Origin of the sequence: Variovorax frigidus, assembly GCF_051216515.1 — a bacterium.
In the GTDB taxonomy this organism is placed as follows: Bacteria; Pseudomonadota; Gammaproteobacteria; order Burkholderiales; family Burkholderiaceae_C; genus Variovorax.
Window position 1 is genome coordinate 283,300 of sequence record NZ_JBPJZF010000006.1, and the last position, 109,735, is coordinate 393,034.

Consider the following 109,735-nt stretch of genomic DNA (forward strand, 5'->3'; position numbering starts at 1 on the left):
ACATGGCCGCCAGCGCCAGCCGCAGGTCGGGCACGGTGCGCGCGAGCGGGCCCGACACGGCGGTGATCTGGCCGCCGATCGTGCGTTCGGGCCCCGAGGCGTTGAAGGCCGCCACGCGCCCCAGCGAGGGGCGCAGCCCGTGCACGCCGCAGGCGTAGGCCGGGTAGCGGATCGAGCCCGCGATGTCGGTGCCGTGCGCGATGTGGCCGATGCCCGCGGCCACGGCCGAGGCGGCGCCGCCGGACGAACCGCCCGGCGTGAGCGCCGCGTTGCGCGGGTTGAGCGTGCGGCCGTGCAGCGCGTTGTCGGTGAACCAGCGGTAGCTGAACGCGGGGGTGTTGGTGCGCCCGACGATCACCGCGCCGGCCTTCTCCAGGTTGTCGACCACCGGGCTGTTCGTGGCGGCGATGCGGTCCTCCTGCAGCCGCACGCCGTTGGTGGTGGCGAAACCGGCCTGGTCGATGTTGACCTTGACGGTCACCGGCACGCCGGCCAGCGGGCCCAGGCGCTCGCCGCGCGCCAGCGCCGCATCGATGGCGTCGGCACGGCGCAGCACCGCGTCGGGCCGCCAGTCGACCACGGCGTTGAGCCGCGGATTGATCGCGTCGAGCCGGGCCAGCGCCGACTGGGCGGCCTCGACGGCGGAGAGCTTGCGTTGCGCGATCAGGGTCGCGACTTCGGAGGCGGGGAGGCGCCAGATGTCTGTCATGCACACGGTGTAACGTCTCCGGCACGGGGTGTCCACCGGGTCGGCCCCGAGCCGGCCCCGAAGAAGCGAGGGAAGCGCCGCAGGACCGCGGCCCACCGAACCGGCCGCACGATCGGCCGCCTTGCGGCAGAATTCCGGCGGGCCGGGTGGCGTGCAGCATGCCGCCCCACCCACCGTCGCTTCACTTCGGCGTGCATGGGCACCATGCTTGCATGGCGTTTTCTCCGCTGCGACTTTGTGAAGTTCGGTAAAGCTGGTCTCTCGCGAAGCCCGGCGTTGAACCCCGCCCCCCTCGCTGTTTCACACTCTGCGTTCGCCCATCCATTCACTGCGCTCCTATGCCCCACCTTGCCCGACCCGTACCGCCCGCCACCGCTTCCCGCGGGCTCCGAATCGGCCTTGCCCTGGGTCTGACCGCCGCCCTGATCGCGGCCGGCTGCTCCCGCACCGACAGCGCCAAGGCGGCCAAGCCGCCGCAGACCCGCGAGGTCGGGGTGGTGACGCTCAAGACCGAGCGGCTGGCCTTCAGCACCGAGCTCTCCGGGCGCACCGTGGCGCCGGTGATCGCCGAGATCCGGCCCCAGGTCGGCGGCATCATCCAGAAGCGGCTGTTCAACGAAGGCTCGCAGGTCAAGGAAGGCCAGGCGCTCTACCAGCTCGATGCAGCACCCTTCCAGGCCGTCTACGCGAGCGCGCAGGCCAACGTGCGCAAGGCCGAGTCGACGCTGGCCACGGCCCGCACGGTGGCCAGGCGCAATGCCGAGCTGGTCAAGATCGATGCGATCAGCCAGCAGGTCAACGAAGCCACCCAGGCGACCGCGCTGCAGGCTGAGGCCGACGTGGCGGTGGCGCGCGCGGCCGAACAGACGGCCCGCATCAACCTGGGCTACACGCGCATCAACTCGCCGATCACCGGCTGGGTCGAGCTCTCGAGCGTCACGCCCGGCGCGCTGGTCACGGCCAACCAGGCCACGGCGCTCACCACGGTGCAGCAGCTCGACCCGGTGCATGTGCACGTCACGCAATCCAGCAGCGAGCTGCTGCGCCTCAAGCGCGACCTGGCCGAAGGCCGGCTGCAGCGCGGCAACGCGAACGAGGCCCCGATCCAGCTGCTGCTGGAGGACGGCTCGGTCTACCCGCATCCCGGCCGGCTGACCTTCGCCGGCGTGACGGTCGATGCCGGCACCGGCAGCGTCACGCTGCGCGCGGTGGTGCCCAACCCCGAGCGCACGCTGATGCCCGGCATGTACGTGCGCGCGGTGCTGCAGGAGGGCGTGAACGAAGCCGCGCTGCTGATCCCGCAGCAGGCCGTGACGCGCGCGCCCGACGGCAGCGCCTCGACGCTGGTGGTCGGCGCCGACGACAAGCTGGTCAAGCGCCCGATCGTCGTGGGCCGTGCGATGGGCAACCGCTGGCAGGTGCTCAGCGGCCTGGCCGCGGGCGACCGCGTGCTGGTCGAAGGCTCGCAACGCGCGCGCGCGGGCGACACGGTGCGCGCATCGGAGGTGGCGCCCACGGGCGCCAACCCGGCCTCGAAAGCGCCCAACGGCACCGCGCCCGGCGCGGCGGCGAGCGTCGCCGGCACGGCCGTCGTGGCCGCGCGCTGAGGAACCCGCATGGCACAGTTCTTCATCGACCGCCCCATCTTCGCGTGGGTGCTGTCCATCGTGGTCATGCTCGCGGGGCTGATGTCGATCCGCACGCTGCCGCTGGAGCAGTACCCGGACATCGCACCGCCGCGCGTGTCCATCGTCTCGACCTACACCGGCGCTTCGGCCAAGACGGTGGAAGACTCGGTCACCCAGGTGATCGAGCAGCAGATGACCGGCGTGGACAACCTGCTGTACATCCAGGGCACGAGCAACTCCTCCGGCGTCTCGCGCATCCAGCTGACCTTCGCCCCGGGCACCAACATCGACGTCGCGCAGATGCAGGTGCAGAACAAGCTGCAGCCCGCGATGGCGCGGCTGCCGCAGCAGGTGCAGACCCGCGGCGTGTTCGTGATCAAGGGCGGCAACGACTTCCTGATGATCGTCTCGATGTACTCGGACGACGGCAGCGCCTCGGCGGTCGACGTGGGCGACTACATCACGAGCAACCTGGTCGACGTGATCAGCCGCATCGACGGCGTGGGCGAGGTGCAGACGCTGGGCACCGGCTACGCGATGCGCATCTGGCTCGACCCCGACAAGCTGCGCAAGTACGCGCTCATGCCCTCGGACGTGAATTCAGCGCTGCAGGCCCAGAACGCGCAGGTCTCGGCCGGCCAGCTGGGCGCGCTGCCCGCCACCGGCACGCAGCAGCTCAATGCCACGATCACCGCGCGCAGCAAGCTCAAGACGGTCGAGCAGTTCGGCGCCGTGGTGCTGCGCGCCACGCCCGACGGCGCGGTGGTGCGGCTGCAGGACGTGGCCCGGATCGAGCTCGGCGCCGAGAACCTGACGGTGCGCTCGGTGCTCAGCGGCCGGCCCGGCGCCGGCCTGGGCGTGGTGCTGGCCGACGGCGCCAACGCGGTGCAGGTGGCCGCGGCGGTCAACGCCAAGATCGCAGAGCTCAAGCCCTTCTTCCCGAACCAGCTCGAGACCTTCGTGAGCTACGACACCACGCCCTTCGTGAGCGCGTCGATCGAGGAAGTGGTCAAGGCGCTGGCCGAGGCCATGCTGCTGGTCGTGCTGGTGATGTACATCTTCCTGCAGAACTTCCGCGCCACGCTGATCCCCGCGATCGCGGTGCCGGTGGTGCTGCTGGGCACCTTCGGCGTGCTCTCGGTGTTCGGCTACTCGATCAACACGCTGACGATGTTCGGCATGGTGCTGGCCATCGGCCTGCTGGTGGACGACGCCATCGTGGTGGTCGAGAACGTCGAGCGGGTGATGAGCGAGGAGGGGCTGTCGCCCAAGGAGGCCACCAAGAAATCGATGGCCGAGATCACGCCCGCGCTGGTGGGCATCGCGCTGGTGCTGTCGGCGGTGTTCATCCCGATGGCCTTCTTCGGCGGCTCGACCGGCGTGATCTACCGCCAGTTCTCGATCACCATCGTCTCGGCGATGGTGCTGTCGGTGCTGGTCGCGGTCACGCTCACGCCGGCGTTGTGCGCCACACTGCTCAAGCCCGTGCCCAAGGGCGCGCACTCGCCGCACGGCGCGCCGCGCCGCGGGCCGCTGGGCTATGTCGACCGCTTCTTCGCGGGCTTCAACCGGCGCTTCGACAGCGGCGCCGACCGCTACCAGGGCATCGTGGGCGGCATCCTGCGCCGCGGCAAGCGCAGCCTGCTGGTCTACGTGGGCATCTGTGCGGTGATGGCCTTCATGTTCATGCGGCTGCCCACCTCCTTCCTGCCCGACGAAGACCAGGGCTTCGTGCAGGTGCAGATCACGCTGCCGCCCGGCTCGTCGAACGCCCGGCTGCAGCCGGTGATCCAGCAGGTGCAGGACTACTTCGGCAAGCAGCCCGAAGTGGTGGCGATCAACCTGCTGACCGGCCAGAACGGCGACCAGAGTTCGGCCCGCGCCTTCGTGAAGCTCAAGGACTGGAGCGAACGCACCGGCAAGGACAGCTCGGCCGCGGCCATCACGCGGCGCGCGAGCAAGGACCTCGCGACCATCCGCGACGCGCGCATCTTCGTGCTGCTGCCGCCGGCGGTGCGCGGGCTGGGCGCCAACGCGGGCTTCAACTTCTTCCTGAAGGACCTGAACGCGCTGGGCCACGACGCGCTGCTCAAGGCGCGCGACCAGGCGCTGCAGCTGCTCAACGCGCGGCCCGAAATGGTCAACGTGCGCAGCAACAACCTGGAAGACACGCCCGAGTTCGCGGTCGACATCGACGACGCGCGCGCCGGTGCGCTGAGCCTGCAGACCAGCGCCATCGACAGCACGCTGTCGACCGCGATGGGCGGCACCTACGTCAATGACTTCCTGAACAACGGCCGCGTGAAACGCGTCTACATGCAGGGCGATACCGCCTTCCGCATGCTGCCCAGCGACATCGGCCGCTGGAGCGTGCGCAACACGCTGGGCCAGATGGTGCCCTTCGGCGCCTTCTCGAGCACGCGCTGGACCTACGGCTCGCCGCAGCTCATCCGCTACAACGGCAGCCCCAGCTACGAGTTCGTGGGCGACGCGGCCGCGGGCGTGAGCTCGGGCGCGGCGATGCTGGCGGTGGAAGAAGTGATGAAGCAGATGCCGCAGGGCATCGGCTACGAATGGACCGGCGCGTCCTACCAGGAGCGGCTGTCGGGCGCGCAGGCGCCGCTGCTCTACGCCATCTCGATCCTGTTCGTGTTCCTGTGCCTGGCCGCGCTGTACGAGAGCTGGTCGGTGCCCTTCTCGGTGATCCTGGTGGTGCCGCTGGGCGTGGTGGGCGCGCTGCTGTTCACCTGGACGCGCGGCTTGAGCAACGACGTGTACTTCCAGGTCGGGCTGCTCACCACCGTGGGGCTGTCGTCGAAGAACGCGATCCTGATCGTGGAGTTCGCCAAGCAGTTGCACGAGCAGGGCAAGAGCGTGGTCGAGGCCACGATGCAGGCCGTGCGCCTGCGGCTGCGGCCGATCCTGATGACCTCGCTGGCCTTCGGCTTCGGCGTGCTGCCGCTGGCCATCGGCACCGGCGCGGGGGCCGGCGGCCGCCAGTCGATCGGCACGGCGGTGCTGGGCGGCATGGTGGTGGGCACGGCGCTGGGCATCTTCTTCGTGCCGCTGTTCTTCGTGTTGATCAGCAGCTTCATGGAGCGTCGCCGCGCGCGCAAGAACGCACCGTCGACCGCCACGCCGGCCATCGAGCAAGGGACCCACTGAGATGACGCGCCACACCGCTTCCCTGCTGCGACGCGCCAGCTTCGGTCTCGTGCTCCCCGCGGCGCTGCTCGCGGGCTGCGTCAACCTCGCGCCGCAATACACGCAACCCGCCGCACCGGTACCCGAGGCCTGGACTTCGGGCGCGGGCGCCGACACCAACGCCACGGCCGCGCGCGACCTCGGCTGGCGCGACTTCTTCGTCGATGCGCGGCTGCGCGGCGTGGTCGAGCTGACACTCGCGAACAACCGCGATGCGCGCGTCGCCGCGCTCAACATCGAACGCGCGCTGGCGCAGTACGGCATTTCGCGCGCGTCGGCCTTTCCCTCGGTCGGCCTGGGTGCGGGGGGCAGCCGCGCACGCACGCCGGGCAGCGTGTCGGCCAGCGGCGTGTCGCGCACCGCGACGCAGTACAACGTCAACCTGGGGCTGACCAGCTACGAGCTCGACCTGTTCGGCCGCGTGCGCAACCTCAACGAGGCCGCGATCGAGAGCTACTTCACCACGGAAGATGCACGCCGCGGCACGCAGATCAGCCTGGTGGCCGAGGTGGCCACGGCCTGGCTGGTGCTCGCGACCGACCAGCAGCGCCTGCAGCTCGCGCGCGACACGCTGGCCAGCCGGCAGAAATCCTTCGACCTGATCCGGCGCAGCTACGAGCTCGGCGCCCAGTCGGGCCTGGCCTTGGCGCAGGCGCAGACCACGGTCGATACCGCGCGCGCCGATGCCGCGGCGTACGACAGCCAGGTCGAGCAGAGCCGCAACGCGCTGACGCTGCTGGTCGGCACCGCCGTGCCGCCCGCGCTGCTGCCACCGCCGATCACCGAGATCGCGCAGGCGCCCGCGGCCCAGTTGCTGCCGCCGCCGGCCGAGCTGCCGTCGTCGGTGCTGCAGCAGCGGCCCGACGTGCAGGCGGCCGAGCATGCGCTGCGCGCGAGCAACGCCAACATCGGCGCCGCGCGCGCAGCCTTCTATCCGCGCATCACGCTGACCGGCTCGGCGGGCACGGCCAGCAGCAGCCTGTCGGGCCTGTTCAAGGACGGCAGCGCGGCCTGGAGCTTCGCGCCCTCGATCAGCCTACCGATCTTCGACGCCGGCCTCAACCGCGCGAACCTGGGCGTGGCACAAGCGCAGCAGCAGATCCAGCTGGCGACGTATGAGAAGACGCTGCAGGTGGCGTTCCGCGAGGTCGCCGACGCGCTGGCCGCGCGCCGCACGCTGGGCGAGCGCCTCGCGGCGCAGCAGTCGCTGGTGGCCGCGACCACGCGCGCCTTCGAGTTGTCCGACGCGCTGTTCAAGAGCGGCGGCGCGGCCTACCTCGACGTGCTCGATGCCCAACGCTCGCTCTACGTCGTGCAGCAGTCGCTGATCAGCCTGCAACTGATCGAGCAGGCCAACCGGCTCACGCTCTACAAGGTGCTGGGCGGCGGCTGGCGCGAGACGACCGAGCAGGCGGCCGGCAACGCCGCGCCCGTTTCGACCGGCGGTTAACGGCTGGCGGTACGGAAAGGCTTGCTGAGGAAGCGCGAGCCCTTTTCGCCGAAGCGCCAGGGCACCTCGGCCGCCTTCGTGATGCCGATGCGCGGGCCGACCTCGACCTGCGCCGGCGGCTGGTCGCCCGGCGCGGCGATCAGCGCGAAGGGCGGCGCATCGAGCGCCTGGCCGTTGAAGCCCGCATCGATGCCCAGCGCCTGGCCGACCCGGCCCGGGCCTGCGCACAGCAGCCGCAGGTCCTCGAGCCCGCGCCGGCGGCGCATGGTCGCCAGCCCGGCCGTGGGCTCGAGCGCGCGGATCAGCACCCCGGCGCCATGGCCGGCCTCGCGGCACACGAAGTTCAGGCACCAGTGGATGCCGTAGGAGCGGTAGACATAGGCCCGGCCCGAGGGCCCGAACATGGCGGCATTGCGCAGCGTCGGCCCGCCGAAGGTGTGCGAGGCCGGGTCGTCGCGGTCGTAGGCCTCGGTCTCGACGATGCGCCCGCCCACGCCGTCGACCAGCAGCGTGACGCCGATCAGCGCGCGCGCCACGTCTTCCGACGGGGCGTCGAAATCGATGGCGGCAAGGCGGTGCAGGGCAGACGGGGAAGAGCGCGGCATGGACCGATGCAGTTTCCCAGAGAAAATGGCGGCTTCGAAGAAATCACATGCCATGACCGACACCACCGACCGCCCCGCCCTGCCCGACCATCTTTCCATCGACCCGCGCAGCCCGCACCATGTGGCCGCCGTGTTCGAGCACGACATCGGCATCCGCTTCAACGACAAGGACCGCGCCGACGTCGAGGAGTACTGCATCAGCGAAGGCTGGATCAAGGTGCCGGCCGGCAAGACGCTCGACCGCAAGGGCAAGCCGCTGATGCTCAAGCTAAAAGGACGCGTAGAAGTTTTCTATCGGTAAGGCAACTCAGATCGCCCAGCCGCCGTCGATCACGTGGATCTGGCCGGTGGTGTAGGTCGCCTGCGCCAGGTAGAGCACCAGGTCGGCGATCTCCTCGGGCTGACCGATGCGGCCGATGGGCTGGCGCGCGATGAAGGCGGTGCGCGCGGTCTCGTAGTCGCCTTGCGCGCGCAGCCGCTCGTGCAGCGAGGGCGAATCGACCGTGCCGGGGCAGATCGCGTTGCAGCGCACGCCCTGCGCCACGAAGTCGGCCGCGACCGATTTCGTCAGGCCGATCACGGCCGCCTTGGTCACGCCGTAGGCGAAGCGGTTGGGCACGCCCTTCACGCTGCTGGCCACCGAAGCCATGTTGATGATCGCGCCATCCTTGCGCGCGAGCATGCCGGGCAGCACCGCGCGGATGGTGCGCACCATGGCCTTGACGTTGAGGTCGTAGGCGAAGTCCAGGTCCTTCTCGGGCGCCTCTAGCACGTTGCCCGCGTGCACCACGCCCGCGCAGTTGAACAGCACGTCGACCGTGCCGATCTCGGCCACCAGTGCCTGCACGGCGCTGTCCTGCAGCACGTCGAGCCGGCGGGTTTTCACGCCCGGCAGCGCCGCGAGTTCGGCCAGCGCGGCCTCGTTGATGTCGGTGGCCCAGACGGTGGCGCCTGCACGCGAGAAGGCTTCGACGCTGGCGCGGCCGATGCCTTGGGCGGCGGCGGTGATGAGGACGGTCTTGCCTGCGAGGCTCATGGTGTTGCTTGGCTGAATGAAACGTTGAGGGAGGAAGAGAGAAGGGTCAGAGGCCGAACTCGGCACGGATCGGCACGCTGTGCTCGCCCACGCGCGGCGCGCCACGGGCGCTGCGTGCGCGTGCGCCGTCGATGCGCACCGGGCCGCGCGTGGTGTGCACCGGTGTGCCGTCGCCGCGCTCCACGGTCTGCAGCATGTCGAGCAGGCCGAAGGCCTTGCTCTGCAGCAGGCGCGGCCAGTCGAGCACTTCGGCGCACCACACGTCGGCGGGCTGCAACCGTGCGAGCCAGTGCGCGGTGTCGTGCGCCGACAGCGTGGCCGCGATCAGCCGCTTGATGTCGTCGCGTTTCGTGAAGGCGTCCTGCGCGCCGTAACCGTCGAGCGCCGGCAGCGGCAAGGCCTGCGCCAGCTGCGCGAGCGGCATCATCGCGAGCGCCAGGTAGCCGTCGCGGGTCGGGTAGATGCCGTAGGGCGCGGCGAGGTAGGCGTTGGCGTTGCGGAAGCCCGCGCGCGCGGGAAGGCGCTTGCCGTCGTTGAGGTGCGTGGTGAGCAGCTCGAACTGCAGGTCCACCAGCGCCTCGAGCAGGCTGGTCTGCACATGCGCGCCCTCGCCGGTGATGCCGCGCCGCACCAGCGCCGCGAGGACGCCTTCGGTCAGCGCATGGCCGGCCAGCATGTCGGCGATCGAGAGCCCGAGCGGCACCGGGCCGTCGCCCTCGTGGCCGTTGAGCCAGGTCACGCCCGAGAGCGATTGCGCGAGCAGGTCCTGCCCCGGCATGTCGGCCCAGGGGCCGGTCTCGCCGTAGCCCGACACGCCCGCATAGACCAGTCGCGGATTGATCGCCTTCACCGCTTCGTAGCCCAGGCCCAGGCGCTCGATCACGCCCGGGCGGAAGTTCTGGATCAGCACGTCGGCCCGCGCCACCAGCCGCTTCAGCGCGGCCAGGTCCTCGGGTTTCTTGAGGTCGATCGCCAGGCTTTCCTTGTTGCGGTTGATCGCATGGAACAGCGTGGAGTCGCCCCCCACGTCGGTGTCGGTGAGGTAGAGCGTGCGGCAGATGTCGCCGCTGCCCGGACGCTCGACCTTGATCACGCGTGCGCCCAGGTCGCCCAGCCGCAGGGCGGCCGAGGGCCCCGACAGGAACTGCGCGAGGTCGAGCACCAGCAGGCCGTCGAGCGGCGCGGTCATGGCGCCAGGCTTTCGCTGAACAGTGCGTTGAGCGCCTGCACGATCGCGCGCGCCGGCTCGTCGGATTGCAGCCCGGCGTTGAGCCGCAGCGAGGCCGCGTGCTGGAAGGCCATGTAGCCGTCGTGCCGCGGCCGCACCCAGGCGCCTTCGAGCGTGGCGCGCGTGGCACGGTAGAAGTCGCCGGCGGTGGCGTTGACCGCGTCGTCTTCCCAGGCCGCCGCATGGCCGGGCTGGCCGCCAGCGGCCGCGAAGGGACCGCGCTGCGCCTCGGCATCGGCCACCCAGACCGCGAAGTCGAAGGCTTCCTTCGCATGCGCCGTGCGTGCCGACACCGCGATGCCGGTGCCGCCGAGCGCCGAGCCCACGGGGCCGTGGCCCTGGAAGCGCGGGATGTCGGCGAAGCCCAGGCGCACCGGCCGGAAGCCCTGCCATGCGTAGTTCACGTAGCCGTAGATCAACGGCACGCAGTCGATGCGCGCGTCCGGCAGCGCCATGGCCTCGAACACCGCGATCGGGTCCATCGCAAGGCATTGCGGGTCGATCAACGCCATCACCGCGCGCAGCTGCTCGCAGACTTCGCTGGCCACTTCGACGTCGAACAGTTCGGGGCCTTCGACGCGGCCGGGCGCGCCGCGCTGCGCGCAGAGCGTGTAGAGGCACATCAGTGAATGCGGCGCGCGCAGCGGCAGCGCGACGCGGCCGGCCTTGGCGAGTTCGAGCACCTGCGCCCAGTCGGTGGGCGCGGCGTCGAGCCGGTCGGGCCGCCAGGCCTGCACCTGCGTGGCCGCGTCGATGGGCAGTGCCCATTGCCGACCCTGCCAGTGGTAGCTGGGGAAGGAGCGGCCCACCGTGCCCTGCGCGATCGACGCGAGCCGCGTCTCGTCGAAAGGCAGCAGGCAGCCTTCGCGCGTGATCTGGCCCACATGCGGATGGTCGATCACGATCAGGTCGTACTGGCGCGCGAGTTCGTCGACCGGGAAGGACTCGAAGTCCTGCAGCGAGCGCCGGTCCCAGGTGATCCGGACGCCGGTGCGCTGCTGCCACAGCGCCGAGCAGGCGGCCAGGGGTTCGTAGCCGCGTGGGTGGTCCCACGTCATGCCCTTGAGGGTGATGGTTGTCATGCGGATTCGACGAGGAAGAGAACGGGCGCGCCCGGCGTCATTGCACGGCGCCGGTGCCGTAGAGCAGGTTCGGCAGCCACAGCGAGATCTGCGGGAAGAGCGAGAGGATGACGAGCAGGCCCATCATCACCGCGAGGTAGGGCACCACCTCGCGCGCGTAGTCGCCCATCCGCACCTTGAGCGTCTGGGACGAGATGTACATCAGCCCGCCTACCGGCGGCGTGATGCCCGCGATCGTGAGGTTGGTGATCAGCACGATGCCGAAGTGCACCTTGTCGATGTGTGCGCCGTCGATCAGCGGCAGCAGCATGGGCGTGAGGATGATCAGCGCGGCCGAACCCTCGATGGCCGTGCCCAGCACGATCAGCACCAGGTTGATCAGCAGCAGCAGCAGGATCGGGTCCTTGGTGGTGCCCGCGAGCCAGCCCGACATCGCCTGCGGCACCTGCTCCCACGAGAGGTAGAAGCCGAAGGCCGAGGCCGCGCAGATCATCATCATCACGCTGGCCGAGTCGCGCACCGATTCGGCGAGCACTTCCGGCAGCTGGCCGATCTTCATCTCGCGGTAGCCGAAGATCGCGACGGCCAGCACGTAGAGCACCACGATCGCGCCCGACTCGGTGGTGGTGAAGATGCCGTAGCGCGTGCCCAGGATGATGACCACCGGAATCGACAGCGCCCACAGCCCGTCGATCAGCGCCTGGCCCAGCTCCTTCGCATTGGCGCGCGTGGCGCGCTGCGGCTTGTACTTGCGCTTGATGGCCAGCACGTGGGTGGTGAACATCAGCGCCACGGCCAGCAGCAGGCCGGGCACGATGCCGGCCGCGAACAGCCGGCCGATCGAGGCCTCGGCCAGGAAGCCGTAGATGATCAGCCCGATCGAGGGTGGGATCAGCGCGGTGATGATGGCCGCGGACGAGGTGATCACCGCCGCGAAGGGCGCGCTGTAGCCGCGCGCGACCATCTGGGTGCCGATGGTCTTGGCCAGCATCGCGGCGTCGGCGTTGGCCGAGGCGGTCAGGCCGCCGAGCAGCGTGGCGAGCACGGTGCACATCTGCGCCAGCGCGCCGGTCATGTGACCGACCAGCACTTCGGCCAGGTTGAGCAGCCGCCGCGTGATGCCCGAGGCATTCATGATGCAGCCGGCCAGCACGAACAGCGGCAGCGCGAGCAGCGACACCGACTCGGTGCCTTCGGCCATCTGCTGCGCGAAATTGGCCAGCGGCATTTCGCCGATGTTGAGCGCGAAGAAGCCCAGCGCGGCGATGGCCATGGCCCAGGTGATGGGCGTCTGCAGGGCCAGCAGCACCAGCATCAGGATGGCCGGAAGCCAGAGATGGAACGAACTCACAGCGACATCTCCGACGACGGTTGCCATTTCCAGCCGGTGGCCCAGGGCTTGAGGAGGATGTGCTGCACCAGCATGAGCAGCGACGCGAAGGCCATCGGGCCGTAGACCACCGAGCGCGGGATGTCGATCACCACCACGCGGATCGAGTGCGCGATGACGGCCTGCCAGACGAACATGGCCGCCAGCGTGGCGAACAGCGCGGCCAGCAGCCACCAGTTGAAGATGAAGATGCCGCGGCGCAGGGCGGGCGGGAACATCGCGACCAGCGCGTCGACGTCGGCATGCATGCGCCAGCGGATGCAGGCCGCGGCGCCGAAGAACACCAGCCAGCCGAAGGCGATGACCGCGACCTCGAAGGTCCACGAGGCCGGCTGCGGGAACAGGTAGCGCGTGATCACGCCCCAGGTGATGGACAGCACGATGACGCAGGCGCAGAGCACGCCGATGGCCTCGTCCGCGCGGCGCAGGCTCAGCAGGGGCCCGGGCGAGACCGACGCAGGGGAAAGCGCCGCTGGCGGGGCGGCGGGAACGACCGGTTCAGTCATGGATCTTGAAGTGTGGGTGTCGACCGAAGCGGGCGTTCAGCGCGTCATCGCGGCGCGTACCTTGTCGTACATGCCGGGCGTGAGGCCGGGCACCTTGGCGTAGGCGACCTTGGCCTTCTCGGCGAAGGCCTTGCGGTCGACGTCGGTGACGAACTGCACGCCGGCCTTCTTCATCTCGTCGGCGTACGCCGCGTCGGAGGCGAGCGTGAGCTGCGTCAGTTCGGCGCCGGCCTTTTTGCCTTCTTCGAGCAGCACGGTCTGCAGGTCGGGCGGCAGGCTCTTGAAGAAGTCGGTGCTGGTGACCATGGCCACGTACATCGTCTGGTGGGCCGTGGTCGACAGCACCTTGCGCACTTCGTAGAGCTTGGAGCCGACCAGCGAGCCGTAGTTGGCCTCGGCCGCATCGACCACGTTGGTCTGCAGCGCGTTGTAGACCTCGCCCCATGGCAATGCGGTGGGCCGGCCGCCGAAGGCGGTGAAGGTCTCGAGCATGATCGGCGACGGCGGCACGCGCAGCGTCATGCCGGCCATGTCGGCGGGCGTGCGCACCGGCTTGCTGCCGAGTACGTGGCGCACGCCGAACAGGCCGTCGGCCACGATCAGCTTCATGCCCTGCTGCTCGAGGCGGCCCGACATTTCCTTGAACACGTCGGAGGCGAACAGCTTCCGGGCCTCGTCCTGGCTGCCGTAGAGGTAGGGGCCGGCGAGGATGCCGAGGTCGGGCACGAACTGGCTCAGCTGGCCGTAGTCGGTCACGCTCAACACGCGGGCACCGCCCTTGATCATCTCGTTGACCTTCTTCTGCGGGCCCAGCTGGTCGCCCGTGAAGATGTTCAGCGTGATGCGCCCGCCCGAGCGCTCCTTCACGCGGTCGGCGAAGGAATGCATCACCTTCACGACCGGCTCGTTGGGGTTCACCTGCGAGGTGGAGAAGCGCAGGCTGTAGTTCTGCGCGGCCGCGGGCGCGACGGCGCCGAGGGCCAGCGCCAGACCGGCGGCGAGGGTGGACAGGGTCGAAACGACGGTGCGGCGGGAGGTCATGGTTGTCTCCAGGGGAGCGCGCTCGGGGCGCATTGGTGTAATTCCTATATAAACTATCAGTTCATGTATGAAATGATGATGGCAGATGGATGTGTTGTCGATTAGGGTTTTCCGCGACAAGGCAGCCGTATGCCAACTCATATGAACCTATCGTTTGCTCATGTCTGATTCATCGACTCTGGAAGATCTGCCGCTGGCGGGCCTGCGCGTGCTGGATTTCAGCCAGTTCCTGGCCGGCCCTTCGTGTGCGCTGCGTCTCGCCGATCTGGGCGCCGACGTGGTCAAGGTCGAGCGCCCCGACGGCGGCGACCTGTGCCGCGGCCTGGTGCTGGCCGACCAGACCTTCGAGGGCGACAGCGCGCTGTTCCACACCATCAACCGGCGCAAGCGCAGCTTCGCGGCCGACCTGAAGGCGCCGGCCGACCTGGCGCGCGTGAAGGCGCTGATCGAACGCGCCGACGTGATGATCCATAACTTCCGCCCCGGCGTGATGGAGCGCATCGGCCTCGATGCGGCCAGTGTGCTGGCGCTCAACCCGCGCATCGTCTACGCGGCCGTCACCGGCTACGGCGACGAGGGCCCGTGGCGCGACAAGCCCGGGCAGGACCTGCTGGTGCAATCGCTCTCGGGCCTGGCCTGGCTGGGCGGCGACGCGCAGGCCGACGGCAGCGGCCCGCCGGTGCCGGCCGGCGTCTCGATGATCGACGTGATCACCGGCGCGCACCTGGTGCAGGGCATCCTCGCGGCGCTGCTGCGGCGCGGCGTGACCGGGCGCGGCGGACGCGTCGACGTGAGCCTGCTCGAGTCGGCCCTCGACCTGCAGTTCGAGCCCTTCACCGCCTTCCTCAACGGCGACGGCACGCAGCCCGCGCGCACCGCCGAGAACCATGCGAGCGTGCACGGCGCCGCGCCCTACGGCATCTACCGCACGCGCGACGGCTTCATGGCGGTCGCGATGACGCCGATGGACAGGCTCGCCGCCCTGATCGGCAGCCAGGCGCTGGCCGCGCTGGCCGCCGACCGCAGCGGCTGGTTCAGGAACCGCGACGCGCTCAAGCAGCAGCTGCAGCAGGACCTGCTGGCGCAGGACAGCGCGCACTGGCTCGCGATCCTCGAGCCGGCCGGCGTGTGGAGCGCCGACGTGCTGCGCTGGCCGCAACTCACCGCGCACCCGGCCTTCGCCGCGCTGGGCATGACGCAGACCATCCGCAGCGCGAGCGGCGCCACGATGCAGACCACGCGCTGCCCGATCCGCATCGACGGCCGGCGGATCTACAGCGACCAGGGCGCGCCGCGCCTGGGCGCCGACACCGAAGCCGTCGCACGCGAATACGGCCTGCCTTCCTCACCCTCCTCCTCTTCTTCTTTCGCACCATGACCCACGAGCAATTCTTCGAAGACTACGTGCCGGGCGCCACGCGCACCACCACCGGCCGCACCATCACCGAAGCCGACATCGTGCTGCACGCCGGCCAGACCGGCGACTTCTTCCCCCACCACATGGACGCCGCCTGGTGCGCCACGCAGGACTTCGGCCAGCGCATCGCGCACGGCACGCTGGTCTTCAGCGTGGGCATCGGCCTGACGGCCACGGTGATCAACCCGCGCGCCATGTCCTATGGCTACGACCGCCTGCGCTTCGTGAAGCCGGTGTTCATCGGCGACACGATCTACTCGAAAGTAGCGATCACCGACAAGCGCGACCACCCCAAGCGCAGCAGCCACGGCATCGTGGTCGAGACCGTGACCGTCACCAACCAGCGGCAGGAAACGGTGCTGGTCTGCGAGCACCTGCACATCGTCGAAAGGCGTGCGGCACAGGGCTAAACTGATCGGCCCATGAAGAACACCGCCGCCCCCGAGACCGACGACACCGACGCCGAACGCCGCCCCAAGTACGCGGTGCCGGCGGTCGAGAAAGCGCTCGACGTGCTCGAGCTGCTGTCGGCGCAGGCGGTGCCGATGACGCAGGCGCAGCTCGCGCGCGCGCTGGGCCGCGAACCCAGCGAACTGTTCCGCATGCTGAGCGCACTGGAGGCACGCGGCTACCTGCGGCGCGAGGACAACGGCGGCTACGTGCTCACGCTCAAGCTGTTCGAACTGAGCCGCACCCACTCGCCGCACGAACAGTTGCTGCGCGCGGCCACCGCGCCGATGCGTGAACTGGTCGACAACATCCGCGAGTCCTGCCACCTGAGCGTGCTGCACCGCGACCAGCTGCTGGTGCTGACGCAGGTCGACGCGCCGACCTCGATCCGGCTGTCGGTCGAGGCCGGCTCGCTGCATTCGGCGGTCGACACCCTGTCGGGCCAGGTGCTGCTGGCCAATGCGCCCGATGACGAGCGCGACGAGCTGCTCGGCCGCCGCGCCGAGTACCAGCGCCGCAGCGCCGACGAACGCACGACCTACCTCGCGCTGCTGGCCAAGATGCGCGCCGACGGCTGGGGCTACGCCGAGAACGCGCGCTTCGTGGGCGGGCGCGACCTGAGCGTGCCGGTCGGCAACGCACGCGGCCGCACCCGCGCCGTGCTGACCATCGCGTCGCTGCGCGGCACCCATACGGCGCACGACGACCTGTTCGACCTGCTGCCGCGGCTGCAGAAATGCGCCGAGGACATCGGGCGCATCGCGGGCATCGCGTAGGGCCAGCGTTCCGCAGGCGCAACAGCCTGTCTTCCGCACCGGCCTTTGCCCCGGCAGATCCGACCCCATATTCGATGGATCGCCGCGTCCCCTCGGACCGGCGCACACAAGGAAGACCCGCCATGACCGACCCCATCGTCCAGATCAAGCCCCTCGGCTTTCCGTGGGAGACCATCGACCCGTTCCTGTTCTGCGCCTACCACGACGACGCCTACCCCGCGGCCAACGGCGCGATGGGTCCGGCCGCCTCGCTGGCCGGCCGCGCCATCGGCCAGGACTTCAGCCGCAAGGACGGCTGGAGCATGTACCACGGTGAAGAGATCCCCGGCTTCCCAGGTCATCCGCATCGCGGCTTCGAGACCGTGACCATCGTGCGCAAGGGCCTGATCGACCATTCCGACTCGCTGGGCGCGGCCGCGCGCTTCGGCGGCGGCGACGTGCAGTGGCTGACCGCCGGCAAGGGCATCGTGCATTCGGAGATGTTCCCGCTGCTCGACGCGGCCGCACCCAATCCGCTCGAACTGTTCCAGATCTGGCTCAACCTGCCGGCCAGCCACAAGATGGTGGCGCCGCACTTCACCATGTTCTGGGCCGAGGACGTGCCGCGCTTCACCGCCACCGACGGCGAGGGCCGCAGCACCGACGTGGCCTGCGTGGCCGGCCGCATCGGACCGGTGGACGGCGCACCGGGCGCCACCGACGGCCCGCTCGCGCCGCCGCCCGATTCATGGGCCGCGCAGGACGGCTCCGATGTCGCCATCTGGACGATCCGCATGGCGCCCGGCGCCCGCTGGACGCTGCCGGCCGCGCTGGGCACCGGCACGCGCCGCAGCCTCTACTTCTTCAAGGGCGCGTCGGTGCAGGTGGGCGGCCGCGAGGTGACGGGCCATGCCGCGATCGAGCTGCGCGCCGACCAGGCGGTCGAACTGGTCAACGGCACGGTCGAGGGCGAGTTCCTGGTGCTCCAGGGCAAGCCGATCGCCGAGCCGGTGGCCCAGTACGGACCCTTCGTGATGAACACGCAGGCCGAGATCGCGCAAACCATGCAGGACTACCGCCGCACCCAGTTCGGCGGCTGGCCCTGGAAGGATGAGGCGCCGGTGCATGGCACCGACCCGGCACGCTTCGCGCGCCATCCGGACGGGCACGAGGAGCGGCCGGTGGCGGCCAAGGCCTGAGGCCGGAGCGGCGCAGCGTTCAGCGCGCGCCAGTGCGCAGCTTCTGCAGCTGCGCTTCTTCCTCGGCCAGCTTGGCCTCGCGGCTGGCGATCTTGTCGGCCTTGCCCTGCGAGCGCGCCTTCTCGAGGTCGCGCTGGCGCTCGGCCACCTTCTTCTCCTGACGCTGGATGCTCGCGTGGTGCGACTTCTGCAGCTTGGCGTCGCTGCAATTCGCCTGCGTCTCGCGCAGCGCCTTCTCCAGGCCGCGCACACGGCTCGTCTGCTGCTTCGCCTTGGCCTCCTCGATGTCGCGCGCGATGTCGGCCTTCTTGAATTCGCAGGTGCCGGGCGCGGGCTGGGCCAGCGCGGCGTGCGGGACGAAGGCCAGTGCCGCGGCGGCCATGGCGATCAGGGAGAGGGACTTGCGCATGGCATTCCTTTCGGTGGGCGTTTCGAGGATCGGACAGGCACTCATCTTGCCGCACCGCCCACCGGAAAACTCTCCTCGAGAAAAGTCAGGAAGGCGCGCACCCGCGGCGCCAGCACGCGGCCGCGCGGGTACAGCACGTAGAGCATGTCGTCGGTCTTCTCGCGGTAGTCGGCCAGCAAGGGCACCAGCGCGCCGCGCGCCAGGTCGGCCGCGATGTTGAATTCGGCCAGCCGCACCACGCCCAGGCCCTCGATGGCCAGCGTGCGCAGCAGCTCGCCCTGGTTGGCGCCGATGTGGCGCGGGATGTCGATGGTCTTGAGCGCGCCGTCGCTCTCGCGGAAGGTCCAGGCGTTCCACTGCGTGCGGATGGTGAAGTTGAGGCAGCGGTGGCGCAGCAGTTCGTCGGGCGTCTGCGGCGTGCCGTGCGCCTGCAGGTAGGCCGGCGAGGCCGCGATGACCCAGGGCCGCGGCATCAGCGGCCGGCCGATCAGCGACAGCTCGGTGGGCCGGCCGCTGTGGATGGCCACGTCGATGCCCTGCTTGACGAAATCGCCGCGCTCGGTGCCGATGATGAACTCGAGCTTGAGCGACGGGTGCCGCGCCATCAGCGCGGGCAACAGCGGCGCGAGCAGGTACTTGGCGGTGGTCAGCGGCGTGTGGATGTGCAGCGTGCCCGACACCTCGGTCTCGGCCGCGCCCGCGCCCGCGATGTTCTCGGCCTCGGCCATCGCATCGACCACCCGCTGGCTCGCGCGCTGGAACTGCGCGCCTTCCTCGGTCAGCCGGATCGCGCCGGCGATGCGTTCGAACAGCCGCACGTGCAACCGCGCCTCGAGACGCGCGATGAGCTTGCTCACGGCCGAGGGCGACAGCGCCAGCCGCCGGCCCGCGCCTGAAAAGCTGCCTTCTTCCACCACGCGGAGGAAGACCGTCATCTCGCCGAATTTGTCCATGCGGGTTTCTTTGTACTGTGCCGCGGCTTCACAGGCGGTGTGCTGCGGCGTGCGTTGTCTGGCCCGGGGGCACTGTACAGAATGGTCCGCTCACACAGGAGACAAGACCACATGAGCAAGACCCTCCGGATCGGTTCCGGCGCAGCCTGGTGGGGCGACCGCGTCGAGCCCGCCGCACTGAACGCCGAGCGCGGCGAACTCGACTACCTCTGCTTCGAGACCATGGCCGAGGCCACCGTGTCGGCGGCCCAGGTGCGCGCACGGCGCGACCCGAGCTTCCCCGGCTACGACACCTACCTCGACGACCGCATGCGCGCGGTGCTGCCGGCCTGCATGCGCAACGGCACGCGCATCGTGTCGAACCAGGGCTGGATCAATCCCGTGGCCGCGGCGAAGCGCATCGTCGAACTGCTGCAGGAGATCGGCGTGACCGGCGTGAAGGTGGCGGCCGTGAGCGGCAGCCTGATCACCGACCGCGTGCTCGAACTCACCGACACCATCCTCGAGAACGGCCAGCCCACGCACACCCTGAAGCCCACGCTGATCTCGGCCGAGGCCTACCTCGGTGCCGAACCGATCGTCGAGGCGCTCCGGTCGGGCGCGCGCATCGTGGTCACCGGCCGCGTGGCCGACCCGTCGATCTTCATGGCGCCGATGATGTACGAGTTCGGCTGGGACCCACTCGACCATGACCGCGTGGGCGCGGGCAACGGCATCGGCCACCTGCTGGAATGCGGGGCGCAGGTGACCGGCGGCTACTTCTCCGACCCCGGCTTCAAGGACGTGCCCGAGCCCTGGAACTTCGCCTTCCCGATCGCCGAGGTCGAGGCCAACGGCGACGTGGTGATCACCAAGGTGGCCGGCAGCGGCGGCGCGGTGACGCTGCAGACGGTGAAGGAGCAGATGCTCTACGAGGTGCACGACCCGGCCAACTACATCACGCCCGATGCGGTGGTCGACTTCACCCGCGCCAAGCTCGAGCAGGTCGGCCCCGACCGCGTGCGCGTGACCGGTCTGGGCGGCAAGCCGCGCACGCCCACGCTCAAGGTCTCGATCGGCTGCACCGAGGGCTTCATCGGCGAGGACATGTTCTTCTACGCCGGCCCGGGCGCGCTGCGTCGCGCGCAACTCGCGAAGAAGGTGCTCGAGGAGCGCTTCAAGATCGTCAAGCTCGACGCCGAAGACATGCGCGTCGACTTCCTGGGCATCAACGCGATCCACGGCGACGCGACACCCGCCGATGCGCCCGAGCCCTACGAGATCGCGGTGCGCGTGGCGGCGCGCACCAAGACCCGCGAAGAGGCCGCGAAGGTCGGCCGCGAGGTCGACGGCATGGCCGTCTCGGGCATCGCTCACACCGGCAAGCGGGTGCCGCACCAGGAGCGCACGCGCGAGGTGATCGGCGTGTGGTCGTCGCTGGTGCCGCGCGAGCAGGTGCCGGCGTCCATCCAGTATTTCGAAAGCTGAGGCAACGCCATGAAAGTTCTTCTGCAACACGTGGCTCATGCACGCTCGGGCGACAAGGGCAACACCTCGAACATCTCGGTGTTCGCCTACGAACCCGAGTTCTACGACCTGCTGCGCGACCAGCTCACGGCCGAGCGCTTCAAGGCCTTCTACCGCGGCGCGATCACCGGCGAGGTGCTGCGCTACGAGGTGCGCAACATCGACGCGATGAATTTCGTCTGCCACGGCGCGCTCGGCGGCGGCGTGTCGCGCAGCCTGTGCCTGGACAACTACGGCAAGGCGCTGTCGGCCGCGGTGCTGGGCTTCGAGATCGAGGTGCCCGACGCGCTCGCGCCCAAGCTGCACGGGCAGCACCTGCTCTAGCCTCACAAAAATAAGGAGACAAGCCAGATGAAAACGACGATTCGATGGTTCGGCGCGGTCCTGTTGTCGGTGGCGGCCATGGCCGCAGCGCAGGCCCAGGGCTACCCCAGCAAGCCGGTGCGGATCATCGTCCCCTATCCGGCCGGCGGCACCACGGACATCATTGCGCGCGTGGCGGCGCAGCAGCTCGGCGAGCGGCTCAAGCAGCCCTTCGTGGTCGAGAACAAGGCCGGTGCCAACGGCGCCATTGGTTCGGCCGAAGTGGCGCGCGCGCCGGCCGACGGCTATACGCTGCTGATGGGCACGGCGAGCACGCACGGCATCAACTCGGCGGTCTACAAGAGCCTGCCGTACGACGCGGTGAAGGACTTCGCGCCGGTGACCATCGTCGCGAGCACGCCCAACATCATCGCGGTGCACCCGAGCGTGCCGGCCAAGAACCTGCAGGAGCTGCTGGCGCTCGCCAAGGCGCAGCCGGGCAAGCTCAACTACGGCTCGACCAGCCTGGGCGGCTCGCCGCACATGAGCGCCGAGCTGCTCAAGATGATGGCCCACGTCGACATGCTTCACGTGCCGTACAAGGGCGCCGCGCCGATGCTCACCGACCTGATGGGCGGCCAGGTGCAGGTGGGCTTCGACAACCTGCCCTCGACCATCAACTTCGTGCGCAGCGGCAAGGTGCGCGCCATCGCGGTGACCACGGCGCAGCGCTGGCCGGGCGCGCCCGAGATCCCGACCGTGGCCGAGAGCGGCGTGCCGGGCTACGAGGTGTCGGGCTGGTTCGGCCTGCTGGCACCGGCGGGCACGCCGCCGGCCGTGCTGAAGACGATCCAGCAGGCCATCGCCGAGGCCGTGAGGCAGCCCGAGGTGAACAAGCAGATGCTCGATCTGGGCGCGCTGCCCGTGGCCAACACGCCCGAGGCCTTCGCCGCGCTGGTGCAGGCCGACGTTGCCAAGTGGCGCGAGGTGGTGAAGACCACGGGCGTCAAACTCGACTGACCGCGCAAGCGACCGCGCCGCGCGTGACAGCCGCGCGCGGCGCGACCGGTTAGGCTCGCTGTCGCATTGGCTTTGCGCATCGTGCGCGCGACAGGAATGACAACGAGCCCCTCGAGACAAATTACCGCCCACCCGCCCTGGCTGATGCTGCTGGCGCTGATCGGCGCCTTCGCGCTGAGCCAGGCCTTCCGCACCATCGCCGCGATCCTGGCCACGCCGCTGCAGGCCGAGTTCGGCCTGTCGGCACAGGCGCTGGGCGTGTTCGCGGGCGCCTTCCACTTCGCCTTCGGCGCGCTGCAGCTGCTGATGGGCATCGGCATCGACCTGCAGGGCGTGCGGCGCACGGTGCTGATCGCCTTCCCGCTGGCGATCGCCGGCGCGCTGCTGTCGGCGGTGGCGCCCACCTTCGGCGTGCTGGTGGTCGGCCAGGTGCTGATCGGCGTCGGCTGCGCGCCGGCCTTCCTGGTGTGCACCGTGTTCATCGCACGGCAATTTCCGCCCGAGCGCTTCGCCGCGGTGTCGGGCCTGACGCTGGGCGTGGGCTCGCTCGGCATGCTGCTGACCGGCACGCCGCTGGCCTGGCTGGTGCAGGCCACGTCCTGGCGCACCGGCTTCCTCGCGCTGGCCGTGGGCTCGGCGCTGGCCTGGCTCCTGATCCTCTGGCTGGTGCAGGAGCCGCCGGCGCCGGTCGCGGCCTCGGAACGCCCGTCGGTGCTGGGCGCGCTGCGCAGCTACGGCGCGCTGTTCACGCTGCCGCACACGCTGGGCATCCTCGCGCTGGCGGCCGTGACCTATGCCTCCTTCATCTCGCTGCGCGGGCTGTGGCTGGGCCCGCTGCTGATCGAGCGCCACGGCTTCTCGCTGGTGCAGAGCGGCAACGTGGCGATCGCGGTGTCGGTGGTCGGCATGTTCGGCCCGATCCTGTTCGGCCGCTTCGACCCCGGCGCGGTGCGGCGGCGCTGGATCGTCGGCTTCACCTTCGCGGTGGCCGCCATCTTCGCGGTGATGGCCTTCGACCCCGGGGCTGCGCTCGACGTGGTGGGCGCGATCGTCGGCGGCCTGCTGTCGGGCTACATCGTGCTGCAGTACGCCGACGTGAAGGCCGCCTATCCACCCGCGATGACGGGCCGCGCGATGGCCGTGTTCACGATGGCGATGTTCCTCGGCGTGGCGGTGATGCAGTGGCTCACGGGCGCGGTGGCCTCGGCCGCCTCGGCCCATGGCGCCGACCCTTTCGTGAGCGTGCTGCTCACCATCGCGGGCCTGCTGGTGGCGGGGGCCCTGGCCTTCGTCTTCCTGCCGAAGCCGCCGGGCGCGGCGAAGGCCGGCTGATCTTCAGGTGGCCAGGCCGTGCTCGACCATGTCGAGCAGGCGTTGTCCCACCTGCTGCATCTGCGGGCCGATCACCGGGCCCAGGGGCCCGTCCAGCACCAGCATCGCCAGGCCATGCACAGCCGACCAGGCCAGGAACTCGGCGCCGGGGCGGCGCTCGGCCGGCATCACGCCCGTCGCCACCATCCGGTCGAGCGCCTCGCCCAGCAGCTGGAACGGGTTCTTGCCGCTGGGCCCGGCGCGGGCCGGATCGGTCGGGCCCTTGAGATCGTCCGACGCCGCATAGGCCGTGAGGAACAGCCCGTGCTCGGCCTGGGCGAAGCGCAGGTAACCGGCGCCGATGGCACGCAGGGACGCGCGCGCGGCCTCGGCCGGCGGCAGGCCCGCGGGCACGGCGGCCAGCTCGGCCTCCATCGCGGCAGCCGAGGCCGACAGCGCCGCGGCGCGCACCGCCTTCAGCAGGTCGTCGCGGCTGCCGAAATGGCGATAGGCCGCGTTGGGCACCACGCCCGCCTGCCGCGTGACCTCGCGCAGCACCACCGCCTCGGGCCCGCCGACGCGCGCCAATGCGATGCCCGCTTCGAGCAGCGCGCGCCGAAGGTCGCCATGGCGGTAGGTGCTGCGGGCTGGCTGCGGGACAGGACTCATGGCTCGGGATTCTCCTTTGTGGACAGCGTCCATTGTCTGAGCTATGGTTTGTGTACAGCGTACACAAATTGCATTCCATCTGCTCTTCAAAGGAAAGAAAACCCATGGCCACCCAGATCTTCGTCAACCTGCCGGTCAAGGACCTGAAGAAGTCCGTCGACTTCTTCACCGCGCTCGGCTACGGCTTCAACCCGCAATTCACCGACGAGAACGCGACCTGCATGATCGTGAGCGAGGACCGGATCTTCGTGATGCTGCTGGTCGAGAAGTTCTTCAAGACCTTCACGCCCAAGCCGATCTCGGACGCCAAGGCCAGCACCGAGGTGCTGATCGCGCTGTCGTGCGAGAGCCGCGCCCAGGTCGACGAGATGGTGAAGAAGGCCGTGGCCGCAGGCGGCCGCACGCCCACGCAGCCGCAGGACCACGGCTTCATGTACCAGCACGGCTACGAGGACCTCGACGGCCACATGTGGGAGCTGGTGTTCATGGAACCCGGCGGCATGCCGGGCTGACGCCTGGGCGCCAGCAGCGTCGCCGCACCCGGGTTAGATTCGATCTCCCCCATCCGGAGACGCTTTTCACCATGATCCATGCCCTCGCCATCATCACCGCCAAGCCCGGCCTGCGCGCCCAGGTCCTCGAGGCCTTCCAGGCCAACGTGCCGGCCGTGCTCGCCGAAGAAGGCTGCATCGAATACGCCGCGACCGTGGACGCGGCCGGCGTGCCGCCCTCGCGCGGCACCTTCGGCGAGGACACCTTCGTGGTGATCGAGCGCTGGGAAAGCCTGGCCGCGCTGCAGGCGCACGCGGTGTCGGCGCACATGGCGGCCTTCGGCGCCAAGGTCAAGGACTGGATAGCCAGCCGCACGATCCACGTGCTCGAAGCGGTCTGACAGCCCCTTGACCCTCAACGAAAAAACGCGCCCTCGGGCGCGTTTTTCGTTCAGTCCGAGAAGCTCACTTCGACACGACCTTGACCATCTCCAGGCACTTGTTCGAGTAGCCCCATTCGTTGTCGTACCAGCTCACGAGCTTGACGAAGGTGCTGTCGAGCGCGATGCCGGCTTCGGCGTCGAAGATCGAGGTGCGCGGGTCGCCGCGGAAGTCGGTGGCCACCACCTTGTCTTCCGTGTAGCCCAGGATGCCCTTGAGCGGACCTTCGCTCTGGGCCTTCATCTCGGCGCAGATTTCCTTGTAGGTCGCCGGCTTTTCCAGCTCGACCGTGAGGTCGACCACCGACACGTCGGAGGTCGGCACGCGGAAGCTCATGCCGGTGAGCTTCTTGTTGAGCTCGGGGATCACCACGCCCACGGCCTTGGCCGCGCCCGTCGACGACGGGATGATGTTTTCCAGGATGCCGCGGCCGCCGCGCCAGTCCTTGTTGCTCGGGCCGTCGACGGTCTTCTGCGTGGCGGTGGCAGCATGCACGGTGGTCATCAGGCCGCGCTTGATGCCCCACTTGTCGTTGAGCACCTTGGCCAGCGGGGCCAGGCAGTTGGTGGTGCAGCTGGCGTTGCTCACGATGGCTTCGCCGGCGTACTTCTTGTCGTTCACGCCGTAGACGAACATCGGGGTGTCGTCCTTCGACGGAGCCGACAGGATCACCTTCTTGGCGCCTGCGTCGATGTGCTTCTGCGCGGTTTCCTTGGTCAGGAACAGGCCGGTCGATTCGAGCACGACGTCGGCGCCGACTTCGTTCCACTTGAGGTTCGCGGGATCGCGTTCCTGCGTCAGGCGGATCTTCTTGCCGTTGACGATCAGCGTGTTGCCCTCGACCGAAACCTCGCCCTGGAAGCGGCCGTGCACCGAGTCGTACTGCAGCATGTAGGCCAGGTAGTCGGGCTCGAGCAAGTCGTTGATGGCAACGATCTCGATCTCGTTCCTGAAGTTCTGCACGGCGGCGCGCAGCACGTTGCGACCGATGCGGCCGAAGCCGTTGATACCGAGTTTGATAGCCATCTGAGATGCTCCTAAGGTTGAAAAACTACTGTCGGTCGAGTTCAGCGCGAAAGCGCGGCTTCGACGGTCGCCGCCACGTTCTCCGGCGTGAACCCGAAATGCTTGAACAGCACGCCCGCGGGTGCGGACTCGCCGTAGGTGTCGATGCCGACCACGGCCGCGACGCCGTACTTCCACCAGCCGTCGGTGGAACCCATCTCGACGGCGATGCGCGGCAGGCCCTTGGGCAGCACGCTCTTCTTGTAGGCCACGTCCTGGCGGTCGAAGGTGGTGGTCGAGGGCATCGACACCACGCGCACGCCGATCTTCTTCGCGGCCAGCAGCTCCTGCGCCTTCAGCGCCAGCTGCACTTCGGAGCCGGTGGCGATGATCACGGCCTTGACCTTCTTGCTCTTCAGGCCGACGCGCTCGGGCTCGGACAGCACGTAGGCGCCCTTGCTGATGTCGCTGAGGTCGGCCTTGGGCGAATAGGGCAGGTTCTGGCGCGACAGCAGCAGCGCGGTCGGCCGCGTGGTGTTCTGCAGCGCGACGGCCCAGGCCACGGTGGTTTCGGCGGTGTCGCCCGGACGCCAGACGTCGAGGTTCGGGATCAGGCGCAGCGAGGCGGCATGCTCGATCGACTGGTGCGTCGGGCCGTCTTCGCCCAGGCCGATGGAATCGTGCGTGAACACGTGGATCACGCGCTGCTTCATCAGCGCGGCCATGCGGATCGCATTGCGGCTGTAGTCGCTGAAGGTCAGGAAGGTGCCGCCGTAGGGGATGAAGCCGCCATGCAGCGCCACGCCGTTCATGATGGCCGCCATGCCGAACTCGCGCACGCCGTAGTTGATGTGGCGGCCCAGCAGGCCGTCGGGGAACTGCTCGTTGCCAACGCTCCGCACCACGTTGCCCTGGTCGTCGAAGCGCAGGTTGGGCGTGCTCTTGGTGTTGGTGAGGTTCGAGCCGGTCAGGTCGGCGCTGCCGCCGAGCAGTTCGGGCAGCGCGGCGGTGAAGGCTTCGAGCGCGAGCTGCGAGGCCTTGCGGCTGGCGACTGTCTCGCCCTTGGTGTGGGCGGCCACCACGGCGTCGAAGGCGGTCTGGTGGAAGCTCTTGGGCAGCTCGCCCTTCATGCGGCGCGTGAATTCGGCGGCCAGGTCGGGGAAGGTCGCGGTGTAGGCGGCGAAGCGCGCGTTCCAGGCGGCTTCGTTCTTGGCGCCGGCGGCCTTGGCGTCCCACTCGGCGTAGACGGCTTCGGGCAGTTCGAAGGGCGCGTGGGCCCATTCCAGTGCGCTGCGCGTGAGGCCGATTTCCTCAGCGCCCAACGGCTCGCCATGCGCCTTGGCGGTGTTGGCGCGGTTCGGGCTGCCCTTGCCGATGTGCGTCTTGCAGATCACCAGCGTGGGCTTGTCGCCCGACTGCTTGGCTTCGGCGATGGCCTTGGACACGGCGGCGGCGTCATGGCCGTCGACCGGGCCAAGCACGTTCCAGCCGTAGGCCTTGAAACGCTCGGCGGTGTTGTCGATGAACCAGGGCTTGACCGGGCCGTCGATGCTGATGCCGTTGTCGTCGTACAGCGCGATCAGCTTGTTCAGCTTCCAGGCGCCGGCCAGGGCCGCAGCTTCGTGGCTGATGCCTTCCATCAGGCAACCGTCGCCCAGGAAGGCGTAGGTGTGGTGGTCGACGATGGCGTGGGTCGGACGGTTGAATTCCGCGGCCAGCAGCTTCTCGGCCAGCGCGAAGCCCACGGCATTGGTGATGCCCTGGCCCAGCGGGCCGGTGGTGGTCTCGACGCCGGGCGTCACGCCGACTTCGGGGTGGCCGGCGGTCTTGCTGTGCAGCTGGCGGAATTTCTTGAGCTCGTCGACCGGCAGGTCGTAGCCGGTGAGGTGCAGCACGGCGTAGATCAGCATCGACGCGTGGCCGTTGGACAGCACGAAGCGGTCGCGGTCGGGCCAGTGCGGGTTGACCGGGTTGTGACGCAGGTGGTCGCCCCAGAGTGCGGCCGCCATGTCGGCCATGCCCATCGGGGCGCCAGGATGGCCCGAGTTCGCGAGTTGAACGGCATCCATTGCCAGCGCGCGGATCGCGTTGGCCATCAAGGCTTGGTTGGCCATCAGTGAGGCTTTCGGGGGAGTGGTGTTGGGGGGAACCCGCAATTTTAGCGGGCCGGGGTCGGGCGCCCCGTCGCGGGCCTGCATTCCCCCGGCCCGCTGCTAGAGTCGCAACCTATGCAAGGGCTGCACCTCACCGCCGATCTCCATGACTGCCGCTGCGCCGCGGCATGGCTCACCGATGCGCCACTGCTGGGCGAACGCTGCGCGCGCGCGGTGCGCGACGCAGGCCTGCAGGCCGTGGGCCAGCTGGTCCACGCCTTTCCGGCCACGGCCGAGGGCCCGGGCGGCGTCACCGCCACGGTGCTGCTGGCCGAGTCGCACCTGTGCGTCCACACCTGGCCCGAACGGCGCGGCGCGACGCTCGACGTCTACGTGTGCAACTTCGGCGCCGACCATTCGGCCAAGGCCCAGGCGTTGATGGACGCGCTGCTGGCGCTGTTCGAGCCGCAACGCGTGGAGCGCCATGCGCTGCTGCGCGGCGCGGGGCCCGAAGCGGCGCGCGCATGAGCACGACGGAACCGACCCGCGCCATGGTGCTGGCCGCCGGCCGCGGCGAACGCATGCGGCCGCTGACCGACCACACGCCCAAGCCGCTGCTCGCGGTGCACGGCAAGCCGCTGATGCAGTGGCCGATGGACGCGCTGGCCGCCGGCGGCTTCCGCTCGCTGGTGGTCAACACGGCCTGGCTGGGCGAGCAGATCGAGGCGCGCTTCGGCGACGGCAACGCCACGGGGCGTTCCATCGTCTATTCGCACGAGGGCCGCGACTTCGGCGACGCGCTCGAGACCGCGGGTGGGATCGTGCGTGCACTGCCGCTGCTGGGCGATGTGTTCTGGGTGGTGGCGGGCGACATCCATGCGCCGGACTTCACGTTCACGCAGGCGGCCGTCGAACGCTTCGTCGCGAGCGGAAAACTGGCCCATCTGTGGCTGGTGCCGAACCCGGCGCACAACCCGAAGGGCGACTTCGGCATTTCGGCCGACGGCCTGGCGCTCGACGATGGGCCCGAGCGCCTGACCTTCTCGACCTTCGCGCTGTACCGCGCGGCCTTCTTTGCGCCGCCGCTGTGCGGCATCGCACCGGGCAACCCGCGGGGGGAGCGCGCCGCGCTCGCGCCGCTGCTGCGCGGCGCCATGAAAAAAGCCCAGGTGAGCGCGGAACGCTACCTGGGCCGATGGACCGACGTGGGCACGCCGGAGCGGCTGGCGGCGCTGAACGCCGCCTGAGCCGCCAGGCGCCTCCCGGTCAGGGAATGTTCGAACCGCCGACCTGGAAGGGCTTGCCCGGCAGCGCGTAGCTGCCGCCGAATTCGGCGTCGCCGCCCTGCGTCGGGCAGCCGTTGGGCGGCTGGCAGGTCCAGCCCGAGCCCTGGTTGGTCCAGAAGATCACCGGCCCATAGCGGTAGTTGCTTATCTTCTTGCCGCCGAAGTCGGCCACCGACACCACATAGGATTCGGTGCCGTGGTTCTCGGCGTCCTCGCTCGCGATCGGGTCGACCAGGCGGCTGTCCGTGAGCGTCTTGCGCACGCTGGCGCTGTTGAAGTCGCCGGCGAACTGGACCCACTCGAGGCGTCGGTCGCCGCGCGAAGTGACGATCACCTCCCGATCGTAGCCCTGGGGGTAGATCGTGCGGGTGTCCGCATTGCCGTGCGGCTTGACGTAGGCGATGTGGGTCGGGTTGCGGCCCACGTTCACGCCACCGCGGCGCACGATCTCCGATGCCGCGCCGCCACTCGCAGGACGCAGGTAGTTGCCCAGGTCGTAGATGTGCAACTGGCCTTCCTGTGTCGCGATGAAGGCACGGGCCGCGCCGTTGAGGCGCACGTTGACGGCGGTCGGCTTGGCCGCGAAGTCTTCGGTCTTGATCAGCACCGGTTTCTGCGCCGGGGCGGCATCGAAGGTGTAGGGCCACTGGTTGGCACCGGCGCCGCGGCCGGCGACCATCGCGTTGAAGTCGCTCTGCGAGCCGTTGAAATACTTCTCGCGGTAGAAGCTGAACAGCGGACGCAGGTCGATGAAGGCCGCACGCTGCTCCGACTTGGACACCACGACGGCCACGCCGGCACGGGCCGTGGCCGTCTGGTTGTAGCCGTCGTAGAAGCTCTTGCGGATGCCCGCGTCCGTGAGGGGCGATTCCCAGTAGTTGCTCTGCTGACCATCGGCCGTATGCACCCGATAGCCCTCGAACTCCATGCCCGTCGACGAGGAGATCTCGGTCGGGGCCCGCAGCGAGTCCGGCAGGTCCACATAGCCCAGCACCTTCATGTAGCTGATGTTCCCGAGATTGGGGAGGCCCGGATAGACGCCCTTCCACTCCCCCCAGTTGTCGTACCAGCCGCTCGGGTTGTCGGGCGTGCAGCCGGCGCACAGGCTGGCCAGCGCGATCACGGCGATCTGCCCGCGCGGACGCGCGGCCTGGCTCGTGTCCCAGACGGTGACCAGCGCGAATTCGCCGCCCGGCGTGACCGAAACGGCCGTCGGCACCTTGTTCGCGGCGAGCTGGACCGTGGTCTTGTTGCTCGCGGTGTTGCTGCCGGCCGTGCCGATCAGGCCGTTCTGGAACACCATCAGGCTGGTCGTGCACCAGCCGGTGCGGTAGCAGCGCCCGACGGCCACGGGGTCGCGTGCGGACTGGCCGTTGCTGGCGTAACTCTGCGCATTGAGGTCGTTGGTGCCGCTGTTCGCCGGGCCCGTGGTCCAGCTCGATTCGGGCTTTTGCGCGAAGGTGTTGTGGCCCATGCTGATGGACTGCAAGGTGGCCACGCCGACGCTCTGCGCCGGGGTGTCCGCCACATAGGCGGCATGCAGGATGCTCGAGGAGTAGTCGCCCGGGTCCGAGAGCAGCGAGCCGCCGACCTGCCAGGTGCCGCAATAGCCGCCCAACGCCGCAGGCACGCAGCCCCGGTTGCCGTTGGGCATGCGGATCGAGATCGGGTCGTAGGACTGGTCGGCGCGATCGCTCAGCGTGGGCCGGCCGCCGTTGCCGGTAGTGCCGTAGGCAACCGGGTCCGGGCCGTATCGGTAGGAGAGGCCGGCCGCCTTGCTCATCTGCGCGGCCATGGCGACATAGGAAGCCGGCACGACATTGCGTGCACTGTCGACGATGTCGTCCTGAGCCGGGATGGTGCCGAGCGAGCCGCCCGCGCCGGTACCGGCGCCGGTCTCAGCGCCTGCACCTGCACCTGCGCCAGCACCAGCGTTCACATCGGTGCCGCCTCCCGCCGCAGTGTCACCCCCTCCGCCTCCTCCCCCACATGCAGCGAGCGCTGCAACCAAAACCACAAAAGCGGCATTTTTTACTACATTCACTGATGAATTCCTCCGATTGACAAGCTTGCATTCTTGCGGCTGCGTTCGCGTTGTGGCAATGGGACTTTCATTCCCTTTCTGAAAGCGGTTTCCATGCCACAGGGGGTGTTACAAACGTATAGCATCGTGAGATGACGACATTCAGCCCCTACGCAGAGCGCCGCGCGCGCCTGGCCGCCCAGCTCGGAAACACGGGCATCGCGCTGATTCCGACGGCTCCGGAACGGTCGCGAAATCGCGACAGCGACTTCCTCTACCGTCATGACAGCTACTTCTATTACCTGACCGGTTTCACCGAGCCGAATGCCTGGCTGGTGCTCGACGGCAGCGGGCACACCGCACTGTTCTGCGCGCCCAAGGACCTCGAGCGCGAGATCTGGGACGGCCACCGCCTCGGCCCCGAGGCCGCACCGGAAGCCCTGGGCGTCGATGAAGCCTTCTCCGTGACCGAGCTCGATGCCAAGCTGCCGCGCCTGCTCGAGAACCGGTCCGCGGTCTGGTACCCCTTCGCCACGCACAAGGGTCTGGAGTCGCGCATCGACGGCTGGCTCTCTTCCGTGCGCGCCCGCGTGCGCTTCGGTGCGCTGTGTCCCGAGACCCAGCGCGACCTCTGCGGCCCGCTCGACGAGATGCGGCTGGTGAAGGATGCGCACGAGATCGACATCCTGCGGCGTGCCGGCAGGATCAGCGCGCAGGCCCACGTGCGTGCGATGCAGACCTCGGCCCGCATGCTGCGCGAAGGCCGGGACCTGCGCGAATACCACCTCGATGCCGAGCTGATGCATGAATTCCGCATGGGCGGGTCGCAGTACCCGGCCTATGCCTCGATCGTGGCCGCCGGCGCCAACGCCTGCGTGCTGCACTACCACGCCGATGCCGCACCGGTGCGCGCCGGCGAACTGGTGCTGATCGACGCGGGCTGCGAACTCGACGGCTATGCGAGCGACATCACGCGCACCTTTCCCGCCAACGGCAAGTTCACCGGGCCGCAGCGCACGCTGTACGACATCGTGCTGCAGAGCCAGTACGCCGCCGTGGCCGCGACCAGGGCCGGCAACCGCTTCACCGATCCGCACGATGCCGCGGTGAAGGTGCTGGCGCAGGGCATGCTCGACGTGGGCCTGCTCGACGCGAACAAGGTGGGCAGCCTGGAAGACGTGATCGAGCAGCGCGCCTACTTCCCCTTCTACATGCACCGCACGGGCCACTGGATGGGCATGGACGTGCACGACTGCGGCAGCTACGTCGAACCCACGCAAGTCGGCGAAGTGAGCGAACGCAAGGACCCGCTGTCGGGCGAGACCGTGAAGAACCGTCCGAGCCGCATCCTGCGGCCCGGCATGGTGCTGACCATCGAGCCCGGCATCTACGTGCGGCCGGGCGAAGGCGTGCCCGCGCAGTTTCACAACATCGGCATCCGCATCGAGGACGACGCGATCGTCACCGCCGACGGCTGCGAGCTGATCACGCGCGACGTGCCGGTGGACGGCGACGAGATCGAAGCGCTGATGCGCTGACTGCAGGGCGCGCCGACGCGATCAGCGAGGTGACGTGGGCACCGGGGGAGGCACCTCCTGCTGCCTGCCCCGCGCGCTCGATTCGGCCCGCGTGAACTCCTGCGGCGAGCAGCCGTAGCGCGCGCGAAAGACCCGCCCGAAGTGGGCGGGATCGGAGAACCCGCACCGGTAGGCGATCTGTGCGACATACAGGCCGGTGACATCGGCGGTGCGCAACAGGCGCGTGGCCTCGTCGAGGCGCTGACGCTGCACCGTGGCCAGGAAGGTCGCACCTCGGCTGGCGACGGCGAACACCTTGTGCACATGGCGCAGCGAGACCTGGAAGCGGTCGGCCATCTTCTGCGCGCTGAGCGTGGGGTCGGCGTAGTGCTCCCGGATCCAGTCGCACATCCGGGCATGCAGGGCCCTGTCGCCGGCCGTGGCCGACTGGAGATCGGGCATGGCGCCCGCCTCGGAGAGCGCGAAGGACAGCATCGACATGACATGCTGCGCCACGAGCTCCTGCTCGAAAGGGCCGCGGATCTGCTGCACCTGATCGGCCTGCAGCGCGCGCAGGTAGCCCGACAGCGCGCCGGCCCATCCCCTGTGGGCCTGCAGCGGAAGCGCGGCCAGGTCGGCCGCCGGGCGCAGCCAGTGTGCGATCAGCGGGCGCGACAGACCGATGATCCACGAGTCGGTGCGCTCGGTCGAGCGCAGGCGCAGCGGCTGATCCGAATCGATCAGCACGCACTCGTCGGGCTGGACGATGGTCGAACGCCCCCGCTGCTCGCACAGCGTGGCCCCGCCGCCGATCTTCAGCAGCAGGTGCAACGGATAGACGTCGGCCTCCTTCAAGCCGCTCGGCACGCTGCGATGGATGTCGACCGCGCTGCCGCTGGCGCGCATCAGGGACAGCCCCGCGACCTCGATGATCGTGAGCTGCTGCGAGAAGGTCTGTCGCTCCGGGCTGTCGTAGTCGGCATAGCCGACCTTAGCGCCGAGCTCTTCCGCCCAGAACGCGAAACGGTCGCGCTGCGGCAGCGCAGCGGTGTCGAAGTGCAGGGGAGAGGAAGCGGCACGCGCGGACATGGGGTTCCTTCCGCGTTCGTGCCAATGGACTGGCGGCCCCGACATGTACGCGTGCCGCTGATGGTCGCGAAAAAACCCGGGCCGTCAAGAGGGCCGCCACTCCCCCGGACGCCGCTGCACTAGGGCCTGCTCACACCATTTCCGGGGTCGCGAAGGCCTGCCATGGCGCTCCGTCGCAGTGTCTCACTCGCCCGATGGTAACGGCGGAAGGGGCGCGCGGTCCCGTCCCGACGGAGGCGCCGCGCTTCAGGCCGCGGGCCGCGCCACCACGCTCTTGGGATCGAAGCCCGCCAGCTGCTTGTAGCGCAGCGCGATGGCCGCAAGTTCATCGTGCGGCACCACCTGGTCGATCGCGGTGAAGCCTTCGGGCGCGCGCTCGTGCGCCATCTGCATCACCTGCTCGGGGCCGTTCATGCGGTTGCGCAGCACGATGCCGGCGGTGCGCGGCAGGCGGTCGGCCTCGTACTCGCGCAGCGCCATCGACGGGTCCTTGAACTGCGTGAGCGCCACCGTCAGCGCGCGCGTGTCCATGATGGCCTGTGCGCTGCCGTTGGACCCGATGGGATACATCGGGTGCGCCGCATCGCCCAGCAGCGTGACGCGACCCCGCGTCCAGCCGGGCAGCGGGTCCTTGTCGACCATCGGGAATTCGTAGATCGCCTCGGCGCCGTCGATCACCGAGGGGATGTCGATCCAGTCCCAGCGCCAGTCCTGGAAGGCGTCGGCGAAGACCGACTTGTCGACCCGCTTGTTCCAGTCGCTCTTGGGCGGCGTGTCGTCGTCGGTGCCGGGCACGCGCAGCTCGGCGATCCAGTTGATCAGCGAGCGGCCCTCGCGCCGCAGCGGCTCGGAGATCGGGTAGCAGACGAACTTCTGGTCCTGGTGGCCGGCCATGAACATGGTGCGGCCGTCGAGGTAGGGCGCGGCCTCGGTCACGCCGCGCCACAGCAGGCGGCGCGAGAAGCGCGGCAGGTCGCCGGTCGGATAGAACGACCGCCGTACCGCCGAGTGGATGCCGTCGGCACCGACCAGCACGTCGGTGCTGTGCTCGGCGAGCGTGCCGTCGGCGCGGCTGCGCAGCGTGAAGACGGCGGGCTGGCCGGGCGCGTCCATCAGGCCCGAGCCGGTGCGCAGGACCGATTCGAGCACCTGGCCGGTGTGGATGCGGCCGGCGCCCAGGCGCTGCACCGCGGTCTCGTAGAGCAGCATCTGGAAGGCCCCGCGGTGGATCGAGTACTGCGGCACCGGGTAGCCCGCGGCGCGTCCGCGCGGCTCGTGCCAGATGCGCTGGCCGAAGCGGTTGTAGTAGGCCAGCGCGGCGGTTTCGATACCGATCTCGGCCAGCGCATCGCCCAGGCCCAGCGCCGTGAGTTCGGCCACCGCGTGCGGCAGCAGGTTGATGCCCACGCCCAGCGGCCGGATGGTCTCGGAGGCCTCGAAGACCTCGGTCTCGATGCCCTCGCGGTGCAGCGCGAGCGCCAGCGTGAGTCCGCCGATGCCCGCGCCGATGATGGTCACTTTCATGATGCTGTCTCCTGGGTTGTCGTTCAGCGGCGGCTCAGTCGGCCTTGAAGCCGGTGGCCGCCACGGCCTTGCCCCACACCTGCGTGTCGTCGGCGATGACCTTGGCGAATTCTGCCGCGCTCGTGCCCGTGGCGCGGAAACCCGCGTCCAGCATCTTCTGTTTCCCCTCGGTGGATTGCACGGCCTTCACGATGTCGGCGTTGAGCTTGCGCACGATCTCGGGCGGCGTCTTCGCCGGCGCCACGATGCCGAACCAGGCCGTGAAGGCCAGGTTCGGATAGCCCTGCTCCTTGATGGTCGGCACCTCGGGCAGCGAAGGGCTGCGCGTGGCGCCGGTGCTGCCCAGCGCGACCAGCTTGCCAGCCTTCACGTTGGACGCGGCCAGCCCCACGGTGGCGAACACGCCGGACACGTCGCCGCCATAGAGCCCGCCCAGCGCATCGGCCGTGTTGCGGTAGTGCACCGGCTCGGGCTTCTGGCCGATCGCGTCGCCGAACATGTAGGCGCCGAAGTGGCCCGGCGTGCCGGCGCCGAAGGTGGCCATGAACAGGCCCTTCTGCTGCTTGCTCCACTCGACGAACTCGCGCACGTTCTTCGCCGGCACCTTCTGCGGATTGACCAGCAGCACGAAATCGGAAGTCACGACCTGGCTCACCGGCGCGAAGTCCTTGACCGGGTCGTAGGGCAGGCGGTTGTAGCTGCTGGGCGCGATGCTCAGCTGGCCGGTCTCGCCCAGCATCAGCGTGTAGCCGTCGGGCGCGGCGCGCGCCGCCTCGCTGGCCGCGATCAGCCCGCCGGCGCCCGGCTTGTTGTCGACCACCACGCCCAGGTTGCCCCAGCCCTCGGACAGCTTCTGCGCGAGCAGCCGCGCCACGATGTCGGGCCCGGTGCCGGCCGGGAAGCCGACGATGATGCGCACCGGCTTGTCGGGGTAGGCGCCGGTCTGGGCCAGGGCGGGCAGGGCCGCGCAGGCGAGCCAGGCGGCGGCGGCGGCCAGGGCGGCGCGGCGATGCGAGGAGGAAAAGGTCATGACGGTCTCCGGATGTTTTGGGGGGAACGGGAAGCGGGTGGCCTCAGGCCACGCTGAAGAACTGCATCTCGACGACGTCCGGGCGCCGCACGCCGCTGCCGAGGAACAGCCGCTCGTTGATCCAGCCCAGCGCCACCGACGCGGTCTCGAAGCGCGGCGCGCAGCGGAAGTAGATTTCGGCCGGGTCGACCGGCTCGCCGCGCGCGAGCCGCGCCATGGCCTCGGGCGCGCCGCAGCGCAGCGCGGTGTTCTGCACGTAGATCCAGTCGCCGGCATCGGTCTCGAGCGTGTAGCGCGCATCGAGGTCGGTCATGCCGCTGGCGGTCATGAGCTGGAAGTCGGCACCGCCCGGCGCCACGCGTGCCTGCCAGCCATGGCCCTCGGCCGAGCCGCCGGTGATCGGGATGAGCCGGCGCCGGCCGCGCGGCGTGATGCCCACGTCCTGAGGCACGCCGACCTCCACGCGCAGGGTGGCAAAATGGTCGAGCAGGGGCGGGGCGGGCGAGGGGTTCGAGGACATCCGGCTAGCGTAATTCCGGGTGGCCGGACGGTCTGTCATCCCGGAAGATGACAAGCATGCGCGCCGCCGTCTTCGCCCCTCCATCGCCCCCTCGGCAGGCACGGCCATGAGAAGCTGGCAGGCGGCCCCGGCGGGCGATCGGCGCACCCAGGTGCTGACCGAGCTGATCGGCCATATCGGCAGCCCCGGCTTCGGCCCGGCCGTGCTCGACGGGCTGCAGGAACTGGTGCCCGCCGCCTCGTGGTCGGTCTACCGGCTGGGCGAGCGGCCGGCGCTGTTCCTCTCGGCCGCGCGCGGCGTGCCCGACACCACGCGCGACTGCTGGCGCGCCTACCTCAGCGGCCCGCACCGGGGCGACCGCAGCTTCGCGCAGACGTCGAGCGCCGCCGACCATGCGCCGCTGCTGTGCCACCTGACGGCCGCGGAGGCACCGGCCGAGCACCGCGCCAAGGTCTACGAGGCGCACGGCATGGCCGAGCGCGTGTCGGTCGCGCAGACGCAGGACGACGGCGGCGTGTTCGCCATCAACTTCTACCGGCACGGCCACCAGAGCGCCTTCAGCGACGCCACGCTCGACAGCTTCGGCGCGCTGGCACCGGCGCTGCTCGCGCTGGTGCGCAAGCACATGGCGCTGACGCAGCCGACCGACACCGGCGCGACCGTGGCGCCCGCCGCCATGGAAGCGCGGCTGCGCAGCCTGTGCCCCGCACTGACCGAGCGCGAACGCGCGGTGTGCGTCCGGCTGCTGCAGGGCATGACGCAGGATGGCATCGCAAGCGACCTCGGCCTCGCGCTGCCGACGGTCAAGACCTACCGCAACCGTGCCTTCGCCCGGCTGGGCATCCACTTCCGCAACGAGTTGTTCGCGCGCGTGCTGTCGGCCTGAAGGCCCGGGCTCAGGCGCTGCCCGCCAGGTGGCCGCGCGTGAAGGCCTCCTCGAAGATCGAATAACCCGACCAGTCCGCATGCGCGAAGGACAGGCGGCCCGATGCCACGACACCGTCCGTGCCCAGGTGCGACAGCAGCCCCGGCGTCGGGATCGCCATCGCATGGCCGTAGCGCGTGATGTCGATGCGCGTCGCGCGCTGGGCGAAGTCCGGGTGCGGCACCGAGAGCTCGGTGATGAGCTCGTCGCGCCATGCGCCCCATGGCTTGTCCAGCAACTGCCGGCGTCCGTCGGCGCCGTCGAAGGTGCTGGGGCCGAGCGGGCGGTACCAGCTCAGCACGGTGGCGCGCGGCGTCGGGTCGAGCGTCTGGTGGCGCGCGTCGACGTAGCCCAGCCCGCGGCTGCCGTAGACCACGTTGTCCCAGCTGGGCGCGGCGCCGGCGGGATCGGCCAGCGGGCCGTCGAGGTGCACGTTGGCCACCAGCCACGGCGCATGGCGCAGGTGCGTGGCCGCATTGCGCAGGACGGCGGGCGGGTTCTCGACCACGCGCGCCGCGATGAAGACCGGCAGCGCGACGATGCAGCGCTCGGCCTGCCAGCGCACGCGCGACTTCGAGACCGCGTCGAACACGTCGACCTCGACACCGCCGCGCGTCTGCGCGATGCGCGTGACGACATGGCCGGTGCACAGGCGCTCGCCCAGCGGCGCGGCCAGGCGTTGCGTCAACCAGCCGTTGCCTTCGGGCCAGGTCAGCACGGCATCGCGCTCGACGTTGTCGTCGCCTGGCGCATGGAAACCGTGCCGGCTCGCGAAGTAGTGCAGGCCGGCCCAGGCCGACACCTGCGCGAGGCCCGCGCCGTAGTCGTCGCGGCAGCAGTACTCGAGGTACCAGCGCAGGTGCGGATCGTCCAGGCCCTCGGCATCGAGCCAGGGACCGAAGGCGACGGCGTCGAGCGCCAGCCGCTGCGGCGCGACCGCGGCGCGCCAGGCCGGGATCGAAAAGCGCATCGCATGGCGCAGTTCGTCGACACGGCGCGAGAAGCGCTGGTATTGCGCGAGCGTGCCGGCGCCCACGCCCTGCACCGGCAGCAGGCCGTCGTGCCATTCGCCCTGGAAGAAGAGCCGCTCCTGCGGGCTGTGGCACAGGTGGCGTTCGTCGTATTCCCAACGGCCCGCGACGCGGCGGCGCAGGCCCAGCTCCTCGAGCAGATCCTGCACCTCGTGTGCGTCGTCGCCGGGCACCGGCAGGTAGTGCGCGCCCAGCGGGCAGGCGATGCCCTGCACCCGGCCGCCGCGGCTGTTGCCGCCGGCCTGGTCCTCGAGCTCGAGCAGCACGAAGTCGTCGATGCCGCGCGCGCGCAGCGCACGCGCGGCCGCCAGGCCGGCCACACCGCCGCCGGCAATCACGACCTGCGTACGCCGCACGACCGAAGGTGCCGCACCGGGCCGCGCACCGTCGCGTAGCGCATGCCCGCGCGCAACATCGATGCCGGTGAAGCCGCCCGCGATGGCACGCGGCGCATCGCAGCCCGACAGCGCGAGCGCGCCCGCGCCGAGTGCGCTGCCGATGAATGCGCGCCGCTGCATCGTCAATGCGCTGCGACCTTGCCCCACTCGCGCTCGTAGGTCGTGACCAGCGTCTGGTTCGACAGCCGGTTCACCTCCGCGGGAATGCGTGCCATGTCGAGCGGGAAGTCGAACATCAGCGGCAGCGTGGGCAGCGACAGGTAGCGCAGCCCGGCCGGCAGCGCCTCGGGCCGGCGGTAGGGCCGGTGGCTCGCGATCACGAAGCCCCATTCGCCGAAGCTGGGCACGTGCACGTGGTACGGCGTGGCCGTGAGGCCCACCGATTCGATGGTGGTCGCCACGGTCCAGAAGCTCTGGCGCGCGACCAGCGGCGAGGTGGTCTGCACCACCGCGTAGCCGCTGGCGGCCAGGCGTTTGTCGAGCAAGGCGTAGAAGGAGTTGGTGTAGAGCTTGCCGATGGCGAAATTGGTCGGGTCGGGAAAGTCCACCACGATCACGTCGAAAACGTCTTCGCCTTCCTGCAGCCACTTGAACGCATCGGTGTTGACGATGTGGAGCTTGGGCGACTTGAGCGCGCCGCCGTTGAGCGCCGCCAGCGTTTCATGCTCGGCGAACAGCTTGGTCATGTTGGGATCGAGCTCGACCAGCGTGACCGACTCGACCGAGGGGTACTTGAGGATCTCGCGCACGGCCATGCCGTCGCCGCCGCCCAGCACCGCCACCTTCCTGGGCGCGCCGTGCGCGGCCATCACCGGGTGCACCAGTGCTTCGTGATAGCGGTACTCGTCGCGCTCGGCGAACTGCAGGTTGCCGTTGAGGAACAGCCGATGGCCCGCGCCGCCGTGCGTGACCACGATGCGCTGGTAGGGCGAGGTGGCGCTGAAGACGATGTGGTCCTGGTAGAACTTGTCCTCCGCCAGCGTGGTGATGCGGTCGGCGAAGACGAAGCCCGCGGCCAGCACCGCCAGCGTGAGCACGCAGGCCACCACGTGCGCGCCGAGCCGGCGCAGCTCGTGCCGGAACAGCCACAGCGCCCACAGCGCGACGGCCGCGTTCATGAAGCCGAACAGCAGGCCGGTGCGGATCATGCCCAGCTGCGGCACGAAGATCAGCGGGAAGGCCACCGACACCGCGAGCGCGCCCAGGTAGTCGAAGGTCAGCACCTGCGACACCAGGTCCTTGAGCACCGCGTTGCGCTTGAGGATGCGCATCACCAGCGGGATCTCCAGCCCCACCAGCGTGCCGACCACGATCACCAGGCCGTAGAGCAGCAGCCGGAACGCACCCGGGATGTAGGCGTTGGCGATGAACAGCAGCGCCGGCAGCGCGCCGCCGATCAGCGCGACCATCAATTCGATGCGCAGGAAGTGCGCGGGCAGCTGCCGCTCGAAATAGCGCGAGAGCCACGAGCCCACGCCCATGGCGAACAGGTAGGTGCCGATGATGGTGCTGAACTGCAGCACCGAATCACCGAGCAGATAGGAACTGAGCGCGGCCGCGCTGAGTTCGTAGACCAGGCCGCAGGCCGCGACCACGAAGACGCTGGCCAGCAGCGCGACCTCGACCGGCCGGGGGCCGGCGCCCGCATCGAGCTCAGGGCCCTGGGCCGGGCCCTGCATCACGGGCACGCGCTCAGCCGCCGTGGATCGCCGCGGCGACGATGAGCGAGATGCCCAGACTCATCGCCGCCACCACCAGCCCGAGCGCGACGTTCTGCTTTTCGACGATTTCGGCCCACAGGTCGAACGGCGTGATCTTGTCGATGATGACGAAACAGAGCCAGAACACGATCACGCCGATGAACGCGAACAGGATCGAACCCAGAAATGCGGCAGGCCGCAGCCATTCAAGTCCCAGCATGAGAACCTCCGGAAAAAAACACGTGTGAAACGGCGTGCGTCACTTGTGACCGCCGCCGCTGGAATAGCCGCCGTAGGAACCGCCCGAACTGCGCGACGACGAGCCGCCCGAGGAGCGGCCGCTGCAGGTGCTCAGGACGATCAGCAGGATGAAGATCACCACGATGACGAGGATGATGGTGCCGCAGCCCATGCTCGATGCCGAACTCAGCGGCGCCGCATCGTCGCGCTTGAACATGTCCTTGCGCGCATCGAGCTTGAAGGCCGAGGCCACCGCCGCGCTGTCCATCTTGCTGCCCGACGACCAGGTCAGTTCGTTGGCCGAGCGCTCCATCGACAGCAGCGAACTGCCGTTGGCGAAGTCGCGGTTGAAGCTCTTCTGCCCGCGCTCGACCTGCCAGTAGAACTCGCCGGCCACGTAGGTGGTCTCGGCGTTGTAGGCGTACTGCTGCTGGTAGCTCTTGCCCAGGTACTTCGCGCTCTTGCCGCTGTCGGCCATGCTGGGCGCGCCCGTGGTCGGCGCCACCATGCTCCAGCCGTCTTCCGCGTCGACCAGGAAGCTGAAGCCGCGCTTCTTGTTGTAGAGCAGGTACTCGTTCCAGCCGAAGTGCTCGTCGTCGCCGGGCTCGACGCCCATGCGGTGCTGGAAACCCACCACCTGCCAGGCCACGCCCTGCAACTGGCCGATGCTGCCCAGCGCGATCAGCGGGCGCACCGGATCGTTCTGCTCGGCATGCTTGAGTTCGCCGCCGACGCCCTGCGACAGGTCGATGATGCTGTGGCAGTTGCCGCAGGTGATGCTCTTGCTGTCGGCCAGGTTGACCGTGACCGGCGAGCCGCAATTGGGGCAGTTGAAGCTGCGGCCCTTCTCGTCCTTGGCCGATTCGTCGCGCAGGCCGCTGAGCTGCAGGTCCTCGAGGCGCACCGCGCGGCCGAGGTAGGCGCCGGGCGGATGCGTGTCGTAGTCGAGGCTGAGCACCTCGCCCGTGTCGCTGCGCAGTTCGACCGCCGCGAAGGCCTTGCCGATTTCGGGCAGGCGCGGCAGTTCGCCCTGCGCCGACACCAGCGCCACCTGCTCGTTGGAGCTGACGGTGTAGGTCTGGCCGTTGAAGGCCGTGGTCGCGCCGACGCGCAGGTCGACCGCGGCCGGCGCCGCGCGATCCAGCGTGTGCGGCAGCGCGAAGACGAAGGCGCCGTTGTCCTCGCTGAGGACGCCGGTGCGGTCGCCGTCGAGCGCAGCGATCCATTCGGTCCAGCGGCCGCCCGGGTAGCTGTACTGCAGCCGCCCGACCAGCGTGAAAGGCTTGTCCTGAAGACGGCCCGCGGCAAACAGCTGCAGCGGACTGAAATCGTCGAACAGCTCCGCCATCTTGCCGATGCGCGCGAGCGTTTCGCCCTGGCGCACGACAGTGCTCTGGCAGTAGGGGCAGACGGCGAACGTCGATTGCGCCGACTTGAATTCGACCGGTGCGCCGCAGCCAGGGCAGGGCGCACGGTAGGCGCGCTGGGCGCCCGTTTCCTCAGCCATCGGTGCCGCTTAGACCAGCTTCTTCAAGAGCTCGGCCTTCTTCGCGTCGAACTCGTCTTGCGTCAGGATGCCCTTGGTCTTGAGGTCGCCCAGTTTCTCGAGCGTCGCCATCACGTCGTTGGCGCTGATCTCGGTCACCGGTGCGGCTGCGGCCACGGCGGCCGTGGCCGCAGCGTTCGGGTTCAGGCCCTGGGCCAGGTTCTGCGCCAGCACCTGGCCCAGCGCCACGCCGGCGCCCAGACCCATCGCGTCGCCCGCGATGCCGCCACCGCCGTTGGCCGAGCCTTCGGCGAACTTGGGGATGGCCTGTGCGGTCTGGTACTGCATGAACTTGCCCATGTCGTTGCCGACCATGCCCATGCCGATCTTCTGGTCGAGCACCTTCTGCAGCTCTTCGGGCAGCGAGACGTTCTGGACCGTGATGTTCTCGAGCTGGATGCCGATCTTGGCGAACTCGGGCTTGAGCTGGGTCGCGAGCGCGTTGGCGAACTCGATCTGGTTGGCCGCGAGGTCGAGGAAGGGCACGCCGCTCGACGCGATCGCGTTGCTGATGTTCTGCAGCACCAGGCCGCGCAGCTGCCCGTCGAGGTCCGCCACGGTGTAGATATCGCGCGTGCCGGAGATCTCGGTGTGGAACAGCTTGGCGTCGCCGATGCGGAAGCTGTAGTTGCCGAAGGCCCGCAGGCGCACCGCGCCGAAGTCCTTGTCACGGATCGTGATCGGCTGGGGCGTGCCCCACTTCTGGTCGACCTGCTGGCGCGTGCTGAAGAAGTAGACGTCGCTCTTGAACGGGGACTCGAACAGCTTGTCCCAGTTCTTCAGGTACGTGAGCACGGGCAGCGTCTGCGTCGTGAGCTTGTACATGCCGGGGCCGAAGACGTCGGCCACCTTGCCCTCGTTGACGAACACCGCCACCTGCGACTCGCGCACGGTGAGCGAGGCGCCGTTCTGGATTTCCATCTCCGCCATCGGAAAGCGCCAGGCCAGCGTGCCATCGCCGGTCTCGGTCCACTGGATGATGTCGATGAACTGTTTCTTGATGAAATCCATCAGAGCCATGGCGCCCTCTCAGTCGTTGGAGTTGAATCGTTCGGATCATATAGCGCGAGGGCGCACGAACCCGTGACTCAGGCGAGTTGGTCGCGCAGCGCGCGCTTGAGCAGCTTGCCACCGGCGTTGCGGGGCAGGGGCGCGTCGGACCAGGTGATCGTCTCCGGCACCTTGTAATCGGTCAGTTGCGCGCGGCAATGCGCGCGCACCGCCGCGTCGTCGTGCGGCGTGCCGGGCGCATGGATGAAAGCGTGCACACGCTCACCCAGCACCGGACATGGCCGGCCGACCACCGCGGCCTCGACCACGCCGGGCAGCGCCATCAGCACATGCTCGACCTCGACCGAGTAGATCTTGAAGCCGCCGCGGTTGAGCATGTCCTTCTTGCGGTCGACCAGGCGCACGAAGCCGGCCGCGTCGACCGAGCCCAGGTCGCCCGAATGCCAGTAGCCGCCGGTGAACGCGGCGGCCGTCGCTTCGGGGTTGTCCCAGTAGCCTGGCACGACCATCGGGCCGGCGATCCAGAGCTCGCCGGTCTCGCCGGCCGGGAGCTCGCGGCCCTCGTCGTCCATCACGCGCACGTCGGCACAGGGCAGCGGCACGCCGACGGTGTCGGCATGGTCGCGCGTGAGGCCGGGCGGCATCATGGTCGTGGGCGAGGTGGTCTCGGTGGCGCCGTAGGCGTTGACCAGCACGAGCCCGGGCAGGCGCTGCGCGAGCGCGTCGATGGCCGACACCGGCATCGGCGCGCCGCCGTAGCCTCCGATGCGCCAGTGACCGAGCCGGGCACCATCGAAGGCCGGGCTCATCAGGCACAGCGTGTACATCGCCGGCACCATCAGCGTGTGCGTGACGCGCTCGGCCTCCATGGTCTGCAGGAAGGCCGCGGCCTTGAACTCCGGCAGGATCACGATCGCGCCGCCCACGTGGACCATCGCGGCGATCACCGCGATCAGCCCGGTGACGTGGCTGGCCGGCACGGCCAGCGCCGAGCGGTCGCCCGCGCGCACGCCCATGCAGGCTTCGTAATGCCGCACCGAATGCGCGACGTTGAGGTGCGAGAGCATCGCGCCCTTGGGCCGGCCCGTGGTGCCGGAGGTGTAGAGGATCAACGCGGTGTCCTGCGGTTTCACCGCGACGATGGCGGCCGGCGCTTCGCCTGCGGTGCCCAGCGCGTCGAGCGGCAGGGCACCGTCGACCTCGCCCGCGGCCGCGATGCGCAGCCGCAGTGCCGGCACGTCCTCTGCATCGGGGATGCGATCGGCCAGCGCCGCATCGAACACGATCGCGCGGGCACCGCACTGCTGCAGCATGTAGGCGAGACCCGGCTTCTGCTCGCGCTCGCCGATGGGCACCGCGATGGCGCCGATGCGCTGCAGCGCGAACAGCACGGCGACGAACGCGGGCCGGTTGCCCATGAACATCACCACGCGCTCGCCCGCGGCCACGCCCCGCGCGGCCAGGCCGGCGGCGATGCGCGCGACTTCGGCGTCGAGCGCGCGGTAGTGCCAGCGCTGCGCGCCGCAGACCACCGCATCGCTGTCGCCGTGTTCGGCCACGGCGCGCTCGAGCAGCGCATGCAGGCTGGCGGGCCGCTCGACGAAGCAGCGCACGATGCGGTCGCCGTACACCGCCTCGTGGCGCATCGCCGGCGTCCGGTCGGGATGCCAGTGCGGGGTCGTGCTCATGCGTGCCCCGCGTCGGCTTCGGCCTCGGCCGCCGCGACGTTCGCGCCGCGTTCGATCACGTATTCCACGTCGACCAGCTTGCGCGAGTGGTTGAGGTCCGACTGCGCGATCAGCACCGACAGCGCACTGCCGCGCAAGCCGGCGATGACTTCGCCCAGCCGCATGGACAGCGCGGGCGCGACGCCCTCGAAGGGCTCGTCGAGCAGCAGCAGCCGCGTGCCGACCGACAGCGCGCGCGCCAGCGCCACCAGCTTCTGCTGGCCGCCCGACAGCAGCAGCGCGCGGCGCTCGCGCATCGGCAGCAGCTCGGGCAGCACGCCGTAGACGAAGTCCAGCCGCTCCTTCGCGTTGCGCGCGCCGGTGGCCCACATCGGCAGCAGGATGTTCTCCTCGACCGTGAGCTCGGGCACCAGCCCGCGGTCTTCGGGCATGTAGCCGATGCCGGCCGCCGCGCGCTCGTGCCTGGCCATGCGCGCGAGGTCCTGGCCGTCGTAGAGGATGCGGCCCTGCGTGGGCGGCAGATGGCCCATCACCGAGCGCAGCAGCGTGGTCTTGCCCGCGCCGTTGCGGCCGATGAGCCCGGCCATGCGGTTGGAGGCCACCGTCAGGCTCAGACCGCGCAGCACCTGCACGGAGCCGATGGCGACATGGATCGATTCGATGGCGAGCATCGCTTACTCCTGGCGAAGGGTGCCGGTGACGTAGCGGCGCACGTCGTCGGTGGCGAGCGCGACCTGCGGCGTGTCGTCCGCGATGATGCGGCCGCTGTAGAAGGCGATCACGCGATCGGCGTAGCGCTCGACGATGTCCATGTCGTGCTCGACGAAGAGCACGGTCATGGGCTCCTGCCCGAGCGCGGTCATGATGATTTCCATCATCGGAAATTTCTCCTCGGCCGAGACGCCGCTGGTCGGCTCGTCGAGCAGCAGCAACCGCGGCTGGCCGGTCATGGCCATCGCGATGTCGAGCAGTTTGCGCACGCCGCCGGGCAACTCGGCCACGCGGCGCTCGCGATGCTCCGCGAGGTTGAAGCGCGCCAGCAGCGCATCGGCACGCGCCACCGCATCGGCACGCCGCGCGGTCTGCCAGAACGACAGCCGGTTCTCGCGGCAGGCCGTGGCCACCAGCATGTTGTCGAGCACCGACAGCTCCTGGAACAGCTGAGGGATCTGGAACGAGCGCGCCACGCCCAGCCGCGTGATCTCGCGCGGTGCGAGCCGCGTGATGTCGCGACCGCCGAACACGATGCTGCCGGTGTCGGGCTTGAGGTAGCCGGTGATCATGTTGACGAAGGTGGTCTTGCCCGCGCCGTTGCTGCCGATCAGGCTCACGCGCTCGCCGGTGCCGATCGCGACTTCGATGCCGCTGGCCGCGACCACCGCGCCGAAGCGCTTCTCGATGCCGCTGGCGCGCAGCAGGATCTCGCGCGCGGCGGGCGCCGTCTGATCGATGCGTGGTTCCGGAACGGCGCTCATCGCGGGTCTCCCTTCGTGCCGCGCTCGACCCACAACGATCCGATGCCACGCGGCAGGAAGCGGATCATCAACAGCAGGAACAGGCCCAGCGACAGTTGCCAGGTGTTGGGGAAGTAGAGGCTGGAGAACGACCGCACGATCTCCAGCAGCGTCGACGCGACGAACACCGCGAGCACGCTTTGCCAGCCGGCCAGGATGGCGACGAACACGAACTCGCCCGAGGTGGTCCAGTAGCTGAAGTTCGGGTCGATGTGGCCCAGCGACATCACGGTCAGCGCACCGCCCGCGCCGCCGGCGAAGGCCGCGAACAGGTAGTTGATGCTCATCGCCTGCTTCACCGAGCCGCCGAGGTATTCGACGCGCAGCTCGTTCTCGCGCACCGCCAGCGTGACCAGGCCGCGCGTCGAGTCGAAGTAGGCGCGCGCCAGCAGCGCGAGCACGCCGGAAAATGCGATCGTCACGCTGTAGAGCACGTAGCCCACGCGCGCATCCGACAGCGTCTGGCCGAACAGCGTGGGCCGGCCCATGTTGAAGCCATCGGAGCCGCCCAGCGCGTTGGTCTTGACCAGCACGCCGTAGCAGACCATCGACAGCGCGAGCGTGAGCATCGCGAAGAAGATGCCGCGGTAGCGCGAGAGCATCGGCGCGAAGGGCGCCGCCACGATCAGGGCCGCCACGCCGCCCATCAGCGCCATGCCGAGCGCATCGGTGACGCCGAGCCTGTTGAAAGCCAGCGCGGCCGCGTAGCCGCCGACCGCGAACACCAGGCCCTGGCCGAAGGACACGACGCCGCCCCGCATCAGCAGCACGATGCCCAGCGAGACCAGGCCGTGCGAGGCCGCCATGGTGAGCAGGAAGGTCAGCCAGCGCGGCATGAAGGCGCCCGCGACGACCAGCACCGCGATGAAGGCGATGCCGACCCACAGCACGGTGGCGCGCCTCGGCGTACGCACGGCCGGCACAGGAAGAGTCGTACGGGTCATGTCAGCAACTCCGCAGGAAAGTTCGTGGAACACCGCGGAACCGGCTTTGCCGGGCCGCTGGTGTTGCCCCCTGCAAGGGGGTTGGCGCAGCGACACCCTTCGACAAGCTCAGGACGGGCCAAGGTGCGCGAAGACTGGGGGGTGAGCTTCATGCTCAGATCTTTCGCGCCTGGACGCGCTGGAACAGGCCTTCGGGCCGGACCATGAGCACCAGCGCCATCACGATGTAGATGGAGAACAGCTCGACCTCGGGCATCACGTGCACGGCGAACGAGCGCGCGAGGCCGACGATCAGCGCACCGATGGCCGCGCCCTCGATGCTGCCGAGGCCGCCGATGATGACCACCGCGAAGGAGACGATGATCACGCCCACCGAGACGCCCGGCTGCACCGAGATCAGCGGCGCGGTGAAGGCACCGCCGATCGCGGCCAGGAAGATGCCGACCGAGAAGGCGAGCATGTAGACCCGCGACACGTTCACGCCCATGCTGGCCGCGACCTCCTCGCTGTGGATCACGGCCAGCACGATCTTGCCGTGGCGCGTGCGGTTCAGCCCCCACCACACGACGGAGCCCACGACGACCGCGATGGCCATCAGCATGAAGTCGTAGCCGACGTACACCTGGTCGCCGATCTCCACGTTGCCGAAGAGCGCGTAGGGCTCCGACACGTAGTAGGGATTGGCGCCCCAGATGAGCTTGGTGATGTCCTCGAGCATCAGGAACAGCGCATAGGTGACCAGCACCAGCAGCACTTCGTCGCGACCGTAGAAGAAGCGCATCAGGCCGCGTTCGGTCAGCGGTGCGACCAGCACCGCGACCGCCACCGCCGCGAACAGCATCGCGACCAGCGACCATTCGGGCGCGAACTTCATCGTCGCGAACCAGCCGACGAAGCTGGCGGCGGCATAGGCGCCCAGCGCATAGAAGCTGCCGTGCGCGATGTTGAGGATCTTCAGCACGCCGAACACGAGCGTGAGCCCGAGTGCGACGATGAAGAGCCACGATGCGTAGCTCAGTCCGTCGATGAGGATGGTGATGGCGGTGTTCATGCCCGACTCGGTGGAGGGTTGCGAAGTGGCATGGCCTGCGCCGGACCCGCGCATTGCACGGGCCGGCGGAGGTCATCGATGCCGGTGCGGTGCCGTCAGGAAGCGCTCAGGCGCTCCTCAGCACTTGGCGCCTGCGAAGTTGCTCTTGATCCAGTCTTCCGACTTCACGTTGACGGGCGGATTCACGCACTCCGCCGGGAAGCGCTGGATGTCCTCGAGCACCACCATCTTCTTGCCCGCGTCGTAGCGCGTCTTGCCGATCGCGGTGTCCTGCGTCGCCTGGTGGCCGTCGCCCAGCGTCATGCGGATGCGGCCGCCGGGCGCGTCCCACTCCATGCCCTTGAGGGCGGCGGCGAGCTGCTCGTGCGTGGGCTTCTTGCCGCCGTTGGCGGCCATCGCCTTCTCGGCCGCGAGCTTGAGGCCCATCAGCGCCTGTGCCATGCGGTAGGGTGCCTGCGCGGGATAGGTGTTCTGCGCCTTCTGGTAGACGCTCCACCACCAGTCGTTGAGCGCCGACTTGGGCGACAGCAGGCCGTAGGCACCGCGTGCGCCGATGATTGCGCCGTCGGGCATCTTGTCGCCCAGGTTGGTCAGCACATGGTCGGCCGCGGACAGCACGACCTGCGAGCGCTTGAACAGCCCGCGCGGGCCCGACTGCAGGATGAAGGCCTGCAGATCGCCGCCCCAGAGGCTGGAGTGCGTGACGTCGGCACGCTTGGACATCAGCGCCGAGATCTCGGTGCCGTACTGGCCGGCGCCGAACTTCGGCAGCAGGTCTTCGCCCGACTTCGCATCGGGGTAGAGCTGCGCCATCGACAGCATGAAGTCCTTGCGCGAATCCTGGCCCCAGGCGTAGTCCTGGTTGATCATGTTGTAGGTGGCGGCCTTGACGTTGCGCGCCTTCATGTAGCGGGCCAGCGCCACGTTGTCCATGGTCGCGTGCGAGGCGGTGCGGAACACGTAGTTGTACTTGCCGTCCTCGAAGATGCGCGGCGTGCCGCAGTCGTAGAGGATCAGGAACTTCTTCATCTCCTCGGCCACCGGCGCCACCGCCAGGCAGTCGCCCGAGCCGACGTAGCCGACCACGGCATCGACCTTCTCGCGGTCGTACAGGTTGCGCAGTTCCTGCACCTGCTTGGTCGCGCCGCCGTTCTCGTCGATGTAGACCGCCTCGATCTTCAGGCCGCCGATGCCGGCCTTGTTGTAGGGCGCCGGCGCCTCGCCCTTGTTGAAGGCCTCGACCAGCGCCTTGGCGCCGTTCACGGCCGGAATGCCGAAGCTCTCCGCGGCCTGGCCCGAGAGAAAGCTGACCACGCCGACCTTGAAGGTCTCCTGCGCATGGGCCGCGACGCCCAGCGCGGCCACGCCCAACGCGATCGCGGTGCGCGCCGCCGCGCGTCGTGCCGATCCGGCGAACGTCTGTCCTTGTTGCTGCTTCGATGCCATGTCTTGTCTCCTGTTGGTTTGAACCGCCGAACTAAGGTGCTTTCGCGATGGGCGTGCGCATGTCCAGGCCCGCCAACTCGAAACCCTTCTGAAAATCGACCATGTGCTTGCGCGTCCATTCGGCGGCCGCCTCGGCGTCGCGGCGCTGAAGCGCATCGAGGATGGCGCGGTGCGCCGCGAGGTTGCGGGCCTTCGATTGCGGCAGGTGCAGGTGCAGCTGGAGCAGCGTGGGGTTGTAGAGCAGGCTGATCGGCTCGCGCGCCAGCATCAGCGCGCGGTTGTGGCTCGCCGCGCCGACCAGCGCGTGGAACTCGACGTCGAGCTCCACCAGCCGCATGTTCTCTTCCATCGACACCGCACCGCGCGCCTGCAACTGGGCGGTCAGTTCGGTGTTCTGCGCCAGCGCCTCGATGTCGGCCGCCTCGGCGTGCGCGGCGGCGAGGCGCGCCGCCAGCGGCTCGAGCGTGACCGCGACCTGCCACAGTTCCTCGAAGGTGGTCTGCTGCAGCAACAGCAGCCGCGCCGCGCGCGGCGCCAGGTCGTACAGGCCGGGCAGCGTGACGAACAGCCGGCGGCCCTCGCGGCGCTGCACCAGCCCTTCCTGCTCGACCTGGCGGATGGCCTCGCGCACCGTCGAGCGGTGCACGCCGAAGCGCTCGGCCAGGCTCTGTTCGGTGGGCAAGGGCATGCCGGGCTGGATCTGGCCGCTGAGGATGCTGCGCTCGATCTCGGACGACACGGCCTTGTAGGCCGGCTCGAGCCGCAGCCGGCTGAACATGGAGACGTCGTCCGCCACCTTGGTCTTGGCGGCCCGCGGCGCGGCGCGGCGCACGCCGGACTCCTTCACGCCAGGGCTGCGTTCGGACGGTGGGCCGGCGGGGCGGCGCGATGCACGGAGGCTGCCGGTCAATCGATGTCTCCTGGCGGCCGTCGAGCGGCGCTTTGGTTTGTCGGACAATCGGATTTTGATCAGCACCTTCGGCCTGCGGCGAGCGGGTTTTCCCGCTGCCGCCACTGAAGCCCTGCCCTGTCCGGGCGCTTTGCAGGCCGCCCTCGCCAATGGCCGACGTCTACAATCGCGCCCCCTACAACAGTGTCGCGGACGCGTCATTTCACGCGCCAGCAACAGCCGGAGCACGCAGTCATGTCCGATCTCTCCCCCCTGAGCCCCCCATCGACGGCTGTGCCGAGCGTCGAAGACAAGCGCGCCGAGCTGCGCCGCGCCGCGCTGGAGTACCACGAGTTCCCGGTCCCCGGAAAGGTCGCGATCGCGGCCACCAAGCAGATGGTCAACCAGCGCGATCTGGCCCTGGCCTATTCGCCCGGCGTGGCCGCCCCCTGCGAGGAAATCGTCAAGGACCCGGCCAACGCCTTCAAGTACACGGCGCGCGGCAACCTGGTGGCCGTCATCACCAACGGCACCGCGGTGCTGGGCCTGGGCGACATCGGCCCGCTGGCCTCCAAGCCGGTGATGGAGGGCAAGGGCGTGCTGTTCAAGAAGTTCGCCGGCGTCGACGTGTTCGACATCGAGATCGACGAAAAGGATCCGGCCAAGCTGGTGGACATCATCGCGTCGCTGGAGCCGACCTTCGGCGCCATCAACCTCGAGGACATCAAGGCCCCGGACTGCTTCTACATCGAGCGCGAGCTGCGCAAGCGCATGAAGATCCCGGTGTTCCACGACGACCAGCACGGCACCGCCATCACGGTCGCCGCGGCGCTGCTCAACGGCCTGAAGGTCGCGGGCAAGAACATCGCCGAGGTCAAGCTGGTCACCTCGGGCGCGGGCGCCGCGGCGCTGGCCTGCCTGAACCTGCTGCTCAAGGTCGGCCTCAAGCGCGAGAACGTGTTCGTGACCGACCTGGCCGGCGTGGTCTACGAAGGTCGCACCGAGCTGATGGACGAGGACAAGCGTCAGTACATGCAGCAGACCACGGCGCGCACGCTCAGCGACGTGATCGAGGGCGCGGACGTGTTCCTGGGCCTGTCGGCCGGCGGTGTGCTCAAGCCCGCGATGGTCGCCAAGATGGCCGCCCACCCGGTGATCTTCGCGCTGGCCAACCCGAACCCCGAGATCGCGCCCGAAGACGCGCACGCGGTGCGCGGCGACGTGATCATGGCGACCGGCCGCACGGACTATCCGAACCAGGTCAACAACGTCCTGTGTTTCCCGTACATCTTCCGCGGCGCACTCGATTCGGGCGCGACCACGATCACCGACGAGATGGAGATCGCAGCGGTGCACGCCATCGCCGAACTGGCGCAGGCCGAACAGAGCGAGCGCGTGGCCGCGGCCTATGTCGGCGAGAAGCTGAGCTTCGGGCCCGAGTACCTGATCCCCAAGCCCTTCGACCCGCGCCTGATGATGAAGATCGCGCCGGCCGTGGCCAAGGCGGCGGCCGAGAGCGGCGTCGCGATGCGTCCGATCACCGACCTCGACGCCTACCGCGACAAGCTGCAGAGCTTCGTCTACGCCTCGGGCACCGCGATGAAGCCGATCTTCGACGCCGCCAAACGCGCGAGCAAGAAGCGCGTGGCCTACGCCGAGGGCGAGGAAGAGCGCGTGCTGCGCGCCGCCCAGATCGTGGTCGACGAAGGCCTGGCCCGGCCCACGCTGATCGGCCGGCCGGCCATCATCGCCCAGCGCATCGAGAAGTTCGGCCTGCGGCTCAAGGAAGAGCTGGACTACGACATCGTCAACGTCGAGCAGGACCACCGCTACCGCGACTTCTGGCAAACCTACCATCGCATGACCGAGCGCATGGGCACCACGGTGCAGACCGCCAAGATCGAGATGCGCCGCCGGCTGACGCTGATCGGCGCGATGCTGCTGCACAAGGGCGAGGTCGACGGCCTGATCTGCGGCACCTGGGGCACCACCGCCATCCACCTGCACCACATCGACCAGGTGATCGGCAAGCGCGCCGGCGGCTGCGCCAGCACGCCGCAGGACGTGCCGATCTACGCCTGCATGAACGGCCTGCTGCTGCCGGACCGCCAGGTGTTCCTGGTCGACACCCACGTCAACTACGACCCGACGCCCGAGGAACTGACCGAAATCACGACCATGGCGGCCGAGGAAATGATGCGTTTCGGCATCAAGCCCAAGGCGGCGCTGCTGTCGCATTCCAACTTCGGAAGCAGCAACCAGGCCAGCGCGATCAAGATGCGCCGCACGCTGGACCTGCTGCGCGTGCAGGCCCCGTGGCTCGAAGTCGACGGCGAAATGCACGGCGACGTGGCGCTCGACGGCAAGCAGCGCGCGGCCGTGATGCCGCACAGCGCCCTGTCCGGCAACGCCAACCTGCTGGTTTTCCCGAACCTGGACGCTGCCAACATTTCCTACAACCTGCTCAAGACCGCGGCCGGCGGCAACATCGCGATCGGCCCGGTGCTGCTCGGCGCGGCCAAACCTGTGCACATTCTCACAGCCAGCGCCACGGTGCGCCGCATCGTGAACATGACGGCCTTGACAGTGGCCGATGCCAACGCCGATCGTTAAGCACCGCCGCGATAGCGGTCGCTAACTTCACTGCCCCGCATCGGGGCCCTGCGCCTGCTCAAATTTTGAGCAGGCGCTTGCTATTTGTGCATCCGTGGTGCACACTCACAAGCTTGAATTCGCGGGTTAACCCCAAGGTTGATCCCCGTTTCGACCCCCCGCTTTTTTTGCTTGTGGCGCCCCATGGCGGCCGCTGTTCCATCCATGGCCTCGATCTCGTTGTCTGCGTCCCGATTCGCCCTCGCCGGCTTGCTGCTGGCCCTGTCGGCGACCGGTGCCGACGCCCGCGACACCCGAGGCATGGCGCAACAGCAGTCGCCAGAGGCGTCGATCGCGCTGAGCGCGTTGCCGGCACAAGGCCAGCGTACCTACCAGGCCATCCTGAACGGTGGCCCCTTCCGGCACGACAAGGACGGCACGGTGTTCGGCAACCGCGAGCGCCTCCTGCCGTCCGAACGGCGTGGGCATTACCGCGAATACACGGTCGATACGCCAGGCGCGCGCAACCGCGGCGCGCGGCGCATCGTCTGCGGCGGCCAACCGGCGACGGCACCGACAACGTGCTGGTACACCGCGGACCATTACGCGAGCTTTCGGCGGATTGCGCCATGAGCAGCAGCAAAGAATTGAACTGGAGCGGCGCATCCCTGCGCCCCGATGACATGACGACGACGACAACCATGGAAAGACCTGCGGAGATGACCTTATCCCTTCGTGCCGTGCGGCCCAACATCGTGCAGTCGATTCGCGCCTTCCGCGTGAACGACCTGCAGGAGGCTGCGAACGCGGCGGGACAGCACTTCCTCTATGCCAATCTGGCCAATGCCCAGACCAAGCAGGACGTGCTTGACCTCATCGCACAGCAATTCACCTTCCCCTCGCACTTCGGGAAGAACTTCGACGCGCTGTACGACTGCATGACCGATCCCTTGCATAAATCGGGCCCGCAGCCCGGTTTCGTCATCGTGCTCGAGCAGATCCCGGCCAACGTCAAGTTCGACAAGGAAGCACGCGAGCAACTGCTCGACATCTTCCGCGACGCGTCGGACTACTGGGGTGACCGCAAGATCCCGTTCCGCTGCTTCTATTCTTTTCTGTAGCCCGTTCTGCACACACCAGCCAAGCAGAACGGGCTGTCGAGGCTCCTGAAGGAAGCACGCCGATCGCCGACATCGAAGTCGCGCCGGTCGATCCCACCGCCGAGAAGATGCCGACCGACAAGTTGGTCGACGTCTCTCCGCTGGCATTGCGCATGAGCAGCCCCTTCAACGCGGGATACTGGCTGGCCGCAGCCTGAGCACCCGCTTCCCGCGGACATGAAAAAGCCCGTCTCGACGGGCTTTTTCAATGGTGCTGCAGTGGCTCAGGGCGGCACGGCTTGCGCCAGCGCGACGTACTCCGCCACGGGCACTTCCTCGGCCCGTCGCTGCGCATCGAAGCTGCCGCTGAAGCCATGCTCGTCGAGCCAGCGCCCGAGCGTGTGGCGCATGATCTTGCGGCGCTGGCTGAAGGCCACCTGCACGATCTCGCCCAGGCGCGCGGCATCGACCGCCGGCGGCTGCGCCAGCGGCACCATGCGCACCACCGCGCTGTCGACACGCGGCGGCGGCTCGAAGCTCTGGGGCGGCACGAAAAGGAAGTTCTCCATCGCATAGCGCCACTGCAGCATCACGCTCAAGCGGCTGTAGTCGGAGGTGGCGGGCTTCGCCACCATGCGGTCGATGACTTCCTTCTGCAGCATGAAATGCTGGTCGGCGATCAGGTGCGCGAAGCCCAGCAGATGGAACAGGATCGGCGTGGAGATGTTGTAGGGCAGGTTGCCCACCACGCGCAGCGGCCTGTGTTCCGGGCCGGCCAGGCGCGCGGCCAGCGCGGCGAAGTCGACCTTGAGCACGTCGGACTCGATCACTTCGAGCTGCCCGTGCCCGCGCAGACGCGCGGCCAGGTCGCGGTCGAGTTCGATCACGGTCAGGTGCCCGAGCCGCTCGACCAGCGGCTGCGTGAGCGCCGCCAGGCCGGGACCGATCTCGACCATCGCATCGCCGGGTTGCGGTGCGATGCCGTCCACGATCGCGTCGATGATGCCGCCGTCGGACAGGAAGTGCTGGCCGAAGCGCTTGCGCGCGATGTGCTGTGCCATCAGACCGGCGGCTCGCGGAATTCGACGTAGGCGCGGGTGCGCACTTCCTGCACCCAGGTCTCGTAGGCCTCGTCCATCTTCTTCTCGCGCAGCACGGCACGCGCGGCTTCGCGCTGCTCGGTCTGGCTGAGCTTGGCTTCGCGACGGGCGACGGCCTGGATCAGGTGAACGCCGAAACGCGTGACCACCGGATCGCTGATCTGTCCCGGGGCGAGCCGGTCCAGTGCTTCCTCGAACTCGGGCACGAACTGGCCGGGCCGCGCCCAGCCCAGGTCGCCGCCGTCCTTGGCGCTGCCGTCCTGCGAGTTGTCGCGGGCCAGCGAGGCGAAGTCGGCGGTGCCGGCCAGCACGCGTCGCTTGAATTCGGCGAGCTGCTCGATCGCCTGAGCGGTGCTGCGCTGCGGATCGTTGCGCAGCAGGATGTGGCGCGTCTGGGTCTGGGTGACCACGCCTTCGGCCGCACCGGCCTGGCCCTTGGCCAGCACCTTGATCACGTGGAAGCCCGCGCCCGAACGCACCGGACCCACGATGCCGTTGACCGGCGTGGTCTGCGTGGCTTCGACGAACAGCGGCGGATAGCGGTCGGCGCTACGCAGGCCCAACGAGCCGCCGTTGGCACGATCGGGCGAGTCGGAGTTCTCGCGTGCCAGCTTGGCGAAATCCTCGCCCGCGCGCGCGCGATCGGCCACGCTCTGCGCCTTCTTCTGCAGCGCCGCGATCTGGGCTTCGCTCGACGCTTCAGGCACCGTGACCAGCACATGCGCCAAATTGATTTCGGGCGCGGCGACGGCATTGCCGCTGCGCTGGTCCTGGATGAACTGGTCGACTTCCGAGTCGCTGATCTTGACCCGGGCGTTGACCTCGCGCTCGCGCAGGCGGGTCAGCAGCAATTGCTCGCGCAGGTCGCTGCGGAATTCCTGCCGCGTGATGCCTTCGGCCTCGAGGCGGCGGGACAGCTCATCCTGGCTGACCTGGTTCTGGCGCGCCACCAGCTGCTCGGCCTGGTCCACCGCCAGGTCGTCGACCTTGATGCCGCTTTCCTTGGCCAATTGCAACTGCGCGCGCTCGACGACGATGCGCTCCAGCACCATGCGGTTGAGTTCGGCCCGCGGCACGCGTTGGGCTTCGGGGTTCTCGCGCAGGATCCGGGTGGCACGCTTCTGGACTTCGGTGTTGGTCACGGGCTCGGAGTTGACCAGCGCCACGATGTACTCGGCCGCGCGCTGACCGGTGGGTGCCGCCGGCGCGACCGTGCCGCTGCGGGGGGTCTGCGCGGGCGCCGTGATGCGGGCGCCGCCACGCATGATGTCGGTGATGCCCGTGCCGCCGCCGGGACGCATGCCCAGTCCCTGCGCATGCACGCCCGACGCGGCGGCCAGCATCGCGAGGCAAGCCAGGGTGAGGGTGGAGCGAGAAGATTTCATGGTGACAGGGTTCAGTCGTAATTGGTGAAGCGGCTCGGCGTTTCGCCGGGCACGCGCAGGGGCTGGTAGCGCTGGATGTTCTTGGCCAGTGCGGTCATCGGGTTGGAGCCCACGCCCACGCTGGCGAAGCCCACGAACTCGATCTGGAACATGATCCGCGTGTTGGCTGTGACCTGCCCCGTGGTCAGACGTTCCAGCACGACGCGTCCGATCCAGCAGCATCCGTCATATTCCACGCCGACGACGCCGTCGGTGAGCTGCCGATCCTTGAGGCTGTAGTTCAAGCGGCCGACCGCATACCAGCGGCCGCCCCCCTCGCCACGGCCCTTGCCCAGGTCCTTGCCCTTGTCGCCCCACAGGTCGTTGAGCGGCCATTGCCAGCCGACGTCGATCGACTTGCTGCCGTCCTGCACGAAGGGCGTGGTGTCGGCCTGGTAGCGCAGCGCCGCATTGACGGTGCGGTAGGCGCCCGGGCTGTAGCGCGCGCTCAGCGTGCTGCGCACCGAGCGGGCTTCGTCGGGGTTGTACTGGATCGTGGTGTCCACGCTCCATTTGGGCGTCCAGTTGATCTGTGCGCCGAGCAGCACGTCGCTCAGCCGGTCGGTCGCCGGCAGGACGCCCGGCAGCGTGACGCGCTGATCGGCGAAGCGGAAGCGTTGCGCAACGCCGAAGCGGGCGGCCTCGGCCCCGGTGTCGGGGTCGATCAGCCGCGTGCTCACGCCGGCCGTCAGCAGGTTGCTGTCGGAGATGCGGTCGTTGCCGGAGAACGCGTTCTCGGTGTAGATGGTCGCGAAGTTGAAGTCGTTGGCCGCGGTGTCGTACACCGGCAGCTGGCTCTGGTCGCGGTAGGGCGTGTTCACGTAGAACAGCCGTGGCTCCAGCGTCTGGCGGAAGGCGCGGCCGAAGAAGCTGGCGTCGCGCTCGAACACCAGGCCGCTGTCGAGGCTCAAGGTAGGCACCGTGCGGCTCGCGGAACTCGCGCCGTTGGCCAGCGGCGTGTCGAACTGGTAGGACGTCGAATGCAGCTGCAGCTTCGGGATGACGAAGCTGGAGGGCGTGATCCATGGCCGGCTGATCTGCACCGAACCGAACACGCGCTCGCCGTTGGGCTGCAGCTGGCCGTTGAGCAGCGGCGCGTACTGCGAGTCGGCGCGGAAGCGCGTGTAGTCGAGCGAGGTCGTGACGTCGAAGCCGCCCCAGTCGTACTGCGTGTTGTTCGCCGTGATCTGCGGCATGCGGTCGTAGGGCGGCGTGATCGGCGACAGCGAATACTGCAGCGTCTGGTAGGAGAGCGCGCGCACCTGGCCGCTCCAGTCGCCCTTGCTCCAGTTGACCGCGGCTTCGCTGTCGAGCAGCCGCGAGGTGAGCGTCGGGGTGCGCGAGAAATCGCGCCAGTAGTCGTTGTCGCTCACCCGGTTCAGGCGCAGCGTCGCCGAGAGCGAATCCAGGCCGAAGGGCTTGGGGTCGAAGCTCTGGCCGTGCGTGGTCCACACGCCCCAGCGGTCGCGGTTGCGCAGCGAATCGGCGGGCATGTAGTCGACGCGCGCCGTGCCGCTGTAGCTGTTCTCGAGGTAGCGGAACTCGCTGCCGATGTTGATGCCCCGCTTGCCCATGATCGTCGGGTAGAGCGTGGCGTCGCGGTTCGGCGCGATGTTCCAGTAGTAGGGCAGCAGCACCTCGGCGCCGTTGACGCTGCCCACGCCGAACACCGGCGGCAGCACGCCGCTCTGGCGCTGGTTGTTGAGCGGGAAGGTCATCGAGGGCAGCGCAGGCGTGGTGATGCCCATGAAGGTCATGCGCGCACCGGTGGCGGTGCCGAGGTTCTCCTCGGTGTCGGTCGTCAGCGTGGCCGCGCTCAGGATCCAGGCCGGCATCCAGCCGGGATAGTCCTCGCGCCGGCAGGTGGTGTAGGTGGCCTGCCGCGCGATCGACACGCTGGAATCGACGAAGTCGATGCGCTGCGCATCGCCGTGGCCACCGGTCGCGAGGAACTGGTAGCGCACGTTGTTGAAGAAGCCCTCGAAGGTCTCCAGCTTGAGCTGGAGTTCGGGTCCGTCATAGGTGGTGCCGGCCTGGTTCACGTGCACGTTGCCGCGCGCCTTGGCCAGATCGTCGGGCTGGTAGTACTCGAGGCGATCGGCACGGATCACCGTGTCGCCGCGACGGATCGAGGCATTGCCTTCGATCACCGTCTCCAGATTGGGCCGCCCGGAAATCTGGTCGCCCTCGATGAGGTTCGGGCGCAGCCCGCGCTCGGCGTTGGGAATGGTCTCGACCAATTGCGGCGTGCGCTGCAGCACCAGCGGCGCATCGAGCCAGTTGTCCTGCGCCCAGGCCCCTTGCGCCTGCCACAGGGCCAGGGTCAGCAGGGCCAACGGCAGCGGCGGGCGGCGCAGCGCACTCATTCCTGGCCTCCCCCGAGCGTCCGGGCGAGGCCCGGGACCCGTGCGGCGGACGGCAAGGGCACGGCGTGCCGGGCACGGTGGCGTTTCATTTCGGACATGGGCAGGGAAGTCAGCAATCGTCGAAAGGGCGTCGGCCAGAGAAAGAGCGGGACCCCGAGGGGAGCGGCTGCCGTGGGGTCCGCCAGGCGCGGATTTGTAGAATCGATTATCCATGACCGCATCCCTGATTCCGTCCGTCGACGCCGCCCCCCCCATCCTCTGGGACGACCCGGACCGCGCAGCGGCCTTCGCCGCCTGGCTTTTGCGCATCGCGCCCGCCCACGGACTGAAGCCGGACACGGTCCGGCTGGCCTCGGCCGACGCCAGTTTCCGGCGCTACTTCCGGATCGACGGACTCGACGGCACAGCGCGGTCGCGCATCGTGATGGACGCACCGCCCAAGAAGGAAGACAGCGCGCCCTTCGTGCACATCGCGGGCCTGCTGCACGCCGCCGGCGTGAAGGCGCCCGAGGTGCTCGAATGGGACAAGGCCGCGGGCTTCATGCTGCTGGACGACCTCGGCCGCCAGACCATGCTCGACGTGATCGATCCGGCCAACGCCGATGCCAGCCGGCCGCTCTATGCCCAGGCCATCGACGCGCTCATCGCCTGGCAACTGGCCTCGAAGCCCGGTGTGCTGCCGCCCTACGACCGGACCCTGCTCGAGCGGGAGTTGGCGCTGTTCCCCGAGTGGTACGTCACGCGCCACCGCGGTGTCGCGATCGAGGGCAAGCTCAAGGAGCGGCTCGAGCGCAGTTTCAATGCGCTCGTCGAGAACAACCTCGCATCGCCCAGCGTCTACGTCCACCGCGACTTCATGCCGCGCAATCTGATGGTGTCGAGCGAATCGCAGGATTCGCTCGGGGTGCTCGACTTCCAGGACGCCGTCTACGGCCCCATCACCTACGACATCGCCAGCCTGCTGCGCGATGCCTTCCTGAGCTGGGACGAGGACTTCGTGCTCGACATCACGGTGCGCTACTGGGAGCAGGCGCGCAAGGCCGGGCTGCCGGTCGACGAGGACTTCGGCGCCTTCTACAAAGCCGTCGAATGGATGGGCCTGCAGCGCCATCTCAAGGTGGCCGGCATCTTCGCTCGGCTCACGCTGCGCGACGGCAAGCCCCGCTATCTGGCCGACACGCCTCGTTTCATCGCTTACATCCGCGCCACCGCCAGCCGCTACACGCAGCTCACGCCGCTGCTGCGCGCCATCGACGAGATCGAAGGCACGCAGGCGGCTGTCGGTTTCGCCTACGGCCGGGTCTGAGGTGGCGCGCTTCCATTGCGCCTTTCCGCTGAGCGCCGACGTCACGCTCGCCTTGCCGCCGGGTGCGGCACGCCACGTACAGGTGCTGCGGCTGCAGCCGGGCGATGCGCTCACGCTGTTCGACGGCCGGGGCGGCGAGTACGCGGCCACGGTCGAGCACATGGGCCGCAGCGAAGTCACGGTCAACGTCGGCGCGCACGACCCGGTCGAGCGCGAGGCCGCCACCGCGGTGCATCTCGCGCCGGGCATGCCGGCCAACGACCGCATGGACTGGCTGGTCGAGAAGGCCACCGAACTCGGCGTCGCGAGCATCCAGCCGCTGGTCACCGCGCATGGAGTGCTGCGGCTGGCGGCCGAGCGCGCCGAGAAGAAACGCGCGCACTGGGAAGCGATCGCGATCGCGGCCTGCGAGCAATGCGGCCGCAACCGCGTGCCCGTGATCCATCCGGTGCGCAGCTTCGCCGACTGGGTGGCGGCCTCCGACGATGGCGCACAGCGCGCCGTGCTCAGCCTGGTGCCCGGCACCCGACCGCTGACTGCGCTCGCGAACGAACACGCAGCGTCGGCCTGGCGCATCCTGAGCGGCCCCGAAGGCGGCCTGAGCACGACCGAAGAAGCACGCGCGCTGGAGAGCGGCTTCCTTCCGGCCCGGCTCGGACCGCGCGTGCTGCGCGCAGAGACCGCCGCGCTGGCCGCGTTGACGCTCCTGGGCGGCGCATGAGCGGCACGCTGCGAAGCACGCCGTTTCGCAGCAAGTGCCGGGCCGCCGGGGCGGTGTCGATCTGGCTCGCGGGGCTCTGCGTGGCCGCCGCCGCGCATTCGCAGTACCTGCATTCCCGCAGCGCCGTGCCGGCCCCCGTGCGGCCCGAGGTCGACCGCGCCTATGTCCAGTTGATGGCCTCGCCGGCCGTGCAGCGGCTGCTCGACGCAGTGCGCGACGACCATCCGCGCGCGGGCGTCGACCTGCGGCGGCTCACCGAGATCGAGGCGCCGCCGTTCAAGGAGCAGGCGCGTGCCGAGGCCTTCCTGGCGCGCCTGAAGGCGCTGGGCCTCGTCGATGCCCGCATCGACGCCGAAGGCAACGTGCTGGGCCTGCGCAAGGGCCGCGGCAACGGGCCGACGCTGCTGGTCTCGGCTCACCTCGACACGGTGTTTCCGGCCGGCACCGACGTCACGATCAAGGAACGCGACGGCCGGCTCTATGCGCCCGGCATCTCGGACAACACGCGCGGCCTCGCGGTGCTGCTGTCATGGCTGCGCGTGCTCAACGAGCAGCAGGTCCAGACCGAGGGCGACCTGCTGTTCGCCGCCAATGTCGGCGAGGAAGAACTCGGCAACCTGCGCGGCATGAAGCGCATTTTCGCCGAGCACCCGGAGATCGACGGCCTGGTGGCCCTCGAGCCCGCGCCGGAGGGCAGCGTGCTGGTCTTCGGCACCGCGAGCCGTCGCTACGAAGTGACCTTCGACGGCCCGGGCGGCCACAGCTTCGGCGCCTTCGGCCGCGTGCCGAGCGCGATCCACGGCATGGGCCGCGCGATCGCCAAGATCGCCGACCTCAAGACGCCGCGCTTTCCGCGCACCACCTTCACGGTGGGCACCGTCGGTGGCGGCACCTCGGTCAACACCATCGCCGCACAGGCCCGCATGGCGATCGACATCCGTTCCGACGCGAACGGGCCGCTGCTGGCCACCGAGAAGAAGATCTTCGCGGCCATCGATGCCGCGGTGCGCGAGGAGAACCAGCGCTGGGGCGTGGACACGCTGCGCGTGTCGAGCCGGCTGATCGGCGACCGGCCGGGCGGTCGCACGCCGTCCGATGCGCCGATCGTCGAGGCCGCGGTGCGCGCCAACACCGCCTTCGGCCGCCGCACCGTGTTCCGCGGCGGCAGCACCGACGCCAACGTGCCGATGTCGCTGGGCATTCCGGCCATCGTGGTGGGCGGCGGCGGACTGACCGGCGGCTTCCACGCGCTGGACGAATGGATCGACCTGCACGAGGCCTGGCGCGGGGCGCAGAACTCGCTGCTCACGGTGCTGGGCCTGGTCGGCGTGCACGGCGTGAGCGCCCCGCTGCTGGCAAAACGCCTGCCGCCGTGAAGGAATTTCGCACGGGAACGCCGATCGCCTGACTACGATCTGTTTCATTCTTCGCAGCGGCCGAGCACAATCGCTGCGGTACTGTCACACAACAGAAACTTCAAGGAAAAACCATGGGATTGCTCGACTCGGTACTCGGTCAGGTGCTCGGCGGCGCGGCACAGAAGTCCGGCGGACTCGGCGATGCAGGCGGCTTGGCCGAGGCACTCGGCGGGCTGCTGGCGAACAACGGACAGCAAGGTGGGCTGGGAGGCCTGGTCTCGAAGTTCGAGCAGGCCGGGATGGGCGACGTCATCGGCTCCTGGATCGGCAAGGGCGACAACGCGCCAGTGTCGGGCGGGCAGCTGAACGAGGTGCTCGGCAGCGACGTGGTCTCGAGCATCGCCGACAAGCTGGGCATCAACGCGGCCATGCTGCTGCCGATGCTCGCCACGATGCTGCCCTCGCTGATCGACCAGCTCACGCCGAACGGCAAGGTTCCCGACGAGGGGCTGAACACCAACGAAGACCTGCTGTCTTCGCTGAGTGGCCTGCTGCAGAAACGCTGAACAGGCTGAGAGAAGTCGGCAGCTTCGGTACGGCGCCCCTCGGGGCGCTTTTTTTTGGCCTCAGGCCGTCGTGGGCTCGGCCTGCGACGCCTTGTGCGCCACCGGCAGCGCCGCGATCACCTCGGCCACCGCGGCCGTGAGCTTCTTCGCGTAGGGCACGTGCAGGAACTCGTTGGGGCCGTGCGCATTGCTCTTCGGGCCGAGCACGCCGCAGACCATCATCTGCGCGGTCGGGAAGCCCGCGCTCAGCATGTTCATCAGCGGGATCGTGCCGCCCTGGCCGATGTAGCCGCAGGGCGCGCCGAAGTGCGCGCGCGACGCGGTGTGCAGCGCCTGTTCGAACCAGGGCGTGATCTCGGGCGCATTCCAGCCGGTGGCGCCGCCGCCACCTTCGAAGGTGACCTTGGCCTGGTAGGGCGCGTTGTCTTCGAGCAGGGCCTTGAGCTCCTGCACCGCCTTTTCGGCATCGACCAGCGGCGGCAGCCGCAGCGAGAGCTTGAAGGCGGTGTAAGGGCGCAGCACGTTGCCCGCGTCCTTGGGCGCGGGGAAGCCCTCTGCACCGACGACCGACAGCGCGGGCCGCCAGGTGCGGTTGAGCAGTGCCTCGACCGGGTCGCTGGTGGTGGGCAGCGTGAAGGTGCTCGAGCCGCCGCAGTCGGCGTGGGCCCAGGGGAAGCGCTTGAACAGTTCGTCGCCGAGGATGGCGGCCGTGGCCTTGGCCTGCGCCAGGCGATCGGGCGGCACTTCGCAATGGAAGCTGGCCGGCAGCAGGCGGCCGGTGGCGCTGTCCTCGAGCCGGTCGAGCACCTGCCGCATGATGCGGAAGCTCGAGGGCACCAGGCCGGAGGCGTCTCCCGAGTGGATGCCTTCGGTCAGCACCTCGACCTTGAGCGTGCCGCCCGCGAGGCCGCGCAGCGAAGTCGTGAGCCAGAGCTGGTCGTAGTTGCCGGCGCCGGAGTCCAGGCAGATCACCAGCCCGACCTCGCCGAGCCGGTGCCTGAGCGCGTTGACGTAGGGCAGCAGGTCGTAGGAGCCGCTTTCCTCGCAGGTCTCGATCAGGCCGACGATGCGCGGGTGCGCGGCGCCCTGGCTCTTGAGGGCCTGCAGCGCCGCGACGCTGGCATAGACCGCGTAGCCGTCGTCGGCACCGCCGCGGCCGTAGAGCAGGCCGTTCTCGTACTTGGGCGCCCAGGGGCCGAGGTCGTTGCGCCAGCCGGTGAACTCGGGCTGCTTGTCGAGGTGGCCGTACATCAGCACGGTTTCCTTCATGTCGGTGCCGGTGGCCGGCACTTCGAAGAACAGCACCGGCGTGCGGCCCTCGAGGCGAACGATCTCGAGCTTCAGGCCCTCGATCTTCTGCGCCTCGACCCAGGTCGCGGCATTGCGCAGCACCGTGTCCAGGTAGCCGTTGGCCGACCAGTCCTTGTCGAAGCCCGGCGACTTGGCGGGGATCGCGATGTAGTCGGTGAGCTGACGCAGGATGTCGGTGTCCCATTTGGCGGAGACTTCGGACAGGGCACGGTCGGCGTCGAGCAGGCCGGCGGGCATTTCACGGTGCAGGGGGGCGTTCATCGGGGGTCTCCGCGCAAAGGGATCGTCGGGGGAAAAAAGCATTTTGCACCTGCGGCCCCGCCGCGTAGAGTGCGCAGTCCCAAACCCGACAAGTCGGAAGGAACGCGATGAGCAGCAGCAAGGTGACGCCCGGCATCCGTGTGGGCATCGGTGGGTGGACCTTCGAACCCTGGCGCGACAACTTCTATCCGGCCGACCTGCCGCAGAAGCAAGAACTGCACTACGCCAGCCGGCAGGTCACGGCGATCGAGGTCAACGGCACCTACTACAGCACGATGAAGCCCGAGAGCTTCCGCAAGTGGCACGACGAGACGCCCGAGGACTTCGTGTTCTCGCTCAAGGCCTCGCGCTTCGCCACCAACCGCAAGCTGCTGGCCGGCGCGGGCGAATCGATCGCGCGCTTCGTCGACAGCGGCGTTGCCGAGTTGAAAGACAAGCTGGGCCCGATCGTCTGGCAGTTCATGCCGACCAAGGTGTTCGATGCGGAGGACTTCGCGGCCTTCCTCGCATTGCTGCCCAAAAAAGAGGGCAGCCGCACGCTGCGCCACGTGATGGACGTGCGGCACGAGAGCTTCATGACGCCCGAATACCTGGCGCTGGCGCGCGGGCACGGCGTGGCGACGGTGTTCACCGACTCGCCGAAGTTTCCGTCCTTCGCCAACCTCACGGCCGACTTCGCCTATGCGCGGCTCATGAACAGCGACGCGAAGCTCAAGAACGGCTATGCCCCCAAGGCGCTGACGGCCTGGACCGGCCATGCGATGCGGTGGGCCGAGGGCGGCACACCCACCGGGCTGCCGCGGGTGGAAGGCGTCGACGACGTCGCGGCAAAGACGCGCGAGGTGTTCGTCTTCTTCATCAACGGCGCCAAAGAAAAAGCCCCCGCTGCGGCGGAGGCTCTGCTGGCGAAACTGCGGGCTTGACCCCGCAGACGCATCAGGCAGCCTGCAGGCCGGGCTTCTTGCTTTCAGAAGTGCCGAAGCTGATCTCGCCCGACAGCTGGCCGCCTTCTTCGATCACGATCTTGCCGTAGCGGATCTTGCCGGTGACCTTGCCGGTCGAGTGGATCACGAGCTTTTCGCGCACCGTGAGGTTGCCGTCGAACACGCCGCGGATCTCGGCGATGTCGATTTCGGCCGAGCCCTTGAACTCGCCCTGTTCGGCGATCTGGATCACGCGCGAGTCCATGGTGGCCTCGACCATGCCTTCGACCACGAGCGTGTCGCAGTCGGTGATCTCCACGCCCTTGAGCTTGATGTTCGGGCCGACGGTCAGCTTGCTGCCGCCCTCTTTGACCGCCGGTGCGGCGGCGGCGACGCTGGAGGCGCCGGGGGTGAGAGACGAGGGATTGACGGGCGTACCTGCGAGGTTGGTGCCGGCGCCGACGAGCGGTGCAGGACGGGAACTGAAGTTGTCGGTGTCGCGGTCACGCTTGCCGAAGAAGGGGGACTGTGAAGCCAAGACTTACTCCTCTGGGAAACGGCCTATCGTAAGAAGCATGTGGCCGCTGGTGGCAATTCTTTGAGAAAGATTGGTAACGAATCCATTCCCAGCCATCCCTTTGCGAACTTTTGAATTCGATGGGGCGCCACATCGCGCCACAGGCGCAGCCCCCACAATGCCTGCGATTCCATCGAACACCAAGCCATGCCTCCAAAGCCCTTGCCCAGCGGCAGTACAACGCACCTCCAACCCAGCGACGAGGCGCGCTTCGGCAAGCCCACGCACGGCTGGCGGCTGCGACTCTATTCAGTGATCTTCGAGTCGGAGACCCGTGCCGGCCGCGCCTTCGACCTGCTGCTGATCGCGGTCATCCTGTTCAGCGTGCTGGTGGTGATGCTCGACAGCGTGCAGCCGATCCGCGCGCGCTGGGGCGAGGTGTTCGGCGTCTTCGAGTGGGTCTTCACCATCGTCTTCACGCTTGAATACATCGCACGGCTCGCCTGCCTCGGGCGGCCGCTGCGCTATGCGCGCAGCTTCTACGGCGTGATCGACCTGCTGGCGCTGCTGCCCACCTACCTCGCGATCCTGGTGCCGGGGCTGTCGGTGCTGATCGACGTGCGCATCCTGCGGCTGCTGCGCGTGTTCCGCATCTTCAAGATGTCGCGCTATGCGGCCGAGTACCGCGCGCTGGCCACCGCGCTCGCGGCCAGCCGCCGCAAGATCATGGTCTTCGTCGGCTTCGTCTTCATGGTCGTGCTGGTGCTGGGCACGCTGATGTACGTGGTCGAAGGGCCGCAGCACGGCTTCACCAGCATCCCGGTGGCGATCTACTGGGCCATCTCGACGATGACCACGGTCGGTTTCGGCGACCTGGTGCCCAAGACCGACATCGGCCGCGCGATCGCCTCGCTGATGATGCTGCTGGGCTGGGGCGTGCTGGCCGTGCCCACCGGCATCGTGTCGGCGGAGATGGTGCGGCACGGGCGCGATGCGGCGTCTGAAGGATTCATCGGCCGCGGCCTGCTGGCGGACGCCGCGACGCTCTGCACCGCTTGCGGCGCCGAGGGCCATGCGGCCGATGCGCGCTTCTGCCGCCGCTGTGGCACATCGCTCGGCTGAAGTGTTTCTTCCTCAGGCCTCGCGCCAGTCCGCGCGACCCTGTGTGAGATCGTCGATGCGCCGCACCAGCGCGGGCGCATCGGCCTCGACCACGCTGAACTGCAGCGCGACCAGCGAGCCATGCTCGACAGCACGGAGCGTGGCGCCGGCGGCCGCCAGCTCACGCCGCAGCGCACCTTCCATCGCATAGGGCACGGCGCAGCAACACATGCGCAGCCGTTGCAGCGGCAGCTTGGCGGCGCCCAGCAGCGCCTGCGCCACGGCGTCGGTGTAGGCCCGCACCAGGCCGCCCGCGCCCAGCTTCACGCCGCCGAAGTAGCGCACCACGGTGGCGAGCACGCCTTCGAGTTCCTGGTGGCGCAACACCTCGAGCATGGGCCGGCCGGCGGTGCCGCCCGGTTCGCCGTCGTCGTTGGCCGCCGACTGGCCGCCGGCCATCAACGCCCAGCAAACGTGGGCCGCGCCCGGATGCTGCGCGCGCAGCGCGGCCACGATCTGCAGCGCGGCCTCGCGGTCGGCGACCGGCTGCACGCAGCCGATGAAGCGGCTCTTCCTGATCGAGAGCTCGCTGTGCACCGCGCCGGCCAGCGTCTGCGCCACGGCCTCAGGCGCGTTCGAACTTGAAGACGGCCGTGCCGGCGCGCGCGTTGGGCAGCCAGCGCACCTCGCGGTCCTGCTGCACGCCGAAGGCATCGAGCACGCGCAGCCGGTTCTTTTCTGCCAGCACCTCGAAGTCCTTGAAGGTGCCGACCCGGATGTTGGGCGTGTCGTACCACTGGTAGGGCAGCCGGCGCGTCACCGGCATGCGACCGCGCGCGATGCTCAGGCGGTTGGGCCAGTGCGCGAAATTGGGAAACGCGACGATGCCGATGCGGCCCACGCGCGCGGTCTCGCGCAGCATGACCTCGGCGTTGCGCAGGTGCTGCAGCGTGTCGATCTGCAGCACCACGTCGAAGGTGGCGTCGTCGAACATCGCCAGGCCTTCGTCGAGGTTGAGCTGGATCACGTCGACGCCGCGGCGGATGCACTGCAGCACGTTGCCGTCGGCGATCTCCACGCCGTAGCCGGTGCAGCCACGCTCGCGCTGCAGCAGGTCGAGCAGGGCGCCGTCGCCGCAACCGAGGTCGAGCACGCGCGCGCCTTCGGGCACCAGACGGGCGATCAGGCGTTGGGTGTCAGAGTCGCTCATTTCAGTTTTCCATCACGCTGGGCGCCCGCCGCGAGGCAGAAATCCGGGTCAGCCATTCCAGGGACACCGCGGAACTGGCTTTGCCAGGCCGCTGGTGTCGCCCCCTTGAGGGGGAGGCGCCGCAGGCGCTTCGGGGGTGGGTCATATCTCGACGCGCTCGAAATAAGAGCGCACCACGCCCATGTAGCGCACGTCGTCGAGCAGGAAGGCGTCGTGCCCGTGCGGCGCGTCGATCTCCGCATAGCTCACGCTGCGCCGGTTGTCGAGCAGCGCCTTGACCAGCTCACGGCTGCGCTTGGGCGAGAAGCGCCAGTCGGTGGTGAAGCTGACCAGCAGGAACTTGGCGCTGGCCCGCGCGAAGGCCCGGGTCAGGTCGCCGCCGTGCTCGCGCGCCGGATCGAAATAGTCGAGCGCGCGCGTGATCAGCAGGTAGGTGTTGGCATCGAAGTACTCGCTGAACTTGTCGCCCTGGTAGCGCAGGTAGCTCTCGATCTGGAACTCGATCTCCTGCGTCGAGTAGCGGTAGGCGGTGCCGGCCAGCTCGCCCTCGACCGCGCCGAGCGCCGCTGGGCCGCCCCGAGGCGCGAGCGCCCCCTTGGGGGGCAGCGAACCACGCGCAGCGGGGAGCGTGGGGGTCTTGGACTGCAATTCGCGGCCGAACTTGGCGTTCATGACGTCGTCGCTGAGGTAGGTGATGTGGCCGATCATGCGTGCGATGCGCAGTCCACGCTTGGGGATCACGCCGTGTTCGTAGAAATGGCCGCCATGGAAATCGGGGTCGGTCACGATCGCGCGCCGCGCCACTTCGTTGAACGCGATGTTCTCGGCCGTGAGGTTGGGCGCGCTCGCCACCACCACCGCGTTGCGCACGCGATCGGGGTACTGCAGCGTCCACGACAGCGCCTGCATGCCGCCCAGGCTGCCGCCCATCACGGCGGCCAGCGTCCGGATGCCCAGCGCATCGAGCAGCGCGGCCTGCGCGTCGACCCAGTCCTCGACCGTGACGACCGGGAAGTCGGCGCCGTAGACGCGGCCGGTGGCGGGGTCGGTGTGCATCGGGCCGGTCGAACCGAAGCAGGAGCCGAGGTTGTTGACGCCGATCACGAAGAAGCGGTCGGTGTCGAGCGGCTTGCCCGGGCCGATCATGTTGTCCCACCAGCCCTCGGACTTGGGCTGGCCGGCGTACACGCCTGCCAGGTGGTGCGAGGCATTCAGCGCATGGCACACCAGCACCGCGTTGCTGCGCTCGGCGTTGAGCGTGCCGTAGGTCTCGTAGGCCAGCATGTAGTCGCCAAGCGACGCACCGCTGCGCAGGGGCAGCGGCCCCGGGAAGGACATCGACTGGGAAACGGCTTCGAGGGAGGAAGACATGGACAAAGAAAAACCCGGCCTCGCCAAAAAACGAGCCGGGTCGGCCACGGTCTTTAGCTGAATTTGTTAAGCGCCCGCAAGCTGTAGCAAATCGGCGCAGAACGAGTATATCCCCCCAGGCTCCGCGCACTTCGTGTCGCTCCTCCCACCCCCCTCCGGGGGGCAACACCAGCGGCCCGGCGAAGCCGGTTCCGCGGTGTTTCTGAAAAAGAAAGGAAGGGAAGGGGGAAGTCCGGGGGGGCGGACTACCAGCCCACGATCATGACGATGCCCAGCACGAGGAAGATCGCGGCCGAGATGCCGTGGACCAGCTTGATCGGCACGTGCCGCATGATGCGTTCGCCCAGGAAGACCACGGGGGCGTTGGCCAGCATCATGCCGAGGGTGGTGCCGGCCACCACGCCGAGATAGTCGTGCACGAAGCGCGCCGCGAGCATCACGGTCGCGATCTGCGTCTTGTCGCCCATCTCGGCCAGGAAGAAGGCCACGACCGTGGTGCCGAACACGCCGAAGTGGGAGCGCACGCCGGTGTCCTCTTCGTCGAGCTTGTCGGGGATCAGCATCCAGACCGCCATCGCGATGAAGGAACCGCCCAGCAGCCAGCGCAAGGTGGTCGGCCCGAGCCATTGCGTGACGAAGGTGCCGACCGCGCCGGCGAGTGCGTGGTTGACGATGGTGGCGGCGAAGATGCCCAGCACGATGGGCCAGGGCTTGCGGAACCGCGCCGCGAGGACGAGGGCCAGGAGTTGGGTCTTGTCGCCCATTTCCGCCAGGGCAACGATGCCGGTGGCGACGAGAAAAGCTTCCATGATGAACGTGGGTTCCTTGGGCCGAAGGACGCAATTGACCATGCAGCGCCTTCGGCCAAATTCCGAAGCTGCATGGTCAAAGGTCTCGCCAAGTTCTCTACCGTTTACGCCATGTCCTGCGTGGGGCAGGACAAGTCTGTTGACGCAAACCCTTCTCGCGATGGAAGGCGGCTACTCCCCAATGACCCGGCGATTCTAAACACCGGCCGAACGCCATTTGTGAGCAAGCGCTAGCTTCTTATAAATTTATCGCGGGGCTTGTGCGAAGGCCCAAATCCTGTTTTCAAGCCACATATTTCACCCATAATGCACGAGCCTCCCTTCAAATTTTCCCGGGAGGCAACTGGGTGATCGGACAGTTTCGCGCGGCCCGGAATGCGCTCCGGACTGGTGCTTTCGGGACTCCATCGCTTTCATTGATTGTTTATAGGAGTCCCTCAATGGGCAACAAACTGTACGTCGGCAACCTGCCGTATTCCGTCCGCGATGGCGATCTCGAGCAGGCCTTCGGCCAGTTCGGTTCGGTCACCAGCGCCAAGGTCATGATGGAACGCGACACCGGCCGTTCGAAGGGCTTCGGCTTTGTCGAGATGGGCAGCGACGCGGAGGCGCAAGCCGCCGTCAACGGCATGAACGGCCAGCCCCTGGGCGGCCGCAGCGTCGTGGTCAACGAAGCCCGTCCGATGGAAGCCCGCCCGCCCCGTAGCGGCGGGGGTGGCGGCGGCGGCGGTGGTTACGGCGGCGGTGGCAGCGGTGGTGGTGGCTACGGCGGCGGCGGCAGTGGTGGCGGCGGCTACGGTGGCGGTGGCGGTGGCGGCCGCAGCGGCGGTGGTGGTGGCTACGGCGGCGGCGGCGGTGGTCGCAGCGGCGGGGGCGGTGGTGGCGACGGCGGCTTCCGCAGTCCCTACGGCGCAGGCCCGCGCGGCGGCGGTGGCCGCAGCGGTGGTGGTGGCGGCGGCGGTTACGGCGGTGGTGGTGGCGGCAACGGCGGCTACTGAACTCCCGCGTTCAACCCCAGAAAAAAAGCTCCTTCGGGAGCTTTTTTCATGTCCGGTCGGACCCGGCTCCGCGCGCCTGAAAGAGCGCTACTCGCTGCGTCGCCGCTTTCGGCCTCGGCCCTGCACCGCGCGGTCGAACAGCGCGTTCGGCACCAGCCGCATCAGCTTGGCGACCACGCCCATCTGCCAGGGAATGACGCGGTAGCTGTGCCCCGCCGCGATGGTGCGGAAGGCCCGGTCGGCGAAATCGTCGGCCTGCATCAGGAAGGGCATGCCGTAGCGGTTGCCCTGCGTCAGCGGCGTGTCGATGTAGCCCGGGCAGACCGTCACCACCTTGACCCCGCTGGCACGCATCTCGCCGCGCAGGCTTTCGCAGTACGCGACCACGCCGGCCTTGCTGGCGCAGTAGGCACCGTGGCCGGGCAGCCCGCGGATCGCCGCAACGCTGCCGATGCCGACCAGCCGGCCGCTGCCGCGCGCCGCCATCGCCGCGACGAAGGGGTGGAAGGTGGCCGCCAGGCCGATGTTGTTGACGGCGAAGGTCTGCGCCAGCACGTCGAGATCGGCCCGGTCGGCGGTGTCGATGCCCACGCTGATGCCTGCATTTGCGATCACCACGTCGGGCAGGCCCTGGCGCTCGATGCAGCGGGCACCGGCGGCGGCGATCGCGTCGACCTGCGCCACGTCGGCACCGTAGATCGCGCAACGGTCGGCCGCGATGCCCTTGGCCGCGACCCAGGCCTCGATCTCCGCGGTGCGGCGCGCCACCAGCGCCAGCCGGTAGCCGGCCTCGTAGAAACGGGCCGCCAGCGCCTGGCCGATGCCGCTCGAGGCGCCGGTGATGAAGACGAGCGGGGCGCCGGCCATGCAGGATCTCAGCGCGCCGGCCGCATCGCGGCGGGCGAGGGCATCAGCTGGCCGCGCACCCGTCCCTGCAGGTTGGCGACGCCGCTCAGGTTGTCGTAGTCCAGCGTGTCGGCCGTGAACCGGTCGGTGCCGCGAATCAACGTGACGGGCTTGTTGGACGTGACGCGCTCGGTGTCGAGGTAGGCATGCAGGAACTCGCCGCGAAACTCGAGGCGGGGCACGGCACGCCCGCTGGCGCCGGTGGCCGCTTCGCGCACCACCACGGCATTGCCGAACAGCTGGATCTCCGAGCCGTCCCCGTTGGACAGGCCGCGGTTGGCGGTGGCCTGGGTGACCAGCCCCTCGGGCGAGATCGCGCGCATGCGCACCTGGTCGACCTCCATCGTGTCGTTGTCCGGATAGTGCCGCCCTTCCTTGCCGAACAGCTCGCTGCGCAGGTTCCCGCTCGGCAGGAAGTTCTTCACCACGAAACCGCGCATGAAGTAGTCCGGATCGTGCGTCGGCGCCTCCTTGACGGTGGGCTCCAGCAGCTTGGGCGCATTGCGCACCAGCCAGTAGGTGCCGAGCGCGAGCAGGGCGGTGAGGATGACGGGAAGATAGATCGTGACGCGATCGAGCGCGTCGCGCAGCAGCAGGTGCGGGGCCTTCATGCGGCCGCCCCCAGGACAGCGTCGAGCAGGCGGCGGTAGTGGCCGCCGGCGGTCAGCAGCAGGTCGCAGAACTCTCGCGCCGCACCTTCGCCGCCACGCGCGGTGGTCACGTGGTGGACGCGGGCGCGCACTTCGGCGTGCGCATTGGGCGGCGCGGCCGCGAAGCCGACACGCCCGAGCACCGGCAGGTCGGGCCAGTCGTCGCCGATGGCGGCCGCCCGTGCCCAGTCGAAACCGAGCTGCGCCAGCATGGCCTCGGCGGCCGGCAGCTTGTCTTCGGTGCCGTAGCGCACATGCACGATGCCCAGCGCCTCGAGCCGCACGCGCAGCGGCTTGGAGTCGCGCCCGGTGATCACCGCGGGCTCGATGCCGGCCTTGCGCAGCAGCTTCAGGCCGTAGCCGTCGAGGATGCTGAAGCGCTTGAGCGTCTCGCCGTGCTCGCTGAAGAAGACGCCGCCGTCGGTCAGCACGCCGTCGATGTCGAAGAAGGCGATGCGCACGTCCTGTGCGGCGAGCAGGGTCTCGGGCGTGAAGCGTTCGGCCATCAGATGACCTTGGCGCGCATCAGATCGTTGATGCTCAAGGCACCGACCAGCACGTTTTGCGCGTCCACCACCAGCACGCTGGTGATGCGATGCTGTTCCATGAGTTCGGCGGCCTCGACGCCCAGCGCCTCGGCGCGGATGGTGCGCGGCGCGCGGTGCATCACGTCGGCCGCGCTGAGCGAGCGCAGGTCGGCGCCGGTCTCGATCAGCCGGCGCAGGTCACCGTCGGTGAAGATGCCTTGCACGCGGCCGTCGGTATCGACCACCGCGGCGGCGCCCAGGCCCTTGGAGCTCATCTCGCGCATCAGCTCGCTGAAGCCGGCGCTCGGCGCGATGCGCGGCACCTGGTCGCCCGAACGCATCAGGTCGCTGACCAGCGTGAGCAGCTTGCGGCCCAGCGCACCGCCCGGGTGCGAACGCGCGAAGTCCTCGGCACCGAAACCACGCGCATCGAGCAGCGCGACGGCGAGCGCGTCGCCCATGGCCATCTGCGCGGTGGTGCTGGCGGTGGGCGCGAGGTTGAGCGGGCAGGCTTCCTTCTCGACGCTGCTGTCGAGCACCAGGTCGGCATGGCGCGCCAGCATCGACCCGGCCCCGCCGGTGATCGCGATCAGCGGCACGCCCTGGCGCTTGACGACCGGCAGGATCGCAGCGAGCTCGTCGCTCTCGCCGCTGTTGGAAATCGCGAGCACCAGGTCCACCGCCTTGATCATGCCCAGGTCGCCATGGCTGGCTTCGGCCGGGTGCACGAACATCGCCGGCGTGCCGGTCGACGCCAGCGTGGCGGCGATCTTGCGGCCCACGTGGCCGCTCTTGCCCATGCCCATCACGACGACCCGGCCGCGCACGGCCAGGATCTTGTGCACGGCCTCGACGAAACTGGGGCCGATGCGCGACTTCAGCCCCAGCACGGCGGCGGCTTCGATCTCGAAGGTGGTACGTGCCCGCGCCAACAGCGTCTCGGGGTCGGCCGCGAAGGCCTGGGGGGGGCGGGTGCTCATCGCCCGGATTTTATCGGTCGGAGGCTCCGCGGCCCGCGCCGCGCCGTCGCATGGCCTTGCGATGCCCCGGATGCGTGCCGCGCATGGCCCTTGCTAGCATCGGGTGATGTCCTCCCTCGATCTCACCCTGTTGTACCTGCTGGCCGCGGTGATCGGGGTGGTGATCTGCCGTTCGCTCAAGCTGCCGCCGATGCTGGGCTACCTCACGGCGGGTGTCCTGATCGGGCCGCACGCCTTGGCACTGGCGCAGAACAACGAGGGCATCCGGCACCTGGGCGAGTTCGGCGTGGTGTTCCTGATGTTCGTGATCGGGCTCGAGTTCAGCCTGCCCAAGCTGCGCGCGATGCGCAAGCATGTGTTCGGGCTCGGGCTGATGCAGGTGGTGCTCACGATGAGCATCGCCACCGTCGCCGCGCTGCTGCTCGCCCGCCTGCTGCCACCGGCCTGGCAGCTCGGCTGGCAGACCGCGCTGGCGCTGTCCGGCGCGCTCACGATGAGCAGTACCGCCATCGTCGTGAAGCTGATGGCCGAGCGGCTCGAGCTCGAAAGCGAGCACGGCAAGCGCGTGATGGGTGTGCTGCTGTTCCAGGATCTGGCGGTGGTGCCGCTGCTGGTGCTGATCCCCGCGCTGGGTGCGCCGCCCGAGGCGCTGTTCAAGGCGCTGTCGATCGCCATGGCCAAGGCGGTGTTCCTGGTCGGCATCCTGCTCTACGGCGGGCCGCGCGTGATGCGCTGGTGGCTCACGCTGGTGGCGCGCCGGCGCAGCGAGGAGCTGTTCATGCTCAACCTGCTGCTGATCACGCTGGGCCTGGCCTGGCTGACCGAACTCGCGGGCCTGAGCCTGGCGCTGGGCGCCTTCGTCGCCGGGATGCTGGTGTCGGAAACCGAATACAAGCACCAGGTGGAGACCGACATCCGGCCTTTCCACGATGTGCTGCTGGGCCTGTTCTTCATCACCATCGGCATGTCGCTCGACTGGCACATCGTGGTCGAGCGCTGGCTGCTGGTGGCGGTGCTGCTGGTGCTGCCGCTGGCCTTCAAGCTCGGGCTGGTCACGCTGCTGGCGCGCAGCCTGGGCGCGACCACCGGCGTGTCGCTGCGCACCGGCCTCTACCTGGCGCAGGCCGGCGAGTTCGGCTTCGTGCTGCTCACACTGGCCCAGGACCGCAGCCTGCTGCCGCCCTGGCTGGCCAACCCGGTGCTGGCCTCGATGGTGCTGTCGATGCTGGCCACGCCCTTCATCATCCTGTACAGCAACGCCATCGTGCGCAAGCTGGTGGCGAGCGACTGGATGCAGCAGTCGCTGCAGATGACCAGCATTGCGCGCAAGACCATCAACACGGCGCAGCACGTGATCATCTGCGGCTACGGCCGCTGCGGCCAGAACCTGGCGCGCATCCTCGAGCGCGAGGGCATTCCGTACATGGCGCTCGACCTCGACCCGGACCGCGTGCGCCAGGCCGCGGCCGCCGGCGACTCGGTGGTGTTCGGCGACGCGGCACGGCTGCAGGCGCTGATGGCCGCGGGCCTGGCGCGCGCCAGCGCGGTGGTCGTGACCTACCTCGACGTGCAGGGCGCGCTCAAGGTGCTGGCCAACACGCGCACCCATGCGCCGCAGGTGCCGGTGATCGTGCGTACGCAGGACGACCTCGATCTGGAAAAGCTGCAGGCCGCCGGCGCCACCGAAGTGGTGCCCGAAGCCATCGAGGGCTCGTTGATGCTGGCCAGCCACGCGCTGGCACTGGTCGGCGTGCCGATGCGGCGCGTGATCCGGGTGGTGCAGGACCAGCGCGATGCGCGCTACAACCTGCTGCGCGGCTACTTCCACGGTGCCGACGACGACAAGGCCGACGAGCTGGACCACGCACGGCTCAACAGCTTCACCCTGAGCACCGGCGCGCGCGCCATCGGTCAGACGGTCGGCCAGGTGGCATTGGACGCGGTGGGCGTGCGCATCGTCGGCATCCGGCGCCGCAACGGCGTGGCTGCACCGGCCGTGGACGACACGGTGTTGGGCGACGCCGACACGTTGGTGCTGTCAGGCAAGCCCGACGCGCTGGCCGTGGCGATCGACAAGCTGCAGAAGGGCTGAGCCCTCGGCGCGAGAAGGCGGCGACCGCTTCAGGTCACCGCGATCCGCTTGAGCCGATCGACCATGCGCTTGGCGATGACGCTGCCCAGGGCCTGCACGACCGCCAGCGCCAAGGTGGGCTGGCGGTTCGCCAGTTCGGTGAAACGGCCCGGCGTCAGCCGCCAGACCCACGAGTCGGCAATGGCCACCACATGGGCGGAGCGTGGCAAGCGGGAAAAAAAGGCGCCTTCACCCACCACCGAACCCGGGCTCAGGATCGCCAGTTGCATCTGGCCCTTGCTGCCCGCGAGGTGCACGCTGAGCACACCGCTCTCGATCAGGAACACCGTGCTGTCCTTCGCGCCCTGGTCGATCAAGGTCTGACCGGCCGTGAGTTCGAAGCGCTGCATGTAGCCGGCCAGAAGCTCCCACTGCGGTGAACTCAGCGTGGGCGTGAAGGCGTCGTAGCTGGTGTTCTGCGCGATCGCATCGCAAAGAGTCTGGATCGCGGAGGCCATGGCACGGTCCCTTGGTTCAAAAGTGGAGTCGGCGGAATGCAGCCCAAAATGTTACTACATGTGAGCTAAGACGTACTACTTTCCTATGCAGAACCGGGAAAAAATGACGCCCAGCAGGTCGTCCGAGCCGAACTCGCCGGTGATCTCGTTGAGCGCGTTCTGCGCCAGGCGCAGCTCTTCGGCCAGCAGGTCGAGCGCGGGCACGCGGGCCGCCAGCTGCGCCGCGGCGATGTCCAGATGCACGGCCACGCGGCCCAGCGCGTCGACGTGCCGCGCGCGCGCCAGGTAGAGCCCCTCGGGCACGGCCTGCCAGCCGGCCACCTCGAGCAGCCGCATGCGCAGGGCCTCGAGGCCCACGCCGGTCTTGGCCGACAGCGCGAGGCCGTCGGCGGGCACGGGTGCGCTCGCGGCATCCTGCTTGTTCCAGACGTCGAGCACCGGCACGCTGGCCGACAGCTTCTCGCGCAGCGCGCGCAGGATGTCGGCATCGGCCCGGGCGTAGTCGGGGGCGTCGGCGCGCGTGAGGTCGTGCAGGAACAGCACCGCGTCGGCGCTCTCGATCTGGTCCCAGGCACGGGCCACGCCGATCCGCTCGACCTCGTCGCTGCTTTCGCGCAGGCCCGCGGTGTCGGCCACGTGCAGCGGCACACCGTGGATCTGCAGCGTCTGCGAGACCACGTCGCGCGTGGTGCCCGCGACCGCGCTCACGATGGCCAGTTCGGCACCGGCCAGCGCATTGAGCAGCGAGCTCTTGCCCGCGTTGGGCTGCCCTGCGATCACCACCTTGATGCCCTCGCGCAGCAGCGCGCCCTGGCGCGCCCGCTGGCGCACCGCCACCAGCTGCGCCTGCAGGGCGGCGAGCTGGCCCGTGGCGTCGGCTTTCTGCAGGAAATCGATGTCCTCCTCGGGGAAATCGAGCGTGGCCTCGACCAGCATGCGCAGATGGATCAACGCGTCGCGCAGCGTGTGGATCTCGCGCGAGAAAGCGCCCGACAGCGAGCGCCCGGCGCTGCGGGCCGCCGCCTCGGTGCTGGCGTCGATCAGGTCGGCGATGGCCTCGGCCTGCGCCAGGTCGACCTTGCCGTTGAGGAAGGCACGCTGGCTGAACTCGCCCGGCTCGGCCACGCGCAGGCCGCGCAGCCGCGGGCGGCCGGTCGCGGGATCGACTTCGGCCGCGGCCTCGAGGCAACGCGACAGCAGCAGCTGCAGCACGACGGTGCCGCCATGCGCCTGCAACTCCAGCACGTCTTCGCCGGTGAAGGAATGCGGCGCCGGGAAGTGCAGCGCCAGCCCGTGGTCGATGGCCTCGCCCGCCGCGTCGCGAAAGGGCAGGTAGGTCGCCTCGCGCGGCCTGAGCGGCTTGGCACACAGCGCCGCGACCAGCGGGCCGAGGCCCTGCCCGGACACCCGGACGATGCCCACGGCCCCGCGGCCGGGCGCCGTGGCGATGGCGACGATCGGGTCGGAGGTGCGAGCGAGCATGGGCCTATTCTTTCATCAGACTTGGAAACGAGAAGGGCCGCTTGCGCGGCCCTTGGGGAACGGGGAGCAGAGGCCGGGCTTATTTGCCCAGCACGCCCAGCCGCTTGTTGATGAACCACTGCTGCGCGATCGACAGCACGTTGTTCGTGATCCAGTACAGCACCAGACCGGCAGGGAAGAAGATGAACATCACGCTGAACGCGAGCGGCATGATCCACATCAGCTTGGCCTGCATCGGGTCCGGCGGCGTCGGGTTGAGCCAGGTCTGGAACAGCGAGGTCAGCGTCATCACGACCGGCAGGATGAACCACGGATCGGGTGCCGAGAGATCCTGGATCCAGCCGATCCAGGGCGCATGGCGCATTTCGACCGACGACAGCAGCACCCAGTAGAGCGCGATGAACACCGGGATCTGGATCACGATCGGGAAGCAGCCGCCCATCGGGTTGACCTTTTCCTCGCGGTAGATGCGCATCATCTCCTGCTGCATCTCCTGCGGCTTGTCCTTCAGACGGGCGCGCATCTCCATGATCTTGGGGTTGATGCCCTTCATCTTGGCCATGCTGGCGTAGGCCTTGGCGTTGAGCCAGTAGAAGGCCGCCTTCAGCAGCACCACCAGCGCGACGATGGACCAGCCCCAGTTGCCCAGCAGGCTGTGCAACTCGTTCAGCAGCCAGTACAGCGGCTTCGAGATGATGGTGAAGATGCCGTAGTCCTTGACCAGTTCGAGGCCGGGCGCGAGCGCCTCGAGCTTCTTCTCTTCTTCGGGGCCCGCGAACAGGCTGCTGTCGATGGTCTGCGTGGCGCCCGGTGCGATCGGCGCCAGCGGCAGCACCATGGCGGCCGAGTAGAGGTTGTTGCCCAGGTCGGCCGCGCGGAACTCGCGCTTGAGGTTCGCGCTGTCCGGTGCGTTGAGCAACCAGGCCGACACGAAGTAGTGCTGGACCATCGCGACCCAGCCGTTGGTGGCGGGCGGCGGCAGGTCGGTCTTGTTCTTCGTGATGTCCGTGAACGCGACCTTGTGGAATTTCTTCTCGTCGGTGTAGAAGGCCGGGCCGGTGAAGGTGTTGGTGCCGAACATCGTGCCAGCCGCGACCGTGCCGTGACGCACCAGCTGCAGGTAGAGCTGCGCGTCCTGCGGCTTGTCGCTCACGTTGACGATCTGGTGCTTGACGTGGATCGAGTAGTCGCCACGCAGGAACTGGTAGGTCTTGACGTACTTGAGGCCGCCGGCGGGCTCCGATTCGAAGGAGACCTCGAGCGAGTTCTGGCCGTCGGCCATTTCGCGCGGACCGGCCTTGGCCGTCATCAGGCTCAGGTGGTTCGGGAAGCGCGCGCCGCTGTCGACGGGGTTGAGCAGGCCGGTCTGCGCGACGTAGCGCGTGGCGGGCGAGCCGTCTTCCATCAACGTGACGTTCTTGACCTCGTTCGGCGGCACCGGCTGGCCGATCAGGCGCTTGAAGGTGTCGATCAGGCCGTTGTGGTTGGTCTGGTCGTCGTACTTGCGCAGCTGCAGGTTCGACAAGGTGCCGCCCTGGCCGTCGAGCACGGCGGTGAACAGGTCGGTGGACACCGTCACCTTTTCACCGACCGCCGTCTCGCCCTGCGTCGGCACGGTGGCCGTACCACCCGGCACGCCGGCCACGCCCGCCGCACCCGGCAGGGCCGTGCTGCCCGAAGCGGGGGTCGCAGGCGCGGTGGCCACCGGCTTGCCCGGCAGGAAGGTCGGCTTCTGGCCGTTGTGGACCTGCCATTGGTCCCACAGCATCACCAGCGAGAACCCAAAGATCACCAGCAAGATGGTGCGGCGAATATCGTTCATGAAGAAGACTTCTTGTCGGAGGAGAGAAAGGAGAACAGCGTCCCGGTACCGGGAGGCTGGGCCTTCGAAGGAGGCACCGGATCGTGGCCGCCCTGGCACCAGGGCTGGCAGCGCGCGAGACGGCGCAGGGTCAGGTAGCTGCCGGTGGCGGCACCGTGGACTTCGAGCGCCTCGATGGCATAGCGCGAACAGGTGGGCTCGAAACGGCACGACTGGCCGAGCCAGGGGCTCAACAGCAGGCGGTAGGCCTTGACCAGGCCGATGAGCAGGCGCCGGATCATGGCCGTGCCACGCGGGCCCGTTGAAGCAGTTGTTCGAGTTCGGCGCGCACGGCGGCCTTGAGCTTGTCCGAAGTGGCGCTCACGAATTGCTTGCGATCGAAACCGGCGCGCAGACGCACCACATGCGCAGCATGCGGAAACGAGGCCTCGGCCAAGGCGCTCATGGTGTAGATCTGTCGCTTGATGGCATTGCGCGTGACCGCGCGGCGCGCCCAGCGCTTGGGCACCATGGCCCCCACCCACACGTCCGGTGCAACACCGAACAGCGGCGCAGCACCGGCCGGCGCATCGAGTGCGCAGCGGTGCAATGCGAAATGGGTGGTGCGCGCCACGGTGGCTCCGGCGAGGACGGCCTGGAACTGCGCGCGGGTCTTCAGCCGTTGCATGGAAGACGGCCGCGAAACACCAACGGGAGCTGCGGGCGCGGGCGGCACGTCGAGCGGAGTGCCGTCTTGCCGGGCCTTAGACGGCCAGGCGCTTGCGGCCCTTGGCGCGGCGTGCGTTGATGACGGCGCGGCCGCCGCGGGTCTTCATGCGGACCAGGAAGCCGTGGGTACGGGCGCGGCGGACTTTGGAAGCTTGGTAAGTGCGTTTCATGATGAGGTTTCCTGGCGCCCGGGGCGTGCCCCTGGGTGCGACGGGTGGAATGTCTGGGACGCCATGCGGCGATGCCCTCGATTCGGGTTTTTCGGGATCGCCCCGAAACACACAAAGGAGGCTTTCAGGGGAACCGAAGATTATCGCAAACATTTGACGAACCACCAAACCTGGGGTTTCGGTGGGTGCTTGCGGGAGTGCCCGCAACGGTGTGGATAAGGCTTTGACAAGTTAGAATGCCAAGCGCTTCCCGGAAGCATCTATCCACAACACGACAACCAGAAAATGACCGAGGGACACCCCCCATTTCAACCCGCCCATGCCGAACGACGGCGCGGGTGACAGCCTCTGGCAGGCCTGCGTCGACCAACTCGCGCAGGAGCTGTCGGAGCAACAGTTCAACACCTGGATCAAGCCGCTGACAGCGCAGGTCACGGACGACCTGTCGCGCATGACGGTGTTTGTCGCGAACCGCTTCAAGCTCGACTGGATCCGGGCCCAGTACGCCGGCAAGATCGCCGCCATGGCCGAGAAGATCTACGGCCAGCCTGTGTCCGTGGAGTTGGCGCTCGCTGCGCGTGAGGCGCCCGTGCGCCAGTCGCCGATGGCCATCATGGTCGAGACCGACGTGCCGCGCGAAGTGGCCGGCCTGGGCGAGGACCCGGCATTGGCCGCGTTCAAGAACCGGCTCAACTCCGGCCTGACCTTCGACACGCTGGTGGAAGGCACGGCCAACCGCATGGCGCGCGCCGCGGCGATGCACGTTTCGGGCATGCCCGGCCATCTGTACAACCCGTTGTTCATCTACGGCGGCGTCGGCTTGGGCAAGACCCACCTGATGCACGCTGTGGGCAACCGGCTGCTGGCCGACAAGCCGGACTCCAAGGTTCTCTACATCCACGCCGAACAGTTCGTGTCGGATGTGGTCAAGGCCTACCAGCGCAAGACCTTCGACGAATTCAAGGAACGCTACCACTCGCTCGACCTGCTGCTGATCGACGACGTGCAGTTCTTCGCCAACAAGGACCGCACGCAGGAAGAGTTCTTCAACGCGTTCGAGGCCCTGCTGGCCAAGAAGTCGCACATCGTGATGACCAGCGACACCTATCCCAAGGGTCTGGCCGACATCCACGAGCGGCTGGTGTCGCGCTTCGATTCGGGCCTGACGGTGGCGATCGAGCCGCCCGAGCTCGAGATGCGCGTGGCCATCCTGATCAACAAGGCGCGTGCCGAATCGGCCGAGATGCCGGAAGAAGTCGCCTTCTTCGTGGCGAAGAACGTGCGCTCCAACGTGCGCGAACTCGAAGGCGCGCTGCGCAAGATCCTGGCCTACTCGCGCTTCAACCAGAAGGAGATCTCGATCGCCCTGGCGCGCGAGGCGTTGCGCGATCTGCTGTCGATCCAGAATCGGCAGATCTCTGTGGAAAACATCCAGAAGACGGTGGCCGACTACTACAAGATCAAGGTCGCCGACATGTACAGCAAGAAACGCCCGGCCAGCATTGCGCGGCCGCGGCAGATCGCGATGTACCTGGCCAAGGAGCTCACGCAGAAGAGCCTGCCGGAGATCGGCGAGCTGTTCGGTGGCCGCGACCACACCACGGTGTTGCATGCGGTGCGCAAGATCTCGGGCGAGCGCCAGCAGCTCACCGAGCTCAACCAGCAGCTTCACGTGCTCGAGCAGACCCTCAAGGGCTAACCGCCGGCACCCGCTACGCTCAGCACCGCACACAAACGATTCGAACGAAACGAGGAAGAGGTAATCGACATGATCGTCCTGAAGGCAACACAAGACAAAGTCCTCGCCGCGCTGCAGTCGGTGGCGGGCATCGTGGAGCGGCGTCACACGCTGCCGATCCTGGCCAACGTGCTGATCCGCAAGACCGGCGGCCAGCTGCAGCTCACCACGAGCGACCTGGAGATCCAGATCCGCACCTCGGCCGAACTGGGCGGTGACGAAGGCAACTTCACGACCACCATCGGCGCGCGCAAGCTGATCGACATCCTGCGCACCATGCCCACCGACCAGACCGTGAGCCTGGAATCGAGCGCCAGCAAGCTGGTGCTCAAGGGCGGCAAGAGCCGCTTCACGCTGCAGTCGCTGCCGGCCGAGGACTTCCCGCTGGTGCAGGAAGCGGCCAATTTCGGCCCGGTGTTCAGCGTGCCGCAGAAGACGCTCAAGGACCTGCTGGGCCAGGTCTCCTTCGCGATGGCGGTGCATGACATCCGCTACTACCTCAACGGCATCCTGTTCGTGGCCGAAGGCAAGCAGCTGAGCCTGGTCGCGACCGACGGCCACCGCCTGGCCTTCGCCTCGGCGATGCTCGAGGTCGAAGTGCCGCGCCAGGAAGTGATCCTGCCGCGCAAGACCGTGATCGAGATGCAGCGCCTGCTGTCCGACGCCGAAGGCGCGATCGACATGCAGTTCGCCAACAACCAGGCCAAGTTCAGCTTCGGCGGCATGGAGTTCGTCACCAAGCTGGTCGAGGGCAAGTTCCCCGACTACAACCGCGTGATCCCCAAGGCCCACAAGAACACCGTGACCCTGGGCCGCGCCACGCTGCTGGCCAGCCTGCAGCGCACCGCCATCCTGACCTCGGACAAGTTCAAGGGCGTGCGGCTCAACCTCGAGCCCGGCACGCTGCGCATCGCCTCGAGCAATGCCGAACAGGAAGAAGCACAGGACGAGCTCGACATCGACTACGGCGGCGACGCGATCGAGATCGGCTTCAACGTGACTTACCTGATCGACGCACTCGCGAACATGAGCCAGGACATGGTCAAGCTGGACCTGGCCGACTCCAACAGCTCGGCGCTGCTGACCATTCCCGAGAACGCGTCGTTCAAGTACGTCGTGATGCCCATGCGGATCTAGTCTGAATTTGACCCACCCCCGAAGGCTGCGCGCACTTCGTGTCGCGTGCGCCTTCCCCCTCAAGGGGGCAACACCAGCGGCCCGGCAGAGCCGGTTCCGCGGTGTTCCTGGAATGAGAGCGGCACGCCGCCCATCCCGTAAAGAGAGAGTTTGAAAGAGTCCTATGAGCGAAGAAAACAAGCCGGAAGTTCCGCACACCGAACCGGTCTACACCCCGGAAATCGAGAGCGCGATTCCGATTGAAGTCACGCCCGCCGACACCTCGTACGGCGAGGGCTCGATCACGATCCTCGAAGGGCTGGAAGCGGTGCGCAAGCGCCCCGGCATGTACATCGGCGACACCTCCGACGGCACCGGGCTGCACCACCTGGTGTTCGAAGTGGTGGACAACTCCATCGACGAAGCGCTGGCCGGCCATTGCGACGACATCGTCGTCACCATCCACTCCGACAACTCGATCTCCGTCACCGACAACGGCCGCGGCATCCCGACCGGCGTGAAGATGGACGACAAGCACGAGCCCAAGCGCTCGGCCGCCGAGATCGCGCTGACCGAGCTGCATGCCGGCGGCAAGTTCAACCAGAACAGCTACAAGGTCTCGGGCGGCCTGCACGGCGTGGGCGTCTCGTGCGTGAACGCGCTGAGCATCACGCTGCGCCTGGTCGTGCGCCGCGAAGGCAAGATCCACGAACTCGAATTCAGTCGCGGCTTCGTGCAGAACCGTCTGCTCGAAACCGTCAACGGCTTCGAGGTCTCGCCCATGAAGATCGTCGGCGACACCGACAAGCGCGGCACCGAAGTCCACTTCCTGCCCGACACGGAAATCTTCAAAGAGAACAACGATTTCCACTACGAGATCCTGAGCAAGCGCCTGCGCGAGCTGAGCTTCCTGAACAACGGCGTGCGCATCCGCCTGAAGGACGAGCGCACCGGCAAGGAAGACGACTTCTCGGGCGCCGGCGGCGTCAAGGGCTTCGTCGAATTCATCAACAAGGGCAAGACCGTCCTGCACCCCAACGTGTTCTATGCGATGGGTGAGAAGCCGGCCGAAACCTATGGTGGCATCCCCGGCACGCACATCGGCGTCGAGGTCGCGATGCAGTGGAACAGCGCCTACAGCGAGCAGGTGCTGTGCTTCACCAACAACATCCCGCAGCGTGACGGCGGCACTCACCTGACCGGCCTGCGCGCCGCGATGACCCGCGTCATCAACAAATACATCGAAGAGCACGAGTTCGCCAAGAAGGCCAAGGTCGAAGTCACCGGCGACGACATGCGCGAAGGCCTGTGCTGCGTGCTGAGCGTGAAGGTGCCCGAGCCCAAGTTCTCGAGCCAGACCAAGGACAAGCTGGTGTCCAGCGAAGTGCGCGCGCCGGTGGAAGACATCGTCGGCCGCCTGCTCACCGACTACCTGCAGGAACGCCCGAACGACGCCAAGATCATCTGCGGCAAGATCGTCGAAGCCGCCCGTGCCCGCGAAGCCGCGCGCAAGGCCCGCGAAATGACGCGCCGCAAGGGCGTGCTCGACGGCATGGGCCTGCCGGGCAAGCTGGCCGACTGCCAGGAAAAGGACCCGGCGCTGTGCGAGGTCTACCTGGTGGAGGGCGACTCCGCCGGCGGCTCCGCCAAGCAGGGCCGCGACCGGAAGTTCCAGGCCATCCTGCCGTTGCGCGGCAAGATCCTGAACGTCGAGAAGGCACGCTACGAGAAGCTGCTGACCAGCAACGAAATCCTGGTGATGATCACCGCCCTGGGCACCGGCATCGGCCGCGCCGGCGCGACCACCAACGGCGGCGGCGCCGACGACTTCAACGTCGCCAAGCTGCGCTACCACCGCATCATCATCATGACCGACGCCGACGTCGACGGCGCCCACATCCGCACGCTGCTGCTGACCTTCTTCTACCGGCAGATGCCGGAGCTGGTCGAGCGCGGCCACATCTACATCGCGCAGCCGCCGCTGTACAAGGTCAAGGTCGGCAAGGAAGAGCAATACCTCAAGGACGGCCCGGCGCTCGACGCCTTCCTGCTGAAGGTGGCGCTGCAGAACGCGAGCATCGAGACCGGTGGCCCGAACCCGACCACGCTCGCCGGCGACACGCTGGCCGAGCTGGCGCGCAAGCACCAGCTGGCGCAGGCCGTGATCGCCCGCCTGGGCGTGTTCATGGACGCGGCCGCGCTGCGCGCGATCGCCGACGGCGTGTCGCTCGACCTCGACACGCCCGCATCGGCCGAAGCCTCGGCCGTGCTGCTGCAGGCCAAGCTGCGCGAACTCAACGACAGCGGCGCGCCCGCCGAAGTCGCGAGCGAGTTCGATGTGCGCACCGACAAGCCGGTGCTGCGCATCAGCCGTCGCCACCACGGCAACATCAAGAGCAGCGTGATCACGCAGGACTTCGTGCACGGCGCCGACTACGCGGCGCTGGCCACGGCCGCCAACACCTTCCGCGGCCTGCTGAGCGAAGGCGCGGTGGTCAAGCGCGGCGAAGGCGAGCGCGCCAAGGAAGAGAAGGTCGCCGACTTCCGCATCGCGATGAAGTGGCTGATCGGCGAAGCCGAGCGCACCACCTCGCGCCAGCGCTACAAGGGTCTGGGCGAGATGAACCCCGAGCAGCTGTGGGAAACCACCATGGACCCGACCGTGCGCCGCCTGCTGCGCGTGCAGATCGACGACGCGATCGAAGCCGACCGCGTGTTCACCATGCTGATGGGCGACGAGGTCGAGCCACGGCGCGAGTTCATCGAGCAGAACGCGTTGCGGGCGTCGAACATCGACGTGTAGCGTCGGCTCGCAAGTTGCGCATCGACTCGCCCAGGGGCGATGCGCCGCTGAGAGCGCTAGAACAGACCGCGCTGCGCGGTGGTCAGCGCCACAAAGCTATCCCCCAGCGGATGAAGAATCGCATCCGCAATGGGCTGGAGCTGCTTGGCCATGTAGTGCCCGTAGTCGATCCGTGATCGCCGGGCCTCCAGCGGCTCGGGACCGGCCTGCGTCATCACATAGCGAATCCAGCCGCCGTTCTGGTACTGCTGAGGCCTGTTGACGCGCACGTTGTGCGCGTCGGCGATGCGCGCCGCGCGCACCTGGGGCGGCACGTTGACCTGGTAGGCGTCCAGTTGGTGACGAAGGCGCTTTCGATAGACGAGCAGCTCATCCATGCGGCCTTCCAGCATCGACCGTGCGTAGTCGGCCACGAAGGCCCGGTAGGGCTCGTCGTGGAAGATGCGCGACAGCAGGCCCTCCTGAAATTGCCGGGCCAGCGGCGTCCAGTCGGTTCGGGCCATTTCGAGCCCGCGGTAGACCATCTCTTCGCGATGCTGGGCATCGACGCTCAGGCCGGCATAGCGCTTCTTGCTGCCGACATCCGAGCCTCGGATGGTGGGCATGAAGAACTTCGCGTAATGCGTGTCGAACTCGATCTCGAGATGGTTCTCGAGCCCTTGCTCCTCGCGCAATCTGTGTGTCCACCAGGCGTTGATGTCCTGGACCAGGGCGGCCGCGACGGCATGCGCGTCCTCGTTGGTGTGCGCCCGTTTGAGCCAGATGAAGATGGAGTCCGTGTCGCCGTAGATGGCCTCGTAGCCCCGCTGCTCCACGAAGTCGCGGGTGAGCTTCATCATCTCGTGCCCGCGCAACGTCACGGCGGAGACGAGCTTCGGATTGAAGAACCGGCACTCGGACGCACCCAGCACGCCCGCAAAGGAGTTCATGAGCAGCTTCAGCGCTTGCGACAGCGGCTCGTTCGCCGCCCGCTTGGCTTCATCGCGGGCGCGCGACAGCGTCGTCACGATGTCCGGCAGGCAGTGCCGGGTGCGCGAGAAAGCGGTGCCCTCCGGCCCCTGCACGATCGCTGCAGGGTCGCCGAGCGTCGCGCCTTCGACCAGGCCCACGGGATCGACCAGGAAGGTGCGGATGATGGAGGGGTACAGGCTCTTGTAGTCCAGCACCACGACCGAGTCGTAGAAGCCCGGCCTGGAGTCCATGACGTAGCCGCCGGGGTAGGCCTTGGCAGCGATGTCCCCCACGTTCGGCGCCACGTAGCCCAGCCGGTGCATGCGCGGCAGGTAGTGGTGGCTGAAGGCCGCGATGGAGCCGCCGAAGTGGTCCGCCTGCAGGCCCGTCGTCTGCGCGCGCTCGAGCACGAAGCGCAGCAGCCTGGCCTTGTCGAAGATGCGAAGCACCAGCTGGCAGTCGCGGATGTTGTAGCTGGCAAGGGCCGGCTTGTCTTCCTGGTAGCGCCGCTCGATCTCGGCCATCTTGTCGTACGCGTCCCCGATCTCCTTGCCCTCGTCCAGCAGCACCTGGGAAACGGTCTCCAGGCTGAAGGACGGAAAGCTCCACATCGCCGCCTTCAGCGCGTCGATGCCGTCGATGACCACCCGCCCGGGCATGGGTGCGAACAGGTAGCCCTGCCGGCCCGGGTGGGTGCGCCATGCGATGGGCCGGCGCTCACGGCCCATGAGCAGCGGCACGCCGCAGGCATCGGCGGTTTTCTGCAGCACGCGCAGGTCGAACTGCACCACGTTCCAGCCGATGAGGACATCCGGGTCGTGGTCCACGAACCAGGCATTCAGCCGCTCGATCATCTCTCTGCGGCTTGCGCAGTAGACGAGGGTGAAGTCTGGCGGCGCCGTCGCGTTTTCCGGTGCCTCGCCGAGCATGAAGACGATGCGGTCGGCCGCGCTGTCGAGCGCGATGGAATACAGCGCCTCGGTTGCGCTCGTCTCGATGTCCAAGGACACCACCTTGACCTCCGGACGGTAGTCGGGAGCGGGCCTGAGGCGGCCGTTGAAGAGGGTGGAACCGTCTTGCTGCCCGCCCTCGATCCGCACGCCGGCAAAGATGAAGCGCTCCATCAGGTAGCGGTCATGCGGCCGGACGTCGGCTTCGTGCAGCGGGATCTCCTGCGCCTGGAGCGCCCGGGCCAGTTTGCCGAGTTGGCGGAACTGCCGCGCATAGACGCCCAGGACCGGCTCCTGGCCGAAGGTCTTCAGTTCGAGTTCGCGCAGTTCCAGCCCCGGCATGGACGGCAGCAGTGCCTCGACGGCAGAGCGGTGGCGGGCCTGGACGAAGGCGACCGAGGTCTGCGACGTCAGGACGACCTTGCGCGGCCCCGCGTCCGTTGCCAGCCAGTAGTCGATCTGGGTTCCCTCGGGCGCATCCCGCCAGTGACGGGTGAGGATGAAGCCCTGGAATTCATTGGACGCCACGAGAGTCTAGTATTCGGATCGAGCGGGAACGTGATGGGCTGGCGTCCATTTTCGCTGACGAACAAGATCGATCCGACTTTCTTCGCGCGGAGGTTTTCGTGCTGCGGCAGCGGCCACCTCCCTCGCGGCTCAACGCAGATTCGTTCACCTCTTCCAAGGCCCTCTCATGCAAGAGCTTTCGGCCATCGTGTACGCCAGCGTCTTGGCCGCCTTCCTGCCGGCCGAGCGGCCGCGCCGCGCCTACCTGCGCTTCAAGGCCGCGATCGACCGCATGGCCGGCGGCGTCATGATGCTGCTGGAATTGAAGCTGGTCCTGTCCGGCCACCGGGCCTGATCGCGGCCTTGTCGCTACCGCTCAGACGCGGCAAACGCGGCGCATGCTCGACACCTTCTCCTTCTGCTATGCCCGTTCCGGTGCCAACTGGTGCTGTTTCCGCACGCCCCCGAAGCGCACAGTGACGAGGCTCATAGCAAGGCGCAAGACATCGCCGCCGCGCGATGCCGGCTCGCCCGACGGCTGAATCGCTACTTTTGCGTGTTCGCAGGCACCGGTCTCGGCGCGGCGGAGCCCTTGTCGCTGCGGGCTTTCGCCTCGGGATCGTTGGCGTTCAGGTTGCGCCGCGTGAGACCACCGGCCGTGCCACCGCCCGGCGGCTCGGTGCGCCGCATGCGCGCATCGGCCGGCCCCTGGTCGGCGCGAATGGGACCGGTGCCGCTGTCCGCAGCGCCGGACCGGCTCGCGCCAGGTGCAGCAGCCTTCCCCTGCGCCGAAGGCGCGATGCTGCCCTTGGGATTGCCCGAGGACTGCGCCTGGACCCCACCGCCGCCCGCGAGCAGGAGGGCCAGCGCGCATGCGGTCAGCCCCGTCGATGCACGGCTCATGACCCGCTCCGATCCGAAGACTGCGTGGGGTCGCGCGAGGTCTCGGGTTTCAGGTCCTCGGTCAACCCGAAGGCCGCCGATTCGTCATGGCGCGTCGCCTCGGGGCTGAGCTTGGCATCGGCCATGCGCTCGCGCGGCGCGGGTGCGGCATCGTCGCCATGACCGGGCGCGAACTTCTCACCGGCGCCGATGTTGTCCACGCCACCATCGGTGGTGGGACGCGTGCCATCGCCGCTGCGATGGAGGGGGGAATTGCTGCGCATGAAAGGCTCCTTGCCGTGGGACCGGCTGCCCGTCGAAGATCCGACGGCTTTGGACCCACCGTAGGCAGGCGATGCGGGGCGCCCTGTAGGAAGCACGCGCGGCCGCATGCCGGTCCGGCCGGACGCGTCGGGGTCTGCGCCTGCACCTACGCGCGAGCGCAGCGTCGGCCGGCCCCTGTGCGGCGCAGCGATGCGCTGAATCGACACATCGATACGCAGCCCCGGCTGCAAAGGAACACCATGACCTCATCCACGGCACCGCTGACCCCGGCCACCGACGCCACCGCATCCGCCACCGGCGAACAACACGAGGCGCGCGTCGGCGACCGCGGCGCGGCCTCGGGACGCAACATCGCGCAGAACCGCGCGATCGGCCAGGACGATCCGATGGAAGGAAGCCGCCTGGGCCGGGAGCAGGACAAGGTCAAGGGCTTTCCGGGCGACGGCGAGCCCGGAAGCGGCGAGGGCACCGATGCGGCGCAGACGCGCGAGGCCAACGACTGACGACGGCCCGGCGCGCGCGCCGCGTCCGTGCCTGCGGCCGGGTGGGCGCGAAGGCGGCAATCCGAGCCCTTACCGATGGCAGCATCCGGTCGCCCGCGGCGGCGTGATCAGGGTCGGCCCCACCGTTTCTAAGCGTAAACGCTGTACCTTGCCCGACTCTTGCTAGGGAAGAATTCCTGACGCAACCCTGGAACGACGGCACAGCATGAACTTCATCCGTACTTCGCACCGCGCAGCGCCCCTCCTGGCCGGCGCCGCCCTTGTTTTCTGCACCGTGATGTCAGCGCACGCTTCCGCGAACCCGCCCATCCGCATGGCCGATGGCGTGGAATACATGTGCGGTGGTGCCAACAAGGACGAGGCCAGCTTCCTCAAGATGGTGGCCCCGCGCTGGGCCGCCACGCTGGAATTCGCGTTGGGGCAGGGCGCCCGCGGCGCGGCACCGGGCGACGTGCAGGTGCTGGTCCTCAACAAGTACACCGGCAAGCCCGTGATGGAGGCCACGGCCACCGGTCCGCTGATGCTGGCGCGGCTGGAGCCGGGCGAGTACGCGGTCGAAGCCACGGTCGGCGGCGTCACGCTCACGCAGGAGCTCGCGGTGTTCAACGGCATGCCGAGCACGGCGCGCTTCGTCTGGCCGTCCAACATCGACGTGCCGCCGCTGAGCGGGCGCACCATGCTGACGCAGGGCGTCAGCACGTTGCGCCACTGAACGCGCTCTGACACTCCCTTCGGCGCCGCCCGCGCCGATTTCATTTCGCGCGGCCTCCCGGGGCTTGAATGCGCCGCGAGCGGCTCACACATGCGCTACCGGGCGCCGCCCGTTTCCTCCGGACCCGCATGCCGCTTCGCCCCCTGACCCTTCTTTCCGCGCTGCTGCACGCCTACATCGGCCTGCGCCTGCTGCCCGCGCTGTGGGCCCTGGCGCCCGTCGGTGCCCTCGCATTGCTGCTCGCCCTGGTCGTCTCGGCCGCCACCATGCCGCTGCCTTTCGTGGGCCTGGGTTCGCGGCGGCCGCCGCTGCACGACGTCTGGCGCTGGGTCGGCCTGCTGTGCATGGGCTGGTTCTCCTCGCTGCTGGTGCTCACGCTGGTGCGCGATGCCGGCCTGCTGATCGGCTGGGCTGCCCAGTGGGCCGGCGCCTTGACTTTCGACGGCGCATCGGCCCGCCGGTGGAGCGCGGCCGCCGTGCCGCTGCTGGCCACGGCGGTGACCGGGGTCGGCTTCTTCAATGCACGCCGTACTGCATCGGTGCAACGCGTCGATGTGCCGATCAGCGACCTGCCGAGCGCGCTGATCGGCTTCTCGATCGTGCAGCTCAGCGACATCCACGTCGGACCGACCATCAAGCGCGGCTACATCCAGCGCATCGTCGATGCGGTCAACCGGCTCGAGGCCGATGCCATCGCCATCACCGGCGACCTGGTCGATGGCAGCGTGGCCGAACTGCGCGACCACATCGCGCCCCTGGCCGACCTGCGCGCGCGGCACGGCACCTTCGTGGTGACCGGCAACCATGAGTACTACGCGGGTGCGCAAGCCTGGATCGTCGAGCTGCGCCGGCTCGGGCTGCGCGTGCTGCTCAACGAGCATGTGCTGCTCGATGCCCGCGGCGCCGCAGGCGCACAGACCGACGAGGAGAGCGGCGACGCCACGCTGGTGCTGGCCGGCGTGACCGATTTCACCGCCGGGCATTTCGATGCCACACAGGCCAGCGACCCGCACGCGGCGCTGGCCGGCGCGCCCGCCTCGGCCACCACGCGCGTGCTGCTCGCGCACCAGCCGCGCAGCGCACCGGCCGCAGCCGATGCCGGCTTTCAGCTGCAGCTCTCGGGCCACACGCACGGCGGCCAGTTCTTTCCCTGGAACCTGTTCGTGCCGCTGCAGCAGCCCTTCACTGCGGGCCTGCACCGGTTGCGCGACATGTGGGTCTACACCAGCCGGGGCACCGGCTACTGGGGCCCGCCCAAGCGCTTCGGCGCGCCCTCGGAGATCACGCTGCTGCGTCTTGTAGCGGGCTGATCAGGCTTCAGGCTGCGCGAGCCGACGCGCGTTGGCCGTGGCCCGCGCATGGATCGGCTTGAGTCCGCGCTGCACCACGCGCGCGCCGGCACTGCCGATCTGCGTCGCATTGGCGAGCGTGCGGTTGCCGGCGCTCATGAGCGCGTGGCCGTGCGCTGCGGCCTGCGCGGGCGACAGGCTGGTCGCCAGGCCGATCCACGCGGAAGTCCCGCCGAGCCAGTCGCGCACCGTGCGCTGTGTGAGGGCACAGCCGGTGGTGTGCAGCTGGCTGGCGATGGCAGCGCCCGATTCACTGACCGCTGCGAGCTTTTCTTCACCCATCAGCTGGAACTCGAGCTTGTCGACATCGCTGGGCGCCAGACCGGCCAGGGCCATGCGCTCGGTGCGCAGCTGGATCACGGCGGCAGCGCTCAGCAGCATCTCCTGGGTCGTGAGGGCGACGTCGGCCCACAGCATCAGCGGATTGAAGTACCGCGAGGAGAAAGTAGGAGACATGCGAGCATTTCGACGTGGCAAAGGAACCCACTATAGGCCTGCAACACCTTTCATGCTGCAGTGCAGCAATCGAATGGGGGCACGTCCTACCGCGGACAGAGACAAATGGCCGGCGCCACGGTTTTTTTGGGCGCACGACGGGGGTGTCGCTCGCCCCGCCGGGTGCCAGCTTCTGCGCCTGCGCCACTTCGACCGCTGGCCAGCGCGACGTCAGCGCAGGACCGCTTCGTCCTGCGCCTCGCCGGTTTCCGCGCGCAGCACGCGCGTGGCCTTCGACAGATCGTCCAGCCAGGCAGCGTAGGCTTCGTCGCGGTGCTGCGGATCGCCGCGCAGCAGCGCCGAGGGATGCAGCGTGACCAGCACGGGTTCGCCGCGCGGCCCGGTCTGCCACTGGCCGCGTTCGCGCATCACCGCCACCGGGCGTCCGAGCACCGCGCGCGCGGCCGTGGCGCCCAGCGCCAGCACCGCCTGCGGGCGCACCTGCGCCATCTCGCTTTCCAGCCAATGCAGGCAGGCCTGCGCCTCGTGCTGCGTGGGCGTCTTGTGGATGCGGCGCTTGCCGCGCAGCTCGTACTTGAAATGCTTGACCGCGTTGGTCACGTAGAGCGCCTCGCGCGACCACCCGAGGTCGTGCACCGCACGGTCGAAGAGCTGGCCCGCCGGACCCACGAAGGGGCGGCCACGCAGGTCCTCCTGGTCGCCCGGCTGCTCGCCCACCACCATCAACACCGCGCCCACCGGTCCCTCGCCGAACACCGACTGCGTGGCGTGCGCGCCGATCGGGCATTCGCGACAGCGGTCGGTGGCACGCCGCAGTTGGGCCAGCGCGGCGGTCGGGTCGGCGGACGTGTCTTCTTCGGCCAGGAGCGGACGGGCGATCGGCACGATGCGGCGCGCCGGCACCGTCGCTGGCGCCTCGACCATGCGACCGCTGCGTGCCGACGCCTCGGCCGCCAGCGGCGCGATCAGCACGGCCTCGGGCAAGTTCTGCCAATAACGGCGCGGCATCTCCTTCTGCATCATCGCGAGCTTGAGCCGCGCCGGATTGAAGATGTGGCGGTAGTAGGTGAGCCACAGCGCCTCGCCCGCATCGGCCGCCGGTGCATCCTCGCGGCGCGCGCCAGGGCCGAGGTCGAGCCGGCCTTCGGCAGGCATTCGCGCATCGGTGTCGCCCTCGCCACCGGGCACTGCGCCGGGATGCCACTGCACCGAACGCTCGGGCGTGAGGATGGCCCAGCGCATCGACGCGAAACGTCGCACGAAGAAAGGCGCGACGGCTTCGACGATGTGGTGGTCGGGCTCGAACCACGCGACGTGCAAAGGCGCCTCGCCTTCCCCCTGTTCCAGCGGCCGGAAGCGGACGAAGGCCTTCATCTTGTGCATGTCGCGGCGCACCGCCTGCGCCATGTGCTGGGCCCGCACGCGATCGGCATCGAGCGGGTCGCGGCGCAGCGTGGGCTCGTGCACCAGGCGCCAGAGCAAGCGGTAGAGCAGGCCGAAGCGGTCCGGGTCTTCATGCAGCACCACGGTCTCGCAGAGCCGCACGAAGGCCGGCGGCACGATCGCCGAGGCACTGCTCACGCCCTGCGCGCGCGGTGTCTCGAGGGCCGCGAACAGGTCGCTCTCGGCACTGGCCCGCGTGTGCCAGACCACGTCTTCCGGCGGCACCTGGCGCGCCAACAGTGCGCGCGCCTCGCCGCGGAAGCCGGGCCAATCGGTATCGCTGGAAAGCGTGACGGTGTGCGTTGCCATGCCGGCAATGTCGCGCGCGCACGGCACACGCGTTGTAGGCATTCAGGCGGAAAAGAGCGAGGCCTGCACCGGCGCTGGCCGGAAGCGCGCGGCGAAGCCGGCGGCATCGAGCGCGCGGCCCGGCCGATGGTCGGCCAGCAGCACGAAGGGCAGCACCTTCTTCAGCGGCACGTGCAGCCGGCCCAGATCGGCACTGCGCACCTGGCGCACGCGCCGAGCAATGAGCAGCCGTTCGACCGCCTTCACGCCCAGGCCCGGCACGCGCAGAAGCATCTCGCGCGGCGCGGTGTTGAGGTCGACCGGAAAGCGCTCGCGGTGCGCCAGCGCCCAGGCCAGCTTGGGGTCGACGTCGAGCGAGAGCATGCCGCCGGCCGCGCCGGCCTCGGTGTTCGCTGCCGCCGGCACGATCTCGTCGTGCGTGAAGCCGTAGAAGCGCATCAACCAGTCGGCCTGGTAGAGCCGGTGTTCGCGCACCAGCGGCGGTGCGGCCAGCGGCAGCGACGAGGACGCATCGGGGATCGGGCTGAAGGCCGAGTAGTACACGCGGCGCAGCCGGTAGGCGCCATAGAGCTGCGCGCTGGTCTCGAGCAGCGTGCGGTCGTCGGCCGCATCGGCGCCCACGATCATCTGCGTGCTCTGGCCGGCCGGCGCGAAGACCGGTGTCGGCGCGCGACGCGGCGCCGCTCCGGGCATCGACATGACCGTGCCCGCGTCGGCGTCGCGCCGCGCGCCCTTGGCATCGTCGATGTGCACGCGCATGCGCGCCATCGCGCGGCGAATGCCGGCGCCGTCCTTCTCGGGCGCGAGCGCGGCCAGGCCGTCGGTGGTGGGCAGCTCGACGTTGATGCTGAGCCGGTCGGCGTAGCGGCCGGCGCGCTGCAGCAGCTCGGGCGAGGCCTCGGGGATGGTCTTGAGGTGGATGTAGCCGCGGAAGTCGTGGTCTTCACGCAGCGCGCGCGCCACCTCGACCACCTGCTCCATCGTGTGGTCGGGGCTCTGGATGATGCCGCTCGAAAGGAACAGGCCCTCGATGCAGTTGCGGCGGTAGAAGTCGAGCGTGAGCTGCACCACCTCGTCGGTGGTGAAGCGGGCACGCGGCACGTTGCTCGTCACGCGATTCACGCAGTAGAGGCAGTCGTACTGGCAGAAGTTGGTCAGCAGGATCTTCAGCAGCGAGATGCAGCGGCCGTCGGGCGCATAGCTGTGGCAGATGCCCGAGCCTTCGGTCGAGCCGATGCCGCGCCCCCCCACCGAGTTGCGCGCGCGCGTGCCGCTGGAGGCGCACGAGGCGTCGTACTTGGCGGCGTCGGCCAGGATGGCCAGCTTGCGATCGATGTTCACTGTATGAATATACAGTCATGCGAACAACCCTGCTTGCGGGTTGGCTCAATCGGCCGGCGTGCCCGCCGCGAGGCGCCGTGCGCGCGCTTCCATCACGAGGTACCCCAGGGTCGCGATGGCCAGGGGCGTCAGGTAGTAGAGCGCGCGGTAGCCGATCAGCCCGGCGAGGATCTGGCCCTGCGGCAGCCGGTGCGACAGCAGCGCGACGAACACCGCCTCGAGCACGCCGAGGCCGGCCGGCACGTGCGTGATCACGCCCGCCACCGCGCCCACCAGCAGCACGGCCAGCACCTCCGGATAGGGCACTTTCTGCTGCAGCAGCAACCACACCACGCCGCCCATCAGGCACCAGTTGGCGCACGACATCACGAGCTGCAGCAGCGCCAGGCGCAGTGCGGGCGGCTGCCAGGCATGACCGCGCAGATGCCAGGTCCGCCCGCTCGCGAAAGCACACAGCGCGAGGTAGGCCGTGGCCAGCACCAGCAGCGACGCGCCGAGGATGCGCAGGCCGCCGTTGCCGATCTTCCAGTCGGCCGGCAAATCCAGCGGCCAGAAGCTGAAGGCCGCGCCGGCCACCACCAGATAGCCGAACCAGTTGGTCAGCATGCTGAAGCCGAGCACGCGCGTGATGGTGTCGTTGTCCAGTCCCAGCCGCGAGTACAGCCGGTAGCGGAAGGCCACGCCGCCCACCAGCGAACCCAGATTGAGGTTGAAGGCGTAGCTCACGAAGGTCACGGCCATCACGGTGCCGGCGCGCAAGGCGTGGCCGGTGATGTGCCGGCCCAGCAGGTCGAAGGTGCTGTACAGCAGGAAGCTCAAGGCGACCAGACCGCCGGCCATGCCCAAGGTCGTGGCAGGGAGGCGCGAGAACGCGCCCATCACGTCGTCCCAGTCGATGCCGCGCGCCTGCTTCACCAGCAGCCACACGACCAGCATGAAGAAGACCCAGGTGCCGATGCGCTTGGCCCAGGGCCACGCACGGCGCCAGGCGCTGGCAGGCGCTGCCTGCGCGGTGCCCGCAGGCGCCGTGGCCATCACGCGACCTCGGTCGGCGTGGCGCCGGCCGAGGGAATCGGCGGCGGGTCGAGCGGCTTGAGGCGCGGCGCATGGCGCGGCAGCCAGCCGGTGAGCGAGGGGTACCAGCGCAGCACATGGAACAGGAAGAAGCTGCGCACCAGGCGCCAGCCGCTCCACTCGGTCAGGTCTTCGGCGTGAATCTGCTTGCAGCTGTGTGCCATCAGATGTTCCAGCCTATCGCTCAGCGTGCGGTTGAAGGCGGCGTCACGCACGATCACATTGGCCTCGAGGTTGAGCGACAGGCTCAGCGGATCGAGGTTGCTCGAGCCCACGGTGCTCCAGCGGTCGTCCATCACCGCGACCTTGCCGTGCAGGGGCCGCTCGCAGTACTCGTAGATGCGCACGCCTGCATGCAGCAGGTGGTGGTAGAGCAGGCTGGCCGCGGTCTTGACGATCGGCATGTCGGGCTCGCCCTGCAGGATCAGCCGCACATCGACGCCGCGCCGGGCCGCGCGCCGCAATTCCTTGATGAGCCGATAGCCGGGAAAGAAATAGGCGTTCGCGATCACGATGCGTTCGCGCGCAGTACGGATCGCGGCGCGGTAGTGGCGCTCGATGTCGTTGGTGTGGCGACGGTTGTCGCGCGTGACGAATTTCACCTGCGCCTCGCCAGCCGGTGCGTTGACCTGTTCGTGGTGGGCTGCGCGCAGCCGGCGCCGGAACCAGCTCGGTCCCTTGCCGCCCACCGCGATCGCATGCAGCACGAAGCGATGGATCTCCGAGACGATCGGCCCACCGATCTCGACCGAGTAGTCCTGCTTGGCCTGCGGGCCGAAATCCATCAGGTGGTCGGCCGAATAGTTGATGCCGCCCACGAAGGCCCGCTGGCCGTCGACCACCACGATCTTGCGGTGCATGCGGCGGAACACGTTCAGACGCTGGCCGAAAATGCGCTGGCCCGGATCGAACACCCGCACCTTGACGCCCACCGAGGTCAGGCCGCCGATGTACTCGGGCGACAGGTCCGGCGAACCGAAGCCGTCGATCATCAGGTCGACCTTGACGCCGCGCTGAGCGGCCGAACGCAAGGCCGCATGCAGGCCCTTGCCGACCTTGTCCTCGAACAGGATGAACGTCTCGACGATCACCTCGCGCTGCGCGTCGCGGATCGCATCGAACACGCGCGGGAAGAACTGCTCGCCGTTCTCGAGCAGCTCGAGCTTGTTGCCCTCGCTCCACTGGCGCGCGCTCACAGCTCGATCTCCGCCACCAGCGGGGCATGGTCCGAGAGATGAGACCACGGACGCCGCGGCAGCACGACGGGCGAATGCACGCCCGCGTTGCGCACGTAGATGCGGTCCAGCGACAGCAGCGGGAAGCGCGCGGGAAAAGTCCGGGCCGCCGCGCCGTTGGCTTGCAGGAAAACCTCCCGCAGGCCGGCTCCGTCGGCCAGCACCTGGTGCGCCCGCCCGCGCCAGTCGTTGAAGTCGCCGGCCACCACCAGCGGTGCATCGGCCGGCACCTCGTCTCGCACGATGTGACACAGCAACTCGAGCTGCTGCTGGCGATGCGACTCGGCCAATCCGAGGTGGGCGCAGATCACGTGCACCGCGCCGACGCGGCCGGGCAGGCGCAACTCGCAATGCAGCAGCCCACGTTTCTCGGGCCCGGCGATGGACACGTCGTGGTTGGTGTGACGCACGATCGGGAATTTCGACAGCACGGCGTTGCCGTGGTGCCCCTTGGGATAGACGGCGTTGCGGCCGTAGGCGAACTGCGGCCACATCGTGTCGGCCAGGAATTCGTAGTGCGGCGCCTCTGGCCAATTGCTGTGCTTGCGCGCATGCCGGTCGTGCGTGCCCTGCACTTCCTGCAGAAACACCACGTCGGCACCGACGGTCCGCACCGCCTCGCGCAGCTCCGGCAGGATGAACTTGCGGTTGAGCGCCGTGAAGCCCTTGTGGGTGTTCACGGTCATGACCTTGAGCGACGCCGGTGCTGGCGCCACCGTCGTGGAAGCCGGCGCCGGGGCCGCGGTGGAAGGAAGGGCGCTCACGGCAGATCGAAGGAAGGAAAAAGCATCCGCATGTTTGTAGAGCCCACCGTGCCCGCCCGCTGTAGGACGCCTCACCTTCTTCGACCCGTGTCCCGCCACGTCCTACAGCCGGCCGTGCCCACGCCCCACAAAAGCGCACCGAAGCGGCTCCTACGGTGAATTCAGGACGCCATGAAAGGCCCCACTTTCTGCCACCCCGATCAACACTTCAAGGAAGACAACATGCGCAACCCTTTGATCCACGCCACCCTTCTTGCCGGTCTCATGGCGGCCGGCGCCGTCAGCGCCCAAGGTCTGGTGACCACGCCCCCCACCTCGGGCCAGCCCAGCACCGAAACACGTGCGGGCGTGCCCAACCCGACCCAGCGCCCGGACGGCAGCATGCCGGCTTCGCGCGAAGCGGTGAAGTCCGAAGCCCGCGTGCAGAACCGCAACCCGGCCAACAGCAACACGCCCGGCGGCGAGCCGAGCACCATGACCAACAACCAGCCCAATGCCACGCCCCAGGTGATGAGCGGCACCACGCGCGCCGAGGTGCGCCAGGATGCACTCAAGACCAAGCCGCAGTTCGGCGAGAAGGGTGAGCGCCCGGAAGTGCCGACCAATCCCAAGACCTCGACCGGCACGCCCAAATAAGCCTCCGCGTCCCACGGCAAAAAGCCCGCGGCATCTCTCGATGCCGCGGGCTTTTCTTTCAACCGGCCGTTGCGATCAGCCCTTGACCGGAGGCGTCGGGCGATGGCCGTCGGGGCCGTGCCCGCGCGGACCGTGGCCGTGGCCACGCGGTCCGTGCTTCAGCGCCTCGGTGTCGAAGGTCTTCTGCTGCTCAGGCGTGAGCGCGGCATAGAAGGTGCGCGTCGCATCGGCACGCTGGGCGAAGCGCGCGGCGCGCTCGCTCTGGCGGGCCTGCATGCGGTCGAGGCGTTGCGGCGTGGTCAGCTTGGCGAACTCGGCGCGTGCGGCTTCGCGGTCGGCACGCGGAGGCGGGGCCGGCGGCTGCGTGGCACTGGTGAAGGTGGTCCAGGCGCTTTCCTGCGACGCTTCGAGCTTGAGCTTGGCCTTGAGATCGGCCAGGTGCTTGACGCGGCGCTCCTGCATGCGCTCGGCGAACTTGCCGTCGCGCGGCTTGTGCGCGCGCTGTTCGGTCCGTGTCTCGGGTCCGGCAGGGGCGGCGGGCGGAGGGGTCTGTGCCGAGGCGGCGAAGGTGGCCGAGGCCAGCAGGCTGGCCCAGAGGATGCGTTGACGTGCGGTGATCATGAGAGCATTTCCTTTCAAGGGGTGAGGACATCGACCTGCCGATTCATGTTCCTCGCGAGAGGGATCGGGCCGGTGTCCTGCCTATCGCCTCTCGGCAGCAGGTGAAGGGAAGTTTGTCGGTGTCATGTATCGGGGCTTCGGCCTTCCAGTCAACGCCGCGTGAGCGTGCGTAAAGAAGCGTCAAGCGGCGCCGGCCGATGGCCTCAGGCCGCAGGTGCGAGCGCGGCCAGCGCGGCGTCGATGGCGGCCGGGTCGGTGGGCCGCACCAGGCGCGCGACCTCCTGCCCGTCGCGCAGGAACACCAGCGTAGGCCAGAGCCTGACCTTGAACGAGCGGCCCAGCGCACGGCCGCTGCCGTCCTCGACCTTGTGATGCGCCAGGTCGGGATGGCCTTCGAACGCACGGTCCACCAGTGGCTGCGCGGCCTGGCAGTGGCCGCACCAGTTGGTGCCGAAATCGATCACGGCGGCGCCTGGCAGGGCGTCGACTTGCGCGCGGGTCTGGGTCTCGGGGAGGTAGGGCTGTGTCATGAAGTGTTCCTGGGTCCGATCTGCCCTCATGGTGGCATGTCGGCTCCCCGACCGTCGTCAGCCCGGACCAAAGCCCGCCGTCAGTCCAGGGCCGCGAGCTCCCACGAGACGTTCTGCCAATCGACGCCGAAGCCGCCGTTGACGGCCTCCTTGCGCCGCAACGCATCGACGGCCCACTGCGCACCGGCCTGCACGCTGTCGATCAGCGGCACCGGCACCTGCGACGCGATGTCCGCCGCCATGCCGGCGAGCCCCGCGCCGCCCAGGATCACCGCCTGCGCATCGAAGCGCTCGGCCGCCTGGCGGCAGGCGTCGGCCAGCAGTTGGCGCGCACCCACGGGATCGGCCGCGAGCTGCGCGCCCGTGGGCGCCACCGTGTGGATGCCGGCCAGCGTCTGCGTATGGCCCAGCGCATGGGCCAGGCGCGCCAGCATCGGTCGCCAGCGGTCGCCGCCGGTCACGATGGCGAAGCGGCCATGCCAGGCCGCGGCCGAGAACGCGGCTTCGGCCAGGCCGCCCACGGGCACGCCCGCGCCTTCGCGCAGCGCGAACAGGCCCGGGTCGCCGAAGCAGCCGATCAGCACCGCATCGGGCCGGCCATTCTTTGCCACCTCGGCGGCCCAGGCGTCGAGCACCGCATGGTTGGCCACCGCATAGCCGGCCTCGGAAGCGATGTAAGGTGCGCCGAAGCGGGCCGTGACGGTCTGCACGTCCAACGCCTTGTCGACGCCGGATTGCACATGCTGCTGCAGCAGCGCCGATACCGCGGCCGAGGTGTTGGGGTTGATCACGAGCAGTCGGGGCATCGATCGGACCTCCTCAGCGGGGGTGGAGGGAACGCCGACGCAGCAACGCCACGCCGCCCAGCGCGATGGCCATCACGGCCAGCGAGACGAGGGTCGTGACCGTGCCCAGCGCGTAGATCGAGGGCGTGGTCACGGTGGAGGTCAGCGCCTGCAGTTCGAGCGGCAGTGTGTTGACGTCGCCGATGGCCTGCGAGGTGCGCGCGATCTCGTCCCAGCTGAGCGTGAAGCCGAACATGCCGACACCCACGATCGACGGCCCGATCAGCGGCAGCACGACGTGGCGGAAGGTCTGCCAGGGCGTGGCGCCGAGGTCGCGCGCGGCTTCCTCGTAGGCCGGGTTGAAGCGGTTGAACACCGCGAACATGATCAACAGGCCGAAGGGCAGGGTCCAGGTCAGGTGCGCACCGAGCGCGGACGTGAGCAGCCCCAGCGCGGTGCCGTAGTTCTCGAGGGTGGCGGTCGCATCCATCGCGGTGAGTGCATCCTTGATGCCCGTGTCGAGCAGCCGGAACTGCAGCCCGATGCCCAGCGACACGATGATCGACGGCATGATCAGGCTGGCCACGGTGACGAAGAACAGCAGGTTGCCGCCGGCGAGCTTCTTGCGGAAGGCCAGGCCGGCGAGCACCGACAGCCCCACGGTGCAGGCCATCACCACCGCGCCCAGCATCAGCGAACGGCGGAAGGCCGCGGCGATGTCGACCGTGCCCAGCCCCTCGGCCAGCTTGTGGAACCAGTGCAGCGACACGCCGCGCAGCGGAAAGGTCAGGCCGCCCTCGGGGCCCTGGAAGCTCAGCACGAAGATCGTGATCATCGGGCCGTAGAGGAACAGCACGAAGAGCGCGAACACGAAAGCCAGCGGCCAGAAGCCGGCGGCGCGTTGTTCTCCGATGCGCGTGCTCATAGTTCTTTTCGGATATCGACCAGCCGGGTCAGACCCCAGATGATCATCAGCACCACGGCCAGCAGGATCATCGCGTTGGCCGCGGCGAGTGGAAACTGCAGGTACGAGGTCTGCACCTGGATGATCTTGCCGATGGACGCGATCTGCTGGCCGCCCATCACGCCGATGGTGACGAAGTCGCCCATCACGATGGTGATGACGAAGATCGAGCCGATCAGGATGCCGGTGCGCGACAGCGGCACCACCACGTTCCACAGCGTCTGCCAGGCCGACGCGCCCGCATCGCTCGCGGCCTCGAGCAGCGAGCGGTCGATGCGCATCATCGAGTTGAAGATCGGCACGATCATGAACATCGTGTAGAGGTGCACGAAGGCCAGCACCACCGAGAAGTCGGAGAACAGCAGCCACTCGACCGGCTGGTCCACCAGGCCGATGCCCATCAGCCCCTGGTTCACCAGTCCGTTGCGCCCCAGCAGCGGAACCCACGAGATCATGCGGATCACGTTGGAGGTCCAGAAGGGCACGGTGCACAGCACGAAGAGCACTGTTTGCATCGTCGACGAGCGCACGTGGAAGGCGAGGAAGTAGGCCACCGCGAAACCGATCAGCAACGTGAGGCCCCAGACCAGCAGGCAGAACTTGAGCGTGCTGAGATAGGTGCTCAGCGTGACGCACAGGTCGCCGTTGTCGGTGAGCCGCGAACAGCCTTCGAACAGGCTCAGGTAGTTGCGCAGCGTGATGGCCGGGATCAGCTCGTACTCGTTGAAGTTCCACAGGCTGACCATCGCCACCAGGGCCAGCGGGATCAGGAAGAACAGCAGGAACACCAGCGCGAAGGGCGCGGCCTGCCACCAGGCCTTGAGCGTCAAAGCTCGCCCCCAGTCTTCGCGCACTTCGTGTCGCTACGCCAACCCCCTACCGGGGGCAACACCAGCGGCCCGGCAAAGCCGGTTCCGCGGTGTTTCACGAAAGGGGCTCGCATGATCAGGCTGCGACGAACTCGTTCCACTTCCGGACCATGTACTCGTTTTCATCCATGACTGCGTTCCAGCACGCAATGCCGCCCATGCGCTGCTCGTAGCTGCCGCCGTCGCGCACGGCGCCGACCTTGGCGATCACGTCGCCGCCCGGGCTCTTGATGTCCTGCGTGGCGGCCTTGCCCTCCATCCAGTAGGCCCACTCGTAGGCTTCCATCTTGGCCTTGGCGGTCTCGAGCACTGCGCTGTAGTAGCCCTGGCGGTTGAGGTAGGCACCGGCCCAGCCGTCGAGGAACCAGTTGATGAATTCGTAGGCGCCGTCGAGCTTCCGGCCTTGCAGCGTGGCCGGCAGGCCGAAGCCCGAGGCCCAGGCGCGATAGCCTTCCTTGAGCGGCTGGAAGGTGCAGGCGATGCCCTTGCTGCGCACGGCAGTGACGGCCGGCGACCACATCGACTGGATCACCACCTCGCCCGAGGCCATCAGGTTCACCGACTCGTTGAAGTCCTTCCACAGCGCGCGGAACTGGCCGGCTTTCTTGGCCTCGATCAGGGTCTTGATCGTGAGGTCGATCTCGGCCTTGCTCATGTTGCCCTTGTCCTTGTACTTGTGGATGCCCTTGGCCTCCACCACCATCGCGGCGTCCATGATGCCGATCGACGGGATGTTCAGGATCGCGGTCTTGCCCTTGAATTCGGGGTTGAGCAGCTCGGCCCACGAGGAGATCGGGCGCTTGATCAGGTCGGGCCGGATGCCCAGCGTGTCGGCGTTGTAGGTGGTCGGGATCAGCGACATGAACTGCGTGGGCGACTTGGCGAACACCTTGCTCTTCTCGCCCTCGAGATAGATCACCTTGATCGGCGCCGTGCCCTGGTCGCCGACCTTCTTGCCCGCGACTTCGCCCTTGGTGAACAGCGAAGTGATCTTGTCGGCGTTCTTCACGCGCTGGCTGTCGATGCCCTTCAGATTGCCCGTGGGCACGATCTTCTTCAGCGAGAAGTACTCGGTGTCGATCAGGTCGAAGCTGTTGGGCGCGGTCACGGCGCGCTTGGTCACGTCGTCGGTGGTCACGGCCACGTACTGGATCTCGATGCCGGTGTCGGCCTTGAACTTCTCGGCGATCGCCTTGTCCTGGTTGACCGCGGTGCCCAGGTAGCGCAGCACGATCTTCTCCTGCGCATGGACGAAGGGCGCCATGCCCGCGGCGAGGATGCCGGCCAGGCCGGTGCCGCCCTGGATCAGGGTGCGGCGCTGGAGGCCGGGGGCGAACGTGTCGATGGGGTCGGACATGGGGAAGTCTCCGGTTGCAGTAGGAATGAGTCGGTTCAGGCCGAGAAGGCGGCGATGGCCGCGGTGTCGTCACGCAGGGCCGACGGAGGTGTGGACGCAGGCGCGACCGGGCGCTGCACGCCGGGCCCGAGCACGCGCACGTCGGCCTCGGCCCAGTGAAGGTGCACGCGTTCGCCCTGCGTCCAGGGACGGGCCAGGAAGACGGCCTCGCCCAGCAGCACGGACACGGCCTGGCGCGCCTTGGCGACCACGCCTTCGAGTTCGAGCCCGAGCAGCACGTAGGTGCCCTGGTACTCGACGTCGGTGATGCGGGCCGGCACGCCGCGGCCGCACTCGGCCTCGGACGCGATCTGCATGTGGTCGTTGCGCACCGCGATCGGTCCAACCGGCGTGTCGAACACGTTGTGGCCGCCCATGAAACGCGCGACGAATTCGCTGGCCGGGTGGTTGTAGACCTGGTGCGGCGAACCGACCTGCTCGATCAGCCCGTGGTTCATCACCACCATCGTGTCGGCCAGCGCCATCGCCTCTTCCTGCGAGTGCGTGACGTGGATGAAGGTCAGGCCCAGCGACTTCTGCCAGCGGCGCAGCTCGGCGCGCATCTGGATGCGCAGGAAGGGGTCGAGCGCCGACAGCGGCTCGTCGAGCAGCAGCACGCGCGGTTCGGTGATCAGCGCACGCGCCAGCGCCACGCGCTGCTGCTGGCCGCCCGAGAGTTCGCCGGGCTTGCGCTCGGCCAGGTGGCCCATGGCCACGCGTTCGAGCAGATCGGTGGCGCGGCGTCGGCGCTCGGCCTTGGCCACACCTTTCATCTTGAGGCTGAAGGCCACGTTGTCCATCGCCGACAGGTGCGGGAACAGCGCGAAGCTCTGGAACATCATGGCCGTGCCGCGCGCCGCGGCCGGCAGGTCGGTGATGTTGCGGTTGTCCAGCAGGATGTCCCCGCCCGAGACCGACTCGTGGCCCGCGATCATGCGCAGCGTGGTGCTCTTGCCGCAGCCCGAGGGCCCGAGCAGGCAGCAGTAGCTGCCGCTCGCGATGCGCAGGTCGATGCGATCGACCGCAGCGGGCGTGCCGGCGGCGTAGCGCTTGGTCAGCGCGACGACTTCGATGGCGGCGGAAGAAACGGTGGCGACGGCATCCATGGAAGCCGCTTCGCAAGACATGTGCCACGCCGGCCGCACCACCTTCGTGCATCCGGCGGCACCCTCGTTAACATCGGCGCCTGCGGCTTCGCCTCCTCCCTCTCTTGCCTTCGTTAACTGCTGCGGCCCTGACACGGTTCACCGCGACTTCCTCCACGCCCTTCCGAGACCATGGACCTTCAGACGACGATCGGACTCGGCTTGCTCACGCTCGTGGGAGCAGTCATCGCCATGGCCGGCACGCACCCGGAAAACCGCGTGCCCTACGCGATCCACATCACGGTGGTCACGATGCTGGCCTACATCGTCTCGAAGCTCGGCGGCGCCTGACCGGCTTCAGGACGGCGCCGCGAAGCGCGCCGCCGCCACGCCCTTGAGAAGCGCTTCGCGCTGGGCGCGGCTGATGCCGCGGATGCCTTCGGCCACGCGCTTGAAACGCGCGGCATCGATGCTGCCGGTGCTTTGCCATTGCGCCAGTTCGGCCGAAGGCTTGTGCAGCATGGCCGCGAGCCAGGCCGCCTGTGCCGGTTCGAGCGTGCGCGCGCTGCGGTTGAAGTAGCGCTTTGCCGCGGCCTCGGCGCCGCAGAGCGCGCCGCCCCAAGGGGCGTTGTCGAGGTAGAGCTGCAGGATGCGCGCCTTGCCCAGCGTCTGTTCCATCTCCACCGCATAGAGCAGCTCGCGCAGCTTGCGTTCGCCGCTGCGCTCGCTGCCGGTGATCGCCAGCTTGGCCAGCTGCTGCGTGAGCGTGCTGCCGCCACGTTCGATCCCACCGCGTTTCTGGTTGGCGGCCAGCGCCGCACCCAGCTCCTCGAGATCGTAGCCCGGGTGCTGGAAGAAGCGCTGGTCCTCGGCCGAGATCACGGCACGCGCCAGCCAGCTGTCCTTGGTCAGCTTGGCGCTGGCGCCGCAGCTGCTGCGCGCGCCCAGCAGGGCTTCGGAGCCGAGCCCCTCCACGCTGAAGGCCGCGATGCGCGGCTGCAGCGCGAGCGCGCCTTCGGGCAGGCCGAGCTGCACGCGCAGGCCCAACGTGCCTGCGATGCGCGCCTGCTTCAGTTCGGGCAGCGTCGGCACCATCACCGCATACCAGCGCGCGATCGGCGCGTCCTCGGCATCGAGCGTGAGCTGCAGCGCCTGCTGCGTGAGGCGGCCATCCCATCGGCCCTGGAGCGCGCCAGAAACGGCTGCGATACCAGCCTCGGCGCCTTCGGCCCCCTCGGGCTGGGCCTCGAAGCGTCCCGCCAACGCATTGCCGTCGCGCCGCACCGTGGCGAAAAGACGCGCCACGCGCACCGGCTGCGCGCCCAGCGCGGGGACGGTGACGCTGCAGGGCGTGCAATGCATCTCGAGGTTCTGGCCGGCTTCATTCCAGCCGAGTTTCAGCGTGCCATGGGCCGTGTCGAGCGAACGGCCGTCCAGGTGCGGCGCGAACCAGCTCGAGGTGGCCAGCCGGATCGCAGTCGGCACGCCGACTTCGAAGCGCAGCGGCCCGAGGGCGATCGGCGCCGCCCACTCGCCGCTGGCCGGCGCCAGCACCAGCCGGACGATCAGCACCAGGGCGAAAAAGGCCGTCAGGCCCAGCGCCAGCAATCCCAGCAGCACGAAACGCAGTGTTTTCTTCACATCGAATGACTCACGAAATCCTCACATCGGCCGCGCCACGGTCACGGCCTGCCAGGGACCCTGCGACCGACCCGCGGCTGCCGCCCAGTACCAGGCCGAAGTGTCGGTGAAAGCACGCCCGTCGGCATCGACGATGCGCTCACAGACACGCAGAGTCTGCCCCTGCTTGCGCTGGGCAGAAAAGCAGCGCCAGAGCCGCTGCTGCGCATCCTGTTCCAGCCGCACCTGCTCGACACGGTAACCCAGCGCGCGGTAGCAGTCGACCGCCGGATGCAGCATGCGCGTCGGCGCCGTGACCTGGCGCAGCACGAACATCGATTCGCCATCGGTCCGGCGTGCGATCGCGCCGGGAAATTGCTGTGCGAAGCGGTGCTCGACTTCGCTCAACGCCAGCGGCCGCAGCGGCGCGCCATCCCAGGCGGCCGGCCATTCGTGAAAGGAGTTGGCCGCGGCAGAGGGACCTGCCGGCGCCTGCAGCGCCTGCGCCAGCGAGACCAACGTGCACAGCCCCATCGCCGCGGCGAACAGGCTCTTGTGCGCGATGCGATGCACGAAGCGGTTCGCCAGCCAGCGGTCGAGCCAGGGCAGTGCCGACAGGTTGAGTTGCGGACCGGCGCCCGGCGATGCAGAAGGCCGCGCCATCGCCACG

105 protein-coding genes and 1 riboswitch (2 of these 106 running past the window's edge) are annotated in these 109,735 nt (G+C 68.7%); of the genes, 38 read left to right on the plus strand and 67 right to left on the minus strand.

The window, feature by feature from the left end:
• Positions 1-709 carry the 5' portion of an amidase family protein gene (locus tag ACSFBC_RS19415; protein WP_435511988.1) on the minus strand. The gene continues 686 nt to the left of window position 1, outside the view, so only the first 709 of its 1,395 coding nucleotides appear in the window; its start codon is at positions 707-709; its stop codon lies off the left edge, out of view.
• Between the two features lie 338 nt (positions 710-1,047).
• On the opposite strand from ACSFBC_RS19415, the gene ACSFBC_RS19420 reads away from it, so the two are divergent.
• From ACSFBC_RS19420 to ACSFBC_RS19430, 3 genes are read left to right on the plus strand one after another with little or no spacing between them, the layout of a single operon-like run.
• A complete protein-coding gene (locus ACSFBC_RS19420) occupies positions 1,048-2,316 on the plus strand; it encodes an efflux RND transporter periplasmic adaptor subunit (RefSeq protein ID WP_435511989.1) in 1,269 nt (422 codons plus the stop codon).
• 9 nt (positions 2,317-2,325) lie between these two features.
• Positions 2,326-5,502, plus strand: coding sequence for an efflux RND transporter permease subunit (locus ACSFBC_RS19425; protein WP_435511990.1), 3,177 nt, complete (start codon positions 2,326-2,328; stop codon positions 5,500-5,502).
• A gap of 1 nt (position 5,503) precedes the next feature.
• Positions 5,504-6,991, plus strand: coding sequence for an efflux transporter outer membrane subunit (locus tag ACSFBC_RS19430; RefSeq protein WP_435511991.1), 1,488 nt, complete (start codon positions 5,504-5,506; stop codon positions 6,989-6,991).
• Here ACSFBC_RS19430 and ACSFBC_RS19435 read toward each other — a convergent pair.
• Entirely contained in the window at positions 6,988-7,596 is a 609-nt protein-coding gene (locus tag ACSFBC_RS19435) for a DNA-3-methyladenine glycosylase (RefSeq protein ID WP_435511992.1), read from the minus strand. The two genes, ACSFBC_RS19430 and ACSFBC_RS19435, sit on opposite strands and share 4 nt — an antisense overlap.
• Before the next feature lie 52 nt (positions 7,597-7,648).
• Between ACSFBC_RS19435 and ACSFBC_RS19440 the strand changes: the two genes are divergently transcribed.
• Complete coding sequence (locus tag ACSFBC_RS19440) at positions 7,649-7,897, plus strand: DUF3297 family protein (RefSeq protein WP_435511993.1); 249 nt, start codon at positions 7,649-7,651, stop codon at positions 7,895-7,897.
• A gap of 6 nt (positions 7,898-7,903) precedes the next feature.
• Here ACSFBC_RS19440 and ACSFBC_RS19445 read toward each other — a convergent pair whose 3' ends face one another.
• From ACSFBC_RS19445 to ACSFBC_RS19470, 6 genes are read right to left on the minus strand one after another with little or no spacing between them, the layout of a single operon-like run.
• Complete coding sequence (locus ACSFBC_RS19445) at positions 7,904-8,632, minus strand: SDR family oxidoreductase (protein WP_435511994.1); 729 nt, start codon at positions 8,630-8,632, stop codon at positions 7,904-7,906.
• Between the two features lie 46 nt (positions 8,633-8,678).
• Positions 8,679-9,821, minus strand: coding sequence for a CaiB/BaiF CoA transferase family protein (locus ACSFBC_RS19450; RefSeq protein WP_435511995.1), 1,143 nt, complete (start codon positions 9,819-9,821; stop codon positions 8,679-8,681).
• Positions 9,818-10,942, minus strand: a complete 1,125-nt coding sequence (locus ACSFBC_RS19455) for a type 2 periplasmic-binding domain-containing protein (RefSeq protein ID WP_435511996.1) — start codon at positions 10,940-10,942, stop codon at positions 9,818-9,820. The genes ACSFBC_RS19450 and ACSFBC_RS19455 overlap by 4 nt, the downstream gene beginning before the upstream one ends.
• 37 nt (positions 10,943-10,979) lie before the next feature.
• Positions 10,980-12,293, minus strand: a complete 1,314-nt coding sequence (locus ACSFBC_RS19460) for a TRAP transporter large permease (RefSeq protein ID WP_435511997.1) — start codon at positions 12,291-12,293, stop codon at positions 10,980-10,982.
• Positions 12,290-12,838 (minus strand): TRAP transporter small permease, encoded by a 549-nt coding sequence (locus ACSFBC_RS19465; protein ID WP_435511998.1) that lies wholly within the window; start codon positions 12,836-12,838, stop codon positions 12,290-12,292. The genes ACSFBC_RS19460 and ACSFBC_RS19465 overlap by 4 nt, the downstream gene beginning before the upstream one ends.
• A 36-nt stretch (positions 12,839-12,874) precedes the next feature.
• A complete protein-coding gene (locus tag ACSFBC_RS19470) occupies positions 12,875-13,879 on the minus strand; it encodes a C4-dicarboxylate TRAP transporter substrate-binding protein (RefSeq protein ID WP_435511999.1) in 1,005 nt (334 codons plus the stop codon).
• A gap of 160 nt (positions 13,880-14,039) precedes the next feature.
• On the opposite strand from ACSFBC_RS19470, the gene ACSFBC_RS19475 reads away from it, so the two are divergent.
• From ACSFBC_RS19475 to ACSFBC_RS19490, 4 genes are all read left to right on the plus strand, one after another.
• Positions 14,040-15,257, plus strand: coding sequence for a CaiB/BaiF CoA transferase family protein (locus ACSFBC_RS19475; protein ID WP_435512000.1), 1,218 nt, complete (start codon positions 14,040-14,042; stop codon positions 15,255-15,257).
• A complete protein-coding gene (locus tag ACSFBC_RS19480) occupies positions 15,254-15,706 on the plus strand; it encodes a MaoC family dehydratase (protein WP_435512001.1) in 453 nt (150 codons plus the stop codon). The genes ACSFBC_RS19475 and ACSFBC_RS19480 overlap by 4 nt, the downstream gene beginning before the upstream one ends.
• A gap of 12 nt (positions 15,707-15,718) precedes the next feature.
• A complete protein-coding gene (locus tag ACSFBC_RS19485; RefSeq protein ID WP_435512002.1) occupies positions 15,719-16,522 on the plus strand; it encodes an IclR family transcriptional regulator in 804 nt (267 codons plus the stop codon).
• Positions 16,523-16,644: 122 nt separating this feature from the next.
• Positions 16,645-17,700 (plus strand): pirin family protein, encoded by a 1,056-nt coding sequence (locus ACSFBC_RS19490; protein WP_435512003.1) that lies wholly within the window; start codon positions 16,645-16,647, stop codon positions 17,698-17,700.
• A 19-nt stretch (positions 17,701-17,719) separates the two neighbouring features.
• Here ACSFBC_RS19490 and ACSFBC_RS19495 read toward each other — a convergent pair whose 3' ends face one another.
• On the minus strand, positions 17,720-18,109 hold the full coding sequence (locus ACSFBC_RS19495) for a DUF1090 domain-containing protein (protein WP_435512004.1): 390 nt from the start codon (positions 18,107-18,109) through the stop codon (positions 17,720-17,722).
• Positions 18,110-18,150: 41 nt separating this feature from the next.
• A complete protein-coding gene (locus ACSFBC_RS19500) occupies positions 18,151-19,062 on the minus strand; it encodes a LysR family transcriptional regulator (RefSeq protein WP_435512005.1) in 912 nt (303 codons plus the stop codon).
• 111 nt (positions 19,063-19,173) lie between these two features.
• On the opposite strand from ACSFBC_RS19500, the gene ACSFBC_RS19505 reads away from it, so the two are divergent.
• From ACSFBC_RS19505 to ACSFBC_RS19520, 4 genes are all read left to right on the plus strand, one after another.
• Positions 19,174-20,529: an acyclic terpene utilization AtuA family protein gene (locus ACSFBC_RS19505; protein ID WP_435512006.1), complete on the plus strand. Its 1,356-nt coding sequence runs from the start codon at positions 19,174-19,176 to the stop codon at positions 20,527-20,529.
• A 9-nt stretch (positions 20,530-20,538) separates the two neighbouring features.
• Positions 20,539-20,892 carry an AtuA-related protein gene (locus ACSFBC_RS19510; RefSeq protein ID WP_435512007.1) on the plus strand — a complete coding sequence of 118 codons (354 nt, stop codon included), beginning with the start codon at positions 20,539-20,541 and terminating at the stop codon, positions 20,890-20,892.
• Positions 20,893-20,919: 27 nt separating this feature from the next.
• On the plus strand, positions 20,920-21,891 hold the full coding sequence (locus ACSFBC_RS19515) for a Bug family tripartite tricarboxylate transporter substrate binding protein (protein ID WP_435512008.1): 972 nt from the start codon (positions 20,920-20,922) through the stop codon (positions 21,889-21,891).
• A gap of 96 nt (positions 21,892-21,987) precedes the next feature.
• The gene (locus ACSFBC_RS19520) at positions 21,988-23,223 is read left to right on the plus strand and encodes an MFS transporter (protein WP_435512009.1); all 1,236 of its coding nucleotides are present in this window, start codon (positions 21,988-21,990) and stop codon (positions 23,221-23,223) included.
• A gap of 3 nt (positions 23,224-23,226) precedes the next feature.
• Here the strand turns inward: ACSFBC_RS19520 and ACSFBC_RS19525 are convergent, their stop codons facing one another.
• On the minus strand, positions 23,227-23,871 hold the full coding sequence (locus ACSFBC_RS19525) for a TetR/AcrR family transcriptional regulator (RefSeq protein ID WP_435512010.1): 645 nt from the start codon (positions 23,869-23,871) through the stop codon (positions 23,227-23,229).
• Positions 23,872-23,975: 104 nt separating this feature from the next.
• Here ACSFBC_RS19525 and ACSFBC_RS19530 point away from each other — a divergent pair, with 104 nt between their 5' ends.
• Both ACSFBC_RS19530 and ACSFBC_RS19535 read left to right on the plus strand, forming a co-directional pair.
• The gene (locus ACSFBC_RS19530; RefSeq protein ID WP_435512011.1) at positions 23,976-24,383 is read left to right on the plus strand and encodes a VOC family protein; all 408 of its coding nucleotides are present in this window, start codon (positions 23,976-23,978) and stop codon (positions 24,381-24,383) included.
• Positions 24,384-24,454: 71 nt separating this feature from the next.
• The gene (locus tag ACSFBC_RS19535) at positions 24,455-24,763 is read left to right on the plus strand and encodes a putative quinol monooxygenase (protein WP_435512012.1); all 309 of its coding nucleotides are present in this window, start codon (positions 24,455-24,457) and stop codon (positions 24,761-24,763) included.
• A 64-nt stretch (positions 24,764-24,827) separates the two neighbouring features.
• Here the strand turns inward: ACSFBC_RS19535 and gap are convergent, their stop codons facing one another.
• Together gap and tkt are read right to left on the minus strand one after the other, a co-directional pair.
• Positions 24,828-25,829 carry a type I glyceraldehyde-3-phosphate dehydrogenase gene (gene gap / locus ACSFBC_RS19540; RefSeq protein ID WP_435512013.1) on the minus strand — a complete coding sequence of 334 codons (1,002 nt, stop codon included), beginning with the start codon at positions 25,827-25,829 and terminating at the stop codon, positions 24,828-24,830.
• Between the two features lie 41 nt (positions 25,830-25,870).
• Positions 25,871-27,922, minus strand: a complete 2,052-nt coding sequence (gene tkt / locus ACSFBC_RS19545) for a transketolase (protein WP_435512014.1) — start codon at positions 27,920-27,922, stop codon at positions 25,871-25,873.
• Between the two features lie 114 nt (positions 27,923-28,036).
• Here tkt and ACSFBC_RS19550 point away from each other — a divergent pair, with 114 nt between their 5' ends.
• Both ACSFBC_RS19550 and murU read left to right on the plus strand, forming a co-directional pair.
• On the plus strand, positions 28,037-28,429 hold the full coding sequence (locus ACSFBC_RS19550; RefSeq protein WP_435512015.1) for an S-adenosylmethionine decarboxylase family protein: 393 nt from the start codon (positions 28,037-28,039) through the stop codon (positions 28,427-28,429).
• Positions 28,430-28,452: 23 nt separating this feature from the next.
• On the plus strand, positions 28,453-29,148 hold the full coding sequence (gene murU / locus ACSFBC_RS19555) for an N-acetylmuramate alpha-1-phosphate uridylyltransferase MurU (protein ID WP_435512243.1): 696 nt from the start codon (positions 28,453-28,455) through the stop codon (positions 29,146-29,148).
• Positions 29,149-29,167: 19 nt separating this feature from the next.
• Here the strand turns inward: murU and ACSFBC_RS19560 are convergent, their stop codons facing one another.
• A complete protein-coding gene (locus tag ACSFBC_RS19560) occupies positions 29,168-31,126 on the minus strand; it encodes a hypothetical protein (RefSeq protein WP_435512016.1) in 1,959 nt (652 codons plus the stop codon).
• Between the two features lie 236 nt (positions 31,127-31,362).
• Between ACSFBC_RS19560 and ACSFBC_RS19565 the strand changes: the two genes are divergently transcribed.
• Entirely contained in the window at positions 31,363-32,748 is a 1,386-nt protein-coding gene (locus ACSFBC_RS19565) for an aminopeptidase P N-terminal domain-containing protein (RefSeq protein WP_435512017.1), read from the plus strand.
• A 21-nt stretch (positions 32,749-32,769) separates the two neighbouring features.
• Here the strand turns inward: ACSFBC_RS19565 and ACSFBC_RS19570 are convergent, their stop codons facing one another.
• The 4 genes from ACSFBC_RS19570 to ACSFBC_RS19585 form a co-directional block, all read right to left on the minus strand.
• On the minus strand, positions 32,770-33,816 hold the full coding sequence (locus ACSFBC_RS19570; RefSeq protein ID WP_435512018.1) for a helix-turn-helix domain-containing protein: 1,047 nt from the start codon (positions 33,814-33,816) through the stop codon (positions 32,770-32,772).
• Positions 33,817-34,062: 246 nt separating this feature from the next.
• Positions 34,063-35,340, minus strand: a complete 1,278-nt coding sequence (locus ACSFBC_RS19575) for a flavin-dependent oxidoreductase (protein WP_435512019.1) — start codon at positions 35,338-35,340, stop codon at positions 34,063-34,065.
• Between the two features lie 34 nt (positions 35,341-35,374).
• A complete protein-coding gene (locus tag ACSFBC_RS19580) occupies positions 35,375-36,370 on the minus strand; it encodes a Bug family tripartite tricarboxylate transporter substrate binding protein (RefSeq protein WP_435512020.1) in 996 nt (331 codons plus the stop codon).
• 43 nt (positions 36,371-36,413) lie between these two features.
• Positions 36,414-36,890 (minus strand): DUF3237 domain-containing protein, encoded by a 477-nt coding sequence (locus tag ACSFBC_RS19585; RefSeq protein WP_435512021.1) that lies wholly within the window; start codon positions 36,888-36,890, stop codon positions 36,414-36,416.
• Between the two features lie 106 nt (positions 36,891-36,996).
• Between ACSFBC_RS19585 and ACSFBC_RS19590 the strand changes: the two genes are divergently transcribed.
• Positions 36,997-37,776 (plus strand): helix-turn-helix transcriptional regulator, encoded by a 780-nt coding sequence (locus ACSFBC_RS19590; RefSeq protein ID WP_435512022.1) that lies wholly within the window; start codon positions 36,997-36,999, stop codon positions 37,774-37,776.
• A 10-nt stretch (positions 37,777-37,786) separates the two neighbouring features.
• On the opposite strand, the gene ACSFBC_RS19595 is transcribed toward ACSFBC_RS19590, so the two are convergent.
• The 12 genes from ACSFBC_RS19595 to ACSFBC_RS19650 form a co-directional block, all read right to left on the minus strand.
• A complete protein-coding gene (locus ACSFBC_RS19595; RefSeq protein WP_435512023.1) occupies positions 37,787-39,364 on the minus strand; it encodes an FAD-dependent oxidoreductase in 1,578 nt (525 codons plus the stop codon).
• Positions 39,365-39,366: 2 nt separating this feature from the next.
• A complete protein-coding gene (locus tag ACSFBC_RS19600; RefSeq protein ID WP_435512244.1) occupies positions 39,367-40,923 on the minus strand; it encodes a polyamine aminopropyltransferase in 1,557 nt (518 codons plus the stop codon).
• Between the two features lie 13 nt (positions 40,924-40,936).
• The gene (locus ACSFBC_RS19605; RefSeq protein WP_435512024.1) at positions 40,937-41,164 is read right to left on the minus strand and encodes a DUF350 domain-containing protein; all 228 of its coding nucleotides are present in this window, start codon (positions 41,162-41,164) and stop codon (positions 40,937-40,939) included.
• A gap of 39 nt (positions 41,165-41,203) precedes the next feature.
• Entirely contained in the window at positions 41,204-42,691 is a 1,488-nt protein-coding gene (locus tag ACSFBC_RS19610) for a DUF4178 domain-containing protein (protein WP_435512025.1), read from the minus strand.
• Positions 42,692-42,700: 9 nt separating this feature from the next.
• Complete coding sequence (locus ACSFBC_RS19615; protein ID WP_435512026.1) at positions 42,701-43,750, minus strand: SPFH domain-containing protein; 1,050 nt, start codon at positions 43,748-43,750, stop codon at positions 42,701-42,703.
• A gap of 68 nt (positions 43,751-43,818) precedes the next feature.
• Positions 43,819-45,429 carry a class I adenylate-forming enzyme family protein gene (locus tag ACSFBC_RS19620; protein ID WP_435512027.1) on the minus strand — a complete coding sequence of 537 codons (1,611 nt, stop codon included), beginning with the start codon at positions 45,427-45,429 and terminating at the stop codon, positions 43,819-43,821.
• Complete coding sequence (locus ACSFBC_RS19625) at positions 45,426-46,100, minus strand: ABC transporter ATP-binding protein (protein WP_435512028.1); 675 nt, start codon at positions 46,098-46,100, stop codon at positions 45,426-45,428. The genes ACSFBC_RS19620 and ACSFBC_RS19625 overlap by 4 nt, the downstream gene beginning before the upstream one ends.
• A gap of 3 nt (positions 46,101-46,103) precedes the next feature.
• A complete protein-coding gene (locus ACSFBC_RS19630; RefSeq protein WP_435512029.1) occupies positions 46,104-46,904 on the minus strand; it encodes an ABC transporter ATP-binding protein in 801 nt (266 codons plus the stop codon).
• Positions 46,901-47,887 carry a branched-chain amino acid ABC transporter permease gene (locus ACSFBC_RS19635; protein ID WP_435512030.1) on the minus strand — a complete coding sequence of 329 codons (987 nt, stop codon included), beginning with the start codon at positions 47,885-47,887 and terminating at the stop codon, positions 46,901-46,903. The genes ACSFBC_RS19630 and ACSFBC_RS19635 overlap by 4 nt, the downstream gene beginning before the upstream one ends.
• 154 nt (positions 47,888-48,041) lie before the next feature.
• Positions 48,042-48,938, minus strand: coding sequence for a branched-chain amino acid ABC transporter permease (locus ACSFBC_RS19640; RefSeq protein ID WP_435512031.1), 897 nt, complete (start codon positions 48,936-48,938; stop codon positions 48,042-48,044).
• A 117-nt stretch (positions 48,939-49,055) separates the two neighbouring features.
• Positions 49,056-50,384, minus strand: a complete 1,329-nt coding sequence (locus ACSFBC_RS19645; RefSeq protein ID WP_435512032.1) for an ABC transporter substrate-binding protein — start codon at positions 50,382-50,384, stop codon at positions 49,056-49,058.
• A 31-nt stretch (positions 50,385-50,415) separates the two neighbouring features.
• Complete coding sequence (locus tag ACSFBC_RS19650; protein ID WP_435512033.1) at positions 50,416-51,294, minus strand: FadR/GntR family transcriptional regulator; 879 nt, start codon at positions 51,292-51,294, stop codon at positions 50,416-50,418.
• A 234-nt stretch (positions 51,295-51,528) separates the two neighbouring features.
• Here ACSFBC_RS19650 and ACSFBC_RS19655 point away from each other — a divergent pair, with 234 nt between their 5' ends.
• The 3 genes from ACSFBC_RS19655 to ACSFBC_RS19665 all read left to right on the plus strand — a co-directional run bounded on the left by ACSFBC_RS19655 (position 51,529) and on the right by ACSFBC_RS19665 (position 54,986).
• Positions 51,529-53,886, plus strand: a complete 2,358-nt coding sequence (locus ACSFBC_RS19655) for an NADP-dependent malic enzyme (protein ID WP_435512034.1) — start codon at positions 51,529-51,531, stop codon at positions 53,884-53,886.
• A 204-nt stretch (positions 53,887-54,090) separates the two neighbouring features.
• Positions 54,091-54,498, plus strand: coding sequence for a guanyl-specific ribonuclease (locus tag ACSFBC_RS19660; protein WP_435512035.1), 408 nt, complete (start codon positions 54,091-54,093; stop codon positions 54,496-54,498).
• Between the two features lie 50 nt (positions 54,499-54,548).
• Positions 54,549-54,986 carry a barstar family protein gene (locus tag ACSFBC_RS19665; protein WP_435512245.1) on the plus strand — a complete coding sequence of 146 codons (438 nt, stop codon included), beginning with the start codon at positions 54,549-54,551 and terminating at the stop codon, positions 54,984-54,986.
• A 263-nt stretch (positions 54,987-55,249) separates the two neighbouring features.
• Here ACSFBC_RS19665 and rsmA read toward each other — a convergent pair whose 3' ends face one another.
• Genes rsmA through ACSFBC_RS19680 form a run of 3 tightly spaced genes read right to left on the minus strand, consistent with a single transcriptional unit; the run spans position 55,250 to position 59,855 of the window.
• Positions 55,250-56,026, minus strand: a complete 777-nt coding sequence (rsmA, locus tag ACSFBC_RS19670) for a 16S rRNA (adenine(1518)-N(6)/adenine(1519)-N(6))-dimethyltransferase RsmA (protein WP_435512036.1) — start codon at positions 56,024-56,026, stop codon at positions 55,250-55,252.
• Entirely contained in the window at positions 56,026-57,450 is a 1,425-nt protein-coding gene (locus tag ACSFBC_RS19675) for a peptidylprolyl isomerase (protein ID WP_435512037.1), read from the minus strand. The genes rsmA and ACSFBC_RS19675 overlap by 1 nt, the downstream gene beginning before the upstream one ends.
• 11 nt (positions 57,451-57,461) lie before the next feature.
• On the minus strand, positions 57,462-59,855 hold the full coding sequence (locus ACSFBC_RS19680; protein WP_435512038.1) for an LPS-assembly protein LptD: 2,394 nt from the start codon (positions 59,853-59,855) through the stop codon (positions 57,462-57,464).
• 211 nt (positions 59,856-60,066) lie between these two features.
• Here ACSFBC_RS19680 and ACSFBC_RS19685 point away from each other — a divergent pair, with 211 nt between their 5' ends.
• The 4 genes from ACSFBC_RS19685 to ACSFBC_RS19700 all read left to right on the plus strand — a co-directional run bounded on the left by ACSFBC_RS19685 (position 60,067) and on the right by ACSFBC_RS19700 (position 63,806).
• Positions 60,067-61,161 carry an aminoglycoside phosphotransferase family protein gene (locus tag ACSFBC_RS19685; RefSeq protein ID WP_435512039.1) on the plus strand — a complete coding sequence of 365 codons (1,095 nt, stop codon included), beginning with the start codon at positions 60,067-60,069 and terminating at the stop codon, positions 61,159-61,161.
• Position 61,162: 1 nt separating this feature from the next.
• Positions 61,163-61,882 (plus strand): 16S rRNA (uracil(1498)-N(3))-methyltransferase, encoded by a 720-nt coding sequence (locus tag ACSFBC_RS19690; RefSeq protein WP_435512040.1) that lies wholly within the window; start codon positions 61,163-61,165, stop codon positions 61,880-61,882.
• The gene (locus ACSFBC_RS19695; RefSeq protein WP_435512041.1) at positions 61,879-63,258 is read left to right on the plus strand and encodes a M20/M25/M40 family metallo-hydrolase; all 1,380 of its coding nucleotides are present in this window, start codon (positions 61,879-61,881) and stop codon (positions 63,256-63,258) included. Before ACSFBC_RS19690 ends, ACSFBC_RS19695 begins: the two co-directional genes overlap by 4 nt.
• A 113-nt stretch (positions 63,259-63,371) precedes the next feature.
• Positions 63,372-63,806 (plus strand): YidB family protein, encoded by a 435-nt coding sequence (locus tag ACSFBC_RS19700; protein WP_435512042.1) that lies wholly within the window; start codon positions 63,372-63,374, stop codon positions 63,804-63,806.
• Between the two features lie 60 nt (positions 63,807-63,866).
• Here ACSFBC_RS19700 and ACSFBC_RS19705 read toward each other — a convergent pair whose 3' ends face one another.
• Positions 63,867-65,378 carry a M20 family metallopeptidase gene (locus ACSFBC_RS19705; protein ID WP_435512043.1) on the minus strand — a complete coding sequence of 504 codons (1,512 nt, stop codon included), beginning with the start codon at positions 65,376-65,378 and terminating at the stop codon, positions 63,867-63,869.
• 107 nt (positions 65,379-65,485) lie between these two features.
• Between ACSFBC_RS19705 and ACSFBC_RS19710 the strand changes: the two genes are divergently transcribed.
• Positions 65,486-66,301, plus strand: a complete 816-nt coding sequence (locus ACSFBC_RS19710) for a DUF72 domain-containing protein (RefSeq protein ID WP_435512044.1) — start codon at positions 65,486-65,488, stop codon at positions 66,299-66,301.
• 13 nt (positions 66,302-66,314) lie between these two features.
• On the opposite strand, the gene ACSFBC_RS19715 is transcribed toward ACSFBC_RS19710, so the two are convergent.
• Complete coding sequence (locus ACSFBC_RS19715) at positions 66,315-66,839, minus strand: bactofilin family protein (protein ID WP_435512045.1); 525 nt, start codon at positions 66,837-66,839, stop codon at positions 66,315-66,317.
• Between the two features lie 186 nt (positions 66,840-67,025).
• On the opposite strand from ACSFBC_RS19715, the gene ACSFBC_RS19720 reads away from it, so the two are divergent.
• Positions 67,026-67,940, plus strand: a complete 915-nt coding sequence (locus ACSFBC_RS19720; RefSeq protein ID WP_435512046.1) for an ion transporter — start codon at positions 67,026-67,028, stop codon at positions 67,938-67,940.
• 12 nt (positions 67,941-67,952) lie between these two features.
• On the opposite strand, the gene ACSFBC_RS19725 is transcribed toward ACSFBC_RS19720, so the two are convergent.
• The 4 genes from ACSFBC_RS19725 to ACSFBC_RS19740 form a co-directional block, all read right to left on the minus strand.
• Positions 67,953-68,540: an IMPACT family protein gene (locus tag ACSFBC_RS19725; RefSeq protein ID WP_435512047.1), complete on the minus strand. Its 588-nt coding sequence runs from the start codon at positions 68,538-68,540 to the stop codon at positions 67,953-67,955.
• A 4-nt stretch (positions 68,541-68,544) separates the two neighbouring features.
• Complete coding sequence (gene metW, locus ACSFBC_RS19730) at positions 68,545-69,129, minus strand: methionine biosynthesis protein MetW (RefSeq protein WP_435512048.1); 585 nt, start codon at positions 69,127-69,129, stop codon at positions 68,545-68,547.
• Between the two features lie 141 nt (positions 69,130-69,270).
• Positions 69,271-70,500 (minus strand): homoserine O-acetyltransferase MetX, encoded by a 1,230-nt coding sequence (metX, locus tag ACSFBC_RS19735; protein WP_435512049.1) that lies wholly within the window; start codon positions 70,498-70,500, stop codon positions 69,271-69,273.
• Positions 70,501-70,745: 245 nt separating this feature from the next.
• Positions 70,746-71,309 carry a TMEM165/GDT1 family protein gene (locus ACSFBC_RS19740; protein ID WP_435512050.1) on the minus strand — a complete coding sequence of 188 codons (564 nt, stop codon included), beginning with the start codon at positions 71,307-71,309 and terminating at the stop codon, positions 70,746-70,748.
• 10 nt (positions 71,310-71,319) lie between these two features.
• Positions 71,320-71,501, minus strand: a riboswitch (yybP-ykoY riboswitch).
• 248 nt (positions 71,502-71,749) lie between these two features.
• On the opposite strand from ACSFBC_RS19740, the gene ACSFBC_RS19745 reads away from it, so the two are divergent.
• Positions 71,750-72,307 (plus strand): RNA recognition motif domain-containing protein, encoded by a 558-nt coding sequence (locus tag ACSFBC_RS19745; protein WP_435512051.1) that lies wholly within the window; start codon positions 71,750-71,752, stop codon positions 72,305-72,307.
• Positions 72,308-72,394: 87 nt separating this feature from the next.
• Here the strand turns inward: ACSFBC_RS19745 and ACSFBC_RS19750 are convergent, their stop codons facing one another.
• Genes ACSFBC_RS19750 through ACSFBC_RS19765 form a run of 4 tightly spaced genes read right to left on the minus strand, consistent with a single transcriptional unit; the run spans position 72,395 to position 75,370 of the window.
• Positions 72,395-73,174 (minus strand): SDR family oxidoreductase, encoded by a 780-nt coding sequence (locus ACSFBC_RS19750; protein WP_435512052.1) that lies wholly within the window; start codon positions 73,172-73,174, stop codon positions 72,395-72,397.
• Between the two features lie 8 nt (positions 73,175-73,182).
• Positions 73,183-73,824: an LPS export ABC transporter periplasmic protein LptC gene (gene lptC, locus ACSFBC_RS19755; RefSeq protein WP_435512053.1), complete on the minus strand. Its 642-nt coding sequence runs from the start codon at positions 73,822-73,824 to the stop codon at positions 73,183-73,185.
• Entirely contained in the window at positions 73,821-74,369 is a 549-nt protein-coding gene (locus ACSFBC_RS19760; RefSeq protein WP_435512054.1) for a KdsC family phosphatase, read from the minus strand. The genes lptC and ACSFBC_RS19760 overlap by 4 nt, the downstream gene beginning before the upstream one ends.
• Positions 74,369-75,370 (minus strand): KpsF/GutQ family sugar-phosphate isomerase, encoded by a 1,002-nt coding sequence (locus ACSFBC_RS19765; RefSeq protein ID WP_435512055.1) that lies wholly within the window; start codon positions 75,368-75,370, stop codon positions 74,369-74,371. Before ACSFBC_RS19765 ends, ACSFBC_RS19760 begins: the two co-directional genes overlap by 1 nt.
• A 106-nt stretch (positions 75,371-75,476) precedes the next feature.
• Here ACSFBC_RS19765 and ACSFBC_RS19770 point away from each other — a divergent pair, with 106 nt between their 5' ends.
• Positions 75,477-77,462 (plus strand): monovalent cation:proton antiporter family protein, encoded by a 1,986-nt coding sequence (locus ACSFBC_RS19770; protein WP_435512056.1) that lies wholly within the window; start codon positions 75,477-75,479, stop codon positions 77,460-77,462.
• Between the two features lie 29 nt (positions 77,463-77,491).
• Here the strand turns inward: ACSFBC_RS19770 and ACSFBC_RS19775 are convergent, their stop codons facing one another.
• The 6 genes from ACSFBC_RS19775 to rpmH form a co-directional block, all read right to left on the minus strand.
• Positions 77,492-77,959 carry a Crp/Fnr family transcriptional regulator gene (locus ACSFBC_RS19775; RefSeq protein WP_435512057.1) on the minus strand — a complete coding sequence of 156 codons (468 nt, stop codon included), beginning with the start codon at positions 77,957-77,959 and terminating at the stop codon, positions 77,492-77,494.
• A 75-nt stretch (positions 77,960-78,034) separates the two neighbouring features.
• Positions 78,035-79,441 carry a tRNA uridine-5-carboxymethylaminomethyl(34) synthesis GTPase MnmE gene (gene mnmE, locus ACSFBC_RS19780; RefSeq protein WP_435512058.1) on the minus strand — a complete coding sequence of 469 codons (1,407 nt, stop codon included), beginning with the start codon at positions 79,439-79,441 and terminating at the stop codon, positions 78,035-78,037.
• A gap of 79 nt (positions 79,442-79,520) precedes the next feature.
• Positions 79,521-81,263 (minus strand): membrane protein insertase YidC, encoded by a 1,743-nt coding sequence (gene yidC, locus ACSFBC_RS19785; RefSeq protein WP_435512059.1) that lies wholly within the window; start codon positions 81,261-81,263, stop codon positions 79,521-79,523.
• Positions 81,260-81,544 carry a membrane protein insertion efficiency factor YidD gene (gene yidD / locus ACSFBC_RS19790; RefSeq protein ID WP_435512060.1) on the minus strand — a complete coding sequence of 95 codons (285 nt, stop codon included), beginning with the start codon at positions 81,542-81,544 and terminating at the stop codon, positions 81,260-81,262. Before yidD ends, yidC begins: the two co-directional genes overlap by 4 nt.
• Complete coding sequence (locus ACSFBC_RS19795; RefSeq protein ID WP_435512061.1) at positions 81,541-81,930, minus strand: ribonuclease P protein component; 390 nt, start codon at positions 81,928-81,930, stop codon at positions 81,541-81,543. Before ACSFBC_RS19795 ends, yidD begins: the two co-directional genes overlap by 4 nt.
• Before the next feature lie 76 nt (positions 81,931-82,006).
• Complete coding sequence (gene rpmH / locus ACSFBC_RS19800; protein WP_007834827.1) at positions 82,007-82,141, minus strand: 50S ribosomal protein L34; 135 nt, start codon at positions 82,139-82,141, stop codon at positions 82,007-82,009.
• 319 nt (positions 82,142-82,460) lie between these two features.
• Between rpmH and dnaA the strand changes: the two genes are divergently transcribed.
• The 3 genes from dnaA to gyrB all read left to right on the plus strand — a co-directional run bounded on the left by dnaA (position 82,461) and on the right by gyrB (position 87,798).
• Positions 82,461-83,840, plus strand: coding sequence for a chromosomal replication initiator protein DnaA (gene dnaA, locus ACSFBC_RS19805; RefSeq protein ID WP_435512062.1), 1,380 nt, complete (start codon positions 82,461-82,463; stop codon positions 83,838-83,840).
• A gap of 69 nt (positions 83,841-83,909) precedes the next feature.
• Complete coding sequence (dnaN, locus tag ACSFBC_RS19810; protein WP_435512063.1) at positions 83,910-85,016, plus strand: DNA polymerase III subunit beta; 1,107 nt, start codon at positions 83,910-83,912, stop codon at positions 85,014-85,016.
• Positions 85,017-85,179: 163 nt separating this feature from the next.
• A complete protein-coding gene (gene gyrB / locus ACSFBC_RS19815) occupies positions 85,180-87,798 on the plus strand; it encodes a DNA topoisomerase (ATP-hydrolyzing) subunit B (RefSeq protein WP_435512064.1) in 2,619 nt (872 codons plus the stop codon).
• A 56-nt stretch (positions 87,799-87,854) separates the two neighbouring features.
• Here the strand turns inward: gyrB and ACSFBC_RS19820 are convergent, their stop codons facing one another.
• The gene (locus ACSFBC_RS19820; protein ID WP_435512065.1) at positions 87,855-90,227 is read right to left on the minus strand and encodes a DNA polymerase II; all 2,373 of its coding nucleotides are present in this window, start codon (positions 90,225-90,227) and stop codon (positions 87,855-87,857) included.
• A 166-nt stretch (positions 90,228-90,393) separates the two neighbouring features.
• Here ACSFBC_RS19820 and ACSFBC_RS19825 point away from each other — a divergent pair, with 166 nt between their 5' ends.
• Positions 90,394-90,561 (plus strand): hypothetical protein, encoded by a 168-nt coding sequence (locus ACSFBC_RS19825; RefSeq protein WP_435512066.1) that lies wholly within the window; start codon positions 90,394-90,396, stop codon positions 90,559-90,561.
• A 191-nt stretch (positions 90,562-90,752) separates the two neighbouring features.
• On the opposite strand, the gene ACSFBC_RS19830 is transcribed toward ACSFBC_RS19825, so the two are convergent.
• Both ACSFBC_RS19830 and ACSFBC_RS19835 read right to left on the minus strand, forming a co-directional pair.
• Positions 90,753-91,109, minus strand: coding sequence for a hypothetical protein (locus ACSFBC_RS19830; protein WP_435512067.1), 357 nt, complete (start codon positions 91,107-91,109; stop codon positions 90,753-90,755).
• Complete coding sequence (locus ACSFBC_RS19835; protein ID WP_435512068.1) at positions 91,106-91,372, minus strand: hypothetical protein; 267 nt, start codon at positions 91,370-91,372, stop codon at positions 91,106-91,108. The genes ACSFBC_RS19830 and ACSFBC_RS19835 overlap by 4 nt, the downstream gene beginning before the upstream one ends.
• Positions 91,373-91,612: 240 nt before the next feature.
• Here ACSFBC_RS19835 and ACSFBC_RS19840 point away from each other — a divergent pair, with 240 nt between their 5' ends.
• The 3 genes from ACSFBC_RS19840 (at position 91,613) to ACSFBC_RS19850 (ending at position 93,898) form a co-directional block, all read left to right on the plus strand.
• A complete protein-coding gene (locus ACSFBC_RS19840) occupies positions 91,613-91,876 on the plus strand; it encodes a hypothetical protein (protein WP_435512069.1) in 264 nt (87 codons plus the stop codon).
• A gap of 205 nt (positions 91,877-92,081) precedes the next feature.
• The gene (locus tag ACSFBC_RS19845; RefSeq protein WP_435512070.1) at positions 92,082-92,588 is read left to right on the plus strand and encodes a hypothetical protein; all 507 of its coding nucleotides are present in this window, start codon (positions 92,082-92,084) and stop codon (positions 92,586-92,588) included.
• Between the two features lie 128 nt (positions 92,589-92,716).
• Positions 92,717-93,898 (plus strand): metallophosphoesterase, encoded by a 1,182-nt coding sequence (locus ACSFBC_RS19850; RefSeq protein WP_435512071.1) that lies wholly within the window; start codon positions 92,717-92,719, stop codon positions 93,896-93,898.
• On the opposite strand, the gene ACSFBC_RS19855 is transcribed toward ACSFBC_RS19850, so the two are convergent.
• The 6 genes from ACSFBC_RS19855 to ACSFBC_RS19880 all read right to left on the minus strand — a co-directional run bounded on the left by ACSFBC_RS19855 (position 93,899) and on the right by ACSFBC_RS19880 (position 100,481).
• Positions 93,899-94,393 (minus strand): polyhydroxyalkanoate granule-associated phasin, encoded by a 495-nt coding sequence (locus tag ACSFBC_RS19855; RefSeq protein ID WP_435512072.1) that lies wholly within the window; start codon positions 94,391-94,393, stop codon positions 93,899-93,901. It lies immediately after the preceding gene.
• A gap of 210 nt (positions 94,394-94,603) precedes the next feature.
• Positions 94,604-96,145: a UdgX family uracil-DNA binding protein gene (locus ACSFBC_RS19860; RefSeq protein WP_435512073.1), complete on the minus strand. Its 1,542-nt coding sequence runs from the start codon at positions 96,143-96,145 to the stop codon at positions 94,604-94,606.
• A 42-nt stretch (positions 96,146-96,187) separates the two neighbouring features.
• The gene (locus ACSFBC_RS19865) at positions 96,188-97,486 is read right to left on the minus strand and encodes a putative DNA modification/repair radical SAM protein (RefSeq protein ID WP_435512074.1); all 1,299 of its coding nucleotides are present in this window, start codon (positions 97,484-97,486) and stop codon (positions 96,188-96,190) included.
• 45 nt (positions 97,487-97,531) lie between these two features.
• Complete coding sequence (locus ACSFBC_RS19870) at positions 97,532-98,521, minus strand: lysylphosphatidylglycerol synthase domain-containing protein (protein ID WP_435512075.1); 990 nt, start codon at positions 98,519-98,521, stop codon at positions 97,532-97,534.
• On the minus strand, positions 98,521-99,756 hold the full coding sequence (gene clsB, locus ACSFBC_RS19875) for a cardiolipin synthase ClsB (protein WP_435512076.1): 1,236 nt from the start codon (positions 99,754-99,756) through the stop codon (positions 98,521-98,523). The genes ACSFBC_RS19870 and clsB overlap by 1 nt, the downstream gene beginning before the upstream one ends.
• Positions 99,753-100,481, minus strand: coding sequence for an endonuclease/exonuclease/phosphatase family protein (locus ACSFBC_RS19880; protein ID WP_435512246.1), 729 nt, complete (start codon positions 100,479-100,481; stop codon positions 99,753-99,755). The genes clsB and ACSFBC_RS19880 overlap by 4 nt, the downstream gene beginning before the upstream one ends.
• 300 nt (positions 100,482-100,781) lie before the next feature.
• On the opposite strand from ACSFBC_RS19880, the gene ACSFBC_RS19885 reads away from it, so the two are divergent.
• Positions 100,782-101,195 carry a serine/threonine protein kinase gene (locus ACSFBC_RS19885; RefSeq protein WP_435512077.1) on the plus strand — a complete coding sequence of 138 codons (414 nt, stop codon included), beginning with the start codon at positions 100,782-100,784 and terminating at the stop codon, positions 101,193-101,195.
• Between the two features lie 75 nt (positions 101,196-101,270).
• On the opposite strand, the gene ACSFBC_RS19890 is transcribed toward ACSFBC_RS19885, so the two are convergent.
• From ACSFBC_RS19890 to ACSFBC_RS19920, 7 genes are all read right to left on the minus strand, one after another.
• A complete protein-coding gene (locus ACSFBC_RS19890; protein ID WP_435512078.1) occupies positions 101,271-101,816 on the minus strand; it encodes a Spy/CpxP family protein refolding chaperone in 546 nt (181 codons plus the stop codon).
• Between the two features lie 203 nt (positions 101,817-102,019).
• Positions 102,020-102,346, minus strand: coding sequence for a thioredoxin family protein (locus tag ACSFBC_RS19895; protein WP_435512079.1), 327 nt, complete (start codon positions 102,344-102,346; stop codon positions 102,020-102,022).
• 80 nt (positions 102,347-102,426) lie between these two features.
• Positions 102,427-103,152, minus strand: a complete 726-nt coding sequence (locus ACSFBC_RS19900) for an aspartate/glutamate racemase family protein (RefSeq protein WP_435512080.1) — start codon at positions 103,150-103,152, stop codon at positions 102,427-102,429.
• A gap of 13 nt (positions 103,153-103,165) precedes the next feature.
• A complete protein-coding gene (locus ACSFBC_RS19905) occupies positions 103,166-104,056 on the minus strand; it encodes an ABC transporter permease (protein WP_435512081.1) in 891 nt (296 codons plus the stop codon).
• Positions 104,053-104,925 carry an ABC transporter permease gene (locus tag ACSFBC_RS19910; RefSeq protein ID WP_435512082.1) on the minus strand — a complete coding sequence of 291 codons (873 nt, stop codon included), beginning with the start codon at positions 104,923-104,925 and terminating at the stop codon, positions 104,053-104,055. The genes ACSFBC_RS19905 and ACSFBC_RS19910 overlap by 4 nt, the downstream gene beginning before the upstream one ends.
• Before the next feature lie 115 nt (positions 104,926-105,040).
• On the minus strand, positions 105,041-106,321 hold the full coding sequence (locus tag ACSFBC_RS19915) for an ABC transporter substrate-binding protein (RefSeq protein ID WP_435512083.1): 1,281 nt from the start codon (positions 106,319-106,321) through the stop codon (positions 105,041-105,043).
• Positions 106,322-106,356: 35 nt separating this feature from the next.
• The gene (locus tag ACSFBC_RS19920; protein WP_435512084.1) at positions 106,357-107,466 is read right to left on the minus strand and encodes an ABC transporter ATP-binding protein; all 1,110 of its coding nucleotides are present in this window, start codon (positions 107,464-107,466) and stop codon (positions 106,357-106,359) included.
• 171 nt (positions 107,467-107,637) lie between these two features.
• Here ACSFBC_RS19920 and ACSFBC_RS19925 point away from each other — a divergent pair, with 171 nt between their 5' ends.
• Entirely contained in the window at positions 107,638-107,796 is a 159-nt protein-coding gene (locus ACSFBC_RS19925; RefSeq protein WP_435512085.1) for a hypothetical protein, read from the plus strand.
• Between the two features lie 6 nt (positions 107,797-107,802).
• Here the strand turns inward: ACSFBC_RS19925 and ACSFBC_RS19930 are convergent, their stop codons facing one another.
• Both ACSFBC_RS19930 and xrtQ read right to left on the minus strand, forming a co-directional pair.
• Positions 107,803-109,086, minus strand: coding sequence for a biosynthetic peptidoglycan transglycosylase (locus ACSFBC_RS19930; RefSeq protein ID WP_435512086.1), 1,284 nt, complete (start codon positions 109,084-109,086; stop codon positions 107,803-107,805).
• A 21-nt stretch (positions 109,087-109,107) separates the two neighbouring features.
• Positions 109,108-109,735, minus strand: partial view of an exosortase Q gene (gene xrtQ, locus ACSFBC_RS19935; protein WP_435512087.1) — the 3' end only. Its footprint extends 809 nt past the window's final position; only the last 628 of its 1,437 coding nucleotides appear in the window; its start codon lies beyond the right edge, outside the window; it ends in the stop codon at positions 109,108-109,110.

Excerpts from the sequence above, each read along its gene's own strand:
- ACSFBC_RS19420 (WP_435511989.1), top strand. The coding sequence starts at position 1,048 with ATGCCCCACCTTGCCCGACCCGTACCGCCCGCCACCGCTTCCCGCGGG.
- ACSFBC_RS19425 (WP_435511990.1), top strand. The coding sequence starts at position 2,326 with ATGGCACAGTTCTTCATCGACCGCCCCATCTTCGCGTGGGTGCTGTCC.
- ACSFBC_RS19430 (WP_435511991.1), top strand. The coding sequence starts at position 5,504 with ATGACGCGCCACACCGCTTCCCTGCTGCGACGCGCCAGCTTCGGTCTC.
- ACSFBC_RS19435 (WP_435511992.1), bottom strand. The coding sequence starts at position 7,596 with ATGCCGCGCTCTTCCCCGTCTGCCCTGCACCGCCTTGCCGCCATCGAT.
- ACSFBC_RS19440 (WP_435511993.1), top strand. The coding sequence starts at position 7,649 with ATGACCGACACCACCGACCGCCCCGCCCTGCCCGACCATCTTTCCATC.
- ACSFBC_RS19445 (WP_435511994.1), bottom strand. The coding sequence starts at position 8,632 with ATGAGCCTCGCAGGCAAGACCGTCCTCATCACCGCCGCCGCCCAAGGC.
- ACSFBC_RS19450 (WP_435511995.1), bottom strand. The coding sequence starts at position 9,821 with ATGACCGCGCCGCTCGACGGCCTGCTGGTGCTCGACCTCGCGCAGTTC.
- ACSFBC_RS19455 (WP_435511996.1), bottom strand. The coding sequence starts at position 10,942 with ATGACAACCATCACCCTCAAGGGCATGACGTGGGACCACCCACGCGGC.
- ACSFBC_RS19465 (WP_435511998.1), bottom strand. The coding sequence starts at position 12,838 with ATGACTGAACCGGTCGTTCCCGCCGCCCCGCCAGCGGCGCTTTCCCCT.
- ACSFBC_RS19470 (WP_435511999.1), bottom strand. The coding sequence starts at position 13,879 with ATGACCTCCCGCCGCACCGTCGTTTCGACCCTGTCCACCCTCGCCGCC.
- ACSFBC_RS19475 (WP_435512000.1), top strand. The coding sequence starts at position 14,040 with ATGTCTGATTCATCGACTCTGGAAGATCTGCCGCTGGCGGGCCTGCGC.
- ACSFBC_RS19480 (WP_435512001.1), top strand. The coding sequence starts at position 15,254 with ATGACCCACGAGCAATTCTTCGAAGACTACGTGCCGGGCGCCACGCGC.
- ACSFBC_RS19485 (WP_435512002.1), top strand. The coding sequence starts at position 15,719 with ATGAAGAACACCGCCGCCCCCGAGACCGACGACACCGACGCCGAACGC.
- ACSFBC_RS19490 (WP_435512003.1), top strand. The coding sequence starts at position 16,645 with ATGACCGACCCCATCGTCCAGATCAAGCCCCTCGGCTTTCCGTGGGAG.
- ACSFBC_RS19495 (WP_435512004.1), bottom strand. The coding sequence starts at position 18,109 with ATGCGCAAGTCCCTCTCCCTGATCGCCATGGCCGCCGCGGCACTGGCC.
- ACSFBC_RS19500 (WP_435512005.1), bottom strand. The coding sequence starts at position 19,062 with ATGGACAAATTCGGCGAGATGACGGTCTTCCTCCGCGTGGTGGAAGAA.
- ACSFBC_RS19505 (WP_435512006.1), top strand. The coding sequence starts at position 19,174 with ATGAGCAAGACCCTCCGGATCGGTTCCGGCGCAGCCTGGTGGGGCGAC.
- ACSFBC_RS19510 (WP_435512007.1), top strand. The coding sequence starts at position 20,539 with ATGAAAGTTCTTCTGCAACACGTGGCTCATGCACGCTCGGGCGACAAG.
- ACSFBC_RS19515 (WP_435512008.1), top strand. The coding sequence starts at position 20,920 with ATGAAAACGACGATTCGATGGTTCGGCGCGGTCCTGTTGTCGGTGGCG.
- ACSFBC_RS19520 (WP_435512009.1), top strand. The coding sequence starts at position 21,988 with ATGACAACGAGCCCCTCGAGACAAATTACCGCCCACCCGCCCTGGCTG.
- ACSFBC_RS19525 (WP_435512010.1), bottom strand. The coding sequence starts at position 23,871 with ATGAGTCCTGTCCCGCAGCCAGCCCGCAGCACCTACCGCCATGGCGAC.
- ACSFBC_RS19530 (WP_435512011.1), top strand. The coding sequence starts at position 23,976 with ATGGCCACCCAGATCTTCGTCAACCTGCCGGTCAAGGACCTGAAGAAG.
- ACSFBC_RS19535 (WP_435512012.1), top strand. The coding sequence starts at position 24,455 with ATGATCCATGCCCTCGCCATCATCACCGCCAAGCCCGGCCTGCGCGCC.
- gap (WP_435512013.1), bottom strand. The coding sequence starts at position 25,829 with ATGGCTATCAAACTCGGTATCAACGGCTTCGGCCGCATCGGTCGCAAC.
- tkt (WP_435512014.1), bottom strand. The coding sequence starts at position 27,922 with ATGGCCAACCAAGCCTTGATGGCCAACGCGATCCGCGCGCTGGCAATG.
- ACSFBC_RS19550 (WP_435512015.1), top strand. The coding sequence starts at position 28,037 with ATGCAAGGGCTGCACCTCACCGCCGATCTCCATGACTGCCGCTGCGCC.
- murU (WP_435512243.1), top strand. The coding sequence starts at position 28,453 with ATGGTGCTGGCCGCCGGCCGCGGCGAACGCATGCGGCCGCTGACCGAC.
- ACSFBC_RS19565 (WP_435512017.1), top strand. The coding sequence starts at position 31,363 with ATGACGACATTCAGCCCCTACGCAGAGCGCCGCGCGCGCCTGGCCGCC.
- ACSFBC_RS19570 (WP_435512018.1), bottom strand. The coding sequence starts at position 33,816 with ATGTCCGCGCGTGCCGCTTCCTCTCCCCTGCACTTCGACACCGCTGCG.
- ACSFBC_RS19575 (WP_435512019.1), bottom strand. The coding sequence starts at position 35,340 with ATGAAAGTGACCATCATCGGCGCGGGCATCGGCGGACTCACGCTGGCG.
- ACSFBC_RS19580 (WP_435512020.1), bottom strand. The coding sequence starts at position 36,370 with ATGACCTTTTCCTCCTCGCATCGCCGCGCCGCCCTGGCCGCCGCCGCC.
- ACSFBC_RS19585 (WP_435512021.1), bottom strand. The coding sequence starts at position 36,890 with ATGTCCTCGAACCCCTCGCCCGCCCCGCCCCTGCTCGACCATTTTGCC.
- ACSFBC_RS19590 (WP_435512022.1), top strand. The coding sequence starts at position 36,997 with ATGAGAAGCTGGCAGGCGGCCCCGGCGGGCGATCGGCGCACCCAGGTG.
- ACSFBC_RS19595 (WP_435512023.1), bottom strand. The coding sequence starts at position 39,364 with ATGCAGCGGCGCGCATTCATCGGCAGCGCACTCGGCGCGGGCGCGCTC.
- ACSFBC_RS19600 (WP_435512244.1), bottom strand. The coding sequence starts at position 40,923 with ATGCAGGGCCCGGCCCAGGGCCCTGAGCTCGATGCGGGCGCCGGCCCC.
- ACSFBC_RS19605 (WP_435512024.1), bottom strand. The coding sequence starts at position 41,164 with ATGCTGGGACTTGAATGGCTGCGGCCTGCCGCATTTCTGGGTTCGATC.
- ACSFBC_RS19610 (WP_435512025.1), bottom strand. The coding sequence starts at position 42,691 with ATGGCTGAGGAAACGGGCGCCCAGCGCGCCTACCGTGCGCCCTGCCCT.
- ACSFBC_RS19615 (WP_435512026.1), bottom strand. The coding sequence starts at position 43,750 with ATGGCTCTGATGGATTTCATCAAGAAACAGTTCATCGACATCATCCAG.
- ACSFBC_RS19620 (WP_435512027.1), bottom strand. The coding sequence starts at position 45,429 with ATGAGCACGACCCCGCACTGGCATCCCGACCGGACGCCGGCGATGCGC.
- ACSFBC_RS19625 (WP_435512028.1), bottom strand. The coding sequence starts at position 46,100 with ATGCTCGCCATCGAATCGATCCATGTCGCCATCGGCTCCGTGCAGGTG.
- ACSFBC_RS19630 (WP_435512029.1), bottom strand. The coding sequence starts at position 46,904 with ATGAGCGCCGTTCCGGAACCACGCATCGATCAGACGGCGCCCGCCGCG.
- ACSFBC_RS19635 (WP_435512030.1), bottom strand. The coding sequence starts at position 47,887 with ATGACCCGTACGACTCTTCCTGTGCCGGCCGTGCGTACGCCGAGGCGC.
- ACSFBC_RS19640 (WP_435512031.1), bottom strand. The coding sequence starts at position 48,938 with ATGAACACCGCCATCACCATCCTCATCGACGGACTGAGCTACGCATCG.
- ACSFBC_RS19645 (WP_435512032.1), bottom strand. The coding sequence starts at position 50,384 with ATGGCATCGAAGCAGCAACAAGGACAGACGTTCGCCGGATCGGCACGA.
- ACSFBC_RS19655 (WP_435512034.1), top strand. The coding sequence starts at position 51,529 with ATGTCCGATCTCTCCCCCCTGAGCCCCCCATCGACGGCTGTGCCGAGC.
- ACSFBC_RS19660 (WP_435512035.1), top strand. The coding sequence starts at position 54,091 with ATGGCCTCGATCTCGTTGTCTGCGTCCCGATTCGCCCTCGCCGGCTTG.
- ACSFBC_RS19665 (WP_435512245.1), top strand. The coding sequence starts at position 54,549 with ATGACGACGACGACAACCATGGAAAGACCTGCGGAGATGACCTTATCC.
- rsmA (WP_435512036.1), bottom strand. The coding sequence starts at position 56,026 with ATGGCACAGCACATCGCGCGCAAGCGCTTCGGCCAGCACTTCCTGTCC.
- ACSFBC_RS19675 (WP_435512037.1), bottom strand. The coding sequence starts at position 57,450 with ATGAAATCTTCTCGCTCCACCCTCACCCTGGCTTGCCTCGCGATGCTG.
- ACSFBC_RS19680 (WP_435512038.1), bottom strand. The coding sequence starts at position 59,855 with ATGAGTGCGCTGCGCCGCCCGCCGCTGCCGTTGGCCCTGCTGACCCTG.
- ACSFBC_RS19685 (WP_435512039.1), top strand. The coding sequence starts at position 60,067 with ATGACCGCATCCCTGATTCCGTCCGTCGACGCCGCCCCCCCCATCCTC.
- ACSFBC_RS19695 (WP_435512041.1), top strand. The coding sequence starts at position 61,879 with ATGAGCGGCACGCTGCGAAGCACGCCGTTTCGCAGCAAGTGCCGGGCC.
- ACSFBC_RS19700 (WP_435512042.1), top strand. The coding sequence starts at position 63,372 with ATGGGATTGCTCGACTCGGTACTCGGTCAGGTGCTCGGCGGCGCGGCA.
- ACSFBC_RS19705 (WP_435512043.1), bottom strand. The coding sequence starts at position 65,378 with ATGAACGCCCCCCTGCACCGTGAAATGCCCGCCGGCCTGCTCGACGCC.
- ACSFBC_RS19710 (WP_435512044.1), top strand. The coding sequence starts at position 65,486 with ATGAGCAGCAGCAAGGTGACGCCCGGCATCCGTGTGGGCATCGGTGGG.
- ACSFBC_RS19720 (WP_435512046.1), top strand. The coding sequence starts at position 67,026 with ATGCCTCCAAAGCCCTTGCCCAGCGGCAGTACAACGCACCTCCAACCC.
- metW (WP_435512048.1), bottom strand. The coding sequence starts at position 69,129 with ATGAGCGACTCTGACACCCAACGCCTGATCGCCCGTCTGGTGCCCGAA.
- metX (WP_435512049.1), bottom strand. The coding sequence starts at position 70,500 with ATGTCTTCCTCCCTCGAAGCCGTTTCCCAGTCGATGTCCTTCCCGGGG.
- ACSFBC_RS19740 (WP_435512050.1), bottom strand. The coding sequence starts at position 71,309 with ATGGAAGCTTTTCTCGTCGCCACCGGCATCGTTGCCCTGGCGGAAATG.
- ACSFBC_RS19745 (WP_435512051.1), top strand. The coding sequence starts at position 71,750 with ATGGGCAACAAACTGTACGTCGGCAACCTGCCGTATTCCGTCCGCGAT.
- ACSFBC_RS19750 (WP_435512052.1), bottom strand. The coding sequence starts at position 73,174 with ATGGCCGGCGCCCCGCTCGTCTTCATCACCGGCGCCTCGAGCGGCATC.
- lptC (WP_435512053.1), bottom strand. The coding sequence starts at position 73,824 with ATGAAGGCCCCGCACCTGCTGCTGCGCGACGCGCTCGATCGCGTCACG.
- ACSFBC_RS19760 (WP_435512054.1), bottom strand. The coding sequence starts at position 74,369 with ATGGCCGAACGCTTCACGCCCGAGACCCTGCTCGCCGCACAGGACGTG.
- ACSFBC_RS19765 (WP_435512055.1), bottom strand. The coding sequence starts at position 75,370 with ATGAGCACCCGCCCCCCCCAGGCCTTCGCGGCCGACCCCGAGACGCTG.
- ACSFBC_RS19770 (WP_435512056.1), top strand. The coding sequence starts at position 75,477 with ATGTCCTCCCTCGATCTCACCCTGTTGTACCTGCTGGCCGCGGTGATC.
- ACSFBC_RS19775 (WP_435512057.1), bottom strand. The coding sequence starts at position 77,959 with ATGGCCTCCGCGATCCAGACTCTTTGCGATGCGATCGCGCAGAACACC.
- mnmE (WP_435512058.1), bottom strand. The coding sequence starts at position 79,441 with ATGCTCGCTCGCACCTCCGACCCGATCGTCGCCATCGCCACGGCGCCC.
- yidC (WP_435512059.1), bottom strand. The coding sequence starts at position 81,263 with ATGAACGATATTCGCCGCACCATCTTGCTGGTGATCTTTGGGTTCTCG.
- yidD (WP_435512060.1), bottom strand. The coding sequence starts at position 81,544 with ATGATCCGGCGCCTGCTCATCGGCCTGGTCAAGGCCTACCGCCTGCTG.
- ACSFBC_RS19795 (WP_435512061.1), bottom strand. The coding sequence starts at position 81,930 with ATGCAACGGCTGAAGACCCGCGCGCAGTTCCAGGCCGTCCTCGCCGGA.
- rpmH (WP_007834827.1), bottom strand. The coding sequence starts at position 82,141 with ATGAAACGCACTTACCAAGCTTCCAAAGTCCGCCGCGCCCGTACCCAC.
- dnaA (WP_435512062.1), top strand. The coding sequence starts at position 82,461 with ATGCCGAACGACGGCGCGGGTGACAGCCTCTGGCAGGCCTGCGTCGAC.
- dnaN (WP_435512063.1), top strand. The coding sequence starts at position 83,910 with ATGATCGTCCTGAAGGCAACACAAGACAAAGTCCTCGCCGCGCTGCAG.
- gyrB (WP_435512064.1), top strand. The coding sequence starts at position 85,180 with ATGAGCGAAGAAAACAAGCCGGAAGTTCCGCACACCGAACCGGTCTAC.
- ACSFBC_RS19825 (WP_435512066.1), top strand. The coding sequence starts at position 90,394 with ATGCAAGAGCTTTCGGCCATCGTGTACGCCAGCGTCTTGGCCGCCTTC.
- ACSFBC_RS19830 (WP_435512067.1), bottom strand. The coding sequence starts at position 91,109 with ATGAGCCGTGCATCGACGGGGCTGACCGCATGCGCGCTGGCCCTCCTG.
- ACSFBC_RS19835 (WP_435512068.1), bottom strand. The coding sequence starts at position 91,372 with ATGCGCAGCAATTCCCCCCTCCATCGCAGCGGCGATGGCACGCGTCCC.
- ACSFBC_RS19840 (WP_435512069.1), top strand. The coding sequence starts at position 91,613 with ATGACCTCATCCACGGCACCGCTGACCCCGGCCACCGACGCCACCGCA.
- ACSFBC_RS19845 (WP_435512070.1), top strand. The coding sequence starts at position 92,082 with ATGAACTTCATCCGTACTTCGCACCGCGCAGCGCCCCTCCTGGCCGGC.
- ACSFBC_RS19850 (WP_435512071.1), top strand. The coding sequence starts at position 92,717 with ATGCCGCTTCGCCCCCTGACCCTTCTTTCCGCGCTGCTGCACGCCTAC.
- ACSFBC_RS19855 (WP_435512072.1), bottom strand. The coding sequence starts at position 94,393 with ATGTCTCCTACTTTCTCCTCGCGGTACTTCAATCCGCTGATGCTGTGG.
- ACSFBC_RS19860 (WP_435512073.1), bottom strand. The coding sequence starts at position 96,145 with ATGGCAACGCACACCGTCACGCTTTCCAGCGATACCGATTGGCCCGGC.
- ACSFBC_RS19870 (WP_435512075.1), bottom strand. The coding sequence starts at position 98,521 with ATGGCCACGGCGCCTGCGGGCACCGCGCAGGCAGCGCCTGCCAGCGCC.
- ACSFBC_RS19880 (WP_435512246.1), bottom strand. The coding sequence starts at position 100,481 with ATGACCGTGAACACCCACAAGGGCTTCACGGCGCTCAACCGCAAGTTC.
- ACSFBC_RS19885 (WP_435512077.1), top strand. The coding sequence starts at position 100,782 with ATGCGCAACCCTTTGATCCACGCCACCCTTCTTGCCGGTCTCATGGCG.
- ACSFBC_RS19890 (WP_435512078.1), bottom strand. The coding sequence starts at position 101,816 with ATGATCACCGCACGTCAACGCATCCTCTGGGCCAGCCTGCTGGCCTCG.
- ACSFBC_RS19895 (WP_435512079.1), bottom strand. The coding sequence starts at position 102,346 with ATGACACAGCCCTACCTCCCCGAGACCCAGACCCGCGCGCAAGTCGAC.
- ACSFBC_RS19900 (WP_435512080.1), bottom strand. The coding sequence starts at position 103,152 with ATGCCCCGACTGCTCGTGATCAACCCCAACACCTCGGCCGCGGTATCG.
- ACSFBC_RS19905 (WP_435512081.1), bottom strand. The coding sequence starts at position 104,056 with ATGAGCACGCGCATCGGAGAACAACGCGCCGCCGGCTTCTGGCCGCTG.
- ACSFBC_RS19915 (WP_435512083.1), bottom strand. The coding sequence starts at position 106,321 with ATGTCCGACCCCATCGACACGTTCGCCCCCGGCCTCCAGCGCCGCACC.
- ACSFBC_RS19920 (WP_435512084.1), bottom strand. The coding sequence starts at position 107,466 with ATGGATGCCGTCGCCACCGTTTCTTCCGCCGCCATCGAAGTCGTCGCG.
- ACSFBC_RS19925 (WP_435512085.1), top strand. The coding sequence starts at position 107,638 with ATGGACCTTCAGACGACGATCGGACTCGGCTTGCTCACGCTCGTGGGA.